Source organism: Caulobacter sp. GW821-FHT09H08, assembly GCF_059415885.1.
In genome coordinates this window covers 497499-612841 of the sequence record NZ_JBWKOC010000001.1, presented here as the reverse complement: position 1 = coordinate 612841, position 115343 = coordinate 497499, and the positions used below count along the sequence as shown (strand labels likewise).

Genomic DNA, 115343 nt, shown 5'->3' with positions numbered 1-115343 from the left:
GGCGTGGGCGCGCAGGTCGCCGCCGCCGCCGTGGCCCGCCAGGCCCGCGTTCAGCTGGAGATGGGCGGCAAGAACCCGCTGATCATCCTGGACGACGCCGATCTGGAACGCGCCGTCGCCATCGCCCTGGACGGCTCGTTCTACGCCACCGGCCAGCGCTGCACCGCCAGCTCGCGCCTGATCGTCCAGGACGGCATCCACGACAAGTTCGTGGCCCTGCTGGCCGAGAAGGTCGCCGCCCTGCGCGTCGGCGATGCTCTGGACCCGAACACCCAGATCGGCCCGGCCGTCTCCGAAGACCAGATGGAGACCAGCTACAAGTACATCGACATCGCGACCTCGGAAGGCGGCCGCCTGGTCACCGGCGGCGATCGCCTGAAGCTCGACAATCCGGGCTGGTACGTGCAGCCGACCCTGATCGCCGACACGCAAGCCGGCATGCGGATCAACAATGAGGAAGTCTTCGGCCCCGTCGCCTCGACCATCCGGGTCAAGTCGTATGAGGAAGCCCTGGAGATCGCCAACGGCGTCGAGTTCGGCCTGTCGGCCGGCATCGCCACGACCTCGCTGAAATATGCCCGCCACTTCCAGCGCCACGCCAAGGCCGGCATGACCATGGTCAACCTTGCCACGGCCGGCGTCGACTACCACGTGCCGTTCGGCGGCACGAAGAGCTCGTCGTACGGCGCCCGCGAACAGGGCTTCGCGGCGGTCGAGTTCTTCACCCAGACCAAAACCTCCTACTCGTGGTCGTAAGCAGCATGTCCTCAGCCATCTATCCCAGCCTGAAGGGCAAGCGCGTCGTCGTCACCGGCGGCGGCTCGGGCATCGGGGCCGGCCTCACCGCCGGCTTCGTGCGCCAGGGCGCGGAAGTGATCTTCCTCGACATCGTCGACGAGGACTCCAACGCCCTGGTCGCGCAGCTGTCCGAAGGCGCGGCCATCGCGCCGGTCTACAAGCGCTGCGACCTGATGGACCTGGCCGCGCTGAAGGCGACCTTCGCCGAGATCGGCGACGTCGACGTGCTGGTCAACAACGCCGGCAATGACGACCGTCACAGCCTGGCCGACCTGACGCCGGAATACTGGGACAACCGCATCGGCGTGAACCTGCGCCACATGGTGTTCGCGGCCCAGGCCGTGGCGCCGGGCATGGCCAAGCGCGGCGGCGGGGCGATCATCAACTTCGGCTCGATCAGCTGGCACCTGGGCCTGGAGGACCTCGTCCTCTACGAAACCGCCAAGGCCGGCATCGAGGGCATGACCCGCGCTCTGGCCCGCGAACTGGGCAAGGACGACATCCGCGTCACCTGCGTGGTGCCCGGCAACGTCAAGACCAAGCGCCAGGAGAAGTGGTACACGCCGGAAGGCGAGGCCGAGATCGTTGCGGCGCAATGCCTGAAGGGCCGCCTGGTGCCCGAGAACGTCGCCTCGCTGGTGCTGTTCCTGGCCTCGGACGACGCCTCGCTATGCACTGGTCACGAGTACTGGATCGACGCCGGCTGGCGATAAATCCGAGCTTGGCCGACGCGCGGGCTTCCCTGGAGGCCCGCGCAGCCTTATCGAACGGGCCAACATCGGTTTTATGTGGAGATAGTGATCATGAGCGTGGTCACCTGCGTCTGGGATCTGAAGGCCGAACTGGGCGAAGGTCCGATCTGGCACAACAATGCGATCTGGTTCGTCGACATCAAGGGCCAGAAGGTTCACCGTCACGATCCCGCCACCGGCCAACAGGACAGCTTCGACGCGCCTGAGCAGGTCTCGTTCCTGGCCCCGATGGGCCCGAACATGTACCTGGCCGGTCTGAAGAGCGGCCTCTTCCGCTTCAACCCGCTGATGGGGTTCCAGAAGAACGCCAGTATCGAGGCCGAAGAGCTGAACAACCGCACCAACGACGCCACGGTCGACGCCCAAGGCCGCCTGTGGTTCGGCACCATGCACGACGGCGAAGAGAACAAGAGCGGTTCGCTCTATCGTCTGGACGCCAAGGGCCTGACGCGCGTCGACACCGACATCTGCATCACCAACGGCCCGTGCGTCTCGCCCGACGGCAAGACGTTCTACCACACCGACACCCTGGAAAAGACGATCTTCGCCTATGACCTGGCCGAAGACGGCGAGCTGTCGAACAAGCGCGTCCTGACCCGCTTCAACAGCGAAAACGTCTATCCGGACGGTTCCGTCGTCGATTCCGAAGGCTTCCTGTGGACCGCCCTGTGGGGCGGCGCGGCCGTGCTGCGCATCTCGCCGGAAGGCGACGTCGTCGCCCGCGTCATGGTTCCGGCCACGAACGTGACCAAGGTCTGCTTCGGCGGCGATGACCTGAAGACCCTTTACATCACCACCGCCCGCAAGGGCCTGGACGAAGAACAACTGGCCGCCCAGCCGCTGGCCGGCGGTCTGTTCGCGATCCAGGTCGAGGTCGCGGGCCAACCCCAACACGAGGTACGCCTTGTCTAGTCGCACGCCCCGCCGGTTCAGATCCCGCGATTGGTTCGATAACCCCGACCACATCGACATGACGGCGCTCTATCTGGAGCGCTTCATGAACTACGGGATCACGCCGGAGGAGCTGCGAAGCGGGAAGCCGATCATCGGCATCGCCCAGACCGGCAGCGACATCTCGCCCTGCAACCGCATTCACCTGGATCTGGTGACGCGGGTGCGGGACGGGATTCGCGACGCCGGGGGCATCCCCATGGAGTTTCCGGTCCATCCGATCTTCGAGAACTGCCGTCGCCCGACGGCGGCGCTGGACCGGAACCTCTCCTACCTGGGTCTCGTCGAGACCCTGCACGGCTATCCCATCGACGCCGTGGTCCTGACCACCGGCTGCGACAAGACCACCCCGGCCGGCATCATGGCCGCCACCACGGTCAACATCCCGGCCATCGTGCTGTCGGGCGGTCCGATGCTGGACGGCTGGCACGAGAACGAGCTGGTCGGCTCGGGCACCGTGATCTGGCGCTCGCGCCGCAAGCTGGCGGCCGGCGAGATCACCGAGGCCGAGTTCATCGAGCGCGCGGCCTCCTCGGCCCCCTCGGCCGGCCACTGCAACACCATGGGCACCGCCTCGACCATGAACGCGGTCGCCGAGGCCCTGGGCCTGTCGCTGACCGGCTGCGCGGCCATCCCGGCCCCGTACCGCGAGCGCGGCCAGATGGCCTACAAGACCGGCCAGCGCATCGTCGACCTGGCCTATGAGGACATCAAGCCGAAGGACATTCTCACGAAGAAGGCCTTCGAGAACGCCATCGCCCTGGTGGCGGCGGCCGGCGGCTCGACCAACGCCCAGCCGCACATCGCGGCCATGGCGCGGCACGCAGGGCTGGAGGTCACCGCCGACGACTGGCGCGCGGCCTACGACATCCCGCTGATCGTCAACATGCAGCCGGCCGGCAAGTATCTGGGCGAGCGCTTCCACCGGGCCGGCGGCGCGCCGGCCGTGCTGTGGGAGCTGCTGCAGCAAGGCCGCCTGCATGGCGACGTGCTGACCGTGACCGGCAAGACGATGGCGCAGAACCTCGAGGGCCGTGAGACCGGCGACCGCGAGGTGATCTTCCCCTACGCCGAGCCGCTGGCCGAGAAGGCCGGGTTCCTGGTGCTGAAGGGCAACCTGTTCGACTTCGCGATCATGAAGGCCAGCGTCATCGGCGCCGACTTCCGCGAACGCTATCTCAGCGAGCCTGGCCGCGAGGGGATCTTCGAAGCCCGCGCCATCGTGTTCGACGGCTCGGACGACTACCACCACCGCATCAACGATCCGGCCCTGAACATCGACGAGCACTGCATCCTGGTGATCCGCGGCGCCGGTCCCATCGGCTGGCCGGGCTCGGCCGAGGTCGTCAACATGCAGCCGCCGGACCACCTGCTGAAGAAGGGGATCATGTCCCTGCCGACGCTGGGTGACGGCCGACAGTCGGGCACCGCCGACAGCCCCTCGATCCTCAACGCCTCGCCGGAAAGCGCCATCGGCGGCGGCCTGTCGTGGCTGCGCACCGGCGACATCATCCGCATCGACATCAACACCGGCCGCTGCGATGCGCTGGTGGACGACGCCGTGATCGCCGAGCGCCGCAAGGAAGGCATTCCGGCTGTCCCCGAGACCATGACCCCCTGGCAGGAAATCTACCGCGCCCATACGGGCCAGCTGGAGACCGGCGGGGTGCTGGAGTTCGCCGTGAAGTACCAGGACCTGGCGGCGAAACTGCCGAGGCATAACCACTAGAGACGACGAAAGCCCCGGAGTGATCCGGGGCTTTTTGTTGCACCTCTGGTTGTCTTCTGCGTTCCGGGCTAAATTCCCCACATGACCAAGCTCGACGCCCAGCCTCGCGGATGGCGGCTGCTGGCAGGCTTTATGCTCGCGCCGATCCTGCCGAGCTTTCTGGGTTCGGCGATCACTCCCGCCTATGGCGGTCTCCCGGATTTCTGGGCCCGGGTCATCATGACCTTTCCCTTGGCGCTGATCTTCTGCGGCTATGTCCCGTCCCTGCTTGTAGGCCTGCCCGTTTTCGCCGTCCTTCGCCGAAAGCTGCGACTGACACTGCTGAACTGTGTCCTAGCGGGCGCCTTCGTCGCGATCCTCCCCTGGGGTTTGCTGGCGTTCCTTCCGGCTGCAGACCAAGCCTCGATAGGCGGCCAAGCCACGATCGTGGACGGTCGCCTGACCTGGTTTGGGGTTACGGAAAACCTCAAGTTTTTGGGCTTTCTCGCTCCCTTCGGCGCATTGGGCGGCGGCGTCTTCTGGCTGACCGTCGTGGGGTTGCCGATCCGACAGCGAAAAGCCGCGGAAACCTAATCTTCGCCGCCCACGAACGACCGCCGCTCCGGCCTGCGTCGGAAGCCGCTGCGTTCCAGCACTTCAGCCGCTTCGGCCACGACCGCTTCGGCGCGTTCGCGGGTCTCGGCGACCAGCACCACCTCGTCGTCGATCACGACGCCCCAACGGTCGCCATGGGGCTGAATGGAGAACTGGCGGCGGAGTTCGGACAGGGACATCCACCTACGGTGGAGACCCAATGGGGCCTCAGCAAGGCAGCTGGGCCTTAGGCCCTTCCCCCGCGCCCCGACTTGGGATCACCTCCCCGCCGAGGGAGAGCGTCGATGGACTTGAAGGAACTGGAAGCCGGCCTCGCGGCCATGGAGCGGGCCGCGCGCGAGGCCACGGCCTATCGCCGGCGGATCGCCACCGCCGAGACCACGCCGGTGGCGACCTATCGCGACATGATGGCCGCCTTCGACAAGCCCCTGCCCGCCGCGCCCGGCGAAGCCCAGGCCATCATCGAGGAGCTGATCGCGCTCGCCTCCCCCGGCATCCGCGCGGCGACCGCGCCACGCTTCTTCGGCTGGGTGATCGGCAATTCGCACCCGACGGGCGTGGCCGCCGACTGGCTGGTCTCGGCCTGGGGGCAGAACGTCGGCAACCTGGTCTCGGCCCCGGCCGCCTCGGCGATAGAGACCGTGTCGGCCAACTGGATGCTGGACCTGCTGGGGCTGCCGGCCGAGGCCTCGGTGGGCTTCGTGACCGGGGCGACGGTGGCCAATTTCGTCTGCCTGGCCGCCGCGCGGTCCGAGGTCCTGCGGCGGGTCAACTGGGACGTCGAGGCCGATGGCCTGTTCGGCGCGCCGCCGGTGCGGGTGCTGATCGGCGCCGACGCCCACGCCACGGTGTTCTCGGGCCTGAAGTACCTGGGCCTCGGCGCCCAGCGCGTCACCACGGTCGAGACCGACGACCTGGGCCGCATGCTGCCCGCCGCCTTCGAACGCGCGATCAAGGCCGGAGATGGCCCGGTCATCGCCATCGCCCAGGCCGGCCAGATCAACACCGGAGCCAGCGACCCGTTTGGCGAGATCGCGCCGATGGCCAAGGCCGCCGGCGCCTGGCTGCACGTCGACGGCGCCTTCGGTCTGTGGGCGCGAGCCTGTCCGACGCGCGCCGCGCAACTGGACGGCGTCGACCAGGCCGACAGCTGGGCCACCGACGGCCACAAGTGGCTGCAGACGCCCTATGACTGCGGCTTCGCCATCGTCCGGGACCCGGAGGCCCACCGCCGGGCCATGGCCATCACCGCCAGCTACCTGCCCCCGCCCGTGGGGGCCGAGCGCGACCCGTCGGCTTACGTGCCGGAGCTGTCGCGCCGGGCGCGCGGCATCGGGACCTGGGCGATGCTGCGCCAGTTCGGTCGCGACGGCATCGCCGAGCTGGTCGAGCGCGACTGCCGGATCGCCGAGCACATGAGTTCGGCTCTGGCCCAGGAACCGGGGATCGAGCTGGTCGCCGACGTGCCGCTGAACCAGTTCATGGTCCGGTTCGGCGACGATGACGCGGCCACCTTGGCCACGGTCGAGCGCATCCAGGCCGACGCCATCGCCTTCATCGGCGCGGCGACCTGGCGAGACCGCTGGGTGATGCGGGTGTCGGTGTCCTCGGCCGCCACCACATTCGAGGACGGCGAGATCACGGTGAAGGCGGTGATCGACGCCTGGCGGGCGGTGCGGGACGCGGCCGCATGAGCGAGGCCCGCGACGCCCTCTACGAGAAGGCCCTGGCCTAGGAGATCATCTGGAAGACCGGCGCGTCCTTGACCCAGCGCCCGTCGACCAGCTTGTAGACATAGAGGCTGCCGCCGCCGCAGAGGCCCGAGCACTTGCTGAACTCCATCACCAGCGCCGTCCGGCCGTCGGCCACAATCGAGGGCGCGGCGATGCTTCCGAGATAGGTTCGTGGGGGCGTCTGGCCCAGGCGCTGGACCGCCGCGCGATCCTCGTCCGTCGCCAGGCGCGTCCCCGTTGGCAACCGGCTCGCCAGGTCAGGACAGGCGGCGAACAGGTTCACCGGCGGTTGCCGGGTGAGCAGCGTCTTCTGCCAGGCCGACAAGCTCCAGCCATGGGGCCGGGCCTCGCTGATGCCGCGCTTGATGAAGGTGTTGTCGAAGCTTTCCTGGGCGTCGAAGGCGTTGACGCCGCGCCTGGCCTGGTCGGCCATGACCTGGGCGCCCAGGGCGCAGGCGGCGGCCTTGTGGGCCACTGGCCTGTCGGCAGGCTTCGGCGCGCCCACGGCCGGCGCCGCCGCGAGAACGGCGACGGCCAGGGCGGCCAGGGTCTTCAGGATCGCGGATGTCATGCCCGCGACCCTGATTGGAAACCCCAGTTCTTACAAGTGTAATCCTTAGCCCGGACCACCCGAACCGAAGTCGAACTGTTCCGGACGCGGCTTGCCACCGCCGAAGGCGTAGCTGAAGCCGAAGAAGGCCGCGCGCACCTTGGCGGTACGGCGCGTCTTGTCCCGCAGCAGCGCGGTCTCGGTGACGACGGTGTCCTCGAACGAGTTGGCGACGTCGTTGACGGTGACCACGAAGTTCAGCTTGTCGGTGACCTTGCGGCGATAGCCGACGTTGATCAGCTGCACCGGCTCGCGATGGCCCTGCGGCGTGATGCGCTTGCCCGAGGTGAAGGCGTTGACCTGGAAGAAGTCCTTCGGCGTCGCCTGGAAGTTCAGGTTGGCGCGGCCCGTCAGGGTCGTGCCCGAGCGCTTGCCCGAGAAGCCCAGGGCCGAGGCGTCGATCTCGTTCCAGAAGGCGTTGCCGCTGACGTTGTAGGTCAGCTTCGGCGTCAGGCGGCCGGAGGCCACCAGCTCCAGGCCGCCGTTGCGGCTCTTGGCCAGGTTCTCGCGGGTGGTCAGGAAGACGCCGTTGCCCAGGTTCTTCACGACGTCGGTGACGCCGTCCTTGGTGTCGCGGAAATAGGCCGTGGCGATGTAGGTCGCCGGACCCTTGCGGTACTGCCAGCCCAGCTCGAACGAGTCGGTGACCTGCGGCTTCAGGTTCGGGTTACCGGCGCGATAGTTCAGCGGGTCCTGATAGACCGGATAGGGGTTCAGGTCCTGCGGACCCGGGCGCTGGACGCGGCGGCTGTAGTTGGCGTTGAAGGTGTTGGCGTCGTCGATCCGATAGCCCGCGTGCAGGGTCGGATAGAGGCGGAAGTAGTCGCTCTGGTTCTTCTGCTTCGAGGTGATCTGGTTGGTGCGGATGTTGACCTGCTCGGCGCGCAGACCGCCCTGCACCGTCAGGTCACCCATCGGGCGCTCATAGGTGACATAGCCGGCCAGGACGTCCTGGTCGTAGTCGAACAGGTTGGTGCGGGCGGCGTCCAGGACCTGGTTGGTCAGGGTCGTTCCACGGGCGCCGTAGTTGTTGTAGCCGTTGTCGGCGAACTCGAAGTCGAGGCCGGCCTTGACCTTGGACGAACCGGGCAGCGGCTTGCTGTAGTCCATCTTCCAGTTGATGCGGGCCTGCTCGGCGCCGAAGCCGAAGCTCTCGTACTGGTCGGAGACGCCCACCAGGCCGTCCTGGAAGGCGGTCGAGGCGCGCTTGAACTGGGTGGTCTCGTACTCGAGGTGCGAGGTCACCTCGTGACCGTCGCCGCCCAGCTGGCGGCGATAGTCGCCGGCGACGGCGGCGTTGTCGCGCACCATGCGCGCGCTGCTGTCGCGCAGATACGACTGCGAGGTCAGGCCCGCGAGGTTGCGGCCCGCATAGGTCTCGGCGATGGCGCTGTCGTAGTTCATGCCGCGATAGCGGACCTCGGCCGACAGACGGGTCTTCTTGTCGAGGTCGTAGTCGATCCCCGTACGCAGGCTGAGCGCGCCGCCAGTGTTGACGACCGCTGCCGACTGGTCGCTCTCCAGGAACTTGCCGCTGGCGCTGTCCAGCACGGCGCGCTCGGTCGTCGACCAGGCCTGCTGTTCGTCATAGCGATAGCTGGCGTCGCCCGAGAGGGTGACCTTGCCTTGACGGCGCGTGGCGCTGATCCCGCCGTTGTAGCGGCCGTCGGGGCCGACATTGCCGCGGATCGTGCCGGTCACGCCGGCCTTCTGGGTCTTCTTGGTGACCAGGTTGATGATGCCCGCCGAGCCATCGGGACGGTAGGCGGCCGACGGGTTGGTCATCACCTCGACGCGATCGATCTGGTCGGCCGGCAGCTGCTGCAGGGCGTCGGCGCGGTTGTCGCCGTTGAACATGCCCGAGGGCTTGCCGTCGATCAGGATGGTGACGTTCGGATCGCCGCGCAGGCTGATGTTGCCTTGGACGTCGACCTCGACCGAGGGGATGTTGCGCAGGGCGTCGCTGATCGAGCCGGTCTTGGCCGACAGGTCGTTGGCGACGCTGTAGCTGCGGCGGTCGATGTCGGTGCGCATCGCGGTGGAGTCGCTGCGGATGACCACGCCTTCAACGGCGGTCGGCCCGTCCTTGCCCGCCGGCTTCGGCGCAGTCTGGGCGGCGGGGGTAGAAGATTGAGCAGTCTGGGCCAGGCCCACGGTAGGCGGCAGAATCGCAGCGGCGGCGGCGAACAGGGCGAACTTCAGTCGCAAGGAGTATCCCCAACTTGGATGTCGAGGGAGCCGCGGCGGACATCCGCGCGATCTCGACCTCCAGCCGTAAAGACCCTTCCGAGAGCAGGGACAAATTTCTTTTCGGCAATGTTCGCGAACGCACGGATAGGGTCACATTCGGGCCACACCCCCTTCGAGATCGGACCACCGGGGTGGGGCGCTCGCGCCGCCGCGCATCTCTGGAGACGGACGTCGCGAAACCGCATGCGCCCTGCTATCGGTAGGGCTGCAGGGGTGAGTCCCGCGCGTGGGTTTGGTGGTCGTCAGAACCGCCGCTTGCGCGCTGATACCGGTAACACTAAGGTCGCCGGCAACTAGAGGTCTGACAAGGACCGTTAGGGCATCAACGGGCCGAACAGGCCCCATGGGGAGGATACCTGTGGCTTCAGTTTCTAACGCTGGCCCAAGCGCCGGCATGAGCGCCGATGGCGCTAAGGTCAACATGGCCTTCGTCGCCGCGATCGTCGCCGTCGCGACCATTGGCGGCTTCATGTTCGGCTACGACAGCGGCGTCATCAACGGCACGCAGACGGGCCTCAAGGCCGCCTTCAACCTGACCGAAGCGGGCGAGGGCCTCAACGTCGCCGCCATCCTGCTCGGCTGCGCCTTCGGCGCCTTTGCCGCTGGCCGCCTGGCCGACGTGTGGGGTCGCCGCACGGTCATGATCATCTCGGCCCTGCTGTTCGTGATCAGCGCCCTGGGCACCGGCGCGGCCCATACCTCGACCGTCTTCGTGATCTTCCGCCTGATCGGCGGCCTGGGCGTCGGCGCGGCCAGCGTGCTCTGCCCCGTCTACATCTCGGAAGTCACGCCCGCGAACATCCGCGGCCGCCTGTCGTCCGTGCAGCAGATCATGATCATCGCCGGTCTGACCGGCGCGTTCCTGGCCAACTACGCCCTGGCGCACACCGCCGGCAGCTCGACCGCCGAGTTCTGGATGGGCCTGCCCGCCTGGCGCTGGATGTTCTGGATGCAGGTCATCCCGGCCGGCATCTTCTTCTTCGCCCTGCTGGTGATCCCGGAAAGCCCGCGCTACCTGGTCGCCAAGGGCAAGGACGCCCAGGCCGAGGCCATCCTGTCGCGCCTGTTCGGCGCGGGCCAAGGCGCCAAGAAGGTCGATGAGATCCGCGCCTCGCTGGCCGTCGACCACCAGCCGAAGTTCTCGGACCTGCTGGATCCGGAGACCCGGAAGCTGCGCCTGATCCTGTGGGCCGGCCTGGTCCTGGCCGTGTTCCAGCAGCTGGTGGGCATCAACATCGTCTTCTACTACGGCTCGGTGCTGTGGCAGTCGGTGGGCTTCACCGAGGACGACAGCCTGAAGATCAACATCCTGTCGGGCTCGCTCTCGATCCTGGCGTGCCTCGCCACCATCGCCCTGATCGACAAGGTCGGCCGCAAGCCGCTGCTGCTGATCGGTTCGGCCGGCATGGCCGTGACCCTGGGCGTGATGACCTGGTGCTTCTCGACCGCCACCACGGTCAATGGCGCCCTGACCCTGGATCCCAGCATCGGCCCGATCGCCCTGGTCGCCGCCAACCTCTACGTGATCTTCTTCAACCTCTCCTGGGGTCCGGTCATGTGGGTGATGCTGGGCGAGATGTTCCCGAACCAGATGCGCGGCTCGGCCCTGGCCGTCTGCGGCTTCGCCCAGTGGATCGCCAACTTCGCCATCTCGTTCAGCTTCCCGATCATGAAGAAGGCGAGCCTGCCGGCGACCTACGGCTTCTATGCCGTCTGCGCCCTGGTCTCGTTCTTCCTGGTCCAGAAGCTGATCCACGAGACCCGTGGCAAGGAACTGGAGGCGATGGAGGGCTAAGCGCTCCGTCACCCCCTCCCCTTCTGGGGAGCAGATACAAGAAGCGCCCGGGGGTCTCCTCCGGGCGTTTTTTTGTGCGGTTTGACCAGGCTTCGTCGTTGTTATCGCCTCGTGCGCTTCGCCACGAAAAAGACTATTAAAATCAAACAATATGACAAATGACACCGGTGGACATCGCCGCCGGCTTGACGCTAAGTGAGCGCCAAGAAGCATACGCGTCGGGAGGAATACCCATGGTCGACATCAACCGCCGCGGCGCGCTGGGCTCGCTGCTGACCGGAGCCGGCCTGGCCGCCATTCCCGCGACCACCGAGGCCGCTGGCCAGATGGGCATCCTCCCCGCCAAAGCCACGACTGGTCCGACCTGGGTCAAGGGCGTCGAGGGCCAGCGCAAGGCCGACCTCGGCGACGGCACGTTCCTCAATCCCATCCTGGCCGGCGACCACCCGGACCCGTCGATCCTGAAGGACGGCGAGGACTACTACATGACCCACTCGTCGTTCGACGCGTATCCGGGTCTGCTGATCTGGCACTCCAAGGACCTGGTGAACTGGACGCCGGTGGTCACGACGCTGAAGACCAATGTCGGCTCGATCTGGGCGCCCGAGATCTGCAAGCACAAGGGCCGCTTCTACATCTACCTGCCGGCCAAGAAGCCGAACAACAACACCAGCTACGTGATCTGGGCCGACAAGATCGAAGGCCCGTGGTCCGAGCCGATTGACCTCAAGCTGCCGCGCTATATCGACCCTGGCCACATCGTCGACGAGAAGGGCGAGCGCTGGCTGTTCCTGTCGGGCGGCGACCGCATCAAGCTGGCTCCGGACGGCCTGTCGACTGTCGGCGAGCCTGAGCACGTCTACAATCCGTGGCGCTATCCGGACACCTGGGACGTCGAGGGCTTCTCGCCCGAAGGCCCCAAGGTCATGCGTCGCGGCGAGTACTTCTACCTGGTCACCGCCGTGGGCGGCACGGCCGGCCCGCCGACCGGCCACATGGTCATCGTGGCCCGCGCCAAGTCCCTGGCCGGCCCGTGGGAAGATCACCCCCGCAACCCGATCGTCCGCACCGTCGACAATACCGAGAAGTGGTGGTCGCGCGGCCACGCGACCCTGGTCGAGGGCCCCACGCCTGGCGACTGGTGGACCGTCTATCACGGCTACGAAAACGGCTATTACACGCTGGGCCGCCAGACCCTGCTGGCCCCGGTGACCTGGACCGCCGACGGCTGGTTCGAGGTGGGCGGCGGCGATCTGTCGAAGCCCATCCCCAAGCCCAAGGGCGGCAAGCCCGGCCCGCACGGCAAGGCGCTGTCGGACGACTTCAGCACCGACAAGTACGGCGTGCAGTGGGCCTTCTTCGACCCCAAGCCGGACGAACAGAGCCGCATCACCCGCTCGGGCGGCGTCCTGACCCTGAAGGGCGCCGGCGAAGCCCCGTCCAGCGGCGCGCCGCTGATCTTCGTCAACGGCGACCAGGCCTATGAGATCGAGTGCGAGATTGAGGTCGATCCCGACACCCGCGCCGGCCTGATCCTGTTCTACGACCGCCAGCTCTATGCGGGCCTGGGCTTCGACCAGAAGAACTTCGTCACCCACCAGTACGGCATCGAGCGCGGGCGGCCTGCGAACCCGCACGGCGCCAAGCTGCTGATGAAGGTGATCAACACCCGCCACATCGTCAGCTTCCATACCAGCGGCGACGGCGGCAAGACCTGGAAGCGGTTCGACCGGGGCATGGAAGTCAGCGGCTACCACCACAATGTGCGGGGCGGGTTCCTGATGCTGAAGCCGGGGCTTTATGCGGCCGGCAAGGGTTCGGCGCGGTTCAGGAACTTCAAGTACCGGGCGCTGGACTAGATTCAGAGGGGCCGCAAACCTCGCCCTTCGACAAGCTCAGGGTGAGGTTTTCTACCGATACGGCGTCAAAAGTAGTCCTCACCCTGAGCTTGTCGAAGGGCGAGGACGCCGCAGGGGAAGATCGTGATGTCGCTCAAAGCCCTTCTGACCGTTACGGCCCTCCTCCTCCCCGCCCTGGCCCACGCGCAAACCGCGCCGGAACCCATGTTCCGCGCCAGCAAGGTCGTCCTCGTCGGCGACTCCACCACGGCCGTGAACAGCGGCTGGGGCGGCAGCTTCTGCGCGAAACACGTCGGCTCCAGCCTCGCCTGCGTGAACCTGGGACGCGGCGGACGGTCCAGCCGGACCTATCGCGAGGAAGGCTCCTGGGCCCTGGCGCTGAAGGAAATGACCTCCGGCGGCTTCGAGAAGACCTGGGTCCTGATCCAGCTGGGCCACAACGACCAGCCCGGTCGGCCCGAGCGCTCGACGGATCTGGCCACCGAGTTCCCGGTCAACGTCAGGCGCTTCGTCGAGGAGGCCCGCGCGGCCGGCGCCAGGCCAGTGCTCGTGACCCCGCTGATCCGCCGCCAATTCAAGGACGGCAAGGTCTTCGACGACCTCGCCCCCTGGGCCGAGGCCATCCGCAAGGTCGCCAAGGAAACCGGGACGCCGCTGGTCGACCTGCACGCCCTGTCCCGCGACGCGGTCCAGGCGATGGGCGCATACGAGGCGCTGAAATTCGGCGAGGCCCCGCCGGCGGCCGATGTCGCGCCAGAAATCATCAAGGCGGCCAAGTCCGGCACGACGACCGGCGCGGCCTTCTACGAACCCGCCATCCCCGGCGCGGTCGTCCCGCCCCGCCCGCCTGCCGCTCCGCCGTCGCCGCCCAGCGCGATGGGGAGCTTCAAGCCGGTGTTCGACTACACGCACGTCGGGCCGGAGGGCGCGGACTACTTCTCGGCGATGGTCGCCAAGGCGCTGGCCGATGCCGTGCCGGAGCTGGGACGGTCGCTGGTTCCGTAGAAGAGATCCCTCTCTCTGAGAGAGGGATTCTTTTAGCGCTTCAGTCGGCGGACGCTTCAGTCTGCGCCACCGCCACCATCGTCGGCTTGATCAGCCGCGCGGCGTTCACGCGATCACCACCGGGGGCCAGGATCTCCAGGTGCACGTGGTTGATGATGCCGGGATAGTGGCCCTGCAGGCTCTCGACCTTGCCGATCGTGTCGCCCAGGCGGACCGTCTGGCCGACCTCGACGCGGGGCGAGACGTAGAAGGCGCGCGCGGCGTAGCCGAGGGCGGGGTTGGTGATCTCGACGAACTTGAGCCCCGTATCGCCGGCATAGGCGTAGCCGATCTTGGTGACATAGCCCGACATCGGCGCGTGGACCGCTTGACCGGCCGAGGCGATGTAGTCGACGCCCTCGTGGTCGCGGCTGCCGCCGTCGCGACTGGCGCCGAAACGACCGTCGCCGAAGGCGTCGTGACCGCGCGGGGCCTCGCCGGTCGGGTTGGCGAAGTCGGACGCGCCGTCGCCGTCCAGGTCGGCGCCCTTCCAGACCAGCTCCATGACCGGGACCGGCGCGGGTTTCGCGATCTCGGCCAGCAGCTTGACGATCGGCGCGGGCTCATGCCGGCGCGACATCGGGCGCTCCATCGCCGCCACCACCATCGGCGCGAACACGGCGGCCAGGCCCAGGATGCAACGCAGGGCGGGGCTGAGCGTCTTCGCGGTCGATGCGTTCATGGGGGACTTTCTGTCGCTGAGGGGATGGCGGCAGATATGGAAGGGTTAACGCGCTACCGCCATGCGACCGGTCGACGCGGAGATTCAATGCTTAAGCTTTGAATTATATGCGGATTTTTGACATATTCAGCAGGAAGCGCCCCCTCCGTCACGCGGCTGCGCCGCGCGCCACCTCCCCCGTTTCACGGGTGAGGAGTATGCCGGATGCGCCCTCCTGCCCCGCTTGCGGGGGAGGTGGATCGGCGCCGATAGGCGACGAGACGGAGGGGGCGTAAAGCCTCCCGCCGCCCCCTAGGCCATCAAGTGCCGGACCGTCGAGCGCAGGACCTTGATCAGGGCCTCGCGGTTGAGGTCCGGGTGATTGACGCCGCGCATCAGCAGGCCGTCAAAGATCAGGCCGATCACCTCGCAGCGGGCCTGGAACTCCTCGTCGCTCCATTCGGGCTTGCGGTCGCGCTCCATCATGGTGCGAGCCAGGGCGCGCTCCTGTTCGTCGGCCGAGCGGACGATGGCGGCGACCTTGGGATTGCGGGCCGCCTCGGCCACGACTTCCAGCGCCAGGGCCGCGCGCCGCGGATCGAAGCACTTCTCGATGCTCTCGGGCAGGTGCTCGTCGATGGCGTCGCTCAGCGTGCCGGGTCGGCTCTCCATCTCGGCGAACTTGTCGCGCATCTCGGCCAGGTCCTGGGCGACGATGGCGGCGATGATCGCCTCCTTGTTCTCGAAGTACCGGTAGATCTGCCCGACGCTGAGGCCGGCGGCCTTGGCGATGTCGGCCATGCTGGCGCCGTGGAAGCCCGACTGACGCACGCGCTCGCAGGCGGCGTCCAGGATCTGCTGACGACGCGATTCCGGCGAGGGGCGGCCCGATTGGCTCTCGTCAGTCATTGAGGGTCCCACTTGGGAATTTCCTGATCGGCATTACATTTCCGTTAGGTCAGCCAAGTTCAAGCCGGGCGGTGGTTGACTTGCGACACTACCGCTCCTATGTCCAGCCCGCTTGAGAATGAACGTTCATTCTCACATTGTTCATCATGCCGGCCGCGTCAAGGGTAATAGCCCACACGGCCACCGCATTTCCGGGGTCAGATATGCAATTCCAACGCTCGGCCGTGTCCACGGCTGTGGGCCTCGCCGCCATCGCACTCACGCTCGCCGCCTGCGGCCAGGGCAAGGGCGGCGCCGGCGCGGGCGGCTTCGGCGGTCCGGCCGAGGTCGGCTACATCGTCGCGCAATCGCAGCCGGTGGAGCTGACGACCGAACTGGCCGGCCGCACCTCGGCCTTCCTGGTCTCGGAGGTGCGTCCGCAAGCCAGCGGCGTCGTGAAGGCCCGCCTGTTCGAAGAGGGCTCGATCGTTCGCGCCGGACAGTCGCTCTACCAGATCGATCCGGCGACCTTCCAGGCCACGGTCAACAGCGCCAACGCCGCCGTCCTCCAGGCCCAGGCCCAGGCGACCGCGGCCAAGCTGAAGGCCGACCGCTACAAGGCCCTGGTCGAGACCGGCGCGGTGTCCAAGCAGGACAATGACGACGCCCAGGCCGCCGCCGCCCAGACGGCCGCCGCCGTCGCCGTGCAGAAGGCCGCGCTCGACAACGCCCGCATCAACCTGAACTACACCCGCGTGGCCGCCCCGATCTCGGGCCGCATCGGCAAGAGCGCCGTGACCCCCGGCGCCCTCGTCACCGCCAGCCAGGCCGCGCCGCTGGCCACGGTCCAGGACCTGTCGAAGGTCTATGTCGACCTGACCCAGACCTCGGCCGAGCTCCTGAAGCTCCAGCAGCAGTTCGCCTCGGGCAAGATCGGCCGCTCCGGCTCGGCCCCGGTGACCCTGAAACTGGAAGACGGCTCGACCTATCCGATCCCGGGCCGCCTGGAGTTCTCGGACATCACCGTCGACCCGGGCACCGGCTCGATCGGCCTGCGCGCCGTGTTCCCGAACCCGAACGGCACGCTGCTGCCGGGCATGTACGTCCGCGCGGTGCTGAGCCAGGGCGTCGCCGCCAGCGGCATCCTGGTCCCGCAGGGCGCCATCCAGCGCGATCCGAAGGGCAATGCGATGGTCACCGTCGTCAACGCCAAGGGCGGCGCCGAGGCGCGCCCGGTCACCCTGGGCCAGACGGTCGGCGACAAGTGGCTGGTCACCAGCGGCCTGAACGCGGGCGACAAGATCGTCACCGAAGGCCTGCAGAAGCTGCGCCCCGGCGCGCCCATCAAGCCGGTCCCGGCCGGCTCCGTCTCGGCGCCGCCCGCCGCAGCGGCCAAGCACTAAGGCGCGCCGCAGATGCTTTCGCGTTTCTTCATCGACAGGCCCATCTTCGCGTGGGTCATCGCCATCGTGATCATGCTGGCCGGGGCGCTCGCCATCCGGACCCTGCCGGTCGCGCAATATCCCAGCATCGCCCTGCCCCAGGTCACGGTCTCGGGCGTCTATCCGGGCGCCTCGGCCAAGACGGTCGAGGACAGCGTCACCCAGGTCATCGAGCAGAAGATGAAGGGCCTGGACGGCCTGGAGTACATGTCGTCGACCAGCGACAGCTCCGGCGCGGCGTCGATCACCCTGACCTTCAAGGCCGGGACCAACATCGACATCGCCCAGGTCCAGGTCCAGAACAAGCTGCAGACCGCCACCGCGCTGCTCCCCCAAGAGGTGCAGCAACAAGGCCTGACGGTCGCCAAGTCGGCGCGTAACTTCATGATGGTGGTGGGCCTCTATTCCGAGGATCCCAAGGTCACCAACACCGACGTCGCCGACTACCTGGCCAGCAACATCCAGGACGCGCTCAGCCGCGTCGACGGCGTCGGCGACATCCAGCTGTTCGGCGCGCAATACGCCATGCGCATCTGGCTGGATCCGCAGAAGCTGGCCAGCTTCAACCTGACCCCGGCCGACGTCTCGGCCGCGATCCGCGCCCAGAACGCCCAGGTCTCGGCCGGCCAGATCGGCGGCACGCCGAACCTGCCGGGCACGGGCCTGAACGCCACGATCACCGCCCAGTCGCGCCTGCAGACCCCCGAGCAGTTCCGCGCCATCATCGTCAAGAACAGCGCCGGCGGCGCCACCGTCCGCCTGGCCGACGTGGCCCGCGTGGAGCTGGGCGCCGAGAACTACGGCTCGGTCGCCAAGTTCAACGGCAAGCCGGCCGCGGGCCTCGCCATCCGTCTGGCCCCCGGCGCCAACGCGCTCGACACCGCCGCCGCCGTCAAGGCGCGGATGGCCCAGCTCGAGAAGTCGTTCCCGGCCAGCTACAAGTACGTCGTCCCCTACGACTCGACGCCGTTCGTGAAGCTGTCGATCGAGGAAGTGGTCAAGACGCTGATCGAGGCCATCATCCTCGTGTTCATCGTCATGTTCCTGTTCCTGCAGAACTGGCGCGCGACCCTGATCCCGACCATCGCCGTGCCGGTCGTGCTGCTCGGCACCTTCGGGGTGCTGGCGCTGTTCGGCTACTCGATCAACACCCTGACCATGTTCGGCCTGGTGCTGGCCATCGGCCTCCTGGTCGACGACGCCATCGTCGTGGTCGAGAACGTCGAGCGCGTGATGTCCGAGGAGGGCCTGTCTCCCCTCGAGGCCACCCGCAAGTCGATGAACGAGATCACCGGCGCCCTGATCGGCATCGCCCTCGTCCTGTCCGCCGTGTTCGTGCCGATGGCCTTCTTCGGCGGCTCGCAGGGCGTGATCTACCGCCAGTTCTCGATCACCATCGTCTCGGCCATGGGCCTGTCGGTGATCGTGGCCCTGATCCTGACCCCGGCCCTCTGCGCCACCCTGCTCAAGCCGGTCGAGAAGGGTCACCACGACGAGAAGACCGGCTTCTTCGGCTGGTTCAACCGCAGCTTCAACGACGCTTCCAGCCGCTACCAGGGCGCCGTGCGCGGCATCCTGGGCAAGAGCGGCCGCTGGATGGCGATCTATGCCGCGATCATCGTGGTCATGGCCCTGCTGTTCGTGCGCCTGCCCAGCGCCTTCCTGCCGGAAGAGGACCAGGGGATCATGATCACCCTCGTCCAGCTGCCGGCCGGCGCCACGCAGGAGCGGACCCTGGGCGTGCTGGACAAGGTGCGCGACCACTTCCTGGTCGACGAGAAGGACGCCGTGAAATCGGTGTTCACCGTCTCGGGCTTCAGCTTCGGCGGCGCGGGCCAGAACGCCGGTCTCGCCTTCGTGCGCCTGAAGGACTTCGAGGAACGCAAGGCGGCCAACCTCAAGGCCAAGGCCGTCGCCGGCCGCGCCATGGGCGCCTTCGGCGGCATCCGCGACGCCATGGTCTTCGCGGTGATCCCGCCGGCCGTGCCGGAGCTGGGCACCTCGTCGGGCTTCGACTTCCAGCTGCAGGACATTGGCGGCGTCGGTCACGAAGCCCTGATGAACGCCCGCAACCAGATGCTGGGCATGGCGGCGCAGGATCCGAACCTGGCGGGCGTGCGCCCGAACGGTCAGGACGACACGCCGCAGCTGAAGATCGAGGTCGACCAGGCCAAGGCCGGCGCCATGGGCCTGACCACCGCCGACATCAACAGCGCGCTCAGCGCGGCCTGGGGCGGCTCCTACGTGAACGACTTCATCGACCGTGGTCGCGTGAAGAAGGTCTACATGCAGGCCGACGCCCCCTACCGCATGACGCCGGAAGACCTGAACCGCTGGTACGTGCGCAACAACCAGGGCCAGATGGTCCCGTTCCCAGCCTTCGCGACGTCGTCGTGGACCTACGGCTCGCCGCGTCTGGAGCGCTATAACGGCCTGTCGTCGATGAACATCCAGGGCGCCCCGGCCCCGGGCAAGAGCTCGGGCCAGGCCATGGACGCCATGGAGAAGCTGGCCGGCCAGCTGCCCCAGGGCATCGGCTTCGAATGGACCGGTCTCTCCGCGCAAGAGCGTGAGTCCGGCAACCAGGCCCCGGCCCTGTACGGCATCTCGATCCTGGTGGTGTTCCTGCTGCTGGCCGCCCTCTACGAGAGCTGGTCGATCCCGCTGGCCGTCATCATGGTGGTGCCGCTCGGCATCGTCGGCGCCCTGCTGGCGACCTTCGCCCGAGGCCTCAGCAACGACATCTACTTCCAGGTCGGCCTGCTGACGACCATGGGCCTGGCGTCCAAGAACGCCATCCTGATCGTCGAGTTCGCCAAGGACCTCTACGAGAAGGGCATGAGCCTGACCGAGGCGACGCTGGAAGCGGTCCGCATCCGTCTGCGCCCGATCATCATGACCTCGCTGGCCTTCGTCTTCGGCGTGCTGCCCCTGGCGATCTCCAACGGGGCCGGCTCGGGCGCCCAGCACGCGATCGGCACCGGCGTCATCGGCGGCATGATCTCGGCCACCCTGCTGGCGATCTTCTTCGTCCCGCTGTTCTTCGTGCTGGTCGAGAAGATCTTCAAACCCAAACACAAAGGCCACGACGAGGCTGTCGCTCACCAGAGCGAAGCGCCGTCGACGGAGGCCCACTGACCATGTTCCGTAACCTCACACTGATCCTGCTCGCCTCCACGGCGGTGAGCGCCTGCACCCTGGCCCCTGACTACCAGCGGCCCGCCCTGCCGGTGGCCCAGACCTGGTCGACGCCGACGCCGGAGCCCACGGGCTCCGTCTCGGCCGCCGACCTCGACTGGCGCCAGGTGCTGGCCGATGCGCGCCTGCAAGGCGTGGTCGACCTGGCCCTCAAGCAGAACCGCGACCTGCGCGTGGCGGTGCTGAACATCGAGAAGGCCCGCGCCCAGTACGGCATCCAGCGCGCGGCCCTGTTCCCGGCGATCAACGGCGTCCTGTCCGAGCAGCGCAGCCGCACCCCGGGCTCGACCTCGCAGACCGGCGCTGCCTTCGACACCGAGGTCTACAGCGCCACCATCGGCTTCACGGCCTATGAGCTGGACATCTTCGGCCGCGTCCGCAGCTTGAAGGACGCCGCGCTGCAGAGCTACCTGGCCACCCAGGAAACCAGCCGCTCGGTGCGCACCAGCCTGATCGCCGAGACCGCCAACGCCTGGCTGACCCTGGCCGCCGACCAGGAGCGCCTGGCCCTCGCCAAGGGCACGCTGGCCACCCGCGAGGACTCGCTGCGCCTGGTGCGCCAGCGCGTCGATGGCGGGGCCGGCTCGCTGCTGGACCTGCGCAACGCCGAGACCCTCGCCGAGACGGCCCGCAGCGACGTGGCGATCTACACCGCCCAGGTCGCCCAGGACCGCAACGCCCTGACCCTGCTGGCCGGCGGCGACGTGCCGACCGACCTGCTGCCGTCTGGCAATCTGACCTCGGCCCAGATCCTGGCCGACCTGCCGGCGGGCCTGCCCTCGGACGTGCTGACCCGCCGTCCCGACGTGCTGGCCGCCGAGCACCAATTGCAAGGCGCCAACGCCAATATCGGCGCGGCCCGCGCGGCGTTCTTCCCGCGCATCAGCCTGACCGGCTCGACCGGTTCGGCCAGCGGCGACCTGGACGGCCTGTTTGGCGGCGGTACGGGGGTCTGGAGCTTCGTGCCGCAGATCAGCCTGCCGATCTTCGCCGGCGGCGCCAATGTCGCCAACCTGGACGTCTCGAAGGCCAACCGCGACATCGCCGTCGCGACCTACGAGAAGACGGTGCAGACGGCGTTCCGCGAGGTCTCCGACGCCCTGTCGGTGCGCGCCACGGTCGCCGACCGCGTCGCCGCCCAGGAGCGCCTCGTCACGGCCGCCACCGACAGCACCCGCCTGTCGCAGCAACGCCGCGACGCCGGTCTCGACAGCGCCCTGACCCTGCTCGACAGCCAGCGCACCCTGTATTCGGCCCAGCAGGGCCTGATCACGGCGCGCCTGGCCCGGGCGACCAACCTGGTCACCCTCTACAAGACCCTCGGCGGCGGCGCCCCCAAGGCCTGATCACGCCGCCTGATCGCAGAGCTCCCCGGCGAGAGCCGGGGCGGTTCGTTGTCCATCATCCCCCCGATGGCTGCGAACGGAACGGGCGCGCTCCTCCCCCCACCCCTGGGGCCGCCCGTTCCCCCCTTTCTTTTCTGGGGGCGTCCTCGCCCTTCGACAGGCTCAGGGTGAGGACTAATTCTTGCTCAGCGCATCAGTAGAAACCTCACCCTGAGCCTGTCGAAGGGCGGGGTTTCCTACCGCTCGCGCTTCCATTCCGAGATCGCCGTGGAGCCGTCTGGTCGGGCCGGCACGCGGTAGCTCAGCACGTCGCCCTTCAGATCGTAGGGCCGCGCTTGGGTCGCGCCCTCCCAGTTCTTGAAAGACGCCCCGTCGATCTTGAAGAGCAGCGCGTGGCTGGCCTCGTCGATGGCGATGGTCCCGTAGTGGGTCGAGGAGCCCAGGGCCGCATCGGCATATTCCTCCGGCGTCCCGCGTTTCTTGTCGCCCGAGGCGAAGCCGGTCCGCTCGCTCCTGAAGATCTGCAGGCTGTAGCGGCCGGCCCTGTCGACGATCAGCCGCCCCTTCGGCGCCGCGCCATAGTCGCGCGCCCGCACGCCGCCCGACGTGATCTGGTCGGCCGCCGTCAGGGTCCAGGTCCCGGCCAGAGGGAAGTCCGCCGCCTGGGCCGCGCCCGCCATCGCCAAGGCCCCGGCCAGGACGAAGCCCAGGCCCGTCATCGTCTTTCGCATCGCGCCACCATGTAACTTGTTGAGTCGGTTACTGGCGCAAACTCGACGAAGTCCGCTAACCTGTCAATCCGGTTTCCCGTGAGATGTTCGTGACGCCCAAACCCGAAGAGACAAGAGACGGCTTCCGCTTCCGGGGCGGCCGCGTGGCCCTGGACCTGCCGGCCACCCTGGCGGGCCGGGTCAGCGGCAACCATCGCGAGGCCCTGAACGCGCCCGGCGACCTCGACCGCTGGCTGGTGGCGGCGGGCCTGGCCGATCGCGCGCCGGGCGCGAACGCCGAAGATCTTTCGGCCGTCCGCGCGCTTCGCGAGACGCTCTACGCCCTGGCCGCCGCGCGCGCCGAAGGCCGCCTCCTGCCCGAAGCGCCGCGCGAGGCGCTGAACGCCTTCGCCGCCCAACCCGCCGCCGCGCCCTGGCTGGACGCCGCCGGCGCGACGAAGCTCAACGGAAACACCCACGCCCTGCTGGCCAGCGTCGCGCACGAGGCCATCGCGCTGCTGGGCGGCCCCGACGCCGACCGCATCCGCCAGTGCCAGGGCCCGACCTGCGCCATCCTGTTCCTGGACACCTCGCGCAAGGGCGACCGCCGCTGGTGCTCGATGAGCGCCTGCGGGAACCGGGCCAAGGTCGCGGCTTTCCGGGAGCGGGAGAAGGGGTAGGGCCTAGAGCGGCAGTTGCACCGTGCTCTTCACCTCTTCCAGCACCGCATAGGTCCGGGTCTCGCGTACGCCCGGCATCTTGACCAGGATGTCGCCCAGGAAGTTGCGGTACGCCTCCATGTCGCGCACCCGGGCCTTGATCAGGTAGTCGAAGCCGCCGGCCACCATGTGGCACTCCAGGATCTCTGGCGCGCGCAGCACGGCCTTGGCGAAGTCCTCGAAGGTCTCGCCGGTCGTGCGCTCCAGCACCACTTCCACGAAGATCAGCAGCGCCCGGTCGACCTTGGCCGGGTCCAGCAACGCCGCGTAGCCGGTGATGTAGCCGCGCTCGCGCAGCCGCCGGACGCGGTCGAACGTGGCCGCCGGCGACAGGTTGCAGCGCTTGGCCAGCTCGGCGTTGGTGATGCGGCCGTCGACCTGCAGAACCTTCAACAGCCGGCGATCGGTATCATCCAGAGTGGACATGGCCATGAGGCGATTTCCCCGAAGAAGCTTCGAAAAGTAGCGCTCACAAACGTAGCACATTCGGAAAGCTTGGCGGTACACCTTCGATCGTTCCAGCCCCGCTTGGCGCTCCCCCTCCTCAAAGGCGCCGGCGGACATACGGCCAGCCGCCGTGGTTGGAACCTACGCGACGCCTCCCCACTCCCCCCTAGGGCGTCGCGCATGAGAGGAAGGGGCGCAGGCGTCTCCCCCCAAAAGCCGCGCCCCTTCCTCCCTCCCCTTTTCCAGAGCATGCTCCGCGCGACGCCTCGCCGCGCCCGTTCGCGCGCCTGGAGCGGATGATCGATTTCGCCACCTTGTCCGAAGATCAATCGGACCGAGCGCGAGACAAACGAAGCACCTTTGGACGAAGCCGAGTTAGACCGACGATATCTAATTAGGGAACGACCATGAACACCACGCCTCAGACGGATTGGGACTCGCTCGACGCCGGCAAGTATCGCGACGAAGCCGCGGTGATCGCCGACCTTCTGGCCGCCAAGCCCCTGTCCAGCGAGGACCGCGCCGCCGTCCGCGCCGAGGCCGAGGCCCTGGTGCGCGGGGCGCGTCGTTCCGTCCGCAAGCAAGGCGTGGTCGAAAGCTTCCTGCAGGAGTTCAGCCTGGGCACCCGCGAGGGCCTGGCCCTGATGTGCCTGGCCGAGGCCCTGCTGCGCACCCCCGACGACGACACCCGTGACAAGCTGATCGCCGAGAAGATCGGCTCGGCCGACTGGGCCAGCCACCTGGGCGGCAGCGACAGCCTGTTCGTCAACGCCTCGACCTGGGGCCTGATGCTGACCGGCAAGATCGTCGAGCCCGATGACGAGGCCAAGAAGGACCTGCCCGGCTTCATCAAGAAGCTGGCCGGCCGCGTCGGCGAGCCGGTGATCCGCGCCGCCGTCGGTCAGGCCATCCGCATCATGGGCGAACAGTTCGTCCTTGGACGGACGATTGAAGCCGCCATCAAGCGCGCCGCCAACGAAGGCGACATGTGCAGCTTCGACATGCTGGGCGAAGGCGCCCGCACGGCCGCCGACGCCGAGCGCTACGAGAAGTCGTATGCCGACGCCATCGAGACCGTCGGCAAGCTGTCGAAGGGCGCGGGTCCGGAAGCCGGCCACGGCGTGTCCGTGAAGCTCTCGGCCCTCTGCCCGCGCTATGAAGCGACCCACGAGGACCGCGTGTGGGAGGAGCTCTATCCCCGCACGCTGCGCCTGGCCAAGATCGCCGCCAGGCACAACCTCAACTTCACCATCGACGCCGAAGAGGCCGACCGCCTGGCCCTGTCGTTGAAGCTTCTGGACCGCCTGTGCCGCGAACCGGAACTGGGCGACTGGCAGGGTCTTGGCCTGGCCGTCCAAGCCTATCAGAAGCGCTGCGGCGAGGTGATCGCCCGCCTGGCCGCCCTCTCCAAGGAAACCGGCCGTCGGCTGATGGTCCGCCTGGTCAAGGGCGCCTACTGGGACAGCGAGATCAAGCGCGCCCAGGTCGCCGGCCGTCCGGACTATCCGGTGTTCACCACCAAGCCGGCCACCGACCTGTCGTACCTGGTCAACGCCAAGGCCCTGATCGAGGCCGCCCCGCACCTCTACGCCCAGTTCGCCACCCACAACGCCCACACCCTGGCGGCCGTGGTCCGTATGGCCAAGAACGCCGGCGTCAAGATCGAGCATCAACGCCTGCACGGCATGGGCGAGGCGCTCTACAAGGCCGCCGACGACCTCTATGACGGCATCACCCTGCGGGCCTACGCGCCCGTCGGTGGCCACGAGGACCTGCTGCCCTACCTGGTTCGCCGCCTGCTGGAGAACGGCGCCAACACCTCGTTCGTCCACGCCCTGCTGGACGAGCGCGTGCCGGTCGAGAAGGTCGTCACCGACCCCATCGACACCGTCGAGGCTCATCCCGACCGCCACGCCAAGATCCCGACGCCGATCGACGTCTATGGCCCGCGCCGTCAGAACAGCGCCGGCCTGGATCTCTCGGTGAAGGCTGACCGCGCGCGCCTGGAAAAGGCCGTGGCCGAACTGGATCGCATCGACCTGGGCGCCGGTCCGCTGATCGGCGGCAAGGTCGTGGCCGGCGGCGCGCCGCTGCCGGTGGTCGCCCCGGCCGACGACGCCAAGGTGATCGGCGCGGTCTCCGAGGCGAAGACGTCGCAGATCGACGAGGCCTTCAAGCTGGCCCGCGCCGCGCAACCGGCCTGGGACCAGGCCGGCGGCCCGGCCCGCGCCAAGGTCCTGCGCGCCATGGGCGACGCGCTTGAGAACAACATCGACCGCCTGATCGCCATCCTGTCGCGCGAGGCCGGTAAGACCCTGTCGGACGGCATCGCCGAGGTCCGCGAGGCCGTCGACTTCTGCCGCTACTACGCCACCCTGGCCGAGGATCAGTTCGGCGAGGGCGAGGTCCTGAAGGGCCCAGTCGGCGAGACCAACACCCTGCGCCTGGCCGGTCGTGGCGTCTTCGTCTGCATCAGCCCGTGGAACTTCCCGCTGGCCATCTTCACCGGCCAGATCGCCGCCGCCCTGGCGGCCGGCAACGCCGTGCTGGCCAAACCCGCCGAGCAGACCCCGCTGATCGCCTTCGAGGCGGTGAAGCTGTACCACGCCGCGGGCCTGGACAACCGCCTGCTGGCCCTGCTGCCGGGTCGCGGCGAGACCGTCGGCGCGGCCCTGACCAGCCACGACGGCCTGGACGGCGTCGCCTTCACCGGTGGCACCGACACCGCCTGGCGGATCAACCAGACTCTCGCCCAAAGGCAGGGCCCGATCGTGCCGTTCATCGCCGAGACCGGCGGCCTCAACGGCATGTTCGTCGACACCACCGCCCAGCGCGAGCAGGTCATCGACGACGTCATCGTCAGCGCCTTCGGTTCAGCCGGCCAGCGCTGCTCGGCCCTGCGCCTGCTGTTCCTGCCGGAAGACACCGCCGAGCACATCATCGACGGCCTGAAGGGCGCCATGGACGCCCTGGTCGTCGGCGATCCGGCCCTGGCCGTCACCGACGTCGGCCCGGTGATCGACGCCGAGGCCAAGGAAGCGCTCGAGAAGCACCAGGTCCGCCTCGCCAAGGAGGCCAAACTCCTTCACGCCCTGACCGCCCCGACCGACGGCACCTTCTTCGCGCCGGTCCTGGCCGAGATCCCCGCCGCCGACTTCCTGGAGCGCGAGGTGTTCGGCCCGATCCTGCACGTCGTCCGCTACAAGCCGGAGAACCTGGACCAGGTCGCCGGCGCCCTGGCGGCCCGCCGCTACGGCCTGACCCTGGGCATCCACTCGCGGATCGAAAGCTTCGCCGCCGACGTCCAGCGCCTGGTCCCGGCCGGCAACGCCTACGTCAACCGCTCGATGACCGGCGCCGTCGTCGGCGTCCAGCCCTTCGGCGGCGAGGGCCTGTCGGGCACGGGCCCCAAGGCCGGCGGCCCGCACGCCCTGCTGCGCTTCGCGGTCGAGCGCGCGGTCAGCGTCAACATCACCGCCCAGGGCGGGGATCCGGCGCTGCTGAATCTGTAGATCGGTCAGACGCCCTCTTAGTCCCGCCGCTTTGCGACGAAGAGGGCGCGCCCGCCCTTCACAACCGTCCCGCGTGACGCCTAAGCTCCCCGTCCAGTTCGGGGAGTTCCAAGCCTATGCGTTTCCTGCCTCGCGCCGTTGTCGCCGCCGCGCTGTTCGCGCCCGCGATCGCTTCCGCCCAGGTCGCTCCTGTCGCGGGTGACTGGTACGGCAGCCTCGCTCTCGGCGGCGGGCAGCTGCCGCTGGTCTTCCATATCAAGGCGGACGGCTCCGCCACCCTGGACAGTCCGGCCCAGAAAGCCTTTGGCCTGCCCGCCAGCGCCGTGGTCATGGGCGGCAAGGTCCGCCTGGCGCTGAACACCACGCCCGCGGCGTTCGAAGGAACCGTCTCGCCGGACGGCAAGATCCTGACGGGCCAGTGGACGCAGGGTGGGGCCAGCGCGCCGCTGGTCATGAGCCGCACCGCGCCGGCCGCCGCGCCGGTCGTCAACAGACCGCAAACGCCCCAGCCGCCCTTCCCCTATCGCGCCGAGGACGTCACCTACGCCAACCCGACGTCGGGCCTGAAGCTGGCCGGGACCCTGACCGTTCCGCAGGGCGCGGGTCCGTTCCCGGCCGTGCTGCTGCTCACCGGCTCGGGCGCCCAGGACCGCGACGAGACCCTCTACGGCCACAAGCCGTTCCTGCTGATCGCCGACGCCCTGACCCGCAAGGGCGTGGCCGTGCTGCGCGTCGACGATCGCGGCGTGGGCGGCTCGGCGGCCTTCCCGGGCTCTTCCACTCTGGATGACGACGCCGGCGACGTCGCCGCCAGCCTGGCGTGGTTGCGCGCCCGGCCCGAGATCGACAAGGCCCGCGTCGGCGTGCTTGGCCACAGCGAGGGCGGCGCGCTGGCGATCCGCACCGCCGCGGACGACCCCAAGGTCGCCTTCGTCGTGCTGATGGCCGCGCCGGGCGGAACCGGCGGCAGCGTGGTGGTTGGCCAGGTCGGCGCGATCCTGAAGGCCTCCGGCGCGAGCGAGGCCCAGATCCAGGCGGCGACCAGGGTCCAGGGCGAACTCCTGGCCATCGTCGCCTCCCCCCAGGACGACGCCTCGGCCCTGGCGGGCATGAACGCGGTGCTCGACCGCGAGGGCGTGCCGGCGCAAGCCCCTACCCGCAAGCAGTTCCCGACCATGCTGTCGGCCCACTACCGCTCCCTCATCCGCAGCGACGCCAAGCCCTACCTTGCTCGCATCAAGGCGCCGGTGCTGGCGATCGGCGGCGCCAAGGACGTGCAGGTCGCGGCCGCCGCGAACCTGGCCGCGATCAAGGCCGGCCTGCCCGCCGCGACCGACGCCACGACACTGGAACTGCCGGGCCTCAACCACCTCTTCCAGACCGCCGGCACGGGCCTGATCGCCGAGTACGGCCAGATCGAGGAGACCATGGCCCCGGCGGCCCTGAGCGCCGTCGTCGACTGGACCGTCGCCCACGCGGCCAAGCCGAAGTGAGTTGTTAGCGCTATCAACGCGCGGCATGCTGCCGCTCAGGGGCCGCCAGAACCCCGCCGGAGGACACGCCATGGCCCTTTCCCGCCGACACCTGATCGCCGCCGCGGCCGCCCTCCCCGCCCTTGGCGCGAAGAAGCCCGCCGCGCCGGCCAAGGGCTTCGTGAGCGTCAGGAACGGCCGCCTGGTCCTGGACGGCAAGCCCTACCGCTTCGTCGGCGGGAACCTCTGGTACGGCGCCTGGCTGGGCTCGCCCGGCGCCACCGGCGACCGTGAGCGGCTGAAGCGCGAGCTGGATCGGCTGAAGGCCCTGGGCGTCACCAACCTGCGCGTCCTGGGCGCCGGCGAACGCTCGCCCGCCAAGGCCGCCGTCAGCCCGACAATGCAGGAAGAGCCCGGCGTCTACAGCCAGGACTTGTTGAAAGGCCTCGACGTCCTGCTGGCCGAGATGGCCCACCGCGACATGAAGGCGGTGATCTACGTCAACAACTTCTGGGACTGGTCAGGCGGCATGCCGGCCTATCTGAACTGGGTCGGCAACGGACCCTGGTTCCAGCAGGGCGATCCGAAACATCCGTGGCCGGAATATCCCGACTATTCGGCCCGCTTCTACGGCGACGCCAAGGCCAACGCCCTGTTCCGCCGCTATCTCCTGGGCCTCGTCGGACGCGTGAACACCGTCACCGGCAAGGCCTATCGCGACGATCCGGCGATCATGGCCTGGCAGCTGGCCAACGAGCCGCGCCCGGGCGGGACCCAGGCGTTCGGGACCAAGAACCTGCCGATCTACTATCACTGGATCGCCGAGGTCTCGACGATCATCAAGACGCTGGATCCCAAGCACCTGGTCAGCACCGGCAGCGAGGGCTCGATGGGCTGCCTGGAGAGCGAGGCCTGCGTGGTCGAGGCCCACAAGCCTACGAACATCGACTACGTCACCCTGCACGTCTGGCCCAATAACTGGGGCTGGATCGACCCGAAGAACCAGCCGGCCACCTATGCCGAGGGCGAGGCCCGCTGCCGCGACTACGTCGTCCGCCACATCGCCCTGGCCAGGCAGTTGAACAAGCCGCTGGTCATTGAGGAGTTCGGCCTGATCCGCGAGGCCCGCGCCTTCGTCCCCGGCTCTGCCACTGCCGACAAGGACCGCTTCTATCGGACGATCTACGGCCTCGCCCTGGACGACATGAAGACCGGCGGCCCGGTGGCCGGCACCAACTTCTGGGCCTGGAACGGCGAAGGCCGCGCCCAGCACGCCGACGCCTGGTTCGCCCACGGCGACAAGAGCTTCGTCGGCGACCCGCCCCAGGAAGAGCAGGGCCTGTACGGCGTCTTCGACACCGACGCCTCGACCCTGGCGGTGATCGCCGAGCACGCGGCGGCGGTGAAGGCGCTGAGCTAGCTCGAAAATAGAACTACATTTGTAAGATTTACTCTTGATCGAGTCCGACCGGCCAGCGAAGCTGTCCCCCTGACGGGAGATGCGCATGGCTTGGCGGCGTTGGGTTCGAGCAACATGGGCGGTCGCAACGCTGGCCCTCGGCGCGCCGGTCGTGGCGCTGGCCTGCTCGACGGTCCCCGGCTACGTCCGGCCCAGCAACTTCGAGCTCGTCCAGATCGCCGACACCATCGTGGTCGCCACCCCGATCGGCGCGAAGGACACCGGGCGGGAGGACTTCTTCAATCGCAAGGTCGTGTTCCGCGTCCTCCAGACCCTGAAGGGCGAGGCCGTCGGCGAGATCGAGGTCGTCGGCCTGACGCTCGGACGCACCAGGCCCAGCGATCCCAACCAGATCGTCTTCTCCCACCCGGAGGGGCACATGGGTCCCTGCAATCGGATGACGATGAGCAAGGGCGCGTCCTACGTGCTGATCCTCGGCAAGCAGAACAAGCTCTACGGGCCCGTGGGCTACCCGTTCTCGCGGATCAATGAGGACTATGCCGGCGAGACCTCGCTGTGGATGCGGACGATCCGCGCCTATCTGGGCGTCCAGAATTCCGAGGCGCCCCTGGCCCAGGTGGCGACGCTGGAGCGCATGCGCGCCGAGCTCCTGGCCAAGCCCGCGCCTACGCGCGACGACCAGGCCCTGGCCGCCGACATCGAACAGCACCTCGGCGCGCTGTCGCCCTGGAAGCCGACCGAGTTCCTGCTGGCGGCCTATGACGACCTCAAGGCCGGCCGGCCTCCGCGCTACAGGCCGCGCCCCGGCGCCTTCGACACCGAGCAGTCCGAGGCCGAGGCGTTCACCGACCTGATGATGAAGGCCTCGGGCCTGGATAGCGGCAAGCCGCCTCCGCCGCCCCGCCGCGATCCGCGCCTGACCGCGATCCTGGAGATGCTGATCGAGGGCGACCATCCCAAGGCCATGCCGCTCTTCGAAGCCTTCACGGCGCCCGACGCGCCTGCGGACGACCTGGCCATGGCCCTGCGCTTCTACGCCAAGAACGGCCGCTATCGAGAGGCCTACCAACTGATCGAGGCGCGCGCGGTCCCGATGATCGCGACGGCGCCCGAGGGCGACGCCCGACTGCTGCTGGCGGCGATCGGCGAGGTGCAGCAGGATCCCTTCCGCGACGAGGGCCAACCCCGGTGGCGCAGCGAGTCCGACATCGCCGAGCGATGGCCGAAACTGGCGCTGAAGCTGACCCTGGCTTCCGGGGAGCGGTTCGACGACGACCCCGGCTATACCGAGACCCTCAAGGGCCTGCTGGGGAAGGACTACCGGGCCAATCCCGACCTGACGCTGATCCTCTCGGGTCAGCTCAACGAGATCGGCGACTGGGCGCTGGCCGAACTGACCCGCAAGGAGAACCTCGCCGCCTCCACCGGCGGCCCGGACGATCCGCTGCGCCTGCCCATGCGCGTCGTCATGCGCTGGATCGGCGTCGGCGGCGACGAGCGGGATGTCCCCGCCCTGACCCCGGCCTTCTGCCTGGGCCCGGCCCAACGCCAGATGCTGTTCCAGGACATCGGCCGGCTGGCCTCGACCAGCGGCGCACACGAGATCCTGCGGTTCGCGGCCTCGGACGCCGTGGACGCGGCGGACCGGCAGGTGCTGGCCGCCGCCATCCCCACCTGGGACAAGCGCCACGTCGCCTATAACGGCGAAAGCTGGCTGAAGGCCGATCCCGCCATGCAGAAGCTCGCCCGGGGCGAGCCGATCACGGCCAAGGACATCAAGCCGCTGAAGCCGGTGACCTGTCCGGGCTGAAGCCTGTGAAATCCGACGACGATCGTCGGGACATCGCGCCGGTCGAGCCGCCGCCCTGGGAATAGGGCTCGAAAATAGGGATTGTCACCGGTGTCATGCGGGGGCTACCGATACCGCGACGCTCAGCAGAAAGCGCCGGAGGAACCGCCGTGGACACCCCCAACACTTCCCCGACGATGGGCCGCCGCGGCCTGATCACCGGCGCGGCCGCGCTGGCTGCCTACGCCGCCCTGCCGGCCGTAGGCTTCACCGCCGAGGCGCGCTCGCCGATCGTCAAGACGGCCGCCGGCAAGGTGCGGGGCTATGTCCAGGACGGGATCAACGTCTTCAAGGGTCTGCGCTACGGCCAGGACACCGGCGGCGCGCGCCGCTTCATGCCGCCGGTCAAGCCCGAGCCCTGGACCGACGTGAAGGACGCCCTGGCCTATGGCGCGTCCTGCCCGCAGGGCCGCGGCGAGGACGAGGCCCAATCGGAAGACTGCCTGTTCCTCAACGTCTGGACCCCGGCCAAGGCGTCGAAGAAGGACGGCCTCGCGGACGGCGGCAAGCGGCCGGTGATGTTCTACATCCACGGCGGCGCCTACAACACCGGCTCCGGCAGTCACCCCTGGTACGAGGGGACCAAGCTGGCCAAGCGCAGCGACGTCGTGGTGGTGACGATCAACCACCGCCTGAACGCCTTCGGCTATCTTTACCTCGCCCGCCTGTTCAACGACCCGACGGTCGGCGACAGCGGCAACAACGGCCAGTTGGACATCGTCCTCGCTTTGCAATGGGTGCGGGACAACATCGCGCAGTTCGGCGGCGATCCCAGCCGAGTGATGCCGTTCGGCCAGTCCGGCGGCGGCGCCAAGATCGCCACCCTGCTGGCCATGCCGGCCGCCAAGGGCCTGTTCAGCAGCGCCGTGACCATGAGCGGCCAGCAGGTCACCGCCGGCGGCCCGTTCAACGCCACCAAGCGCGCCAAGGCGTTTCTCGACAAGACCGGCGCCAAGGACCTTGCCGCCGCCCGCGCCCTGACCACCGAGCAGATGGTCGAGGGCCTGCGGGCTGTCGATCCGATCGCCGGTTCTGGCGGCGTCTATATGGGCCCAGTGCTGGACCAGCGGAGCCTGGACCGCCACCCGTTCTTCCCCGACGCTTCGCCGGTCGGCCTCGGCGTCCCGCTGATGTGCGGCAACACCCATGACGAGACCAAGGGCTTTATCGGCTTCGACGCCAAGGCCTTCCCCAAGACCTGGGAAGAGGTGATCGCCAAGCTGCCGGGCCAGTTCAACGCCCGGATCGACATCGATCCCGAGACGGTCGTGGCCTTCTACCGCCAGACCTATCCGAACTACTCGCCGTCGGACGTCTATTTCGCCGCCTCGACGGCCGGCCGCTCGTGGAAGGCCGCGATCATCCAGGACGAGGAGCGCGCAAAGGCCGGCGCCCCGGCCTACGCCTACCAGGTCAATTGGAAGTCGCCGAAGGACGGCGGCATCTTCGGCGCGCCGCACACCATCGACATCGGCCTGGTGTTCGGCACGCTGGACGCCAAGGGCTCAATCGTCGGCACGGGGCCGGAGTCGGTGGCCATGTCGAACACGATCAGCGACGCCTTCGTCAACTTCGCCCGCACCGGCGATCCGAACGGCGGCGCCCTGCCCAGGTGGGAGCCCTACACCCTGCCCCGCCGCCAGACGATGGTGTTCGACAACACCTCGCGCATGGAAAACGACCCGCGCGGCGCCGAGCGCGAGTTCTTCAACCGCGTGCCGTTCACTCAGTTCGGGACGTGATGGCGTAGGGCGGCGCGAGCGGCAGGCAGTCGACCAGGATCCGCGCCGTCGCCTCGTCGTCCGGCTCCACGGGCGGCGGTTCGCCGAACACGGCGGTCCATAGCGCGATCCATGTCTGACGCTCGTCGTACTCCACGCGCGGCTCCCTTCACGGGAGAGGAATGGCGTTGTGGGACAAGGGGTTGCTGGTTAGCGGCGGGGTAACCAAGCTTTCGTGCTGAAGCTTGTTCTGCTCCCCCTCTGGGGGAGCTGTCGCGGAGCGACTGAGGGGGCCATCGCCGCCATCGCCGAGCTGCCCCCTCCGGCCCTCTGGGCCACCTCCCCCAAAGGGGGAGGAGATTTACGGCAGCGCCACCTCGAACGGCGTCGCCGGCAAACCCGTCCCCCCGTAGAGATTGATAATCGGACTGTCCGCCCAGGCATACCGCACCTTGCTCGCCGCCATCCCCGCCGGCACCACCAGCCGCACGCTCGCCCCCTCCGCCGTCGCATCGATGAACCGGCACGCCGCGTCATCGCAAAGTTCGAATCCCGCAGGGCGCCCCGAGCCGTACACGACCGCGGGCTGGTCCAGGACCACCACGACCTCACCGCCCTCGCGCCGCGCCGAAAGCGGCGCCGGTCCCGCCGCCACGATCGCCTCGCCATAGGCCAGCTTCCGCGCCAGCAGCGCCAGGCGCTGGCCAACCCGCGCCTTGTCGGCCGGGTGGATGTCGTAGGGCGAGCCGATGTCGACGGCGCTGGCCATGCCGACCTTCGGATCAGCCGCCGCCACCCGTCGCTGGACGTCGCGCAGCGCGGCCCAGTCGGACCTGGCCACGCCCGGATGCTGCGCTCCGAAGGCCGCCAGTTGCACGAGCAGGAACGGCTCCGCACCAAAAGCCTTGCGCCAGTCGGCGATCATGGCCGGCATCAGCCGCGCATACTCGGCCGCCTCGGTGACATTGGCCTCGCCCTGGTACCAGGCGAAGCCCTTGACCCCGAAAGGGACCAGCGGCGCGATCATGCCGTTGCGCAAGGTGCTGAGCCCGCTGGAACCCAGCCACGGCGCGTGCGGCGGCAGGGCGGTGTCGGACAGCGGCGCGGCCACCTGGTAGCGCCATGTCCCGGACAGCGGGATGAAGCCGCCGTCGTCCAGCTTGATCCCCTTCAGCGCCGCCTGCCCCCAGGCGCCGCCACCGCCGCCCGTGTCGATCACCCGTAGGGCCACGACGTTGCGGCCAGCCTTCAGCTCGCCGGGCGCCAGGCGGTAGTCGCGCGGCGTGTCCCAGCCCTCCTTCGAGCCGACCTCGCGGCCGTTGACGAAGGTGGTGTCGATGTCGTCGACCGGGCCCAGCGACAGGGTCGCGCCCTGGGCTGCCTGGGCCTTGGTCAGGGTCAGTTCTGTGCGCAGCCAGACCGTCCCGTCGAAGGTCGAAAGATCCGGCGCGGCCTGCTCCCAGAAGGCCTCCATCGGCAGGGTCTTCCAGGCGCGGTCGTCGAGGTCGAGCTTCTCCCAGCCCTTGGCGTTGGGCGTCTTGGCGCCCGCCCAGCGGTCCAGCATCGCGCCCCACTTCAGCGCGCCGACCGCGGGATCCCTGGCGTAGTCGGACAGCACCGCCAGGCCCTCGTCATAGGTCTTCAGCGCGGTCAGGCCCTCGCGGCTGATCCAGTCCTGGATCACCGAACCGCCCCAGGTGGCGTCGATCAGGCCGATCGGGACGTCGGTGGTCTTGCGCAGCTCACGGCCCATGACGAAGCAGGCGGCGCTGAAATTGGCAGAGGTTTCCGGCGTCGAGACCTTCCAGACCACGCCGGCCGGCAGATCGGCCTGCGGCTCGGGTTTGCTGATCTTGCCCGTCTGCAGAAGACGGATGTTGGGGTCGGTGGCCGAGCCCGCCTCGCCGTCGCCGTTCAGGGCGCGGCGCAGCGGGTACTCCATGTTCGACTGGCCCGAGCACAGCCAGACATCGCCCATGACGAGGTCGGAGACGGTCTGGGTCTCGGCGCCCGCCTGGACGGTCAGGGTCAGGGCCGGACCACCGCCAGGCCGCGCGGGCAGGACGGCGTTCCAGCGACCTTGGGCGTCGGCCGTGGCGGATGCAGCGGTTCCGGAGAGATCGACCGCCACCGAGGCATTCGGCGCCGCCCGCCCCCAAACCCGGATCGGCTGGTCGCGCTGCAGCACCGCGTGGTCGCTGAACACCGAGGCCAAGGGGCTGGCCTGGGCCGCGCTGACAAGAAGGGATGCGGCCCCTAGGGCCAGTAACTTCAGCCGCATCCCTGCTCCATCTTTACTGCGCCTTGGGCGGACAAACCGCCCCGGCCGGGTCCGTCGTCAGCTTCACGTTGGCGATCGAGACCTGGAAGGTTCCGGCCGTGCCGAGATCGAACGGCGCGACGACCTTGGTCACGTCGGTCCCGGCGGACTGGAAGCACTTCAGGGGGATCTTGACGCTGGCCCACTGGCCGGTCGGCGAACCGGGCGGCGGGGTGACGTCCAGCTTGCCCGCGCCGATGGCCAGGATCACCGGCTTGGTCGCCGCCGCATCCAGGCGGTACTCGAAGCTCAGCGCCATGTCGGCATTGGTCTGGAAGGTCAGGTCCAGCGGCTTCTCGCCGACGATGGTCACGCGGCCCATCTTGTCGCCCGCGAAGGTGACCTGGCGGCCGGCTTCCTGGATGTTGCCGGCGTCGACCGGGTCGATCTGCACCGACGACGAGGGCGAGGCCTTGAACTCGAACGGCGGCGGGGTCTTGCCGGCGATGAAGTAGTTGACGGCGTTGTCGGCGATCGGCTTGACGCCAGAGACTTCCGACAGCTTCGCGACCTTGCCCGGACGCGCGTAGCTCAGGCCGTAGCCATAGGCGAACAGAGGATCGTAGCCCTTATCGCCCTTGTTCAGCGTGAACTGCGCCGCCGTCTTGGGCCAGCTGAACGACAGCTTGCCATGGAAGTCGGTGCGCGGCTTGCCGGCCTTGTCGCCGATCAGAACGTCGGCGACGCCGCCGCCTTCCGAGCCCGGCAGCCAGGCGGCCACGAAGGCGTCCGAGGCGTTGATCTCGGGATTGACCCACAGCGGACGGCCGCTGAGGAACACGGCCACCACCGGCACGCCCTTGGCCTTCAGGCTCTTGAGCAGGGCCAGATCGGTCTTGGCGCCCGGCTGGTACTCCAGCGAGGTCTTCAGGTCGCCGACACCTTCCGCATACGGATTTTCCCCGAAGACGACGATGGCGACGTCAGGCTTCTTGTCGAACGAACCATCGACCGCAAGTGTCGCCTTGCCGCCGCCGGCCTCGACCGCGGTCTTCAGGCCGGCATAGATCGACTCCGCATTAGGGAAGTCGGCGTTGGTGTTGCCCGTGCCCTGCCACGACAGGGTCCAGCCGCCCGACTGCTTGCCGATGTCATTGGCGCCCGAGCCGGCGACCAGCACGTTCGCGCTGGCCTTCACCGGCAGCACGCCGTTGTTCTTCAGCAGGACCAGCGACTTGCGCACCGCCTCGCGGGCGACGGCGCGGTGCTCGGCATTGCCGATCACGCCCTCGCGGCCCTCATAGGGACGGGCGGCCTGGAACAGGCCCAGCTTGGCCTTAACCCGCAGGATGCGGCGGACGGCGTCGTCCAGGCGCGCCATCGGGATCACGCCCGACTTCACCTCGGCCAGGGTGTTCTCGTAGAGCGCCTTCCAGCTGTCGGGCGCCATGAACATGTCCAGGCCCGCATTGATCGACTGCGGGCAGTCGGTCGGCTTGCAGCCCGTCACCTGGCCATGGCCGTTCCAGTCGCCGACGATGAAGCCGTCGAAGCCCATCCGGCCCTTCAGCACGTCGGTCAGCAGGCTCTTGTTGCCGTGCATCTTCTGGCCGTTCCAGCTGGAGAACGAAGCCATGATGGTCATCGAGCCGGCGTTGATCGCGGGCACGTAGCCCTGGGCGTGCAGGCGGATCAGGTCGTCTTCCGAGACCTTCGTATCCCCCTGGTCGTGACCGTTCTCGGTGCCGCCGTCGCCCAGGAAGTGCTTGGCGCTGGCCGCGACGTGGCCTTGCTGCAGCACACCGCCTTGGCTCACGGCGCCCTGCAGGCCCAGGATCATCTGGCCGGCGTATTCGCGAACGATAGCGGGGTCTTCAGAATAGCCTTCATAAGCGCGGCCCCAACGGTCGTCGCGCGGCACGGTCAGGGTCGGGCCGAACGCCCAGTCGAAGCCGGCGGCCGAGGTCTCATAGGCCGTGGCCTTGCCGATGCGGCGGATCAGCTCGGGATCGTGCGCGGCGCCCAGGGCGATGTTATGCGGGAAGAGGGTCGCGCCGACGACGTTGTTGTTGCCGTGCACGGCGTCGATGCCGAAGATCAGCGGGATATGCGTCCCGCCCTGACGCGCGGCCGCGCCTTCACGGAAGGCCTTGGCGGTATCGACCCACGGCTTCTGCGGCGAGCGGTCGGGCGCGCCGATCGGCGGCGAGCTGCCCCCGCCCAGGATCGAGCCCAGCGGATAGGTCTTCAGCTCGTCGGGCTTGATCTGGCCGATGTCGGCCTGGATCAGCTGGCCGACCTTCTCCTCGAGGGTCAGTTTGGTCAGGAGACTATCGACGAAGGCCTCGGTCGCCGGATCGACCAGGCCCTGGCTCTTGGCCGCCGGCCACTTGGCGGGGTTGGCGGTCGATTTCGGGCCGTCGGCGGCCACGGCCGCGCCGCACAGAAAGGTCGACGCCAACAGGGCGACGCAAAGGGTTCTGGTGTTCATACTCCCCAACTCTTCTTCGTAGCCGCCAAGTTACGGCGCGGACAACGTTGTCATACCCCTCGACGCCGATCCATAGGCCGTTTATTTGTGTGACAAATAGCCAGAACAAGATCGGGTTGGAAACTCCAAATGAAGCGTCGCGGCCAGTTTTTGACAGCGCTAACAGGAGTCTTGCTGTCTGGGGGGGCCACCCTCCGGGCGGAGGCCGCAGAACAGGTCGTCGTCTCGCCCAGTGGTCGGACCGAAATCCGCATTTCGGACGAAAGTGGTCAGGCCAATTTCACGTTAAAGTTCAAGGGCGAGACCCTGATTTCTCCCTCGCCGCTCGGCTTGGTGCTGGACAAGGGCGGCAGTCTCTCGCGCAACCTCAAGATCGTCGGCGCGACCAGCCGCAAGGTCGACCAAACCTATGATCTGGTCGCCGGCAAGGCCCGCACCGTGCGGGACAACTTCACCGAAACGACCGTAGAATTTCTTGAAGCCGGCGGGATGCAGCGGCGGCTGAAAATCGTCGCCCGCGCCTATGATGACGGCGTCGCCTTCCGTTACGTGCTGCCCGACCAGGCGAATCTGGCCGGGGTAGCGATCCGCGTGGAGGAGACGCGATTCGACTTCGCCGCGGACGATCGCTGCTGGGCGCTGAACCTCGGGCGGTTCGGCACGTCGCATGAGGGCGAGTACGACCCGGTCCAGGCACGGAGCTTCCGCGCCTCGGCGCTCTACGAGCTGCCGGTGGTCTGCCAGACGAAAAGCGCGGCCTTCGCCATCGCCGAGGCGGACCTCAAGGACTATGCCGGCCTCTACCTGACCGGCCGGGGCGACGGCGGCCTGGGCCTGGAGACCAAGCTGTCGCCGCGCCTGGACGATCCATCGAAAGCGGTGCTGACGCGGATCGGGACCGACACCGTATCGCCCTGGCGGGTGGTGATGGTCGGCGAAGGGCCTGGAAATCTGGTGGCCTCGAACCTGATGACCAGCCTGAACCCGCCGACGGCCCTGACCGACACGTCCTGGATCAAGCCCGGCAAGGCGGCCTGGGACTGGTGGAACGGCGGCAAGGTCGCTGGCGCCGAAGGGATGACCGATGCGGCGATGAAGGGCTTCATCGACTTCGCGGCCGCCAACAAGCTCGACTACATGCTGATCGACGACGGCTGGTACGTCGGCTCGGGCCAGGCGCCGAAGGTTCTTCCGGGTACGGACGTTACCCGCGCCATCCCCGCGATCAACATCCACGACCTGATCGCCTACGGCCGCGACAAGGGCGTCGGGATCATGGTCTGGGTCCACTGGAAGGCGCTGGACGCCCAGATGGACGAAGCCCTGGCGACTTACGAAAAGTGGGGCGTGAAGGGGATCAAGGTCGACTTCATGGACCGCGACGACCAGCAGATGGTCGACTTCTATCACCGCCTGCTGACCAAGGCCGGCGGGCGCCACCTGATGGTCGACCTGCACGGCGCCTATGCCCCGCGCGGCCTCGCCCGCACCTATCCGCACTATGTCACCCAAGAGGGCGTGCTGGGCGCGGAGTACAACAAGTGGAGCCGGCGGATCACCGCCACCCACAACGTCACCCTGCCCTTCACGCGGATGCTGCTGGGGCCGATGGACTACACGCCGGGCGGCTTCAAGAACGTGGCGCCGGCGGCCTTCCAGAACCAGTTCATCCTGCCCACGGTGCAGACCACGCGCGGCCAGGCCCTGGCGATGTACGTGGTCTATGACAGCCCGCTCTCCATGGTCTCGGACAGCCCGCTGACCTATGCGGCCTCGCCGGCCGGGCTCGACTTCATCAGCGCCGTCCCGACGACCTGGGACGAGACCCGCGTGCTGTCCGGCGCGATCGGCGAGCACATCGTCATCGCCCGCCGCAAGGGTGACGACTGGTGGGTGGGGGCCATGACCAACGAGACCGGCCGTACGGTGAAGGTCCCGCTGGGGTTCCTGGACGGCAAGAACGGCTACAGCGCCGACATCCGCCAGGACGGGGCGACGCCGACCGAGCTCGAGCCGGAGCATCGCGTGGTCTCGGCTAAGAACGTCCTGGCGCTGAAGCTCGCCCCCAGCGGCGGCGGCGTCATCCATCTGAGCCCGGTGCGCTGATGACCCTCACGCGACGCGACCTCATCGCCACCGGCGCCGCCCTCGCCGCCTCACCCGCCCTGGCCGCAACTCGTTTCCAGCCCACCTGGGAGTCCCTCGCCGCCGGCTACCAGGTCCCCGACTGGTTCCGCGACGCCAAGCTCGGCATCTGGTCGCACTGGGGGCCGCAGTGCGTGCCTGAGTTCGGCGACTGGTACGGCCGCCAGATGTACCAGCAGGGCAACCGCTACTACGACCACCACGTGAAGACCTACGGCCACCCGGCCGACTTCGGCTTCATGCAGTTCATCCCGCGCTGGAAAGCAGAGCGCTGGGATCCGGAAGACCTGATGAAGAAGTACGTCGCGGCGGGCGCGAAATACTTCATGTCGATGGCCAATCACCACGACAACCTCGACATGTTCGACAGTCGCCACCACGCCTGGAACACCACGCGGGTCGGGCCCAAGCGCGACATCGTCGGGACCTGGGCCAAGGTCGCACGGGCGCACGGCCTGCGGTTCGGAGTCTCCAACCACGCCGCCCACGCCTGGCACTGGTGGCAGACGGCCTATGGCTACGACGCCGAGGGGCCGCGCAAGGGCCAGCGCTACGACGCCTTTCGGCTGACCAAGGCCATGGGCAAGGGCCAGTGGTGGCAGGGCCTGGATCCGCAGGAACTCTATACCGGCGGCAGCATGGTCATCCCGGACGGGATCGACAGCATCAAGGCCGCCAACGCCTGGCACGACAGCCACGACGGCGACTGGATCGAGACGCCGCCACCGAACAATCCGGGCTTCGTGCGCAACTGGCTGCTGCGCCAGAACGACCTGGTCGATCGCTACCGGCCCGACCTCGTCTATTTCGACAACTACACCCTGCCGCTGGGCCAGGCCGGCCTGGACGCCACGGCCCGCTACTACAACCAGCGGGGCGGCGACGTGGTGGTGACGGGCAAGAAGCTGTCGCCCCTGCAACGCCGGGCCATCGTCGAGGACGTCGAGCGTGGCTTCTCCGACCGCCTGCGCGACGAGCCCTGGCAGACCGACACCTGCATCGGCAGCTGGCACTACGACCGGCCGCTCTATGAGCGCGGCGGCTACAAGTCGGGCCGCGATGTGATCCAACGGCTGATCGACGTGGTCAGCAAGAACGGCTGCCTCTTGCTATCCATCCCCCAGCGCGGCGACGGCTCGATCGACGACAAGGAAGAGAAGGTGCTGGCCGACATGGCCGGCTGGATCGCGGTCAATGGCGAGGCGATCTACGGCACACGGCCCTGGCGGGTCTTCGGCGAGGGCCCGACCAGGCTCAGCGAAGGCATGCAGAACGAGGGCGGCGCCAAGCCGTTCGAGGCCGCCGACATCCGCTTCACCACCAAGGCCGGCGCGCTCTACGCCCTGCCGATGGCCTGGCCGACGGGGCCGTTGCGGATCGAAAGTCTGGCGCCAAAGGAAGGTGGAAGCGCACCGGGCGAAGTGCGGCGTGCGACCCTGTTGGGCGGCGGCGATCCCCTGCCCTTCCGGCGCGAGGCCGGAGCTCTGGTCGTCGACCTGCCCGACCGCCGACCGGCCTTCACCCCGGTGCTGAAGATCGAGGGACCGGGCCTGGCCTAGGGACCTGAAAAAAGGGGCGGTCCCGAAGGTCCGCCCCTTTCCAGTCTAAAGCCGCTCCCGTTCGGACAGGTCGGCGACCTGACCCGTCCGTGCGGTCGTCAGGCTATCGGAAAAGACTCAGGATCGCCGAGCTCGACGCGTTGGCGATGGCCAGCGCCTGGATGCCCAGCTGCTGCTTGGTCTGCAGCGATTGCAGGCGAGCGCTTTCCTTGGCGAGGTCTGCGTCCACCAGGTTGCCGACGCCGGCTTCCAGGCTGTCCTGCAGCTTCCCGACGAAGGTCAGGTGGGTGTCCAGGCCCGTCGACGAGGTGCCCAGCGAAGCCAGCTTGTTGGTGGCGGTGCCGATGGCCTTGTCGATCAGCAGCAGCTGCGACTTGGCGTTGGCGGCCGAGGTGAAGGTGAAGGCGGCCGACAGGCCCAGGCCGGCCAGGTTCAGGCTCTTGGCGGCGACGGTGAAGCCCGCGCCATCCGTGTTGGCCAGGAAGGTCATCTTCGTGGTCTTGCCGTCGGCGATGCTGACGCCGTTGAACTTGGCGTTGCCGGCGGCCTTCTCGACCTGGTCACGCAGCGAGTTGAAATCCGACTTCAGCGCGTTGAACGACGCCGTGTTCAGCGAGGTGTCGGAAGCGGCCAGGGCCTTTTCCTTCATCTTGCCGAGCAGGTCGGTGATGGTGTCGCCGGCGGCCAGGGCCACGTCGATGGTCGACTGGCCGCGCTGCAGCGAGTCCTTGATCGCATTGATGCTGTTGGCGGTCGCCGCCTGGCTCTTGGCCATCGCCCACACCGCGCCATTGTCCTTGGCGCTGCCGATCTTCTTGCCGGTGCTGATGCGTTGTTGGACGACGTTGAGTTCCGCACTTGTCGAGTTGAGATTCTGAAGCGCGATGAGCGCCCCGGCGTTCGTGTTGATGCTGTTCAGCGCCATGACGAAACACTCCTTTTCCGAGGTGTCCGCCCGTCGTTTTGACGGTCGGTGGGCGTTTTACCCACCGCGACAATATGACGCTTGCCTTTCAATAAAGTTGATCGAACCTTGTTACACAATTAACAGATCAAAGAATCTGATTAACCTCAATTCAGATTCTGGAAGTCATTCGCGCCGAAATCAGAGTCCAACTGAGATTTATACTGGCACTTGAACTGCAAATACATGTGGCCGCGAGTCCGATTAGACTCAGATCGACTCTTCGCCCAAAGAAAAAGGGCGGACCCGAAGGTCCGCCCCAACGCCGACAATGATGTCGACGACTTTTCCGGATTAGCGGAACAGGCTCAGGATCGACGAGCTCGAGGAGTTCGCGATCGACAGGGCCTGAATGCCCAGTTGCTGCTTCGTCTGCAGCGATTGCAGCTTGGCGCTTTCCTTGGCCAGGTCGGCGTCCACCAGGTTGCCAACGCCGGCGTCCAGGCTGTCTTGCAGCTTGCCGACGAAGGTCAGGTGGGTGTCCAGGCCCGTCGACGACGTACCCAGCGAAGCCAGCTTGTTGGTGGCGGTGCCGATGGCCGAATCGAGCTTCGTGAGGATCGACTTGGCGTTGGCGGCCGACGTGAAGCTGAAGGCGACCGAGAGACCGATACCCGACAGGTTCAGGCTCTTGGCGGCGACCGTGAAGCCCGAACCGTCCGTGTTGGCCAGGAAGGTCATCTTCGTGGTCTTGCCGTCGGCGATGCTGACGCCGTTGAACTTGGCGTTGCCAGCGGCCTTTTCGATCTGATCGCGCAGCGAGTTGAAGTCAGACTTCAGCGCGTTGAACGAGGCGGTGTTCAGCGAGGTGTCGGAAGCGGCCAGAGCCTTTTCCTTCATCTTGCCGAGCAGGTCGGTGATGGTGTCGCCGGCGGCGAGCGCGACGTCGATGGTCGACTGGCCGCGTTGCAGCGAGTCCTTCACCGAGTTCAGCGACGACGCGGTGGCCGACTGGTTCTTGGCCATGGCCCAGACCGCGCCGTTGTCCTTGGCGCTGCCCACCTTCTTGCCGGTGTTGATACGCTGCTGGACGACCTGCAGTTCGCCGTTGGTCGAGTTCAGGTTTTGCAGGGCGACCAGAGCGCCCGCGTTCGTGTTGATGCTGTTCAGCGCCATAACGAAATAACTCCTATTCGAGGTATTCCGACGTCATTTTGACTGCCGGTGGGCGTTTTACCCACGACAAGTATCGCTCAACAGCCTTTCCAGTTCGTTGAAGGAATCCACAATACGTTATTAAGATACAGGTCTATTTTGTTAATAATGAAATGGACAATAGGTAAACTTTGAAGTCCGCAATAATCAATCTTGTCTCAAAACGACACAGAAGTTGTCCCAAAATGGCACAACTAAGCTGAAAATCACACCAACGACCGCGAAACAGGACCTCACCGGTCAGCTCGCCCAAAGCCGAATAGATTCAAGACGATGCAGACCGTCGTTCGGCGCTCAGCGTTCGGCCAGATAGAGGCGGCGCGAGCGATAGGGCTTGGCGATCGCCCGGATGGTCAGGACGAAGACCAAAGCCTTCCAGACCTCGGACAGGAATGAAGCCGATAGAAAGCGGGATTGGCGACGCATCGAGAGACTCCCTTTCCTCATCAACGAAGAAAAGGCCGACCGGCTCCCCCTTTCCCAAAAGAGAGGAACCGATCGGCCTCGACACCCGGCCGCAGGAACGCGCGGCCGGTTACAACGGAATTCAGCCGTGCAGCTTGATCGCGGTCTCGGCGATCTTGCGGCCCTGGTAGCGGGCGCCGGTCAGCTCGTTCTCGCTGGGCTGACGCGAACCGTCGCCGCCCGAGATGGTGGTGGCGCCGTACGGGCTGCCGCCGGTGACTTCGTCCAGGGTCATCTGGCCGGCGTGGCCGTAGTCCAGGCCGACGATCGTCGTGCCGAAGTGCAGCAGGTTGGTGATGATCGAGAACAGGGTGGTTTCCTGACCGCCGTGCTGGGTCGCCGTCGAGGTGAAGGCGCCGGCCACCTTGCCGTGCAGCGCGCCACGGGCCCACAGGCCGCCGGCCGCATCGAAGAAGGCCGCGACCTGCGAGGCCATGCGGCCAAAGCGGGTCGGAGCGCCGACGATGATGGCGTCGTAATTGGCCAGGTCCTCGACCGAGGCGACCGGGGCTTCCTGGTCGAGCTTGAAGTGCGCGCCCTTGGCGATCGCTTCCGGAACGGTTTCCGGCACGCGCTTGATGTCGACGGTCGCACCGGCTTCGATCGCGCCCTCGGCGACGGCCTTGGCCATCGTTTCCAGGTGGCCGTAGGACGAATAGTAGAGAACCAGAACCTTGGCCATGACGGCCTCCTTGCCTTGATGTCGGTGGCGAGGGCGTCTTGTCCTCGTCGTTGGCGGAGGTTTTGCTCCAGCTTGGACTTGCGCGATATCCGAATAAAATCGTCTAATATGTTCGAATTTCTCGAACGATCATGACGACGATGAGCGAACCCGGAACTCCCACCCTCGACCAGCTGACCGTGTTCCTGACCATCGTCGAGGCCGGCGGCTTCGCCGCGGCGGCGCGGCGACTGAACCGGGCGCCGTCGGTGATCAGCTATGCGATCGCCAATCTGGAGGCCCAGCTAGGCCTGACCCTATTCGACCGCGACGCGGCCAAGAGCCCTGTACTGACCGAGGCCGGCAAGGTGGTGCTGGCCCAGGCCCGGGTCATCGCCGGCGACGTCGCCAGCTTGCGCGCTCAGGCCAAAGGCCTGCTGCAGGGCTTGGAGGCCGAGGTTCACCTGGTGCTGGACGTCATGCTGCCGACGGCCAGGGTCGTCGACGCCCTGCGGGCCTTCCGCGAGGCCTATCCCACCGTCCATCTGCGCCTGCACGTCGAGGCCCTGGGCGCGGTAACGCAAATGGTCCTGGACCGCCGCGCCACCCTGGGCGTCGCCGGCCCCACGGAGGTGGTCTATGGCGGCGACGAGCTGGACTACATCGCCGTGGGGGCCACCAAGCTGATCCCGGTCGCCGCCCCTGAACATCCCCTGGCGCAAGGACCAAACCCACCCGGCGCCGGACGCGCCCACACCCAACTGGTGCTGACCGATCGCTCGAAACTGACCGAGGGCCGCGACTTCGCGGTCTCCAGCGCCCACACCTGGCGCCTCGGCGACCTGGGGGCCAAGCACCTGCTGCTGAAGGAAGGCTTCGGTTGGGGCAACATGCCCGAGCCGATGGTGCGCGAGGACATCGCGGCGGGGCGCCTGGTGCGGCTGGAGATGCCGGACCTGCGCGAGGCGGTGTATCCGCTGCACGCGATCTATCGCGGGGACACGCCGCCGGGACCAGCGACGGCGTTTTTGATTGAGCGGTTTAGGGGACAGGCATGAGCGAGTTTCAAGAGAGCTGGGATCGCTCTCACCCAGAGCTTTCGCCGATCGGCTACATCATGCGCGAAGGTGGCGCGAAACATTGGGTGCGGTTCCACTCGCTGCCAGAGTCGAAGCGCTATCCTGAGAACAAGCGCGAGATGGACATCGTGTTGAGCCGCGCGGACGCGATGGCGCGCTACACACTCGGCCATGGAGACGTCTGGCTCGTTCAGGCCGACGGCCGCAACGCATCCGAACTTCCGTACGATCAAGCGCCCGCGCAAGTTTTCCGGACCGACTATGGAGCCATCCGGAAGTTTGGCTTGCAGCTCGCGGCCGAACACACCGTACCCGACGACGATGGAGACCCCGCTTGGGACCTGGTCTGGCGCTTCTATGCCGGCCGTGTCCGGTGGAGCCGTCGCCGCTTCACGACGCTGATGCGCAATGTCGCAAAGGATGTGGCCCTGCAAACGCTTTGGATGTCGCCCGAAACAGGCGCGGTCTTCGCGCCCTACGACGGTGGTGCGGACCTCTTCCTACCGACTGAGGCAGCGGTCGCGGAAGCCAAACGACGTTGGGCCGCCTGGCTTCCGCAAAACCCCGAGGGGCTGTAGGCGCGACTACTTCCGCGTCACCACCACCGCCTCGCCGGCGTATTCCACCGCCGCATCCACCGCCGCAGCGAAGTCGGTCGGCCTCGCGCCCGCTCCGATGAAGCGCACCTTGAACGTCCGCTTCTCCGCCATGCCGTCGAACCGACCCGACCGCGCGCCGATCACCACCCGCCCCGAGGCGTTGTCGTAGGTCACCGGGATCCGGCTGTAGGCCCCGCGCTGGTAGGCCATGGTCAGGCCGTCGTCCTCGTAGAGCTCGAACTTGCCGTCCTTGCCCGTGTAGACGACGAGCGTGATCGGCAGGTCGGGCTTCTCGCCGATATATTGCTGGACCTCGGTGGTCGGCACGATCGAGCCGGCCTTCACATAGAGCGGCATCCGGCCCAGCGGGGCGGCGGCCTTGATCGTCTGGCCGCCGGCCAGGGCCTTGCCGGTCTCGAAGTCGTACCAGGTAGTCCCGGCCGGCAGGTAGACGTCGCGCGAGCGGGCCTTGAACTGCGTCACCGGCGCCACGAGGAACGCCGAGCCGTAGAGGAACTGATCGTTGACGTCCCGCGCCTTCAGGTCGCTGGGGAAGTCCATGACCAGGCCGCGCATGATGCTGCCGTCGCGGTGATAGGTCTCGCCCGCCAGAGTCAGGGTGTAGGGCATCAGCCGGTAGCGGAGCTCATTGTACCAGGCGAGGCTCTTGTAGACCTCGGTCCCCTCGTCCGCGAGGTTCCAGATCTCGCGATACGGGAACTCGCCGTGGCTGCGGAACAGCGGGCTGAACGCACCGAACTGGAACCAGCGCAGGTTCAGCTCCTGCCACTCGGCCCAGTGCTTGGGATCCTTGTTGGTATAGCGATCCTCGACCGAGAACCCGCCGATGTCGGTGGTCCAGTTGGGCAGGCCCGACATCGAGAGGTTCACGCCGGCCGAGATCTGGTCCTTGAAGTCGTCCCAGCGGGCCACGACGTCGCCGCTCCACACCGCCACGCCCTGGCGCTGGATGCCGCCAAAGGCCGAGCGCGAGAAGATGTACGAGCGCTTGTTGGGCTCACGCGCGTGCTCGCCGTCGAAGACGCTCTGGGTATGCAGCAGCGGGTAAGAGTTGAAGAACTCCGCCCCCGGCCCCTTGGCCGTCGGCCCCATGCGCAGGGTGCGCTCGGGGATGTCGAGGTTGGAGTGCATGTCCGGCTCGTCGCTGTCCATCCACCAGGCGTCGATGCCGACGCCGCCCAGGTTGTCCTTGACCTGGCGCCAGTAGATGTCACGCGCTTCCTGCGTATAGGGGTCGTAGAACGAGTTCAGGTAACCCGGCCCCACCCAGTCCAGCGCGCCCTGGTCGGTGTTGCGCTTGTACATGAAGCCCTTGGCGTCGAGCTCCTTGTAGTTGTCGGTGGTCGGATAGAACTTCGGCCAGATCGAGATCATGAAGTGGGCGTTCAGCCCGTGGACGTCCGCCAGCATCTTCTTGGGATCTGCGAAGCGCGTCTCGTCGAACTTGTGGCTGCCCCAGCTGTCGTCCTTCCAGTAGCGCCAGTCGAGGACGATGTTGTCGAGCGGCAGGCCGCGCTTGCGGTATTCCTTCACGACGTCGACCAGCTGGTCCTGCGTCTCGTAGCGCTGGCGGCTCTGCCAGAAGCCGTACGACCAGCGTGGCATGGCCTGGGCCTTGCCGGTCAGTTCGCGATAACCGCTGACGACCTGGTCCAGGTTGTCGCCGGCCACGAAGTAGTAGTCGATCGCGTGGGCGACGTCCGAGGTCAAGGTCAGGGACTTCTGCTCGGCGGCCGGGATCGGATTGTTGTGCAAGAGGGCGATGTAGCCGTCGTTGGGATCCCACTCGACGCGGACCTTGTGGCGGGTCCCGGCCTTCATCGGTGCGGTGAAGTTGTGGAACCACGGGTTCCAGTTCTGTCGCCAGCGGTCGATCTTCAGCTGCCCGTCGACCCACAGCTTGGCGTAGCTGGACGAGTACAGCTTGAACTTCTGGAGCCCGTCGACCTTGCCCTCGACCGCGCCTTCCCAGACCACGGTCGCGCCCTTCAGCGGCTTGCCCTTGGCGTCGCTGACCTCTTTCGGCCAGTTGGGCAGGTCGTCGAGATACTGGTAGTCGATGTCGGCCTCGACGCGGGTGAACTTCAGCTCGCCCTTCACATAGTACTTGGCCGTGAAGCCGCCGGGCTTGCCGCTGGCGTCGAAGATCTTCAGGTCGCGCGAGGCCAGGGCGTAGGGCGTAGGGTCGCCGAAACGGGTGATGCCGTTGTTGTCCCACAGGACGCCGTAGTTGCGCGTCGACAGCACGAACGGGATGGCGATGTCGCGATTATATTGCGCCAGCTCGACGTCCTGGCCGTTGTAGTTCATCTGGCCGTTCTGGTGCTGGCCCAGGCCGTAGAAGGCTTCGTCCGTAGACGGATTAAATCGCTGTGAGACACCGTAGAAGCCCTTGCCGTCGATGGTCAGGGGCTTGAACGCCGCCCGGCCCTGCTCGGCCAGCACCGTCTTGCCGGCCGCGTCCTTGAACGACACCGCGCCGGTCGATAGGGCCACTTCCGCCGTCGCCTTGCCAGCCTTCAGCACCACCTTGCCGCCGGCCTCGCTGACCGTGAAGCCAGAGGTCTTCGGGGCCGCGATGACCATCAGGCTCTGGGGCGTGTCCAGGCTGTCAGTCGGCGAGGCCGTCACGCGGATAGCGCGGTCGCTCATCACCTGCAGGCGGATCTTCTTGGCCGGGCCCGAGGCCGGAGTGACGACCACGCCGTCGGCGGTCTTCTCGAAACCGCCGTCGAGCGCGAAGGCGGAGGTCGAGGCCATAAGCGCGAGGCTGAAAGCGGAGAGAGCTAGGATACGCATGGCTGGTCCCGTCAGTAGGTGGCGAGCTTGACCCGCAGGATCTGCGCGCCGCCGGTGAAGTTGAGGCCGTAGTCGGTCTGGTCGCCGTTCCACAGGCGGTCGAAGACCCATTGGCCGTTCTCGAAGTGGCCTTCCTCGACGCGGGCCATCAGCATCGCCTTGCCGTCAGGGCGGCCGAACTCGAAGCGGACGTTGCGGCCGGTGACCAGGAACTCGTCAGAAGATAGCTGGGCGACGACGCCGCCGCCGTCGGGACCTTGCGGACCGGGCGGGCGATCCTTGAGCCAAGTCCAGTCGGACGCCCCGAACTGCCACTTGCCGTAGCGCAGGGTGACGGTCCAGGCGCCCAGGGTCGTCGTCTGGGGGCTGCGGTCGTCGGGCTCGGAACCGCCGAACACCTTGCCTTCGAAGGACAGCTTGGCCCACGCGCGGGCCATCGGCGCCAGCAGGCGGTAGTTGGCCGCGAAGGCCTCGATCGTCGCCTCGTCCAGCTTGGCCGCGCCCAGCGGGAAGTTGGCGTAGCCGGTATAGTCCATGCCGAACGGCGAGAAGCCGATGCCCTGCCTGCCCAGGGTGTCGAAGACATAGCGGGCATAGACCGGATCGTTGCCGGTCTCGGCCACGAACAGGGCGTTGTCGGGCCGCTTGTAGTGGGCCAGGGCCGCCGAATACTTGACCGACTCCTTCATGTAGATGTCGGGCGCGATCAGATCGACGGAAGGCGCGGCGGCCTTCCAGACCCCCAGCACATTGTCGGTCGGCCCGCCGGCCGAATAGCTCTTGGGCTCGCCCGGCTTGATGGGGTCGCGCAGGGCGGCGTTGACGTACATCGGCAGCGGATAGACCGCCTTGCCGGCCGCCGTGACCTGATCGACGAAGCGGCCGATGTGCCAGGCATGGAAATACTCGTCGGCGTCCTTGCCGAACGCCTGGGCCCAGGTTCCGGGCTTCGCGCCCACGGCCTTCACGAGCGCTGCGGGCGCGGGACCGTCGAACACCCTCTGCGCCGCCGGGCCGAAGTCACGGACCGTGCCGTAGGTGCCGGTCTCGTTCTCGACCTGGACCATGATGACAGTGCGCTCGGCCGCGTCCTTGGCCTTCAGATGGGTCATCAACGCCACGAACGCCTTGCGGTCGGCGTCGAGCGTCGACTGGGCCAGCGGCGACATCGAGTACGAGCGCTGGCCGTCCTCCTTCTTCAGGCGCGGGAAGCGCTTGTCGTCCAGCTTGACCCACTCGGGCGCGTAGGACGGCGAGGAGTTCTTCCAGGTGCCGAACCACAGCAGCACCAGGCGGACGTCGTGCTCACGGGCCTGGGCCAGCAGCAAGTCCAGATACGAGAAGTCGAACTGGCCCTCGACCGGCTCGATCTGCTCCCAGGCGACCGGAACCTGGACGGTGTTGGCGCCCAGCTTGGCGACCGCCGGCCACACCTTGGGCATCTGCGAGGGCCAGGCGGACGAGTTGTTGACCTGGGCGCCCAGCATCAGGAACGGCGCGCCGTCGACCATCAGGGCATGGCGGCCGTTCTTCTCGACGAGGCGCGGGATCTCGCGGTCGGCGGCGAGCGCGGCCGAGCTCAGGACCAGGGCGGATGCCAGCCCCAGGATCGCAGCGAAGCGTGATGGTCCCATCGCCTCCTCCCGTACGCGGCGCGCCATCTTGGTAGCGCTACCAGTATTTGTCGGACGATTACCGCGCAGAAGGGCGTCGGCAAGTCCGGAAAATGCCACCGATCAAAAAAATCCGCGCACCGCCGCAGGTGACGATGCGCGGGTCAAGACGCCGCGCGACCTCGGGGAGAGGTTGCCGCGCGTGGCGCGCGGAGGCCGGTGAGACCCTCCTCGCGCCGTCGATCCGGCAATGGCTCCGGCTCGACTGAGCTTGTCCGACTATAGTCATATTATTCAGACCATCAAGCGCTTTTGATAGCGTTGTCATTGGTCTGGAGCCTGACAGAACCGGGCGATGAAGGCGGCGTGCGACGGCAGGGCCTCGGCTGCCTGGCGCACAGCTTCGCGGCGCCGGCGCATGCCGTCGGCCAGCTCGTCCAGGGGGATGTCGTCCGCCTTCGGATGGTGGCTCTCGGGCACGATATCCTGGCCCAGATAGATCGAGATCCAGCTGGGCTCGAGAAACGAGTCCTCGGTCTTCAGCAACGCCTCGCCGGTGCGGCGGAAGCGGTCCAGCTGCTCCTTCAGGGCGTCGGGCGGATCGATGTTGGCGATGTGCTTCCAGAACGGCGAGTCGTCGCGGCGGGCCGTGATGTAGTGCAGCACGATGAAGTCCCGGATGTGCTCGATCTCCTCGGCGCTGATCCGGTTGAAGGCCTCGGTCAGCTTCGGATCGAAGTCGCGGTCGGGGAAGTACTCGATCAGCCGCCCGATGGCGTTCTGGATCAGGTGGATGCTGGTGCTCTCCAGCGGCTCGATGAAGCCCGACGACAGGCCGACCGCGACCACGTTGCGGTTCCAGATCTTCTTGCGGCGACCCGTGACGAACCGCAGCGGCCGCGGGACGTCCTGGGCCTTGCCGTCCAGCTTGGCGAGCAACACCGAAGCCGCCTCGTCCTCGCTGATGAACGCGTCGCAGAACACATGGCCATTGCCGGTTCGGTGCTGCAGCGGGATCCGCCAGCGCCAGCCGGCCGCGTCGGCGCTGGCGGTCGTGTAGGGCGTCAGCTCCCCGACCCGATCGCAGGGCACGGCCAGAGCGCGATTGACCGGCAGCCAGTGGGACCAGTCGTCATAGCCGGTCTTCAGCGCGCCCTCGATCAGCAGGCCCCGGAAGCCGGAGCAGTCGATGAAGAGATCGCCCTCGATGCGGCGGCCGTCCTCCAGCACCACCGCCTCGACGAAGCCGTCGGCGGCGCGCAGCACGACGTCGGCGATCTTGCCCTCGGTGCGCGTGACGCCCTTGGCCTCTGCGTAGCCGCGCAGGTAGCGGGCGTAGAGGCCGGCGTCGAACTGGAAGGCGTAGGAATAGTTCGAATAGACCGAGCGCGGATCCGGCGCCGGCGGCCGGAAGCGGTTGCCCAGCGCCATGTGGGTCGTCAGCGAATAGGCCTCGTGGCTGGTCGGATCGCCCGCCGCCCGCAACCGCCGCCAGTGATGGTGCGGCGAGATCCCGTCGATATTGGGCCCGAAGTCGCCGAAGCCGTGGAACCAGCGCGAGCCCGGGACCAGCCAGTCCTTGAACTCGATGCCCAGCTTGAAGGTGGCCTGGGTCGCCTTGATGAACTCGATCTCGTCGATGCCCAGCACGGCGTTGAAGTTGCGGATCGGCGGGATCGTCGCCTCGCCCACCCCGACCGTGCCGATGGCCTCGGATTCCACGAGCTCGACCGTGGTCGTCTGGTTCTCGAAGAACCGCGACAGCCCGGCGGCCGTCATCCAGCCGGCCGTGCCGCCGCCGACGACCACCACCTTGCGGATACGCCTGTCGCTCATCTTCACGCCCCTTGGACAGCGAGATCGCCCTCGCCCTTCGACAAGCTCAGGGTGAGGACGATCTCGTGCCGGAACTAGTAGGAAACCTCACCCTGAGCTTGTCGAAGGGCGAGGCTTCCGTTTTCGCCAACCCTAGAAGGTGTACCGAACCTGGGCGTTGAACCGGCGGCCGGTGACGAACCAGGCGCGGCCCTTCATGCCGATGTTCTGCTGCATCAGCTGCTTGTAGGTGCTGTCGGTCAGGTTCTGGGCCTCGACCCCGAACGTGATGTTCGGCGTGACCTTGTAGAACACCGAGCCGTCCAGCTGGCCGTAGTCGTCGGCCCAGGTCGGCAGGGCCCAGCGCTGGTCGTAGCCCTTGGTCGCGGCGTTGAAGCCGTTGCTGCCGTTGGTGCCGTTGACGTTCACCGCCTGCAGGTACTTGGAGCGCCAGTTGTAGGCGAGGCGGGCCGAGATCGGACCCTTCTCGTACATCAGGGCGACGTTGTAGCTGTGCTTGGACAGGTAGGTCAGCGGCAGGGCGCTGAACGTCGAGCCGTTGGTGTCCACGCCGAAGGTGTTCTGGGCCAGGGCGGTCAGCTGGCTGGTCGTGGCGTTCTTCGGGTTGGCGTAGAGCTTCTGGCTGGAGTCGACATAGGTGTAGTTGGCCTGCACCCCGAAGCCACTCAGCCAGCCCGGCAGAAAGTCGAAGAACTGGCTGTAGGCCACTTCGAAGCCCTTGGCCGTGCCATCGGCGCCGTTGACCGGCGCGGTGGTGGCGAAGTTGTAGACCGTCCCGTTCGTGGCCGCGTACGGCACGTTGTACAGGGCGTTGTTCACGACGTCCTTGAGGTCCTTGTAGAACACCGCGGCCGTCAGCGAGCCCGTCGGGGCGAAGTACCATTCCAGGGTGGCGTCGTACTGGTTCGACTTGGTCGGCTTCAGGTACGGGTTGCCGCTGCCGGTGCCGGTCAGGTCGGCGACGGCGTTCGTGCCCGAGCCGCTGATACCGACGCTGAGGGTCGTGTAGGCCTGCAGCTGGCTGTAGTCGGGACGCGCAATCGCCTTGGCCGCCGCGAAGCGGGCTTGCAGCTGGTCGCTGAACTTCACCCGCACGTTCAGGCTGGGCAGAACGTTGGTGTATTCGTTGTGGTAGGTGCTCTCGGTCGTGGTCGCCGTGAAGATCGGGATCTTGCCGGCCGGGATGCTGGGATCGACCGTCGGCGTCGCGGCGCCGACAAACGAGCCGATCGCTTCCGAGCGGGTCTTGACCACGCGCACGCCGACATTGCCGTCGACCGGATACTGGGCCTGGTCGAAGCCGAAGCGCAGCATGGCGTAGCCGGTATAGGTGTTCTCCGACTGCTCGTTGATCGCGCCCGGACCGTAGGAGGCCGGCGTCCAGGTATAGGCCTGGTCGTAGATGCTGTTCTTGGCGCGGAAGCTGTGCAGCAGCTTGTAGCTGTCAGGCCAGCCGTTCGCGAGTTCCAGCGCCGGGAACACCACCGCCGAGGGCAGGGTCGCGTTGCCGTTGAAGAAGTTCGGGAAGGCGTAGGTCGTGGTCGGCGCCTTGTAGGTCCCCACCGAGGCCAGACTGTTCATGTACCAGCCCAGCATCCAGGTCTGGCTGACGGCCTGCCAGTTGTAGGGCGTGTTCTTGTTCAGCGCAGAGCGGTCGGTGAAGCGGGCGCCGAAACGCAGCGACTTCAGGACGTCGCTGTCGAAATTGTATTCGACGTCGCCGCGCCAGGCCCACTCCTTGCCGACGCTCTCGTCGAAGTGGTCCATCGTGAACGCCCAATAGTAGTTGTTGGCGTTTGTCATGTAGGTCTTGTCGACCCCGATGCTTGGCAGCGAGCCCGTCAGGTCGACGGTCTCGGACGGGATCAGCAGGCCCGTGGCGACGGTCGAGTCGAAGCCCTTGGTCGTGCCGCGCACGTACTGCAGGTCGGTCTTGATCGACAGCCTGTCGTCCGGCGTCCACTGGGTCGACCACGAGAAGTCGGTGGTGACTGACTTGCGATTGGCGGCGCGGACGTCGTCGTTGAACGGGATGCCGCCATCGGCCGGGTTCGACAGCACGCCCGAGGTCAGGACGCCCTTGTCGTCATACTTGCCGTTGGTGACGACGATGTTGCCCGGATTGCCGTTCGCCGAGAAGATCGCGAGCTCGCCCCACTTCATCTCGTAGTCGCTGCGGAAGCCCGTCAGGCTGGTCTGGAACTTGTCGTTCGGCTTCCACTGCAAGGCGCCGTAGAGGCCCAGGCGCCGGCGGTCGAAGTCCAGGGTCCGCCATTGCAGGCCGTTGGGCAGCCACACGGTCTTGCCCGTGGTGTTCCAGGTGTTGCTGGCGTCCTGGGTCACCGGCTGGTGCGGGAAATAGGGCTCCTGCTGGATGGCGTCGGTGCGGGTGTGGCTCTTGGAGAAGGCCACGTCGAACAGGGCGCCGATCTGGCCGACATTGGTGTCCCAGCGGTCCGAGACCAGCAGCGAGGCGGACGGCTTGGCCTTGCCCTTCGACAGCTCGCCATAGCCCAGCGAGGCCGAGGCGCCGATCTTCAGGCCCGGGAAGTTGAAGGGCAGTTGCGTGCGCAGGTTCACCAGGCCACCGATGGCGCCTTCGATCTGCTCGGCCGAGGGGTTCTTGTAGATGTCGACGCCGGCCATCAGTTCGGGCGGCACATCCTCGAACGACAGCGAGCGGCCGCCGTTGGCGGTGAAGCTGTCGCGGCCGTTCAGCTCTGAGCGGACATAGGTCAGGCCGCGGATGTTGACGCCCGAGCCTTCGACCGAGAAGTGCTCCGGATCACCCCGGGCCATGGTGTGGTCGATGGTGACGCCGACGACCCGTTGCAGGGCTTCAGTGACCGAGCGGTCGGGCAGCTTGCCGATGTCGTCGGCGCTGATGCCGTCGATGATTTCCGAGGCGTTCTGCTTGATCTTCTGGGCCGACTGGATGGCGGCGCGCTGGCCGGTGACGACGACCTCTTCGACGGCCGTATCGTCCTTGGCCTTCTCCTGCGCGAACACCGCGCTAGGTGCGGCGACGCAAAGCACCAGCGCGGATGCGCCGGCGAGCATGAACTTCCGATGTGACGAATCCTGGCGCGTCATGAGCCGTTCCCTTCCCCCTGTTGAAGAGCCGTCCCGGGCCGTTCTGGGGGCCTGGTGACGTGCGGCGCGCGGACGCCGCTGCTCCATGGTTGGTAGCTATAATCGTATAAGTGCTACCTTCAAGCCGAAATTGATAGCGCTATCATTTCGCAGGTGAAACGCTGTTTTTCCGCCACACCCCTTTGAACTACAGGCGTAATTCGTCCGAAGGCGGCTGGAAACGCTTCCACAAGCGCCTCGGATTGCCTTGATCATTATTATATTATAAATGCCAGGGTCAGCGATGAAGACAGGCCCGTGGGGCCGGCGTTAGGGACGGTTATGAGCGACGGAAACGCGGGCAAGCGCCTGCGCAGCGGCGGCACGTACGGCAAGCTGGATCGGGATGGGTTCATCCACCGATCCTGGATGAAGAGCCAGGGCCTGCCCGACGACGTATTCGATGGCCGTCCCGTGATCGGCATCTGCAACACCTGGTCCGAGATCACCCCCTGCAACGCCCACCTGCGCGAGATCGCCGAGCACGTGAAGCGCGGTGTCTGGGAGGCCGGCGGCCTGCCGCTGGAGTTCCCGGCCATGTCGCTGGGCGAGACCCAGATGCGGCCTACGGCCATGCTGTTCCGCAACCTGCTGGCCATGGAGGTCGAGGAGTCGATCCGGGGCAATCCGATCGACGGCGTCGTGCTGCTGGGCGGTTGCGACAAGACCACGCCGGGCCAGCTGATGGGCGCGGCCAGCGTCGACCTGCCCACCATCGTCGTCTCGTCCGGCCCGATGCTGAACGGCAAGTTCCGCGGCAAGGACATCGGCTCGGGCACCGACGTCTGGAAGTTCTCGGAAGCCGTCCGCGCCGGTGAGATGAGCCTGACGGACTTCATGTCGGCCGAGGCCGGCATGAGCCGCTCGCCGGGCACCTGCATGACGATGGGCACAGCCTCGACCATGGCCGCGATCATCGAGGCGATGGGCCTGTCCCTACCCTACAACGCCAGCATCCCCGCCGTGGACGCCCGCCGCCGGGCCCTGTCGCATGAGACCGGCCGGGTGATCGTCCAGATGGTCAAGGCAGACCGGACCCTTTCCCAGGTCGCCACCCGCGCGGCCTTCGAGAACGCCCTGCGCGTCCACGCCGCGATCGGCGGCTCGACCAACGCCGTCGTCCACCTGCTGGCCCTGGCCGGACGCCTGGGCGTGAAGCTGGATCTGGAGGACTTCGACCACCTGTCGCGCGACGTGCCGCTGTTGGTCGACCTGCAGCCGTCGGGCCGGTTCCTGATGGAGGACCTGCACTATGCCGGCGGCCTGCCGGCGGTGATGAAGCAGCTGGAAGCGGTGCTCGATCCCGAGGCCCCGACCGTGGCCGGCCACCGCATCGGCGCCCAGTACGAGGCCGCCGAGGTGTTCAACGCCGAGGTCATCCGCACGATGGCCGACCCCGTGAAGCCCGACAGCGGCATCTGGGTCCTGCGCGGCAACCTGGCCCCCGGCGGCGCGGTGATGAAGCCCAGCGCGGCCTCGCCCGAACTGCTCAGCCATCGCGGCAAGGCCGTGGTGTTCGAGACCATCGAGGACTTCCGCGCCCGCATCGACGACCCGGACCTCGACGTCGACGAGACCTCGATCCTGGTCTTGAAGGGCTGTGGTCCCAAGGGCTATCCGGGCATGCCCGAAGTCGGCAACATGCCGCTTCCCCGCAAGCTGCTCGAGAAGGGCGTCAAGGACATGCTGCGCATCAGCGACGCCCGCATGAGCGGCACCGCCTACGGCGCGGTGATCCTGCACGTCTCGCCCGAGTCGGACGCTGGCGGCCCGCTGGCCGTGGTCCGCAACGGCGACGAGATTGTCTTCGACGGGCCAGCCCGCTCGCTCAGCCTGTCGATCAGCGAGGCCGAGCTGGAAAGCCGCCTCGCCGCCTGGCGCGCCGATCGTCCGGCCCCGAAATACACGCGCGGCTACGCCAAGCTCTATGTCGACCACGTGCTCCAGGCCGACCAGGGCGCGGACCTCGACTTCCTGGTCGGAGCCTCGGGCTCGGTCGTGACGCGCGAAAGCCACTGATGGACCAGGACATCGTCATCGTCGGCGACTGGGGCACCTCGCGCCTGCGCCTGTGGCTGCGCCAGGGCAAGAGCGTCATCCACCGCCGCGACGGCCCGGGCGTCTCGGCCCTGACCGACACGCCGGAGAAGACCTTCCTCGACCTGGTCGGCGACTGGCGCGAGGCCAAGCCGGCCGGCGCCCTGCTGTGCGGCATGGTCGGTTCGCGCATCGGCTGGGTCGAAGCGCCCTACGCCGCCTGCCCGGCCGGTCCCGCCGACGTGGCCGAGAAGACCATTCGCATCGAGGCCGACGGCCTGCCGGTGACCATCGTGCCGGGCCTCTCCTGCACGAACCCGCTGGGCGGTCCCGACGTGATGCGCGGCGAGGAGACGCAAGTCTTCGGCGCCCTGGCGCTCGACGGGGCCTTGCGCGTCGGCCGCCATCTGCTGGTCCTGCCCGGCACCCACAACAAGTGGACCGTGGTCGAGGACGGCAGGATCATGGGCTTCGTCACCGCTCCGGTCGGCGAGACCTTCGCCCTGCTGAAGCAGCACTCGACCCTGGCCGCCGGTGGCGGTTCCCAGGCCGACGGCTCGGCGGAAGGCTTCGCGCTGGGCCTGCAGCGCATCGCCGAGCACGGCGCGGCGCGCCTGCCCCACCTGATGTTCGAGACCCGCTCGCGGCAACTGCTCGACGGCACGAGCCCCGCCGACGCCATGGGCTACCTCTCGGGCCTGCTGATCGCCGCCGACGTCGCCGCCGCGCGCGACTGGTTCGGCCCCATGGACGCCGTGACCGTGATCGGCGCCGGCGCCCTCAGCGACCTCTATGTCCAGGCTCTCGCCCAGATCGACGTCGGCGCGACTGTCGTCGACGGCGACGCGGCCGTCCTCGCCGGGCTTTCGGCGATCTCCAGAACTCAGGACCAGTAGCTTATGACCACCACCGCCCCCCTGCCCCCCATCGTGGCCATCCTGCGCGGCGTGAAGCCGGACGAGGTCGTGGACATCGCCGCCGCCCTGGTGGCCGCCGGGATCAAGGGCATCGAGGTGCCGCTGAACTCGCCCGACCCGCTGGAGAGCATCAAGCGCCTGTGCGACGCTTTCGGCGACCAGGCCCTGTGCGGCGCCGGCACGGTGCTCTCAGCTCAAGCGGTCGACGACGTCGCCAATGTCGGCGGCAAGCTGATCGTCACGCCCAACACCGATCCCGAGGTCATCCGCCGCGCGGTGGAGCTGAACCTCGTCGCCATGCCCGGCTTCGCCACGCCCTCGGAGGCCTTCGCCGCCGTGAAGACGGGCGCCAAAGCCCTGAAGCTGTTCCCGGCCGGGACCTTCGGGCCGGGCCACATCAAGGCGGTCAAGGACGTGCTGCCCAAGGACATCCTGGTCTACGCCGTCGGCGGCGTGGGCGCGGCCAATCTTGAGCCCTGGCGCGCCGCCGGCGTGGCCGGCATCGGCGTCGGGGGCGAACTCTATCGTCCGGGCTACACGGCCCAGGAGGTCGGCGAACGCGCCGCCGCCCTGGTCGCGGCCTGGGACCAGAAATAACCGTCAGGGCCACCAAGGCCATCAACGAGACGGGGGGAAGGAAACCATGAACCTAGCAGCCATCGACCTGGCCGTGCTGGCGATCTACGCGGTCGCCATCTTCGGCCTGGCCCAATGGGTGTCGCGCGACAAGGGCGGCCACCAGAAGGACTCGACCGACTACTTCCTGGCCGGCAAGGCCCTGCCCTGGTGGGCCATCGGCGCGTCGCTGATCGCCGCCAACATCTCGGCCGAACAGATCATCGGCATGAGCGGCTCGGGCTACGCGATCGGCCTGGCCATCGCCTCCTACGAGTGGATGGCGGCCCTGACCCTGATCATCGTCGGCAAGTACTTCCTGCCGGTGTTCCTGAAGAACGGCGTCTACACCATGCCGCAGTTCCTAGAGCAGCGGTACGGCCCTAGCGTGCGGACCCTGATGGCCGTGTTCTGGCTGGGCCTCTACGTCTTCGTGAACCTGACCTCGATCCTGTGGCTGGGCTCGATCGCCGTGCACACGGTCACGGGCCTGGACCAGATGTGGGCCCTGGCCGCCATCGGCGCCTTCGCCCTGGCCTATCAGATCTGGGGCGGGCTGAAGGCGGTCGCGCTCACCGACATCGTCCAGGTGGCCCTGCTGGTCACCGGCGGCCTGATCATCGCCTGGCTGTCGCTGGGCAAGATCGGCCACGGCGACGTCCTGGCGGGCTTCCACCACCTGACGACGACCTTCCCCGAGAAGTTCGACATGATCCTTTCCAAGGACAACCCGCACTACAAGGACCTGCCCGGCATCGCGGTGCTGGTCGGCGGCCTGTGGATCATGAACATCAGCTACTGGGGCTTCAACCAGTACATCATCCAGCGCGCCCTCGGCGCCAAGGACCTCAAGGAAGCCCAGAAGGGCATCGCCATGGCGGCTTACCTCAAGCTGCTGATGCCGGTGATCGTGGTGCTGCCGGGCATCGCCGCCCTGGTTTTGGCCCCGCAAGGCATCAAGCCCGACCAGGCCTATCCGGAGATGATGAAGCTGCTGCCGCCCGGCCTGCTGGGCCTGGTGTTCGCGGCCCTGGTCGCGGCGATCGTCGCGTCGCTGGCGGCCAAGATCAATTCGATCGCCACCATCTTCACCCTCGACGTCTACGCCAAGGCGCGGCCCGGCCAGAGCGAGAAGCAGTTGGTCACCGTCGGCCGCATCACCGCCGTCGTCGCCGTGATCATCGGCATCCTGACCGCCAAGCCGCTGCTGGGCGGCGCAGAGCAGGCGTTCCAGTTCATCCAGGAGTTCACCGGCTTCTTCACGCCGGGGATCGTGGTGATCTTCATCCTCGGCATGTTCTGGAAGAAGACGACCACCGCCGGCGCCCTGACCGCCGCCATCGGCTCGGCCGTGCTGTCGGGGATGTTCTGGTACCTGCAGGAACACGCCATCTACACCATGCCGTTCATGAACCGCGTGGGCGTGGTCTTCCTGCTGTCGCTGGTCGGGGCCGTGCTGGTCTCGCTGGTCGCGCCGGCCAAGAAGGAGGTCAGCGTCGTGACGCTGGAGGGGGTCAGCTACAAGACCTCGACCGGCTTCAACATCGCGGGGATCGGGGTGATCCTGATCCTGATCGCGCTCTACGCCACCTGGTGGTAGGCGCTCTCCAATGACGGGGAAGGGGCGATAAGTTTCGCCCCTTTTCCGTTTTGGTCAGGCCTCTTTTCCGAACGCTCTTGCCCAAACGGCGCGGCGCGGCTGTATTCAGTTATAACCGCTCCATTCGCGAGCGGAGCAAACCACGTTACTAGAGCGGCGAATCCCTTTTCGCCTCGCCGCCCGCAGGAAAGAAGATCCGCCGATGCGCACCCAGCCCGGCCTGAGTTTGACTTACGGTCTGGTCGAGCAACTTGGTCAGGCCATCGTGACCGGCGAATATGTCGAGGTCGGCTTCCCCACCGAGGGTGAACTCTCCAAGCAGTTCGGCGCCAGCCGCACCGTGACCCGCGAAGCGGTCAAGATGCTGACGGCCAAGGGCCTGCTCAGCGCCCGCCCGCGTCACGGCACCGTGGTCGAGCCGGAAGCCGAGTGGAACATGCTCGATCCGGACGTGCTGCGCTGGCTGCTGGAACGCAAGTTCTCCCTGCGCCTGCTGGCCGACTTCACCGAGATGCGCCTGGCCATCGAGCCCGCCGCCGCCGCGCTCGCCGCCCGCAACGCCGACGAGGCGGGGCTGGAGGAGATCCGCAAGGGCCTGCGCCGGATGAAGGCCGCCGCCGAGGGCGAGGACGATCCCCTCACCGCCGACATCGCCTTCCACATCGCCATCCTCAGCGCGACCAAGAACCCGTTCTATCGCGAGCTGCACGAGCTGGTGAACACGGCGCTGCGCATCTCGATCCGCTTCACCAACCGCATCAAGGGCCGCACGGCCTCGATCCCCTCGCACGAAGACGTGGCCGAGGCGATCATCGCCCGCGACGCCGACAAGGCCTTCTCGGCCATGCGCGAGATCATCGTCGACGTGCTGGAGCTGATCCGAGCCGCCTCGCCGGCCACCGAGAGCGAAGCCGCGCGTCGCGAGGCCTGACACCACCGGCCTTGCTTTTTGATCGATATTTGACAACGTTGTCATAAATTTGGCGCGCGGCCGTGCGATCGCGCGTCCGCAGTCCGGAGATCCGCCGTGCAAGCTCCCTACGTCGCCGCCGCCGACCGCTATGCGTCCATGCCCTACCGTCGCACGGGCCGCAGCGGCCTGGACCTGCCGGCGGTGTCGCTGGGCCTCTGGCAGAACTTCGGCGGGACCGACGTGTTCGAGACCGGCCGCGCCATCCTGCGCCGCGCGTTCGACCTGGGCGTCACCCACTTCGACCTCGCCAACAACTACGGCCCGCCCTACGGCTCGGCGGAGGAGAACTTCGGCCGTGTGCTGGGCACGGACTTCAAGGCCCATCGCGACGAGCTGGTGATCTCGACCAAGGCCGGCTGGGACATGTGGCCGGGGCCGTATGGCGGAATCGGCGGCTCGCGGAAGTACCTGATCGCCAGTTGCGACCAGAGCCTCAAGCGCATGGGCGTCGACTATGTCGACATCTTCTACTCGCACCGCGTCGATCCCACGACGCCGCTGGAGGAGACCATGGGCGCCCTGGCCCACCTGCACCGCCAGGGCAAGGCGCTGTACGTCGGGATCTCGTCCTACTCGCCCGAGCTGACCCGCCAGGCCCACGCGATCCTCAAGAGCGAGGGCGTGCCCCTGCTGATCCACCAGCCGTCCTATTCGATGGTCAATCGCTGGATCGAGGACGAACTGCTCGACACGCTGGAAGACCTCGGCGTCGGCTGCATCGCCTTCTCGCCGCTGGCCCAGGGCCTGCTGACCGGCAAGTACCTGAACGGCGTGCCGACGGACTCCCGGGTGGCGCGGGAGACCTCGTTCGCGACCCGGCTGCTCAGCGACGACAATATCGCCCGCATCCGCGCCCTCAATGAGATCGCCGGGAGCCGAGGCCAGACCCTGGCCCAGATGGCCATCGCCTGGACCCTGCGCGACCCACGCGTGACCTCGGCCCTGGTCGGCGCCCGCACGGTCGCCCAGCTGGAAGACACCCTGGCCGCGCTGAAGGGACTGTCGTTCTCGACCGAGGAACTGGCCGCCATCGACACCCATGCCTCAGAAGGCGGCGTCGACCTCTGGAAGGTGTCCTCGCAACTCGCAGGAAGCGATCTGCCGTAACCTTAATAGCCAAGGTTTAATGTTCGGGCGTATTGCCGATCCGGAATGTTCGCATAAGGTTCGCGCCGATGGATAAGGGCGATCACACCTTGTCGGATCAGGTCGATGGCCTAGAGCGTCTCACCGAGCGTGAGCGAGAGTGTCTCCGACTCGTCGATCGCCACATGAGCTCCAAGGAAATCGCCCGCGAGCTGGGCCTCTCCAAGCACACCGTCGACTGGCATCTGGACAAGGCCCGCCGGCGGCTCGGCGCGGCCGATCGCTACGACGCCGCGCGGCGCGTGTTCGACCGCGACCAGCCTCCCCCTGTCATCGCCCCCGATACCCCCCCTCCGATCGCGTCAGGGTCCGATCCGTCCCGGCTAGGCGAACACCCTTCCTCCCGGTCAGCTGACCGCATCGAGGAAGGAGTTCCCAGTGAACGAGTTGACCCCCCATCAGAAGGACGCGATCGGACGGGCCGCGCATCTTCGCCGGGAAGTGATGAGCTTCCAGAGCGAGTGGCCTCTCCTGAATACGGCCGAGACCCTGCCCCCGATCACCTGGGGCGAGCTCGAGCGCCAGCTGAACAGCCTGTCGGCCACCCCGGCCGGCAAGTCGATGGTGCACGACCTGGTGGAAGCCACGCGCAAGCAGGCTTCGTTCAAGCCCAGCGAGTTGGTGATGCGGGAGATCCTCTGCATCGCGAGCGCGGTGATGGACGAGACGTTCCTGTCGGACTCCTCCTCTTCGGACTCGGAGGACGAAGACCTAACCAACTGAGCCTTCCCCTCCGACTGGCCTTCATCGCGGCCGTCATGATCGTCACCGCTTTTGCGTTCGGATCGATCCTGGCCGGGCTCCACGCGCTGGAAGCCATCTTCCCCTGAAGACCCCTCGTCCGGACACGGGCGAGATCTACCAGACAGCCTTTCATCCCTTTTGCAACGCGCCGGCCCCACCGGCGTGAAGGAGACCACTCATGCTCAAGGAACGCCGCCAGGCCGCCGAAACCGTGGCCGAAGCCCTGTTCGCCGCCGAGAAGGCGATCGACGCCGCCATCACCCAGACCGCCGCCCTGGCCGGTCTGATGCCGGCCTCGCGCCAAAGCGCCAATCTCTCGGCCATCGTCGGCCAGGACGCGCTGATGGGCGCGATCGAGACCATGCAGGCCCTGGGCGTGGCTCGCCAGAACATCGTCGCCACCCACAAGAGCCTGTCGGTCGCCCAGCGCGATATCGGCCTCTCGGCCATCTCGTTCGACGACTTCGGCGGCGGCGGCGAGAAGCCCCCGGCGCCCCCGCCGACCGGCCGCCTGGAAGTGGTCCGCGACGTCGCCTGACGACCCCCTCTGCACTTTTCCGCGTCCGCGCATGGTCTTTTCCGCGCGGACGCGGTTAGGTTGCAGCCCATGACCCTGCACACCCTCCATCAATGGGCCAGCCTGGTGTTCCTGCTGCTGTCCAGCGGAACCGCCCTCTGGCTCGGCGGCTGGCCCGAACGGGTAGCCGCGACGGCCATGGTCGTGGCCTGGTTCGCCACCGCCGTCCTGCTCAGCAAGATCCAGCTCTGGGGCCTCGAGATCGAGGTCATGATCATCGACATCGTGCTGTTCGCGACGGTCCTGGCCATCGCCCTGCGCTCCGACCGCTGGTGGCCCCTGTGGGCCAGCGGGTTCCTGGGCCTGGTGGTGCTGGTGCACCTGGCGGTCATCCTGGATCCGAAGATCTGGGGCCGGGCCTATTTCGTGGCCAGCAACATCTTCAGCTACCTGACCATGCTGGCCCTGCTGATCGGCTCCCTGACCCGAAAGCCGCGCCCCGCCTGACGCCGCGTCACGGCTGACAGCCCTTTGAGCGCCTGTTTCACTCCTATCAACAGGAGGAGGAAATCATGGGCGAAGCGTACATCGTCGCGGCCGCGCGGACGGCCGGCGGACGCAAGGGCGGACGGGCTTCGGGCTGGCATCCGGCCGATCTGGCGGGTGTGGTGCTCGATGCTCTGGTCGCGCGCAGCGGCGTCGATCCGGCCCTGATCGAGGACGTGATCATGGGCTGCGTCGGCCAGGTGGGCGAGCAGGCCATCAACATCGCCCGCAACGCGGTCCTGGCCTCCAAGCTGCCCGAAAGCGTGCCGGCCACCTCGGTCGACCGCCAGTGCGGCTCGTCGCAGCAGGCCATCCACTTCGCCGCCGCGACGGTCATGTCCGGCGCCATGGACGTGGTCATCGCCGCCGGCGTCGAGAGCATGAGCCGCGTGCCGATGGGGCTGTCCTCGGCCCTGCCCTACAAGAACGGCTTCGGGACCTACAAGAGCCCGCGGATGGAAGAGCGCTATCCGGGCATCCAGTTCAGCCAGTTCGCCGGCGCCGAGATGCTGGCCAGGAAGTACGACCTGCCGCGCGACCAGCTGGACGCCTTCGCCCTGGCCAGCCACCAGCGCGCCATGGCCGCCACCAAGGGCGGCAAGTTCGCCGCCGAGATCGTGCCGATCCAGGTGACCCTTCCAGACGGCTCGGTCGAGACCCACGACGCCGACGAGGGCATCCGCTGGGACGCCTCGCTGGAGTCGATCGGCGCGGTGAAGCTGCTGACCGAGGACGGCCGCCTGACCGCCGCCACCTCCAGCCAGATCTGCGACGGCGCGGCCGGGGTGATGACCGTCAACGAGCGTGGACTCAAGGCTTTGGGTGTCTCGCCGCTGGCTCGGATCCACAGCATGACCGTGATCGGCCACGACCCGGTGATCATGCTGGAGGCTCCGATCCCGGCCACGGAAAAGGCCCTGCAACGCGCCGGCCTGAAGATCGGCGACATCGACCTCTACGAGGTCAACGAGGCCTTCGCCTCGGTGCCGACGGCCTGGCTGAAGGTGACCGGCGGCGATCCGGATCGGCTGAACGTGAATGGCGGCGCCATCGCGCTCGGGCATCCGCTGGGCGGCTCGGGGGCCAAGCTGATGACCACCCTGGTGCACGCGATGCAGGACCGCGGCGCGCGCTACGGCCTGCAGACCATGTGCGAAGGCGGCGGCCTGGCCAACGTGACGATCATCGAGCGACTGTAGGCTCGCGCGCTCCAGCAAGTGTTTGAGACATTTTATCGTCTTACGGCAAATTAACTCAGCGGCCCGGGGTTTGTCGGCTAGAAGGCCTCGGGCTCAATTACTGCTGGGGATATGTTCGTGCTTAACGGGATCAATGGGCGCCGCCCGAAGCTGAGCGCGCTGGTCTTGGTCCTGGGCGTGAGCGCGATCGCTCTGTCAGGCTGCGGCGAAAAGAAGGACAAGAAGCCCAAGGCGTCCCCGACCGCCTCGGCCACGGTCAGCGTCGCCGTCGTCACCAGCCAGCCCATCGCCCGCCAGATCAACGCCACCGGCACGATCTCGCCGTGGGAAGAGGTCCCGGTCGGCGCCGAGACCGGCGGCCTGACGGCCGTGTCGGTCAATGCCGACGAGGGCCAGGTGGTCCAGGCCGGCCAGATCCTGGTCCAGCTCAACAGCACCCTGATCGCCGCCCAGCTGCGCCAGCAGGACGCCGCCGTCGCCAGCGCCAAGGCCACCCTGGCCGAGGCCAGCGCCGCCCTGAACCGCGCCAAGGAACTGCAGGCCAAGGGCTATCTCAGCCAGGCCGGCCTCGACACCGCCACGGCCCGCCAGGGCACGGCCGCCGCCAACCTCGCCGCCGCTGAAGCCGGCCGGGGCGAGACCGCCGCGCGCGTCGCCCAGACCTCGGTCCGCGCCCCCGTCGGCGGCATGATCAGCCGCCGCACCGTCACCAAGGGCCAGATCGTTTCCGCCGGCTCCGAGCTCTTCCGCATCGTCCGCGACGGCCGCCTGGAACTGGACGCCGAAATCCCCGAGACCGACCTGGCCTCGGTCAAGGCCGGCATGCCCGCCACGATCCGGTCCGAGAAGGTCGGCGAGATCAGCGGCCGCGTCCGCATCGTCACCTCCGAGGTCAACACGACCAGCCGCCTGGGCGTCGCCCGCGTGGCGCTGTCGTCGATGGGCGGCTTCCGTCCGGGGATGTTCGCCCGCGCCACGATCGACGCCGGCGACCAGCCGGCCCTGGTCGTGCCGTCGGCCTCGATCCTCTATCGCGAGAACCGCCCGGGCGTGTTCGTCGTCGACAGCGCCAGGAAGGTCCACTTCCGTCGCATCACCGTCCTGGCCAGCACCGGCGACCGCGTCGCCGCCAGCGGCCTGACCGCCGGCGAACAGGTCGTGGTCGAGGGCGCCGGCTTCCTGGGCGAAGGCGACCTGGTCCGCATCGGCCTCGCGCCGACCGCCGCGCCTGTCGCCAAGTCGGCCCGCTAAGGACCGCCCCCGATGCGCAACATCTCGTCCTGGGCGATCAAGAACCCGATCCCCGTCATCCTGCTGTTCGTCCTGCTGACCATCGCCGGCGTGGTCAGCTTCAGCGGCATGCGGATCAACAACCAGCCCGACGTCGACCTGCCGATCGTCGTGGTCACGGCCGTGCGCCCCGGCGCCGCGCCCAGCGAACTCGAGACCCAGGTCACGCGGCTGATCGAGGACTCGATCGCCGGCCTCGGCCAGGTGCGCCACACCAATTCCACCGTCGTCGACGGCGCCTCGACCACGGTCATCGAGTTCGAGCTGGGCGTCGACCACGAGCGCGTCACCAACGACGTGCGCAACGCCATGTCCAACCTGCGCGGCTCCCTGCCCCAGGACATGCAGGAGCCGATCGTCACCCGGGTCGATATCTCGGGCGACGATCTGATCACCTATGTGGTCAAGGCCCCGACCCTGACGCCCGAGCAGCGCAGCTGGTTCGTCGACAACGACGTCAGCCGCGCCCTGCTGGCCACGCGCGGCGTCGGCGAGGTCAACCGCCGAGGCGGCGTCAGCCGTGAGATCGAGGTCGCCCTCGCCCCCGACCGCCTGGCCGCGCGCGGCGTCACCGCCGCCGCCGTCAGCCAGGCCCTGGTGTCCTCGAACGCCGACCTGCCTGGCGGCCGCGTGACCATTTCGGGCGCCGAGCGCGCCATCCGCACCCTGGGCGCGGCCGGCTCGGTCGAGCAGCTGCGCGAGACCCGCGTGCCCGTCTCGGGCGGCGGCACCGTGCGCCTGGCCGACCTGGGCACGGTCACCGACCACTGGGCCGAGCCGCGCTCCCGCGCGCGCTATGACGGCCAGGAGGTGGTGACCTTCAGCATGATCCGCTCGCGCGGCGCCTCGGAAGTCCAGACCGCCGAGAAGGTCCGCAAGGCCGTCGAGAAGCTCGACAAGGAGCACCCCGAGCTGACGATCGAGGAGATCACCTCGAACGTGAAGTACATCGAGGAAAGCTACATCGCCTCGATGGAAGCCCTGATCATCGGGGCCGTGCTGGCCGTGCTGGTCGTGCTGCTGTTCCTGCGCGACTGGCGCGCCACCCTGCTGTCGGCCGTCGCCATCCCGATGTCGCTGATCCCGACCTTCGCGGTGCTGGCGCCGATGGGCCAGTCGCTGAACGGCATCACCCTGCTGGCCCTGTCGCTGACCGTCGGCATCCTCGTCGACGACGCCATCGTCGAGATCGAGAACATGGTCCGCCACATGCGCGGGGGCAAAAGCCCCTATGCGGCAGCCATGGAAGCGGCGGACGAGATCGGCCTGGCCGTCGTGGCCACCACCTTCACCATCGTGGCCGTGTTCGCCCCCGTCGGCTTCATGCCGGGCATCGTCGGCCAGTTCTTCAAGGCCTTCGCCCTGGCGGCTTGCGTCTCGGTGCTGTTCTCGCTGGTGGTCGCCCGCCTGCTGACGCCGCTGATGGGCGCCTACATGCTGAAGGCCGACACCAAGCACGAGGACAAGGACCCGCCGTGGATGGGCCCCTACCTCAGGAGCCTGAACTGGGGCCTGAACAACCGCTGGAAGGTGCTGGCCATGGGCGTGCCCATGCTGGTCATCTCGGTCCTGCTGTTCATGGCCCTGCCGTTCGAATTCCAACCCCAGGCCGACCGTGGCCGGGCTCAGTTCTCGGTCGAGCTGCCCCCGGGCGCCACCCTGGACGAGACCGACGCGGTGGTGCAGCGCGTGACCCGCGAACTGCGAGCCCGCAACGAGGTCGTCAGCGTCTACAGCTCGGTCGGCAGCAACAACTCGGTCAACAAGGGCTCGGTGACCGCCGACCTGACCGACAAGAGCCAGCGGATCAGCCAGAGCCAGTTCAGCCGCCAGATGGTCGACAAGTTCGCCGAGATTCCCGGCGCGCGGATCGGCCTGGGCGGCAACAACGGCGGCGGCCCGTCGAACGGCAGCAGCTATACGCTCAGCCTGGTCAGCGACAACGGCCCGGCCCTGGAAGCGGCCGCCCGCAAGGTCGAGGCCGAGATGCGCTCGGTTCCGGGCCTGGCGCACGTGGTCAACACCGCCTCGATCGCCCGTCCCGAGATCGTCGTCACGCCCAGGCCCGACCAAGCCGCCCGCGCCGGCGTCTCGGCCGGCGCCATCAGCCAGGCCGTGCGCGTGGCCACCATCGGCGACGTCGACCAGAACCTGCCCAAGTACAATCTGGGTGACCGCCAGGTGCCGATCCGTCTGCGCCTGAACGACAGCGCGCGCGGCGACATCGCCGTGCTGCAGACCCTGCAGGTGCCCTCCGCCAACGGCCCCGTGCCGCTGAGCGCGGTCGCCGACATCCGCTTTGGCGCCGGTCCCTCACAGATCGACCGCCGCGACCGCGCCCGCGTGGCCACCATCACCGCCGAACTCGACGGCATCGTCGTCGGCGAAGCGGCCAAGCGCGTCCACGCCCTGGCCTCGGTCAAGACCCTGCCGAACGGCGTCAAGGAAGTGGCCGCCGGCGACGCCGAGTTCATCCAGGAGATGGTGGTCGGGTTCCTGGGCGCGCTGATCACCGGCGTCCTCCTGATGTACGTCGTGCTGGTGCTGCTGTTCCGCAGCTTCGCCCACCCGATCACCATCATGGTCGCCCTGCCCCTGGCCATCGGCGGCGCCTTCGGCCTGCTGGTGCTGGCCAAGTCCAGCTTCTCGATCTCGACCCTGATCGGGATCCTGATGCTGATGGGCATCGCGGCCAAGAACTCGATCCTGCTGGTCGAGTACGCGATCATGGCCATGCAGGAACACGGCATGGACAAGCGCACAGCCATCGTCGACGCGGCCCACAAGCGGGCCCGGCCGATCCTGATGACCACCGTGGCCATGGGCGCGGGCATGCTGCCCACCGCCATCGGCCTGGGCGCCGAGGTCGAGTTCCGCGCCCCGATGGCCATCGCGGTCATCGGCGGCCTGATCACCTCGACCCTGCTGTCGCTGCTCTACATCCCGGTGGTGTTCGTCCTGATGGACGGCCTCAAGACCCGGTCCGAAAACCTGATGCGCCGCATCTTCGGCGGCCAGCACCACGTGGCGGCGAAGAAGCCGATCATCGAGTAGACTGGACTTCAATCGAGCCAGAGCGCCCTTCGCCGGACCCGGCGGAGGGCGTTTTTGTATCCGGCCCACACCAACTCTTCCGTCATTCCCGCCCTTGTGGCGGGAACCCCTCTATCCGCCGCAGGTGCAGTAGTGGCGGACTGCTAAGCAGTCCGCTTGCTTCTCACGTGTCAGCTGAACCAGGGGTTCCCGCCACAAGGGCGGGAATGACGGAACTATATGTGGGTCGGCTTCGGGAGCACTCCCCCCTAGCCTCGCAAAGCCTGCGCCACCACCGGCGCCAGCCGCTCGGCGATGATCCGCGCGCCCTCGGCGTTGGGGTGGATGCCGTCTCGCTGCATGAACCGCGACACCCCGATCACGCCGGTGAAGAAGTCCGGCGCGTAGAACACACCCTCCTCGCGCGCCAGGTCAGGATAGATCTGGTTGAAGCGGCGGGCATAGTCGACGCCCAGCAGGGCCGGCGACTTCACCCCGGCCAGGACCACGCGGATGTTTCGCTGCTTCAGTCGCTGAATGATGGTCCGCAGGTTGGTCTTGGTCCGCGCGGGATCGACGCCCAGCAGGATGTCGTTGCCGCCCAGGGCCACCACGCAGACGAAGGTGTCGGCCGGCACGCGGTCGACGCGGTTCAGTCCGCCGGCCGTGGTGTCGCCCAGCACGCCATAGGCGCGCACCCGCGAGCGGATGCTCATCCCGTCCAGCGCCTTCTGCAGGCGCGCAGGCATGGCCAGGTCGTTGGAGAGTCCCAGCCCCGCCGTGATCGAGTCGCCCAGCACGGTGACCAGGGGCGGCGGCGGAGGGGGCGGCGGCGGCTTCTTCTTTCGCGAGGCGGCCAGCGCCGCGCCGGGCGTGGCGAGGCCGATCAGGCCCGCCAGGACGTTTCTGCGGTCTGGGGCAAGTCGCGTTACGCGCAAGGACTGGAACTTCACCATGGTCGAACCGTACTGTTCTCCCTGAGCCTGTCCTTTTCGGACAGGCTCCAACCTAAGCAAGAGGACGCGACCACCGCCGAAACCGGCATCCACTTTCGGCTGTCGCGTCCGAACATAATAATGGCCCCATGCGTTGAACGCGGGCTGAATGGAGAAGCGCCCCATGCAACGCCGGCTTCGCGAAATCTTGATCGTCGGGGGCGCGATCACGGCGCTCGCCGCCTGTGGCCAGAGCAATGGCCAGCAGAACAGCACGGTCGGCTACGGCCCCAACCCGGCCCTGCCCGAACCCAACAAGACCCTGCTGCCGACCGTGAAGGTCTCGGACGTGGTCGGCTGGCCGGCGGGCGTCACGCCCAAGGCGCCGGCGGGCTTCAAGGTCCAGGCGCTCGCCAGCGGCCTGGACCATCCGCGCTGGCTGCTCGTCCTGCCCAATGGCGACGTGCTGGTGGCCGAGAGCAACAAGCCCGCCAGCAAGGACAAGCCGAAAGGCATCAAGGGCTTCTTCGAGGCCAAGCTGATGAAGAAGGCCGGGGCCGGCGTGCCCAGCGCCGACCGCATCTCCCTGCTGCGCGACGCCGACCATGACGGGGTGGCGGAGACCAAGACCGCCTTCCTGACCGGCCTGCACTCGCCGTTCGGCATGGCCCTGGTCAACGGGACGCTCTACGTCGCCAACGCCGACGCCATCGTCGCCTTCCCCTACGCCGAGGGCGCGACCAGCATCACCGCCGCGCCGCGCAAGATCGCCGACCTGCCGGGCGGGCCGATCAACCACCACTGGACCAAGAACATCATCGCCAGCCCGGACGGGACCAAGCTGTTCGCCACCGTCGGCTCCAACAGCAACGTCGGCGAGAACGGCATGAACAACGAGGTCGACCGCGCCGCGATCCTCGAGGTCGACCTGGCGACGGGCGCCAAGCGTGTCTTCGCCGGCGGCCTGCGCAATCCCAACGGCATGGGCTGGAACCCGGCCAATGGCGAGCTGTGGACCACGGTCAACGAGCGCGACGAGCTCGGCAACGACCTGGTCCCCGACTACATGACCTCGGTCCGCGACGGCGGATTCTACGGCTGGCCCTACAGCTATTACGGCCGCCACGTCGACAAGCGGGTCAAGGACGCCGACCGCCGCCCCGACCTGGTCGAACGCGCCATCGTCCCCGACTACGCCCTGGGCGCCCACACCGCCTCGCTGGGCCTGACCTTCTATGAGGGCGCCAGCTTCCCGGCCGCCTATCGCGGCGGGATCTTCATCGGCCAGCACGGCTCATGGAACCGCAATCCGCAGGCGGGGTACAAGGTGATCTTCGTGCCGTTCGCGGGAGGCAAGCCAGCGGGTGGGGTGCAGGACTTCCTGACCGGGTTCCTGGATGCTCAGGGCAAGGCCCAGGGACGGCCGGTGGGCGTGACGGTGGATGCCTCGGGGGCGCTGCTGGTGGCGGATGATGTGGGGAATGTGGTGTGGCGGGTGAGCCCGGCCGGCTAGCACAGCGGGACCGAAACCTCGCCCTTCGACAAGCTCAGGGTGAGGTTTCTAGTGCGACGCTCGATGAGTAGTCCTCACCCTGAGCTTGTCGAAGGGCGAGGACGGTCCCTCCAGTCTGCCAGCTCCGCCTCCGCGCCTCGCACCATCAGCGCCAGCCCGCGCTCGAACAGCCCCTCGTGGCCGCTGTCCCGGTAGTACGCCATCGCCTCGGCCAGCACCGGATAGGCCTGGGCCGCCTCGTCCAGTCGCGCCTGCTCGGCAGAACCGTCAATCGGCGAGGCCTGTTCCTCCAGCACGCAGCCGACCACGTAGCGGCCGACCGCCACGAACAGCTGCATGGCCTGGGCCGGCGAGAAGCCCGCGCGCACCAGCACCATGGCCTGGGCCTCGACATGCGCCAGGTCGCCCGGATCGGCCTCGGTGCCGGCGTGCACCCGCGCCCCATCGCGATAGCTCAGCAAGGCCGCCCGGAAGCTGCGCCCATTGCGGCGCAGGAAGTCCTGCCAGCTCTCGCCCTCGCGCGGCACGCGGGCGTCATGCGCCCGCGCCAGGATCTCGCCGTTCATGGCGTCCAGCAGGGCGCGCTTGTTCTTGAAGTGCCAGTAGAGCGCCGGCTGGCGCACGCCCAGGCGCTCGGCGATGGCGCGGGTCGACAGGGCGTCGACGCCCACCTCGTTGAGGAGTTCCAGCGCGGTTTCCAGGATGCGCCGGCGATCGACCTTCATAGCTCTGCTTCCGGCCCCATATGAATCGGCTTGACCTCGCGGCCGATCTCGACTTTATCGACGATAAGGAACTTTATCGATGATAAATTTTATGACCCGCCTGTTCAAAGACCGCTCCAAGGCCGCCTTCGGCCTGATCCTCGCCACCGTGACCCTGGACGCCGTCGGCATCGGCCTGGTCATGCCGATCATCCCGCGCCTGTTGCGCGAGGTCGGCCATACGGGTGAGCTGGGCTGGAAGTTCGGGGCGTTCCTGGGCCTCTACGCCCTGATGCAGTTCCTGTGCTCGCCCGTGCTGGGCGCGATCAGCGACAAGGTCGGCCGCCGGCCGGTGCTGCTGGTCTCGCTGGCGGGCGCGGCGATCGACTATGTGTTCATGGCCCTGGCCCCGTCCCTGGCCTGGCTGTTCGTCGGCCGCGCCATCGCTGGGATCACCGGGGCCAACATGGCCGTCGCCCAGGCCTATATCGCCGATATCACGCCCGAGGATCAGCGCGCCCGGCGCTTTGGCCTGTTCAGCGCCATGTTCGGCATCGGCTTCATCCTGGGTCCGGTGCTGGGCGGCTTCCTGGGCGCGAGCTGGGTCCGCGCGCCGTTCCTGGCCGCCGCCGCCCTGAACGGCGTCAACCTGCTGATGGCCCTCTTCATCCTGCCGGAGTCGCACAAGGCCCGCAGCCCGACGATCGATCCGGCCGCCTTCAACCCGTTCGCCTCGCTGCGCTGGGCGGCGGCCTTCCCGGCCATCCTGCCGCTGATGATCGCCTTCGCCACCCTGCACATCATCGGCGAGGTCGGCGGCACGGTCTGGGTGATCTATGGCGAGGACAAGTTCGCCTGGGATCCCTGGACCATCGGCTTCTCGCTGGCGGGGTTCGGCCTGTTCCACGCCCTGGCCCAGGCGTTCGTGGCCGGCCCGCTGGCCGAGCGCTGCGGCGAGCGGCGGGCCATCACCATCGGCATCCTGGCCGACGCCTTCGCCTATGTCGCCATCGCGCTCGCCACCAAGGGCTGGATGGCCTTCCTGCTGTTGCCGATGTTCTGCCTGGGCGGCGTCGGCCAGCCCTCGATCCAGAGCTTGCTCTCGCGCCAGGTCGGCGAGGACCAGCAGGGCCGCTTGCAGGGCGTGCTGGCCAGCCTGGCGAGCCTCGCCGCGGTCATCGGCCCGGTGGTGATCTCACAGGTCTATTTCGCCAGCCGGGGCTGGTTCCCCGGCCTGGTCTGGACCTTGGGCGCGGCGCTAGGTTTGATGTGCCTGCCGATCTTCCTGACGCGACGCGAAGGGAAACTTGCACAACCGGACTGACTGAGTCACGGTTCGCCGGAATACGGAGGAGCCGCCCATGAAAGTCGATCGCCTGCCCAAGGTGCGGACCTCGCTGTCGCCGACCAACCACCCGTACATGACCGGCGCGTGGACGCCGCTGCACGAGGAGGTCAACGCCTGGGATCTGGAGGTGCTGGAAGGCGCGATCCCGGCCGACCTGGACGGCGTCTATCTGCGCAATACTGAGAACCCGGTCCACGACCCGGTCGGCCGCTACCACCCGTTCGATGGCGACGGCATGATCCACGCCATCGAGTTCAAGGGCGGGGAAGCGACCTATCGCAACCGCTTCATCCGTACACGGTGCTTCGAGGCCGAACAGGAAGCCGGCGAGGGCCTGTGGGGCGGGCTGATGGACGGTCCGGGGATCTCCAAGCTGCCCGGCTTCGGCGCCCACGGCTCCCTGAAGGACACCGCCAGCACCGACATCGTCGTCCACAACGGCGAGGCCATCGCCACCTTCTACCAGTGCGGCGAAGCCTATCGGCTGGATCCCCTGACGCTGGAGAACCTGGGCGTCGCGGCCTGGGCGCCGCTGGAAGGCGTCTCGGCCCACCCCAAGGTCGACGAGGCCACGGGCGAGCTGATGTTCTTCAACTACTCCAAGACCTGGCCCTACATGCACTACGGCGTGGTCGACGCGGCCGGCAAGCGCAGCGTCTATCAGGGCGTGCCCCTGCCCGGCCCGCGCCTGCCGCACGACATGACCTTCTCGTCCAAGTACGCGATCCTCAACGACCTGCCGGTGTTCTGGGACCAGGACCTGATGGCGCGGGGCATTCACGCCGTGCGCCTGCACAAGGGCCTGCCGTCCCGCTTCGCCCTGGTGCCCCGCGCCGGCGGCGAGCCGCGCTGGTTCGAGGCCGCGCCGACCTATGTGCTGCACTGGCTCAATGCGTATGAGGACGGCGACGAGGTGGTGCTGGACGGCTACTTCCAGGAGAACCCGATCCCGCGCCCGCTGGAGACCGCGCCCGACGGCCACAACCACCTGATGGCCTATCTGGACGAGCACAGCTTCCGCTCCAAGCTGCACCGCTGGCGCTTCAACCTGGTGACCGGCGAGACGACCGAGAAGCACCTGGACGACCGGGTGCTGGAGTTCGGCATGTTCAACCAGAAATACGCCGGCAAGCCGTACCGTTACGCCTATTCGACCACGTCCAAGCCGGGCTGGTTCCTGTTCAACGGCTTCGTCAAGCACGACCTGGAAACGGGCGAGAGCTTGTCGATCCAGCTGCCCGAGGGCGTCTACGCCAGCGAGGCGCCGTTCGCGGCCAAGATCGGCGCCGTGGACGAGGATGACGGCTACCTGGTGAGCTTCCTGATCGACGAGAACCGGGGGACTTCGGAGTGCGCGATCGTCGACGCCAAGCGCTTCGAGATCGTCTGCCGGGTGGCCCTGCCGCACAAGCTCAGCAGCGGGACGCACAGCGTGTGGGCCGGGCGGGAGATGCTGAAGGCGTAATCCCTCTCCCCTTGCGGGAGAGGGTGGCCCGCGAAGCGGGTCGGGTGAGGGGTCGCGCCGCCCTGTGGGACAGGCTCTTCAACCCCTCATCCGTCAGCTTCGCTGACACCTTCTCCCGCAAGGGGAGAAGGGGAAACATGGTTAATCGCCCCTTTACCCTACCCCGCTAGTCTCCCGGATCATGCGCCGCGCCCTCTTCGCCCTGCTGGTTCTCGCCACGGCCCTGCCGGCCGTCGCCGCCACCCCGACGATTCCGGCCAAGCCTAGGCCCGCCACGCCGATCCAGGCGCCCGTCGAGCAGCCCAGCGTCTTCCTGCCCGCGCCGATCCCGCTGGCCGTCGGCCGGCCTGGCGGCGATGTCCTGCAGTGCAAGGCCACCTGCAACCGGACCCTGATCTTCTGCAGCTCCAGCGGCGACGACGATGGCTGCGGCGCCCGCTGGGCCCAGTGCAGCTCGGCCTGCTCGTCGAACTACCAGCCGACCCGCTTCCGCTAGAGCGCGCCTTCCCCAACGGCCGCTTGCCGGCTCGGATAACGCCGGTACACTCAACCTGAACAACGATAAGTCAGGTGGGTGGAGATGTCGGAAAAGCTCCCGAAAGCGTGCGTCATCGGCGCGGGCTGCAGCGGCTTCACCACGATCAAGCGGCTGAAGGACTACGGCATCCCGTACGACTGCTTCGAGATGTCCGACGAGGTCGGGGGCAACTGGTACTACAAGAACCCCAACGGCATGTCGGCCTGCTACGAGAGCCTGCACATCGACACCAGCAAGTGGCGCCTCGCCTTCGAGGACTTCTCCGTGCCGAAGGACTGGCCCGACTTCCCGCACCACGCGCAGCTGTTCCAGTACTTCAAGGACTATGTCGATCACTTCGGCCTGCGTCCGACGATCACCTTCAACACCCGGGTCGAGAGCGCCCGCCGCACCGACGAGGGCCTGTGGTCGGTGACCCTGTCGACCGGCGAGACGCGGCTCTACGACGTGCTGTTCGTCTGCAACGGCCACCACTGGGACCCGCGTATCCCCGAGTATCCGGGCGAGTTTGACGGCCCCGCCTTCCACGCCCACGCCTATAGCGACCCGTTCGATCCGGTGGACATGCGCGGCAAGAACGTCGTGGTGGTCGGCATGGGCAATTCGGCCATGGACATCGCCAGCGAGCTCTCGCAGCGACCGATCGCGAAAAACCTCTGGGTCTCGGCCCGGCGTGGAGTCTGGGTGCTCCCCAAGTACCTGAACGGCAAGCCGGCCGATAAGAGCGCCATGCCGGCCTGGATGCCCAAGAAGCTGGGCCTGTCCCTGGCCCGCTCGGTGATCAAGAAGACCATCGGCCGGATGGAGGACTACGGCCTGCCCAAGCCCGACCACGAGCCGCTGGAGGCTCACCCCTCGGTCTCGGGCGAGTTCCTGACCCGCGCCGGCTGCGGCGACATCAAGTTCAAGCCGGCGATCAAGGCGCTGGAAGGCAAGCGCGTCCGCTTCGCCGACGACACCGTCGAGGACGTCGACGCGATCGTCTTCGCCACCGGCTACAAGATCAGCTTCCCATTCTTCGACGACCCGGCCCTGCTGCCGGGCGCCGACCACCGCTTCCCGCTGTTCAAGCGGATGATGAAGCCAGGCGTGAAGAACCTCTTCTTCATGGGCCTGGCCCAGCCCCTGCCGACCCTGGTGAACTTCGCCGAGCAGCAGGCCAAGCTGGCGGCGGGGTACCTGGCGGGAAAATACGCCCCGCCGTCGGAGGCCGAGATGGTGCGCATCACCGCCAAGGACGAGGAGCGGCACACCGGGCAGTTCTATGACTCGGCGCGGCACACCATCCAGGTCGATTTCAACGTCTACTGCGCGGACCTGAAGAAGGAGATCGCCAAGGGCGAGGCGCGGGCGAGGAGCGCTGGTGGGAGACTGCCGGTGGCGGCGCTAGCGGAGATCCGGATGGAGCCCTTGTTGGCCAGCGCCGAGTAGCCCCCTCCGGCCCTCCGGGCCACCTCCCCCAGAGGGGGAGGAGAGGCGCGATGTCTGCTCCCCCGCTGGGGGAGCTGTCGCGGAGCGACTGAGGGGGCTACGCATGCGTCAGCCGCCCTCGCACCCGGATTCGCCATGCCCAAGATCACCTTCGACAAGGACACCCGCGCCAAGCTGGTCGGCGGCCTCTCCGACTACCTGCGCACAGAGCTCGATCTGGACGTGAAGGGCTTCGACGCCGAGTTCCTGCTCGACTTCATCAGCGAGCGGCTGGGGCCGTACTACTACAACCAGGGCCTCCACGACGCCTCGGCCCTGTACCGCGAGAAGCTGGAGGCGATCAGCGAGGCTGTGTGGGAGATCGAGGTTCCGGTGAAGCCGCTTTGAGGGCCTGTCCTCGCCCTTCGACAGGCTCAGGGTGAGGACTATTCGAGCGCCGCAGTAGAAACCTCACCCTGAGCTTGTCGAAGGGCGAGGTTGCGGCTCCTCGAGCTATCCTCCCCTCGCGTAAACATTGACGCCCCCGCCCAGCGGCGCATCCTTCCTGAACAACGATAAGTCGCCCTGCCACGGCAGGCGACGGGAGGAAGCTCGATGGCCGACGGCTCGACCGTCCACGGCGCCAAGACCCGCGCGCCCGATCCCGCCCTGCCGCGCGTCTGCGTCATCGGCGCCGGCTCGTCCGGCATCGCAACCTGCAAGCAGCTGCACGAGGCCGGGATCCCGTTCGACTGCTTCGAGGCCTCGGACCGGATCGGCGGCAACTGGGTGTTCCAGAACCGCAACGGCATGAGCAGCGCCTATCGCTCGCTGCACATCAACACCAGCCGGGACAAGATGGCCTATTCGGACTTCCCGATGCCGGCGGACTACCCCGACTATCCGCACCACACCCACATCGCGAAGTATTTCGACGACTACGCCGACCACTTCGGCTTCCGCGATCGCATCACCTTCCAGTGCGCCGTGACCTGGGCCAAGCGGCGGGACGACGGCATCTGGGAGATCACCCTGGAGACCGGTGAAAAGCGTCTCTACGACGCCCTGTGCGTCGCCAACGGCCACCACTGGGATCCCCGTTGGCCCGATCCCAGGCCGCCCGGCCAGTTCACCGGGCTGGAGATGCACAGCCACTATTATATCGATCCCTCCACGCCCCACGACCTGCGCGGCAAGAAGGTGGTGATCGTCGGCTTCGGCAACTCGGCCCTCGATCTCGCCTGCGAGCTGGGTCGGCGCGAAAACACCGAGGGCGTCTATCTGTCGGTGCGCCGCGGCTACTGGGTGGTGCCGCGCTATTTCGGCGCCGACGTGCTGGACTTCTTCAACAACCACCCCAGCCAGGACCCGCCGCTGCTGTCGCGGATCCTGCCGGGCAAGATGGTCGCCAAGGCCATCGAGAAGAAGATCGCCGCCGTGCATGGCCGGCCCGAGGACCACGGCCTGCCCAAGCCCGACCACGACTTCGGGGCGTCACACCCGGCCATCAGCCACGAGCTCTACAACCGCATCGGCTCGGGCGACGTGACCATCAAGCCCGACATCGAGCGCTTCGACGGCAAGCAGGTGTTCTTCAAGGACGGGACCAGCATCGAGGCCGACGCCGTGATCTGGTGCACCGGCTACAAGATCACCTTCCCGTTCTTCGACAGCATCACCCTGGACGCGCCGGACAACGACATCGCCCTGTGGAAGCGGATGATCGACCCGCGCTTCGACAACCTGTTCATGGTCGCCCTGGTCCAGCCGCTGTGCGCCATGATGCCGATCGCCGAGGAGCAGTCGAAGCTGATCGCCGCCTATCTGACCGGCCGCTACGCCCTGCCGGACGCGGCGACCATGGCCGCCGAGCGCGACGCCATGCACCAGGGGGTGAAAGCCCACTACGTCGCCTCGGCCCGGCACACGATCCAGATCAATTGCGGGGACTACGCCTTCGACCTGCGCAAGGAGCTTAAGCGGGGGATCAAGCGCGCCAAGGCCAAGGGCAACCCGCTGCCTATCAAACCATGTGCCGTGAAGGCCTTGCCTCTTGCCGCAGAGTAAGGCTGTGATCATGACGGGGCGTCACGAACGTCCCGCCTCCGAGTCGCGGTCCATGTCGAATATCGCCTATTTCCCCAAGCCCCACGTCGACCAGCGGCCGGGCAAGCGGGAGCGCACCAAGACCGCCAACCGCCAGGCGATCCTGGACGCCGCGCGCGAGGTGTTCGGCGAGCTGGGTTACGACGCCGCCACCGTGCGCGACATCATCCGCCGCACGGGTTTGGCCTCGGGCACCTTCTACAACTACTACAAGTCCAAGGAGGAGGTGTTCGACGCCCTGGCCGATGACGGCGCCCGCCGCTTCCGCCCGTTGCTGCGCGCCGAGTCCGAGAAGGCCGTCGACTTCCAGTCGTTCCTGCGCGGGGCGATCCTGGCCTATTTCAACTTCGTGGCCACCGAGCAGGAAAGCTGGCGGATGGACCGCCCGCCCGGCGAGCAGATCCCGCACGCCCGCTCGACACCCGAAGTGGTCGCCGTGTTCGACGAGGTCCACGAGGCCTTCGCCCGGGTGCTGGAGCGCGAGCACGCGCCGGCCGTGGACCTCGACTACCTGACCACCGCCTGCATCGCGGTGGCCCGCGAGATCGGCGACAAGATGCTGGAGCGGCGTCCGGTCGACACCGAGGGCGCGGCGGACTTCGCGGTCAAGCTGATCCTGGGCGGCCTGCCGGCGCTGCCGAGACTTTAAGAACAACAACAAGAACGCCCAAGAGGCGAAGCAGAGAGTGGGGAAACCATGGCCTCGGACGCCACCCAGAAAGCCATACTGAAGCTGATCCTGTCGCTGCCCAGCCCGGTCCTGCGGGCCATGTCGGGCGGCGGGGTGGTCTACAAGGGCGGCCGCACCCTGGACCCCCGCTTCCAGTTCTTCGCCCACGCGGCCAAGAAGATGCCGCCGATGTCGTCGGTCAGCCCCGCCGAGGCGGTGGCCGGCAGCGCCAAGGGCCTGGCCGCCGTGCAGGGTCCGCTGGAGCCCGGCGTCCGCACCGAGAGCCTGTCGGTCGAAGGTCCTAACGGCCCGATCCCTTGCCGCGCCTATCGCCCCGAGAGCCAGGACACCGACGCGCCGCTGATCGTCTACGCCCACATGGGCGGCGGGGTGATCGGCGACCTGGAGACCTGCCACGCCTTCTGCGGGATCCTGGCCCGGATCGTCCGCACGGCCGTGATCTCGGTCGACTACCGCCTGGCCCCGGAGCACAAGTTCCCCGCCGGGCTGGAGGATGTGCTGGCCGTCTATCGCTGGGCCCGCGACAACACCGGGCGCTTCGGCGCTTCGGCCGCCCCGCCGGCCATCGGCGGCGACAGCATGGGCGGCAACTTCTCGGCCATCGTCGCCCAGGAGATGCAGCGCAAGGGCGAGCCGCAGCCGGCCGCCCAGATCCTGATCTATCCGGCCGTGGACGTGGCCAGCGAGACGCCGTCCATGACCACCTATGCCGACGCCTATCCGCTGACCAAGGCGACCATGGACTGGTTCATGGGCCACTATATGAGCGCCGACGCCGACCCGGCCGATCCGCGCCTGTCGCCGGACAAGACCGCCGACCTCTCGGGCCTGGCCCCCGCCATCATCGCCACCGCCGGCTTCGATCCCCTGGTCGACCAGGGCGAGGGCTATGCCAAGCGTCTGCAGGCGGCGGGCGTACCGGTGCGCTATCGCTGCTACGACAGCCTGGCGCACGGGTTCACCGCCTTCACGGGGGCCATTCCGGCGGCGGATGGCGCGTGTCGCGAGATCGCGGGGCTGGTGCGGGAGACGTTCGAGGCGGCTCGAGCCTAAACGCACTCAACCCGTGTCATCCCGGAAAGCGCACAGCGCTTGTCCGGGACCTTCGCCGGGGTGCGGCCGGGATGACAGGCTTTGTTGGGATAGAAGATTGAGCACGCCCCCCACCATGCGCGCCCTCGTCGTTGAGGACCTGGCCCCCGACTTCGCCGGCTGCGCCATCCGTGACGTCGCCACCCCAGCGCCCGCCCCCGGCGAGGTCCTGGTCCGCGTCCGCGCCGCCAGCGTCAACTTCCCCGACCTCTTGATGACGCGCGGCGAGTACCAGTTCAAACCGCCCCTGCCCTTCACGCCGGGCCTGGACCTGGCCGGCGAGGTCGCGGCGCTAGGTGAAGACGTCACCGGCCTGAACATCGGCGACGCCGTGGTCGGCGGAGCGCGGCTGGGCGGGTTCGCCGAATATGCGGTGCTGGCCGCCGCCGCCCTGAAGCCCAAGCCCGCGCGGCTATCGTTCGCCGAGGCCGCCGCCTATGGCGCGGCCTATCTCACGGCCTATGTCGCCCTGGTCCGCCGCGCGCGGGTCGAGCCCGGCGAGTGGGTGCTGGTCCACGGCGCGGCCGGCGGGGTGGGTCTGGCGGCGGTGGATCTCGCCAAGGCGCTGGGCGCGCGGGTCATCGCCGCCTCGGCCTCGGACGAGAAACTGGCGCAGCTTCAGGCCCTCTACGCCCCCGACGCGACCGTCAACGTCACCGGAGGCTTCCGAGAGCGGGTGAAAGAGATCACCGGCGGCCACGGGGCCGACGTGATCTACGACCCCGTGGGCGGCGACGTGTTCGACGAGAGCGTCCGCTGCATCGCCTTCGACGGCCGGCTGCTGGTCATCGGCTTCACCTCGGGGCGGATCCCGAACGTCTCGGTCAATATGCCGCTGATCAAGGGCTTCTCGGTCATGGGCGTGCGGGCCGGGGAGTATGGGCGGCAGTTCCCCGAGAAGGGCCGCGAGAACGCGCAGGCGATCTGGAAGATGGCCGACGAGGGGACGATCCGGCCGCATGTGCATGCGCAGCTGCCGCTGGAGCGCTGGCGGGAAGCGTTCGAGCTGCTGAGCGGGCGCAAGGTGGTGGGCAAGGCGGTGATTGTTCCCTAAGGCTCCCCCCCACCTGACCGCTTCGCGGTCGTCCGCCCCCAAAGGCGGGCGGAAGAAGCGGGCCCCGACCTTCTTCCCCCTCCGGGGGAGGAGCGCGAAGCGCGGAGGGGGCAAGTTCTCTAAGTCCCTGAACCGACTCAGGTTGACATCCCCGCCCCGTTCTTTTATCCACCGCCCCTCACTCGCGAGCCCCCAGGTTCGCGTCCAACGTTTTGCATTTTCGGAGCCACGTCGTGAAGCGCACCTTCCAGCCGTCGAAGCTCGTGCGTGCCCGCCGTCACGGCTACCGCGCGCGTATGGCCACCAAGAACGGTCAAAAGATCGTCGCGCGTCGCCGCGCCAAGGGCCGCAAGCGCCTGACCGCCTAATTTCTCTTCCTCCCTCGGGAGGTAAGACGATGATCAAAGCCGCCTTTTCCACAGACCTGGTTTCAGGTTCTCGCCGGAAAGGCGGCTTTTTTCATGCCTGAACTCAAGTTCGAGCGGCTGCGCAAGCGCCCCGACTTCCTGCTGGCGGCCAAGGCCCCGGCCCTGTCGCGCGGCGCGGTCTTCATCCAGATGCGCCAGCGGTCCGACGAGGACCCCACGGTGCGGGTCGGCTTCACCGCCACCAAGAAGATCGGCGGGGCCGTCGATCGCAACCGCGCCAAGCGCCGCCTCCGCGAGGCCGCGAGGCTGGTGCTACCCCTTCATGCGCGCCCTTCGCACGACTATGTGTTCATTGCGCGAGGCGGTACGGGCTCGCGCGAATGGGGGCGTTTGCTTGACGATGTCAAAACCGCGCTGATAAGCCTCGCCGCCGAGTATGATCGCGGGGGAGCCAAGGCTCCCAAGCCTCCATCCGGCCGATCGTCCGCAGCCGCCTCTTCCCAACAACCCGATCTCAAAGTTTCCGGTTAACCGCTCCATGCAGAACGACAACAAAAACACGCTGATGTTCATCGTCAGCGCGTTCGTGATCCTGATCGGGTACCAGTTCCTCTACGCCGGTCCGCAACAGCGGAAGGCCGAGGCGGAAATGCAGGCCAAGAAGGCCGCCGCGGCCAAGGTCCTGGCCACGCCCGGCGTGACCCTGGACGCCAACGGCAATCCGCAGCCGCTGCGCCTGTCGCGCGCCAAGGCCAAGGAACAGAGCCCGCGCCTCGTCGTCGACACCCCGACGCTGTCGGGCTCGATCGCCCTGAAGGGCGGCCGCATCGACGACCTGTTCCTGAAGCAGTACGCCGAGACCACCGACAAGAATTCGCCGCCGGTCGAGCTCTTCCGCCCGGAAGGGGCGGAGCACGCCTGGTTCGCCGACTTCACCTGGGCCGGCAACAACATCGCCGGCCTGCCCGACAGCCGCACCGTGTGGACCGCCGCGCCGGGCCAGGTGCTGCGTCCCAACTCTCCGGTCACCCTGACCTATGACAACGGCCTGGGCCTGGCCTTCACCCGCGTCATCGCCATCGACGACCAGGCGATGTTCACGGTGACCGACAGCGTCAAGAACAACGGCACGCAAGGCCTGCAGCTGGCCTCCTACGCCAGCGTCCAGCGCCAGGGCATCACCGAGCACCTGGGCAAGACCCAGATCGTCCACGAAGGCGCCATCGGCGTGCTGGGCGCGGGCAAGGACCAGAAGCTCGAGCTGAACAAGTACGGCAAGTGGAAGAAGGACAAGCCCCTCACCACCTTCGACTCGGTCGGCGGCTGGGCGGGCATCACCGACAAGTACTGGCTGGCGGCCCTGATCCCCGGCCAGGACCAGACCATCAAGGCCCAGTACCGCGTGACCCAGGTCAGCGGCACCGACATCTATGACGTCAACGTGCTGGGCCCGACCCAGTCGCTGAACCCCGGCGCGACGGTCACCCAGGCCACCCGCCTGTTCGCCGGCGCCAAGACCGTGCCGCTGCTGCGCAAGTACGAGTATAATGGCCAGGCGCCCGACTGGTGGAAGTTCTGGGACAGCCGCAAGGCCGAGATCCCGCGCTTCGACTGGGCCGTGGACTGGGGCATGTTCTCCATGTTCACCCGTCCGATCTTCAACGTTCTCGAGATCTTCTACCGCTGGGTCGGCAACTTCGGCCTGGCCATCATGCTGCTGACCGTGGCGCTCAAGCTCGTCCTCTACCCGATGGCGGACAAGAGCTATGAGAGCATGGCCAAGATCAAGAAGATCCAGCCCGAGGTCGAGAAGCTCAAGGCCAAGCACAAGGACGACCCGGCGAAACAGCAGCAGGAAATGATGCAGCTGTACGCCAAGGAGAAGATCAACCCGATGATGGGCTGCCTGCCCATGCTGGTGCAGATCCCGGTCTTCTACTCGCTGTACAAGGTGCTGACCGTCACCATCGAAATGCGCCACGCGCCGTTCTTCGGCTGGATCCAGGACCTGTCGGCCCGCGATCCGTCGACGATGTTCAACCTGTTCGGCGCGATCCCCTGGGATCCGGCGACCGCGCCGCTGATCGGCTCGTTCCTGGCCGGTCCGCTGCACATCGGCGTCTGGCCGCTGCTGTACGGCTTCACCATGTGGCTGACGACGGCGATGAACCCGCCGGCCGGCGACCCGATCCAGCAGCGCATCTTCCAGCTGTTCCCGATCGTCTTCACCTTCACCCTGTCGCAGTTCGCGGTGGGCCTGGTGATCTACTGGTGCTGGAGCAACGTCCTGACCATCATCCAGCAGTACATCATCATGCGCCGCTATCAGGTCGAGAACCCGATCGACAAGATCCTGGCTCGACTGCGCGGCGAAACCGCCAAAGCGACCTGATGACCGACGAACCCAAGCTCCCCAAGGAACCGCCGGTCCTGCTGCCCGGCGCGGCCGATTTCACGGACGAGCAGATCGAGACGGCGCGGGTGTTCTTCGCCCAGCCGGTCTCGTTCATCATGGGCGCGGTCCGTATGGACACCATGCCGTCCACGGACCTGCCCGAGGTGGCCTTCGCGGGCCGCTCGAACGTCGGCAAGTCCAGCCTGATCAATGGGCTGGTGGGCCAGAAGTACCTGGCCCGCGCCTCGAACGAGCCGGGCCGCACGCGGGAGATCAACTTCTTCCTGCTGGCGGAACAGGTTCGCCTGGTCGACCTGCCCGGCTACGGCTTCGCCCGCGTCTCGCGCTCGATCGCCGACAAGTTCCAGGACCTGGGTCGCGCCTATCTGCGCGGCCGTCCGAACCTGAAGCGCGTCTACGTGCTGATCGACGCCCGCCATGGCCTGAAGAAGGTCGACCTGGAGGCGCTGGACGCCCTGGATATCGCGGCGGTCTCCTACCAGATCGTCCTGACCAAGGCCGACAAGATCAAGCCGCACGAGGTCGACAAGGTCGTCGCCGACACCCAGAAGGCCATCGCCAAGCGCGCCGCGGCCTTCCCGCGCGTGCTGGCCACCTCTTCGGAGAAGGGCCTGGGCATGCCGGAGCTGCGGGCCGAGATCGTTCGGCTCTGCATCGACGAGTGAGGAGCCGTCCTCGCCCTTCGACAGGCTCAGGGTGAGGACTACTGAACTATTCGCCGGAAACCTCACCCTGAGCTTGTCGAAGGGCGAGGTTGCCGGCCATCCACAGCCTTTCGATTGCCATTAACCCTGCGCTAGGTTCCACCCGCCAGAACCGCCCGCTTCCCGTTTCGTCAAGAAAAGTCCGCCGCCCATGACCCGCCACGAACTCAAGACCTGGCCCAAATATTTCGCCGCCGTCCGCTCCGGCCAGAAGCGCTTCGAGATCCGCCGCAACGACCGCGAGTTCAAGGTCGGCGACATCCTGGTGCTGCGCGAGTTCGACCCGGAAGAGGACGCCTATACCGGCCAGGCCGAGGAGCGTCAGATCACCTTCCTGCTGTCGGAAGAGGACTACGGCGTCATCCACGGCTTCGTGGCCATCGGCTTCGGTGAGGTCGCGCCGCATCCGGACGCCGCCGCCGAGGTCACCGCCGACAGCCTGGCCGAATGGCACGAGACCGCCGCCTCCAACGCCGCCCTGCGCGCCCAGGAAGCCCGCAAGGTCTCGGAGAGCTACACCAAGAACAATATGAGCGTCGCCGCCGACCGCCACGGCGCCGTGGCCGACCTGGCCGCCGCCGACGCCGGCTTCCACGCCGCCGCCGCCCGGATCGTCCGCAAGGGCTGATCCGCTGGACCGGACAAGGAAAAGGCCGCCGAGGTTGCCCTCGGCGGCCTTTTCTTTTGTCTGCTCCCCCTCCCGGGGGGCTGTCGGCGAAGCCGACTGAGGGGGCGATCGCCGGTCTATGCCGCGCTGCCCCCTCCGGCCCTCTGGGCCACCTCCCCCGGAGGGGAGGAGAAATCAGCATCAAGCCGCTTCGCGGATCACGGCCGGGAACACGTCGTCCATGCGCAGATAGGTGATCAGGCGGTTTTCCATCGAGATGATGGCCTGGATGTAGCGCAGCTCTTCCACGCCGACGTCCGGGGCCGGCTGCAGGCTGTCGCGCGGCACGGTGAAGGTTTCCGACACGGCGTCCACCAGGATGCCGGCCAGGCGGTCCTGGCACTCGACGACCACGATGACGTGGCGGGTCTCGGGGATGGTAACGCCCAGGCCCAGGCGGTTGCGCAGGTCGATGACCGGCATGATCGCGCCGCGAAGGTTGATGACGCCGCGCATATAGGCCGGGGCGTGCGGGATCGGGGTCGCCGGGGTCCAGCCGCGGATTTCGCGAACCGTCTTCACGTCGATGCAGAACTCCTGCTCGCCGATGCAGAACGAGATCAGTTCCAGCGCGGGCGCGGTGTTGTCGGTCATGGCCAGGTCCCCGGGTCGTAATGAGCAGGCCCGGGGCGGCGTGTTCGACGCGCTCTCGGGCTCATGCCACAAAAGCCCGAGCCGTCTTTAACAACCGTTAAGGCTGAGCTTTAAGGGGCGCGGTCAAATGTCGCGGGAGCTCGGAATGGGCGTAGGCGCGGTGAAAAATCACCAGTCCCCCCCTTCATTCGTCATTCCCGCCCTTGTGGCGGGAACCCCTGGTTCAGCTGACACGTGAGATGCAAGCGGACTGCTCAGCAGTCTGCCCCTCCCGCACCTGCGGCCGATAGAGGGGTTCCCGCCACAGGGGCGGGAATGACGGGAGAATATGGGAGGCGGAACCCTGATCGTTACCCTACGGCTCCGACAACCCCTCGTCCCCGTCGTCCGACAGGTTGAACTCGTACCAGACGCCGTTCAGCACGCCGAAGGCGACGGCCAGGCCGAGACCGAGGATCCAGGTGAAGTACCACATGACTTTCTAGCTCCTCAGTACAGGTCGGGATTGGTGGCGAGGGCGCCGGTGGTGCTCTTGCCCCACAGCACGCGGTAGACCCACGCCGTGTAGAGCAGGATCAGCGGCAGGAAGACCGCCGTCACGATCAGCATCACAAACAAGGTCAGGTGGCTGGACGAGGCGTTCCACACCGTCAGGCTGGAGCGCGGGTCGAAGCTGCTCGGCAGGATGAACGGGAACATCGACAGGCCCACGGTGGCGACGATGCCCAGGGCCGAGGCCGAAGAGCCGGCGAATGCCGCCCAGGCCTTGTTCCAGCGCATGCCGGCCAGGGCCAGGGCCGCGCCCGCGAAGCCCAGGATCGGCGCGGTCAGCATCCAGCCGTGGCGGCTGTAGTTGTCGAGCCAGGCGCCCGGGGCCCGCACGGCGGCCGCGCCGCGCAACGGGTTCGACGGACCGGCCGCATCGGCCAAGCCCTCGATCCGGAAGCCCATGCCGCCGAACGCGACCCAGAAGCCGCCGGCCGCGAACAGCACGATGCTGGCCAGGCCGGCGATCTCGCCGATGCGGCGGGCGCGCTCGGTGACCGGACCGTCCTCGGCCTTGACCGTCAGCCAGGCCGCGCCGTGCAGCACCAGCATCGACACCGACAGCAGGCCGCACAGCAGGGCGAAGGGCGAGAAGAGGCCGATGAACGCCCCCTCGTAGAAGGCCCGCAGGTCGCTATCCAGGCGGAAGGGCGCGCCTTGCAGCACGTTGCCCATGGCCACCCCGAACACCAGCACCGGCACGAAGCCGCCGACGAACAGGCCCCAGTCCCAGAACGACCGCCAGCGCGCGCCAGGCCGCTTGGAGCGGTACTTGAAGCTGACGGGCCGCATGATCATCGCGGCCAGCACCACGAACATGGCCAGGTAGAAGCCCGAGAAGCTGATGGCGTAGACGAACGGCCAGGCCGCGAAGATCGCGCCGCCGCCCAGGATGAACCACACCTGGTTGCCTTCCCAGGTCGCGCCCACGGTGTTGATGACCATGCGGCGCTCGGCGTCGTCCTTGGCGACGAAGGGCAGCAAGGCCCCCACGCCCATGTCGAAGCCGTCGGTCAGGGTGAAGCCGATCAGGAGGATGCCCACCAGGGCCCACCAGATGACGCGCAGGGTGGCGAAGTCGACGGGGAGTTCCATCAGCATGACCTCCTCAAAGCATTTTCGAGCGAAGTGGATTCCGGTTCGCGTGAAGAAAATGCGCTAAAACAAAGAGCTAGGGCTTGCGGCGATCCCATCGTCGAAAGCCCTAGGCCACGGCCGGTTCGGGTTCAGCGGGTTCCCCGTCCGGGACGGGGTCGTGCTGGGCGAACGGGCCCTTCTTGATGGCGCGCACCAGCAGGCCGACCTCGACCACGGCCAGCGCGCCGTACAGCAGGGTGAAGACCGCGATGCTGGTGATCAGCTGCGGCACGGACAGGCTGGAGGCCGACAGGAAGGTCGGCAGCACGCCGTCCACCGCCCAGGGCTGACGCCCCATCTCGGCCAGCACCCAGCCCAGCTCGGTGGAGATCCACGGCAGCGGCAGGGCCATGACCGCGAGGACCAGGAACCACTTGCTGTCGTGCCTGCGCAGGGTCACCAGCGTGAAGGCCGTGGCGAACAGCAGGATCATCAGCACCCCGATCCCGGCCATGATCCGGAAGCTCCAGAACATCACCGGCACGTTGGGCACCGCGTCCCAGGCGGTCTTCTTGATCAGGTCGGGCGTCGCCTGGCGCGGATCGGGCACGTAGCGCTTCAGGAGGAGCGCATAGCCGAGATCGCGGCGGTGCTGCTCGAAGGTCGCCCGGGCGGTCATGTCCTGCGGATTGACCTTCAAGGCCTCGACCGCGCCATAGGCGACGATGCCGCTCTCGATCCGGGTCTCGGCCTTGGCGACCAGCGAGAAGATGCCCTCCACCGGCTTGTCGAAGCTGCGGGTGGCGATCAGGCCAAGGACGTAGGGGATCTTGACCTCGTAGTGGGTCTTGCGCGCCTGCAGGTCCGGAATGCCGAAGGCGGTCAGGCCGGCCGGGGCGGCCTCGGTCTCCCACATGGCCTCAAGGGCGGCGAGCTTCATTTTCTGGTTGTCGGTGAGGGCGTAGCCGCTCTCGTCGCCCAGCACGACGACCGACAGCGAGGAGGCCAGGCCGAAGGCCGCCGCCACCGTCATCGACCGCTTGGCGACGCCGACATACTTGCCCTTCAGCAGGTACAGCGCGGAGATCCCCAGCACGAACACCGAGGCGATCACGTAACCGGCGCTGACCGTGTGCACGAACTTGGCCTGGGCCACCGGGTTGAACAGCACGTCGCGGAAGCTGGTCACCTCCATGCGCATGCTGTCGGGGTTGAAGGCCGCGCCCATCGGGTTCTGCATCCAGCCGTTCGCGACCAGGATCCACAGCGCCGACAGGTTGGTGCCCAGCGCCACCATGAAGGTCACGAACAGGTGGCTGACGGGCTTGAGCTTGTCCCAGCCGAAGAACATCAGCCCGACGAAGGTCGCCTCCAGGAAGAAGGCCATCAGCCCTTCGATCGCCAGCGGCGCGCCGAAGATGTCGCCGACATAGTGCGAGTAGTAGGACCAGTTCATGCCGAACTGGAATTCCATGGTGATGCCGGTGGCGACGCCGATGGCGAAGTTGATGCCGAACAGCACGCCCCAGAAGCGCGTGACGGTCCGCCAGATCGGACGCTTGGTCATCACATAGATGCTCTCCATGATGACCAGCAGGAAGCTGAGCCCGATGGTGAGCGGCACGAACAGGAAGTGGTAGAGGGCTGTGAGCGCGAACTGGAGACGCGACAGGTCGATGACGGCGGGGTCCATGGACAGCTCCGAGACGAACGGCCGATGATCACGCCGCTCGAGAGCCCTGCCCTAGACCGTCGTAACCGCCCGGTCCTTGATCGGGATCAAGGCTTGCGGATGGATGCAGCCTACACTCAACCCATGGGCGCCGGCATAGTACAGATTGATCGTTTTTCGACGTCCCGAGCCTGGCTTGATCGATTCAGCCGGAAACGCTGGCCCACGATGCGCCGGGCGAAGGCGTTCGGTCTCCTGGACGGCCTGGCGGCGATCGGCTTCGCGGCCGGCCTGGCCCTGGCGATCGATGCGATTCTCGAGCGGCGCGGATTCCCGCCGCTGCTCGGCTGGCTGCTCCTGGTCGCGGTCTCCAGCGCCCTGCGGGGCCTGATGGCCCGCGCCACCGGCGAGGCCGGGGCCCAGGCCGCCGCCGAGGCCAAGGTCGAAGTCCGCGCCGAGATCGCTCGCGCCGTGTTCGCCGGCCCGCGCCGTCCGGCCGGCGAGGCGATCACCGCCCTGGTCGAAGGCGTCGAGGCGCTGGACGGCCATGTCGCCCGCTTCCTCCCGGCCAAGACCACGGCCGCCGTCCTGCCCCTCGCCCTGATCGCCGTCGCCGCCCTCGCCAGCCCGATCTGCGCGGCGATCCTGCTGGCGACCCTGGTTCCCTTCATCCTGGCCATGGTGCTGGCCGGAACGGCCGCCGCCGCCGAGGCCCGCGCCCAGTTCCTGGCCCTGGAGCGACTGTCGGCCCTGTTCCTGGACCGCGTCCGCGCCCTGCCCGTGGTGCTGGCCTTCCAGGCCGAGGGGACGACCACCGCCGCCCTGAAGCGCTCGGCCTCCGAACTGGCCGAACGAACCATCAAGGTGCTGCGCGTGGCCTTCATCTCCTCGGCGGCCCTGGAGTTCTTCGCCGCCCTGTCCGTGGCCCTGGTGGCGGTCTATTGCGGCTTCAACCTGCTGCGCCTGCTGCCCTTCCCGGTCCCCGAACAGCTGGACCTCAAGCGCGCCTTCTTCGTCCTGGCCCTGGCGCCGGAGGTCTACGCCCCGATGCGCCGCCTCGCCGCCGCCTATCACGATCGGCAGGCGGCCGAAGCCGCAGCCGCCAGTCTGGCGACGTTCGAGGCGCCCGCGCCGAAGCCTGCCGCGACGCCGCTGGCCAAGGCCCCGACCATCCGCTTCGAGGGCGTCACGGTCCGCTATGCCGACGCCGACGCGCCGGCGTTGGACGGCTTCAACCTCACCGCTCCGGCAGGGACCATCACGGCCCTCGTCGGCCCGTCCGGCGCGGGCAAGAGCACCCTGCTGAACCTTCTGCTGGACCTGGCCCCGCTGACCGGCGGGCGCATCCTGGTCGATAATATTCCGTGTACGGACTTATCGTCCGAAATCGCCTGGGCCGGGCAGTCGCCGCTGATCCTGCCGGCCTCGACCGCCGACAACATCGCCCTCTCGCGACGTGATGCGACCCGCGCCGAGATCGAGGCGGCGGCACATGCAGTGGGCCTGATCCTCGACCGGCCCGGCGGCCTCGACTTCGTGCTGGACGAGCGCGGCAGTGGACTCTCCGGCGGCGAGCGTCGACGGCTGTCCCTGGCGCGAGCGTTGCTCAAGCCCGCCCCGATCCTGCTGCTGGACGAGCCGACCGCGAACCTCGACACGGCGGCGGAGGCGGCGCTGCTGACCGCGATCCGCGAGGCCGCGAAAGGTCGCACGACGTTGATCGCGACGCACTCCGAAGCGGTGGCGGCGCTGGCGGATCAGGTGGTGCGGCTGTGAAATCTTTCGCACCTCCTTCAAAACATCCGTCATTCCCGCCCTTGTGGCGGGAACCCCTCTGTCCGCCGCAAGGGCGGGAGGGGCGAACCGCTGGCGGTTCGCTTGCGTCTCACGTGCCAGCTGAACCAGGGGTTCCCGCCACAAGGGCGGGAATGACGAGGAGTTTTGGGGTGATGGATTGGGGAGTTGTCATTCGATGACCTCCTCCCCCCTCGACCTCCTCATCCGCGCCCAGAAGCGCGAACGCGCCGGCGCGCTGCAGCTGGCCCTCGCCAGCGCCATCGTCGTCGGCGCGGCCTCGACGATCCTACTCGGCCTCTCCGGCTGGTTCATCGTCGCCAGCGCCATCGCCGGCGCGGCGGGGCTGGCCACCGCTCACGCCTTCAACGTCCTGATCCCCAGCGCCCTGATCCGCTTGCTGGCCATCCTGCGCACCGCCGCCCGCTACGGCGAGCGCCTGTCCGGTCACGCCGCCGCCCTACGCGCCCTGGCTACGATCCGCCCGGCGGTGTTCGAGAGTCTCGCCGCCGCGCCCGTCACCCAGTCCCTGACCCTGTCGCGCGGCGAGGCCTCGGCCCGCCTGGTCCAGGACGTCGACGCCATCGAGACCCGCTTCGTCCGCCTCTCCGCCCCCTGGAGCGCCGTCGCCGGCCTGGCCTCCGGTCTGGTGATGGCCGCCCTCGCCGGGTGGACCCCGGCCCTGGTGATCCTGGCCGCCGCCGCAGCCGCCCTGCTGACCGCCCGCGCCCTGGCCAAGCGCTTCTCCGCCCCCGCCCGCGCCGCCGTCCAGGCCCGGGTCGGGGCGCTGAAGGAGACCACCGCGTCGCTGGTCGCCGCCTCGGCCGAACTGCGCGCCTACGGCCTGGACGCCTGGGCCGGCGAGACCCTGAACGCCAGGGCCGCCGACCTCGACGCCGCCCGCCTGGAGGCCGCCCGCGCCCAGGGCCTGATCCTGGCCAGCCAGGCCGCCATCCTTGGCGTTGCGGTCGCCGCCGCCGTGGCCGCCGCCGCGCCGGCGGGTCCAGCCCTCGCCGCCCTGGCGGGGCTGGCCGCCGCCATGAGCGTCGACGCCCTGGCCGGCCTCGCCCACGCCTTCGACCAGGACGGCGCGGCCACCGAGGCCCGCGAGCGGCTCGACGCAATCCTGCGCCATCGTCCCCACACCGCCGAGATCCCGGCGGACGGTCCGCCCGTCCTGACCGTGCTCGGCCAGACCCTGTCCCCCGGCGAGCGCCTGGCCGTCGTCGGCCCGTCAGGCTGCGGCAAGACCACCGCGATCGAGACCTTGCTGGGCCTGCGCGACACCCCCTCGCCCCTGCCTCGCGCCGCCTTCGCCTGGCTGCCGCAGGACGCCGGCCTGATCGCCGGAACGGTGCGCGAGAACCTGCGCCTGGCCGCGCCTCGGGCGACCGACGACCAGCTCTGGACAGTCCTTGAAGACGCCGCCCTCGCCGACCGCATCCGCGCCGCGCCGCAAGGCCTGGCCGCCTGGCTCGGCGACGACGGCGAGCGGCTCTCCGGCGGCGAGCGCCGACGCCTGGCCCTGGCCCGCGCCTATCTGCGCGACGCGCCCTGGCTGCTGCTGGATGAGCCGACCGAGGGCCTGGATGCGGCGACCGAGGCGCTGGTCGTGGAACGGCTGGAGGCGCGGCTGCAACGCACCGGCCAAGGCCTGGTGCTGGTCAGCCACCGCCCCGCCCCGGCCACGATCTGCGGGCGGGTGGTGCGGATGGGTTAGATTTGCTTGCCACCCGTGGGTCCGTCCTCGCCCTTCGACGGGCTCAGGGTGAGGACTAATCTCAGCGCCGTATGCGTAGAAAACCTCATCCTGAGCTTGTCGAAGGACGGGGTTTTCGGCTCCTCGGCCGGCGCGGACTAATCCCCTTTCGGCGCCTTGCTCTGGATCACCGTCCAGCCACCGCCCTGGGCCAGCGCGAGGGCCGAGCGGGCGATGGTCTGGCCGTGATAGGCCAACAGGATCACGAGCGCCGCGGTGACCACGCCCTTCCGCTTGGCCAGGGCGCCCACCAGGGTGAAGACGGTGAAGACCGCCAGGCCGATCCACAGCCCCGGCCGGAACACCGCCTTGAATTCGCCCGTGCCCAGGGTCAGGGCCACGAACACGGCGACCATGGCCAGGTTCGCGGCCAGCACGCACAGCAGGACGATCCTGCGGTTCTGCCAGAAGTGGTCGTCCAGGTGCGCGCCCTCGGGCGGGTCCTTCGGGAAGACCAGGCTGGCGGCGACATAGAAGGTGCTGGCCACAACCAGGCCCAGGATCAGCAGGGCGAAGCTGAACGGCGCGAACCGCAGGATCACCCAGGCCTGGTTCCAGAAGGTGGCGATGTCGATGGCGACGAAGAAGGCCAGCAGGATCGTCAGGTGGCCGAAGCGGACGGTCTTGCGCCGCTGGACCAGCCCCGCGAACCCGCCGACCAGCTCGGCCGCCGAGAAGCCCAGAACCAGGCCGTAGAAACTGAAGAAGAACTCGAACGCGCTCACTACCGGTCCCCGCCGTGAAGCTTCCCTGAGGGATGGAATAGCGGCAATGAAGGCGCTCTGTCAGGCGCCATTCCTCCCGATCTCCCCGGCGAATGCCGGGGCCCAGATCGAACCCACCCAGGTTGGAGGCCTTGGCGCGGCCGAGGAGCGCGAACACCCCAGCCCTTCCGGATGAATCTGGGCCCCGGCATTCGCCGGGGAGATCGGAGGTTTGGGACCGCTCCCCTACTTCATGTTCACCCGGATGTAGGTCGTGAACAGCACCACGGCGAACACCGTGAAGGCCGCGATCACCAGACCCAGATACGCCATTTGCCCGCCCGTCATTCGAACTCTCCCTTTGATTGGCGAGCCCAGGATCGAACCTACGCAATGACCCCGCCTTGACCTTGGTCAAAGCCCGGCGGCTATAAGAACCGACAACTGGAGTCCTCATGAAGCCGGCCCGGGGCCTGTCCTCGACCCTGTTCAGCGATCCCCACCCCACCGCCTATCTGGCGGCCTTCGCGGCCGTGATGGCGACGGCGGTGGCGCGCCTGTACCTGCCGGAGGCCTTTACCGCGCCGTCCTCGTTCCTGCTGTTCGTGCCGGCCGTACTGGTCAGCGCGGCGCTGGGCGGTCTGGCCCCCGGGTGCTTCGCCACCACCTTCGCCTGGGGCAGCGTCTGGTGGGTGACGCGGGACATCCCGTTCGACCTGGTCAGCGGCCTGTCGGCGGCGATCTTCCTGTCGGTCGGCTTCGGCATGGCCGTGGGCGGCGGCTGGTTCCACGCCGCGCGGCGACGGGCGGCGGCGATCAACGACCACCTGCGCTCGATCCTCGACACCGTGCCCGACGGGGTGGTGGTCATCGACCGGACCGGCGCCATGACCTCGTTCAGCCCCGCCGCCCAGCGGATGTTCGGCTGGACCCCGGACGAGGTGCTGGGCAAGAACGTCAGCATCCTGATGCCCGAACCGCACGCGGCCGCCCACGACGGCTATATCCAGCGCTACCACCGCACCGGCGAGAAGCGGATCATCGGCATGGGCCGGGTGGTGGTCGGGGTGCGCAAGGACGGCTCGACCTTCCCCATGGAGCTGGCGGTCGGCGAGACCAAGGGCGCGGCGCCCTCCTATACCGGCTTCATCCGCGATCTGACCGAAACCCAGGAGACCGAGACCCGCCTGCAGGAACTGCAGAACGAGTTGGTCCACGTCTCGCGCCTGACGGCCATGGGCGAGATGGCCTCGACCCTGGCCCACGAGCTGAACCAGCCGCTGTCGGCCATCGCCAACCTCCTGACCGGCTCGCGCCGCCTGATCGACCGGGGCCGCGAGGCCGACCAGGCCAAGGTCCGCGACGCCATCGACCGCGCCGCGACCCAGGCCCTGCGCGCCGGCGAGGTGATCCATCGCATGCGCGACTTCGTCCGCCGGGGCGCCAGCGAGCGCGCCGTCGAGAGCCTGTCCAAGCTGATCGAGGAAGCCTCGGCGCTCGCGCTGATCGGCGAGAAGGACCGTCAGGTCGACGTGCGCCTGACCCTGGATCCCGCCGCCGATGCGGTGTTCGCCGACCGCGTCCAGGTGCAGCAGGTGCTGCTGAACCTGATCCGCAACGGCATCGACGCCATGCAGGAGCAGGGCTCGCGCCGCAAGGCCATGACCATCGCCACCTCGGTGACCGCCGAGGGCTGGTCCCTGGTCAGCGTCGCCGACAACGGCCCCGGCATCGCCGACGACGTCCGCGAGCGCCTGTTCCAGCCATTCATGACCACCAAGCCGCAGGGCATGGGGGTGGGCCTGTCGATCTCGCGCTCGATCATCGAGGCGCACGGCGGGCGCATCTGGGCCGACGCCAATCCGGGCGGCGGCGCATTGTTCCGCTTCACCCTGCCGCCGGCCGAGCAGCCGGCGAACCGTCTGAAGGAGTCCGTCGATGAGTGACGTTCCCGCCGCTGTCGTCCACGTGGTCGACGACGACGAAAGCGCCCGCGAGTCCCTGGCCTTCCTGCTGGAGTCGGCCGACTTCGAGGTCGTGGCCTATGCCAGCGCCCCGGCCTTCCTGGACGCCCTGCCGACCGCCAAGCCGGGTGTCGTCGTCACCGACGTGCGCATGCCCGAGATGAGCGGCCAGGAGCTGGTCGCCCGCCTGGCGGCCCTCAAGGTCAAGATGCCCATCATCATGATCACCGGCCACGGCGACATCCCGATGGCGGTCGAGGCCATGCGCTCGGGCGTAGTGGACTTCATCGAGAAGCCGTTCTCCGAAGCCCGCATGCTGGACGCCTTGGGCCGCGCCACCAAGGCCACCGAGGCCGCCCCGGTCTCCGACGACCAGGCCGCCATCCTGCATCGCCTCGAGACCCTGTCCGAGCGCGAGCGCCAGGTGCTGGACGGCGTTGTCGCCGGCCATGCGAACAAGGTCATCGCGCGCGAGCTGGGGATCAGCCCGCGCACGGTGGAGATCTACCGCGCCAAGCTGATGACCAAGATGCAGGCGGATAACTTGGCGGCGCTGGTGCGGATGACGTTGTCGGTGCGGGGCGGCTAAGGCCTTCCCTCTCACCCGTCATCCCGCGCTTTATGCGCGGGATGACGCGATTAGTTTGGATTGATGAGTTGGCTGAGCCGCTCGCTCAGCACATCCCCCAGCAGCGGCTTCTCCACCAGGCTCACGCCCCGCACCCCACGCCGCAGCAGCCGCTCGGCGTCCCCCGTGAGCACGATGACCGGCCGCCCCTCCAGCGGCTCGGGCCAGACCCCGCCGCCATCATCGACCACCACGGCCGCCGCCGGCCGTCCATCCGGGCGCGTGCCCACCACATACCCCTCTGTCTCCAGCGAGAAGCGCAGGGCCTCGCGCAGGGGCTCGTCCTCGACGAGCAGCAGGATCAGGGGAGCCTCGGACATGGCGGCGAAGATCGGCGCGGCCGGGTCCCGTCGCCTTGATCCGGCTCAAACCGTCGCCACCCGCATCCCCGCGTAAGGGGGCTTCCTTAGGCGCGGCTCCCGAATTTCGCGGCCCCGGGAAAAGGCGCAAGACCCTAATAACAGAAGGGTCTTTCCATGCTGTCTCCGCTCCGCCTCGACACCGCGCCCATCGCCCTGGACGGCGCCCTGGATCCCGTCCTGGCCATCCCCGCCGCCTGCCCGCATTTCTCGCGCGACGAGGAGATCTTCGGCGAGGGCGAGACCGCCGACTACGTCTACCAGGTGGTCTCGGGCGCGGTGCGGACCTACCGCATCCTGCGCGACGGCCGTCGGCAGATCGACGAGTTCCACTTCGCCGGCGACTATTTCGGCTTCGAGATCGGCGAGGCCCACCGCGTCACCGCCGAGGCCCTGACCGACGCCAGCGTCCGCATGATCCGCCGCCGGGCGCTCAGCGACCTGGCCGCCCGGCGCGGCGACGCGGCGCGAGCCATCTTCCGCCTGACCGCCGAGGGCCTGCAGCGCAGCCAGGACCACGTGCTGATGCTGGGCCGCCGCTCGGCGCAGGAGCGCGTCGTCGGCCTGCTGCTGGACATCGCCGAGCGCACCCACGCCGACGCCGAACTGGACGTGCCGATGAGCCGCCAGGACATGGCCGACTATCTGGGCCTGACCATCGAGACGGTGTCGCGGACGCTGACGGCCTTGCAGGAGGAGGGACTGATCCAGCTCCCAACTGTCAGGCACGTGGTGCTGCGGGATCGGCGGGCGCTGGAGCGGATGGTGAGCTGAGGGGTCAGGAACTCCTTCTCCCCTTGCGGGAGAAGGTGGCGCGCAGCGCCGGATGAGGGGTCGAAAGGCCTATGCGGATAGCGGAGTGAAACCCCTCACCCGACCCGCTTCGCGGGCCACCCTCTCCCGCAAGGGGGAGAGGGAAAGGCCCTCAAACACCCCCCTCGTCCGACCGCTCCAGCCCCGCGATCGTCGCCTCTTCCGTCGCGCCGCCCTGGTTGATCGAGCGCAGCACCGTCTGCCGCAGCGCATAGCCGACCAGCGCCGCCAGGATCAGGGCGTTCAGCACGAACGGTCCCCAGCCGATCTTCTCGTAGAGCAGCACGAACAGCGGTGCGACGACCACGTTCAGGCCGTTGATCGCGGCGATGGCCCCGGCGGCGCCGGCCTGGTCCTTGGCGTCGACCGACAGCGAGGCTCCGGCCGTGAAGCCGGGCCGGGCGAAGCCGTAACCCAGGCTGGCGATGGCGTAGCCGATGGCGACGGCCGCGTAGTCGGGCGCGAAGGCGACGATGATGTTGCCCAGGGCCGCGCAGCCCACGCCCCAGCGCATCAGCTCGCGCGGACCCATGCGGAACATGCGGATCAGGCCCCACTGGGCCAGCAGGGCGGCCACGGCCCCGGCGGCCATGGCCAGGGTGATGAAGCCCTGGGCCTTCATCGGCGGCAGGCCCAGCTTGTCGATGATCAGGAAGCCCAGGGTCTGGGTCTGGGCCGTCTGGCACGAGGCGACCAGGAAGCCGAAGATCAGGAACGGCTTCAGGCGCGGGTCGCGCCAGAGCGCCGCGCCGCCGCCACGCCAGGGCAGGCCCATCCGGCGGCGCGGCGGCGTCTCGCCGCGTCCGGGCTTGAAGGTCTCGTGCAGGCCGCGCTGGACGATCACCATCATGACGGCGGCGATGATGGCGAAGGCGAACATCGGCCCGGCCAGGCCCACGATCGGCAGCACGAACATCGGCGCCAGCAGCGGCCCCACCACGGTGCCCAGGCCGAAGGCGCCGGCCAGGGTGGCCATGGTCTGGGTGCGCTCCTCGCGACTGGTCCGCTCGGCCATATAGGCCTGGGTCGCCGGATTGGCCGCCGAGCCGAAGCCGCCGAACAGCGCCCGGCACAGCAGGAAGAGGACGAAGATCACCATCGGCGGCGCCAGGTGGTGCAGGCCGGCCGAGACGACGATGGCGCACAGGGTCATCGACACGCAGAACCCGCCCAGGCCCAGCAGGATCAGCGGCTTGCGGCCTCGGATATCGGACTGGCGGGCCCAGATCGGCGAGGTGATCGCCCACAGCACCGCCGACAGCGAGAAGATCGCCGCGACCATGGCGTCGGGAATGCCGATCTGCCGGCCGATCGCCGGCAGCACCGACAACATGCCGTTGTTCCCCAGGGCGGTCGCCACCGACACGCCGAAGAGGATGGCGAACGCGCCTCGGTCGATCCGAGTCCCTTTGAGCTCCCCAGTCATCAAACGACCGTTAGACCCGTCGCGAGGCCGGCGCAATGTGTCGCGGGTCACAGTCCGCCCGTCAGAAGTGTGAGAACCTTGGATTAATCATTAACCGCGATAGTGCGCCGTCAAACTCGGGGTTCGGCCTACCACCATGTTCCAGATCATCGGCATCGTCCTGCTCTTCGGCCTGGTGTTCGGCTCGTACATCATCTCGGGCGGCAAGATGGACGTGATCATTCACGCCGCGCCGCACGAACTGATGGCCATCGGCGGCGCCGGCATCGCCGCGTTCCTGATTTCGAACTCGATGACGGTCATCAAGGCCACCCTGGGCGGCTTCGGCAAGATCTTCGCCGGCCCCAAGTGGAAGCCGCAGGACTATCGCGACCTGCTGTCGCTGCTGTTCCTGCTGACCAAGACGATGAAGTCCAAGGGCGTCATCGCCCTGGAAGCCCACATCGAAAAGCCGCACGAGAGCACGATCTTCTCGCGCTACCCCAAGATTTCCCACGACCACTTCGCCGTCGACTTCATCTGCGACACCCTGCGGATGATGACCATGAACCTGGAAGATCCCCACCAGGTCGAGGACGCGATGGAGAAGCAGCTCGAAAAGCACCACCACGAGGCCCACCAGGCCGCCCACGCCCTGACCATGCTGTCGGACGGCCTGCCCGCCCTGGGTATCGTCGCCGCCGTGCTGGGCGTCATCAAGACCATGGGCTCGATCACCGAACCGCCGGCCGTCCTGGGCGGCATGATCGGCGGCGCTCTGGTCGGTACGTTCATGGGCGTGTTCATGGCCTATGGCCTGGTCGGCCCGATGGCCACGCGCCTGGGCGCGGTGCTGGACGAGGACCACGCCTTCTACAAGATCATCCAGGCCGTTCTCGTCGCCCACCTGCACGGCAACGCCGCCCAGATCTCGGTCGAGATCGGCCGCGGCAACGTGCCCAGCTCCGCCCAGCCCAGCTTCGCCGAGCTGGAAGAGGCGCTGTCGCAGATCCCGAACGAGTAGCGTTTACGAGCGCGCTGTTAGCGTCGCTTGTAGAGTCTCTGGCGCGGGCATTAGCGCCTCGTAACTTGCACGGGCTTTCGAACCGGTATTCCTTTTGCCCAAAGCGCCGCCGAGGCGGCCAGCAAGGGGAAACACCATGAGCACCATCCGCAAACTCATCATCGCCGGCATCGCCGTCTCGGCCCTGTCGCTGACCGCCTGCGGCAAGAAGGAAGAGGCCGGCGCCGATGACGCCGCCGCCAAGGCCGCCGCCGCCGACGCCTCGACCGTGACAGACGCCGCCTCGGCCAAGGAACAGGCCGCCGCCGACGCCAACAAGGCCGCCGCCGACGCCGCCGCGGCTCCCGCCGATCCGGCCGACACCGCCGCCGACGCCGCCGCCACCGGCGCGACGAGCGCTCCGGCCTCGGCTCCGGCCGAAGCCAAGCCGGCGGAAAAGCACGAAGAGAAGAAGGCGGCTCACTAGGCGCAGCGTTCAGGGTTCGAACGGGACACCTCAAAACCTCCCGTCATTCCCGCCCTTGTGGCGGGAACCCCTGGTTCAGCTGACACGTGAGACGCCAGCGGACTGCTGAGCAGTCCGCCCCTCCCGCACCTGCGGCGGATAGAGGGGTTCCCGCCACAAGGGCGGGAATGACGAAGTGTTTGGGAAAGGGCCGCTCCCTCGGGTGCGGCCCTTTTTCGTTGACGCCCGGCGCGCACCGGCGCTCTAGCAGCCCCATGGATCCCACCGCCCCTTCCAGTCCGCTCGTCTGGCGCGAGGACGGCCTGCCGCAGTCCAGCCTGTACGGCGACGTCTATTTCTCCAGCGTCGACGGCCTGGCCGAGACGCGGGCGGTGTTCCTGGCCGGCTGCGGTCTTCCCGAGCGCTTCGCCGAGCAGCGCGACCTCGTGGTCGGCGAGCTGGGCTTCGGCTCGGGCCTGAACATCGCCGCCCTGCTGGACCTGTGGCGGCGCGAACGCCCCGCCGGACACCACCTCCACATCTTCTCGATCGAGGCCCACCCGCTGGCCCGCGACGAGGCCGCCCGCATCCTGGCCCACTGGCCCGAGCTGGGCGAGGCGGCCCAGGTGCTGCTGGACCACTGGCCGGGCAAGGCGCGGGGTTTCCATCGCATCGACCTGCCCGGCTTCGACGCCACCCTGGACCTGGCCGTCATGGACGTGATCGAGGCCCTGGAGGCCTGGGACGGCGCGGCCGACGCCTGGTTCCTGGACGGCTTCTCCCCTGCCCTGAACCCCGCCATGTGGCGCGAGGAGGTGCTGGCCGCCGTCGCCCGTCGCTCGGCGCCGGGCGCAAAGGCGGCGACCTTCACCGTGGCCGGCGCCGTGCGGCGCGGCCTGCAGGCCGCTGGCTTCGAGATCGCCAAGCGCGAAGGCTTCGGCCGCAAGCGCGAGCGGCTGGAGGCTTGGCTACCGGGTGAGCGCAAGGCCGCGCCCCGCCCGGAGACCCTGGCCATCGTCGGGGGCGGCATAGCCGGCGCGTCCCTGGCCCGGGCGGCGCGGGCGCAAGGCCTGGCCGTCACCGTCATCGACGCCCCCGACGGCGTCGCGGCCTCCGGCAATCCCGCCGCCCTGGTCACCCCGGCCCTGGACGCCGGCGGCGGCCCCCGCGCGGCGCTCTATGCCCAGGCCCTGGCCCGCGCGGTGACGCTGTACGAAGCCGAGCCCGGCGCCGTGATCGCCCGCGACGTCGTCCAACTGGCCAGCGGCGAGCGCGATCCCGCCCGCTTCGCCACGGTCGCGGCCCAGGACCTGTTCGAGCCGGGTACAATGGTCGCTCTCGACGCCGAGGAGACCGCCGCCCGCATCGGCGCCGCGACCCCGGCCCTGGCCATGGGCGCGACCCTGGTCATCGAACCGCCCGTGGTGACCTCGGCCTGGACCGGCGAAGTCGTCCGCGCCCGCGTCGCCGACCTCCGCCGCGACGGCGAAGGCTGGCTGCTGCTGGACGAGACCGGAGAGGTCATCGCCCGCGCCGACCGCGTGGCCCTGGCGGGAGGGATCGCCGCCAGCGCCCTGGCCGGCGTCGCGCTGAAACCCGTGCGCGGCCAGGCCAGCTGGGCCGGCGGCGTCTCGACCCCGCCCGTGGCCTTCGGCGGCTACGCCATCCCCACCCGAACCGGCGTCCTGTTCGGCGCCACCCACGACCGCGACCAGACCGCCGTCGACCTCCGCCCCGAGGACCACGCGCGCAACCTCGCCACCCTGGCCAAGGGCCTGCCGGACCTGGCGGCGCAACTGGCGGACGAGACCTTCGAAGGTCGCGCCGCCATCCGCGCCACCACGCCCGATCGCCTGCCCTTGGCCGGACTCCGCGACGATGGCGTGCTGATCCTGACCGGTCTGGGCTCGCGCGGCTTCTGCCTGGCACCGTTGCTGGCCGAGCACCTGGTCGCCAGGGCCCTGGGCCTGCCCTCGCCCCTCCCGCGCGTTTTGTCGCACCTGGTGGATTCGCGGCGTTTCGACTCGCCCGACATGAGCATCGGCGTATAGTCGAACACGGTTATCGGAATGGCCGAAGCGACCAGTATTGTGCAACGGGCGTTCTTCTCACACGTGAGGCCGGCGCCCCTTCAGCCGGTCGCGTGACGGCGGTCCTCCGCCCTCTTGGTCCGCCGGATTGGACGCTCCCGACGCCCCATCGGGAGCGTCTTTCCGTTTGATCCCCCCTCTCCTCCCCCGCTGGGGGAGGTGGCCCGGAGGGCCGGAGGGGGCAGCGCGGCCTAGGTCCAGATGGCCCCCTCAGTCGCGGAGTTTATCCTCGGGCCGACCTCAGGTCGGTCCCGGGGACGACAGCTCCCCCGAGAGGGGAGCAAAAGAAAAGGGGCCGGCCTTTCGGCCAGCCCCAAATCGTTCGATCGCGCTTCCGGTTATTGGAAGCTGCCTATTGGAAGTTGATCGAGACCGTCGAACGGCGGTTCAGCGGTTCCTTGACGCCGTCGCCCGTGGAGACGGCCGGAGCGCTTTCGCCCTTCCAGTCGACCGCCAGGCTGGTGGCGTTCAGGCCCATGCTGACCAGGCCATCGGCCACCGCCTTGGCGCGGCGCTCCGAGAGCTTGCGGTTGTAGGCGTCCGAGCCCGAGGTGTCGGTGTGACCCGTCACCGTGACCTTGGTCGCATTGCCGCCCTTGGCGTATTCGGCGGCCTGCTGGACCACGGCCTGGGCTTCTGGCGTCAGCACGTACTGATCGAACGGGAAGTAGACCACGAACTCACGCGCCTCGTAGGCCGGCGGCGGAGGCGGGGGCGGCGGGGGCGGAGCCTCCGGAGGCGGCGGGGGCGGAGGCGGCGGCGGCGGGGGGGGAGGCGGCGGAGGCGGCGGCGGAGGCGCCGAGCCGAACGTGTAGCGTAGGCCCAGGGTCACCGAGGTGTCCTTGTAGCGGCCCGAGAACGTGCCGACGTCCGTGATGTTGCCGCCGGGAGGACCGGCGTTCTGGGTCACCGAACCCCAATCCAGCTTGGTCGTGCGCAGATAGCGGCCGGTCAGGTCCATCGACCAGTTGTCCGACAGGTTCCAGCCCACGCCGATCAGACCCTGCATCGCGAACGCCTGGTCGACGTCGTCGAAACTGGTGTTCTGGAACGGCGCGGCGCCGGCCGGGACGCCCGACAGCTGGCCGTAGACCTTGTTGTGCACCCAGGCGGTGCCGACGCCGGCGCCGATGAACGGGTTGAAGGTCGAGCTGGGGGCCATGTCGAAGATGACATTGGCCATCAGGGTCGAGGCCTTCCACTTGCCGACCGGCTCGCCGCAGGCCGGCGAGGCCGAGGTGCGGCCGATGCCGGCGGTGCAGAGGCCCACCGGCTGGCCGCCGCCGGCGGCGCCGGTTCCGCGCACGCTCTGCACGTCGCCGGGGCGATAGCCGTACTCGGCTTCCACACGCCAGTTCGGCGAGAACTTGTAGCCAAGGCGGCCGAAGGCGGCCCAGTCCTTGTCCGTCGAGAACGTCCAGTCGTAATTGTTGGTGGAGCGCGCCTTCACGTCCGCCGGCTCATGGTAGCCGGCGTCGCCCGCGACGTACCAACCGCTCGTGGCGCTCTGGGCCATGGCGCCCGAAGCCGCGCCCAGCGCGACCGCAGCGACGCCGACCAGCAACCGCATCTTCATCTTGAAACCCTCTTTTACATATGTCGCGGGCCGGACACGTCCCCGGGACCCAGCACGACAAACGCGCCATCTCGAATTTTGGGTGTTGCCGATGGGCCACAAGAATCGGGCAATTGTGAAAATTGTGGCGACGGAGGCCTTCATGCGGCCGTGTCTAGCTTGGCCGAAAACCTGCGCGCACTTGTCGCGAACTGCCAAGATTGCAGGGGAATCCGGCGACAGTCATACTTCGTGCGTGGGGCGAGTGGAGTATGACCGTGAGTACTGAGACCTTCATCGAAACTCGCCCGAACGCCGACGGCATGAACGCCGACGTCTTTGGCGGCGACGCCATCGGCGCCGACGCGATCACCGGCGGCGACACGCCCAACTACTTCGTCAACGCGGATAACCGCACCGGCATCGTGGCGGGCAAGACCAGCCTGACCGTCGACCAGGCCGCCATGCAGCTGCTGCGCGACGAGCCCGGCTGGGGCGGCAAGTTCGAGACGGCTCAGACCATCAGCTACGCCTACCGCTCGACGGCGCCGAACAAGATGCCGAGCGACGTCAGCGGCTTCACGCGCTTCAACACCGCCCAGATCATCCAGGCCGAGAAGGCCCTGGACGCCTGGGAGGACGTGGCCAACATCCACTTCGTGCGCGTGGGCGAAGGCTCCAGCGGCGACGAGGCCTACAGCAACAGCGCCACGATCCTGTTCAGCAACTACACGGCCGGCGAACTGGGCGCGGCCGCCTTCGCCTACTATCCGGGCGACGAGTCCTTCCAGAGCCAGCTCGGCGACGTCTGGGTCAACGGCACGTTCAGCTACAACATCAATCCGACCAGCACGAACTACGGCGGCATGGTGCTGGCCCACGAGCTGGGCCACGCGATCGGCATCGCCCACCCGTCCGAGTACGATTCCGGCGTCACCTCGCCCACCTACGCGGCCAACGCGCAGTATTACGAGGACAGCCGCCAGTACACGATCATGTCGTACTTCAGCGAGTCCAACACCGGCGGCTCGTTCAACGGCGCCTATGCCGCCGCCCCGCTGCTCGACGACATCGCCGCCGCCCAGAAGGCGTACGGCGCCAACATGACCACGCGCACCGGCGACACGGTGTACGGCTTCAACGCGACCGCCGGCCGCGACTGGTTCAGCGCCACCACCACGTCGAGCAGGCTGGTCTTCGCCGCCTGGGACGCCGGCGGCGTCGATACCTTCGACTTCTCGGGCTACAAGGTCGCCCAGACCATCGACCTGCGCTCGGGCTACTTCTCCAGCGTCGGCGGCCTGACCGGCAACGTCACCATCGCCATGGGCGCGGTGATCGAGAACGCCATCGGCGGCTCGGGCAACGACACCATCAACGGCAACGCCTTTGGCAACCGCATCATCGGCGGCGGCGGCAACGACGCCATCGACGGCGGCCTGGGCGCCGACGAGGTGGTCCTGACGGGCAAGTTCGCCAGCTACGCCATCGTCGCCTCGGCCAACGGTGGCTGGCAGCTGAAGGACAACGGCGGCACGGGCGACGGCACCGACACCGTCGTCAACGTCGAGACCTTCAAGTTCTCGGATCGCGACGTCTCGATGGTCGACAGCCGCGTGGCCCTGGCCATGGCCAATGTCCTGCGCCTGGCCACCTTCGCCCCGGGCTCGGAAACCATGACCAAGAGCCTGGCGGCCTCGATCGCCGCCGGGACCGACTACACCGCCGCGATCACCACGGTGACCAAGGCCGCGATCTCGACCAGCGCGGTGGCCGTGCTGAGCTACCAGTTCTTCACCGGCAAGACGCCGTCGTCGGCCGGCATGGACTATCTGGTCTCGCCCGACGGCTCGAACACCAACAACCTCAACAGCGCCTACTACCAGTCGTTCAGCATCGAGAACCGCTACATCAACTTCGCGGTCAACCTCGGCAAGGTCGGCGAAGGCGCGGCCAGCTTCACCACCAACTACGGCGGCCTGTCGCTGAGCGACGCGACCAAGAAGGCCTACACGACGATCTTCGGCCTGACCCCGACGGACGCCAAGGTCGCCGACCTGCTGGGCGGCGCCCTGACCCTGAACGGCCAGACCATCACCCGCGCCGACTACTTCGCGCTGTACGGCCAGGACGGCCTCAACGGCCAGGGAACCAAGGCGGCCATGGTCGGCTGGCTGATGGCCGAGGCCGAGAAGGCCGATATCGGCCTCTACGCCAAGACCGCCGACGCCTTCTTCGCGCTGCTGGTCACCGACAACGTCTATGGCGTCGACATGATCGGCCTGTACGGCAAGCCGGAATACAACCTGACCTGAGGGGGCGCGAGCTGGGCGGAAACACGCGGCGGCGGGCCTGGCTCGCCGCCGTTTTTCGTTGCGGACGAATCCTATCGGCCCCGCGAGCGTTCTCCCGTCAGGAGACCGCCATGCCCTACACCGTCCGCGCCCGCCACCTGCACGGCCACCACGGCCGGCGGTTCGAAGACCAGACCCCGGAGTCGGCCGTCACCGCCTATCTGGAAGACTTCGCCTTCGACCCCGACGACGAGGGCGCGCTGTCGCTGATCGTGCGGGACGAGGAGACGGGGCGGGAGACGTGCTTCCGCATCGACCTGGTGACGGGGGAGCGGGAGGCGTGCGGGTGACGGCGTAGACGAGCCGCGCGCCCTCAACCTTCAAATGCAAACTTGCAACCGCCAGTTAAGCCTTGGTAATGTGCGAGCTGTTTGGCGGCTGACCGTGTCTTGAATAGCATCAACACCAACAAGCTCGCGCTTCTTGCTGCGCAAGCGATGAATAGCGCAAACGCCACGCTCGCCATTGCGCAGAAGCGCGTATCCACTGGACTTTCCGTTACGGGAGCCAAGGACAACGCGGCTATCTGGGGCATCTCCCAGAGCATGGAGGCGCAACAGAGAAGCTGGCGCGTCGCCAATGACAGTCTCTCACGTGGACAATCGCTAGTCGCCGTGGCCTCAGCTGGCATGGACACGATCACCGATCTTCTGCGGCAGGCGCGGGAAAAGGCCGTCGCTTTACGCGATCCATCCTTGAGCGGGGAGTCGAAGGCCTCGCTGCGCTCCGACCTTCAGAGCTTGGTCCGTCAGATCGATAATACGGCTCTACTGGCCGAGTTCGATGGCAAGAAACCGTTGGCGGATATTCTGACCCCGTCCACCTCGACCCAGACCAACACCTCCTATGGGCCTGTTCCGACGTCTCCCGCGACGCCGCCCGCCCTCGCCAGCATCCCCCAGAACGTCTCGGGCGCAGCAAGCTGGACTTTTACACGCAACGCTGGCTCGACCCCCGGACGCATAGACTTCTACCTCGATGCCTACGGCCTACCCGATATTCTGGAGATCTGGCAGAACGGCCAACGCGTCGCCGCGACGGGGCAACCCTATGCCTCAGGCGGCGCGCCGGTGGGACCAGGCGCACCGGTGCAGTTCCAGAACATCGTCAGCTTCGACTACGACCCCAACCAAGGCCAGTCCTTGGAATTTCGCTTCAACGAAAATGTCGCCGCTTCGGGGTCCGCCTTCGAAATAGGCGGCGTCGTATTGGACACGACAGGGGGACCGCCGCCCACGACGAGTTCGAGCACCACGACCACGCCGGTCACGACATCCGTGGCGACGACATACGAGTTCGTCAGAACCTCGGAGGGGGCCTTGGAGGGCGTCGCTTCGCGCCCCATGACGGCGGAAGCGCTCGGGCTGGACAAGGTCGACTGGAACGATCCCCAGCCGCTCCTTGCCACGATCGACGCAGCCATCGCGAAAGCCTTGGATACGGCGACCTACTTTGGAGAGCGAGCCAAGACCTTCGACCGCCTCATACAGCAGAATGGCCTTCTCTCCGACACCTTGGAGACGGGTGTTGGCAATCTGGTGGACGCCGACATGGGCCGTGAAGCGGCGCGCCTTCAGGCCGCCAAGATCAAAACAGAACTTGCCGCCAAGACCTTGGGAATTGCGAGCTCGCAATCCAATTGGCTGACAAACCTGTTCCGAAGATAGCCGAGGCGCACAGGGCCGCACGGCAAGAACAACTGAGATTCTCAGGAAGGAAATGGTGGACGCGACAGGGATTGAACCTGTGACCCCTACGATGTCAACGTAGTGCTCTCCCGCTGAGCTACGCGTCCGCCGAAGCGAGCCGAACCGTCTCCGAAGAAACGTCCCGGCCGGGAAGGTGTGGGGGTATAGCGGCGGCTTTGCCGGTGCGCAAGCCGCCGAGGAACTTTTACCCGATTTTTTTCGGGCAGAACCGCTAACCCCTTATGCGGCCATCATCTTTTCCACCTCGGCGACCAGGTCGCGCAGGTGGACGGGCTTGGACAGCACCTTGGCGCCGGCCGGAGCGCGGTCTTGCGCCGACAGGGCGACGGCGGCGAAGCCGGTGATGAACATGATGCGCAGCTCGGGATCGCGAGCGGCGGCCTGGCGGGCCACCTCGATACCGTCCATGCCGGGCATGACGATGTCGGTCAGCAGCAGGTCCCAGGGGTGTTCCAGGTGCTGGACGGCTTCCTCGCCGTCCGCGCAGGCCTGGACCTCGAAGCCGGCGCGCTCGAGCGCACGGGCCAGGAAGCCGCGGAGGGAATCATCGTCTTCGGCGAGAAGGATGCGGGCCATTAAGGTCTCGGGTCCGGAAAAGTCGTCGATAGAAGCGCACCTTATCCTGTTGTCCGTAAATCGGGGATGAACCTAAACGTCGCGGCTGTGGACGGATAAGGCGCCATCCGTGGATTGCCGTTTGACCCGACGCGGCCGGCCTTCGATGATGCGCCATGAGCGCTTGGCGGCCGATCTCCACGGACCAACTGGCGACCGCGCCCCTGGAGACGTTCGGCGGCCCGGCGTTCGAGGTCGTGCGCGCCGCGCCGGCCGGGGCGCCGCCGCCCACGGCCCTGGTCTTCGCCTCGCCCCATTCCGGCGGCGTCTATCCCGACGACATGCTGAACGCCGCCCGCCTGCCGGTGGAGACGCTGCGCGCGTCCGAGGACGCCTTTGTCGACCGCATCGTCGACGGCGCGCCGGCCCTGGGAGCGGCGGTGATCCGCGCCCGCTTCGCCCGCGCCTATGTCGACCTGAACCGCGAACCCTGGGAGATGGACCCGGCGATGTTCGACGGCGACCTGCCCGAATATGCCAAGGGCCGCTCGGCCCGGGTCGCGGCAGGGCTGGGCACGATCCCCCGCGTCGCCGGCGAGGGCCGGCCGATCTACGCCCGCAAGCTGACCTTCGGCGAGGCCAAGAACCGCGTGGAGCTGGCCCACCGCCCCTATCACGACGCGCTGGACCGCCAGTTGGCCTCGGCGCGCACGACGCACGGCGTGGCGGTGCTGATCGACTGGCACTCGATGCCGGCGGCGGCGGCGCGCGGCCAGCGGGCCAAGAGCGGCGGCCCGTGCGACATCGTGCTGGGCGACCGCTTCGGCGCGGCCTGCTCGCCCAAACTCACGGGGCTTGTCGAACGCGAGCTGGAGGCCCTGGGCTACCGCGTCGTGCGCAACGCCCCCTATGCCGGCGGCTACACCACCGAACACTACGGCCGCCCGGCCAAGCGCACCCACGCCCTGCAGATCGAGATCAACCGCGCGCTCTATATGAACGAGACCACGCGCGAGCCGACCGAGGGGTTGGCCCAGCTGACGCGGGATGCGGAAACCCTGACGCGGGCGCTGGTCGGGATGGATCTCGGAGAGCTGCGGTAGCGGTTGGAGCCCCTCCCCTCTCCCCTTGCGGGAGAGGGTGGCCCGCGAAGCGGGTCGGGTGAGGGGTCACGCCGCCCTATCGGACAGGCCTTTCAACCCCTCATCCGGCGCTGCGCGCCACCTTCTCCCGCAAGGGGCGAAGGGGATTTAGACCCTGACCACCCGATGCAGCTTGTGCATCTCGTCGCGCCGCAGGCCGCCGATCGCGGCCGCGACGCAGGCGGCGAAGGCGCTGGTCAGGGCGCCGATCCCTAAGAACAGCGAGACCTGCGCGCCGATCTGGGCGGCGCGGAGCATCTCGCCCGGCGACAGGTCGGCCGCGGCGGGCGCGGCCGTCGGCGTCGCCAGCGCGCCGAGCGCCAGAAGGCCCACCACGCTCACCGCCCAGGCCAGCAGGCCGTGCGCGGTGTCGCGGAAATAGGTCTCGTGGTCGTGGACGTGCAGCCACTTGGTCCGCAGCCGTCCGGCCAGATAGCCGCCCAGCATGCTGGCCACGACCTGGCAGGCGACGAAGACCGCGCCGATCGCGGGCGTGAAGTCCTGGGCCGTCAGGCCCACGGGCCAGTGGGGCGTCATCTTCAGGCCAAAGCCGGCGCCTAGCGACAGCAGGACGAACAGCATGGCCACGGTCGCGGCCGCGCCGGCCCAGACCGCTTCCCAGCTGACCGCCGATTGGTGCTCGTCCGGGATGTCGGACGGCGAGAGCTCGGTTCCATAGGTCATGGCGCCCGCCTCAGAAGTGGTGGGTGCAGAAGGCGAGCAGCAGAATGATGGGGAGCGGCACCCCAAGAAGCGCCAGGAGGATCGATCGCATCGCGTCAGCGTCCTTGCTCAGAAGGAAGCCGCCTGCGTCGTGCAGCACGGCCGTGTTTTCGCTGAACGGGGAGAGCCGAGCCGGGGTTCCAGACTTGCTGGCGGGCGTCGAACGCCGGGAAATACGGACGAAACGGGGCTTCGGGGCCACAAAGGCCAAAAAAAAGCCCGGCGAAACCGCCGGGCCAGTTCATTAGGGAGGAAACGCCCAGGAAGGGCAGAAGCGGCAGCGCCGCCTCACAGGATTGTTTATAGGGTGCGGCGCAAAATTAGGCAAGCAGAAAATCACATTTTAATGTCGATTTTTCCGGAGGGGATTTAACCAATCCCCTTACACAGCAAAGGATCGCGAAACGTCGCTATTCGAAACTGCCTAAAATTTGCTCATGCTGCAGTGCACAATTTGTTGCGTTTGAAACGGTCTCTCGTGAGAACACCTCGCAAAGCCAAGCCCGGCAAGGGTTTGATGTTGACACCGGTTACCTGCGACAAGTGTTTCAAGGGGTTAGGGGTGGATAAATCGGCCGCAGTCGCGTAAAAGCCGCGCGCCTGACGCGTAGAGCGTCATCTCCTATTCCTCCCGCCGATCCTATTCCTCCGGAAAGTCCGTCCGTCCCCATGTCCATGCGAAATATCGCCATCATCGCGCACGTCGATCATGGCAAGACCACCCTCGTCGATCAGCTGCTGGCCCAGTCGGGCGTCTTCCGCGCTAACGAAGCGACGACGGAACGCGCCATGGACTCCAACGACCAGGAGCGTGAGCGCGGCATCACCATTCTGGCCAAGTGCACCAGCGTGCTCTGGAACGGTGAAGCGGGCGAAACCCGCATCAACATCATCGACACCCCCGGCCACGCCGACTTCGGCGGTGAAGTCGAGCGGATCCTGGGCATGGTGGACGGCTGCGTCCTCCTGATCGACGCCGAGGAAGGCGTCATGCCGCAGACCAAGTTCGTGCTGACCAAGGCGCTGAAGATGGGCCTGCGCCCGATCCTCTGCATCAACAAGGTCGACCGCGCCCACGCCGATCCGGACCGCGTCCACAACGCCGCCTTCGACCTGTTCGCCGCCATCGGCGCCACGGACGAGCAGCTGGACTTCCCGCACATCTACGCCTCGGGCCGCGCCGGCTGGGCCACGCTGGACATGAACGTGCCCAGCGACAACCTCGGTCCGTTGTTCGACCTGATCGTCCGCCACGTGCCGGAGCCGAAGCAGATCGCCAAGAAGGACGCACCGTTCCAGATGCTGAACGTGCTGATCGAAAGCGATCCGTTCCTGGGCCGCCTGCTGACCGGCCGCATCGAGAGCGGCAAGGCCGTCCCCGGCATGGCCATCCATGCCCTCGACCGCGACGGCAAGGAAATCGAGCGCGGCCGCATCACCAAGGTGCTGGCCTTCCGCGGCCTGAAGCGCCAGCCGATCGACGAGGGCGCCGAAGCCGGTGACATCGTCGCCATCGCCGGCATGTCGAAGGCCACCGTCGCCGACACCCTGTGCGCCATGGACGTCACCGACGCCCTGCCCGCCCAGCCGATCGATCCGCCGACCATCTCGATGACCGTCTCGGTCAACGACAGCCCGCTGGCCGGTCGCGAAGGCGACAAGGTCCAGTCGCGCGTCATCCGCGACCGTCTGCTGAAGGAAGCCGAATCGAACGTGGCCATCAAGGTCGCCGAGACCAGCGAAGGCGACGCCTACGAAGTCTCGGGCCGCGGCGAACTGCAGCTGGGCGTTCTGGTCGAGAACATGCGCCGCGAAGGCTTCGAGGTCTCGATCTCGCGTCCGCGCGTCGTGTTCCAGACCGATCCGGAAACCGGCAAACGCCTCGAGCCGATGGAAGACGTCATGATCGACGTCGACGACGAGTTCTCGGGCATCGTCATCGAGAAGCTTTCGCTCCGTAAGGCCGAGCTGAAGGACATGGGTCCGTCGGGCGCCGGCAAGACCCGCATCCAGCTGACCGCTCCCTCGCGCTCGCTGATCGGCTATCAGGGCGAGTTCCTGACCGACACGCGCGGTTCGGGCGTGCTGAACCGCGTGTTCAGCCACTACGAGCCCTACAAGGGCGCCATCGACCAACAGCGCAAGGGCGTGCTGATCTCGAACTCGGACGGTGAAACCGCGGCCTACGCGCTGTGGAACCTGGAAGAGCGCGGCGTGATGTTCGTCGGCGCCGGCGAGAAGACCTACCTCGGCATGATCATCGGCGAGAACGCCCGTCAGGACGACCTCGACGTCAACCCGATGAAGGCCAAGCAGCTGACCAACGTCCGCGCCTCGGGCAAGGACGAGTCCATCCGCCTGACCCCGCCGCGCCGCATGACCCTCGAACAGGCCATCGCCTATATCGAGGAAGACGAGCTGGTCGAGGTGACCCCGAAAAACATCCGCCTGCGCAAGCAGATCCTGAACCCGTCGTTCCGCAAGCGTCGCGTCAAGGAAGAGTAGGACCTCTAGGGGTTCGAAA

Annotated in this window: 94 protein-coding genes, 1 tRNA gene and 7 pseudogenes (1 of these 102 only partly in view); 67 read left to right on the top strand and 35 right to left on the bottom strand. The window is 67.8% G+C overall.

Going from position 1 to position 115343, the window contains the following annotated elements:
- The 5 genes from AC07NN_RS02945 to AC07NN_RS02925 all read left to right on the top strand — a co-directional run.
- Positions 1-756, top strand: partial view of an aldehyde dehydrogenase family protein gene (locus AC07NN_RS02945; RefSeq protein ID WP_494637636.1) — the 3' portion only. The gene continues 681 nt to the left of window position 1, outside the view; only the last 756 of its 1437 coding nucleotides appear in the window; the start codon falls outside the window, past its left edge; the stop codon is at positions 754-756.
- A gap of 5 nt (positions 757-761) precedes the next feature.
- Positions 762-1511, top strand: a complete 750-nt coding sequence (gene xylB, locus AC07NN_RS02940) for a D-xylose 1-dehydrogenase (RefSeq protein WP_494637635.1) — start codon at positions 762-764, stop codon at positions 1509-1511.
- Between the two features lie 90 nt (positions 1512-1601).
- Positions 1602-2462: a D-xylonolactone lactonase gene (gene xylC, locus AC07NN_RS02935; RefSeq protein WP_494637634.1), complete on the top strand. Its 861-nt coding sequence runs from the start codon at positions 1602-1604 to the stop codon at positions 2460-2462.
- Positions 2455-4230, top strand: a complete 1776-nt coding sequence (gene xylD, locus AC07NN_RS02930; protein WP_494637633.1) for a xylonate dehydratase XylD — start codon at positions 2455-2457, stop codon at positions 4228-4230. The genes xylC and xylD overlap by 8 nt, the downstream gene beginning before the upstream one ends.
- An 81-nt stretch (positions 4231-4311) precedes the next feature.
- Positions 4312-4803, top strand: coding sequence for a hypothetical protein (locus AC07NN_RS02925; RefSeq protein WP_494637632.1), 492 nt, complete (start codon positions 4312-4314; stop codon positions 4801-4803).
- Here the strand turns inward: AC07NN_RS02925 and AC07NN_RS02920 are convergent.
- Entirely contained in the window at positions 4800-5003 is a 204-nt protein-coding gene (locus tag AC07NN_RS02920) for a hypothetical protein (protein ID WP_494637631.1), read from the bottom strand. The two genes, AC07NN_RS02925 and AC07NN_RS02920, sit on opposite strands and share 4 nt — an antisense overlap.
- Before the next feature lie 105 nt (positions 5004-5108).
- Between AC07NN_RS02920 and AC07NN_RS02915 the strand changes: the two genes are divergently transcribed.
- Positions 5109-6518 (top strand): pyridoxal phosphate-dependent decarboxylase family protein, encoded by a 1410-nt coding sequence (locus AC07NN_RS02915; RefSeq protein WP_494637630.1) that lies wholly within the window; start codon positions 5109-5111, stop codon positions 6516-6518.
- A 37-nt stretch (positions 6519-6555) separates the two neighbouring features.
- On the opposite strand, the gene AC07NN_RS02910 is transcribed toward AC07NN_RS02915, so the two are convergent.
- The gene (locus AC07NN_RS02910) at positions 6556-7128 is read right to left on the bottom strand and encodes a hypothetical protein (RefSeq protein ID WP_494637629.1); all 573 of its coding nucleotides are present in this window, start codon (positions 7126-7128) and stop codon (positions 6556-6558) included.
- A gap of 45 nt (positions 7129-7173) precedes the next feature.
- On the bottom strand, positions 7174-9375 hold the full coding sequence (locus AC07NN_RS02905; protein WP_494637628.1) for a TonB-dependent receptor domain-containing protein: 2202 nt from the start codon (positions 9373-9375) through the stop codon (positions 7174-7176).
- Positions 9376-9775: 400 nt separating this feature from the next.
- Here AC07NN_RS02905 and AC07NN_RS02900 point away from each other — a divergent pair, with 400 nt between their 5' ends.
- From AC07NN_RS02900 to AC07NN_RS02890, 3 genes are all read left to right on the top strand, one after another.
- Entirely contained in the window at positions 9776-11212 is a 1437-nt protein-coding gene (locus AC07NN_RS02900) for a sugar porter family MFS transporter (RefSeq protein WP_494637627.1), read from the top strand.
- Positions 11213-11445: 233 nt separating this feature from the next.
- Positions 11446-13071 (top strand): family 43 glycosylhydrolase, encoded by a 1626-nt coding sequence (locus tag AC07NN_RS02895; protein ID WP_494637626.1) that lies wholly within the window; start codon positions 11446-11448, stop codon positions 13069-13071.
- A gap of 126 nt (positions 13072-13197) precedes the next feature.
- Positions 13198-14076, top strand: a complete 879-nt coding sequence (locus AC07NN_RS02890) for a rhamnogalacturonan acetylesterase (protein ID WP_494637625.1) — start codon at positions 13198-13200, stop codon at positions 14074-14076.
- Between the two features lie 40 nt (positions 14077-14116).
- Here the strand turns inward: AC07NN_RS02890 and AC07NN_RS02885 are convergent, their stop codons facing one another.
- Positions 14117-14797, bottom strand: coding sequence for a M23 family metallopeptidase (locus tag AC07NN_RS02885; protein ID WP_494637624.1), 681 nt, complete (start codon positions 14795-14797; stop codon positions 14117-14119).
- A 291-nt stretch (positions 14798-15088) separates the two neighbouring features.
- A complete protein-coding gene (locus AC07NN_RS02880; protein WP_494637623.1) occupies positions 15089-15685 on the bottom strand; it encodes a TetR/AcrR family transcriptional regulator in 597 nt (198 codons plus the stop codon).
- Between the two features lie 203 nt (positions 15686-15888).
- On the opposite strand from AC07NN_RS02880, the gene AC07NN_RS02875 reads away from it, so the two are divergent.
- From AC07NN_RS02875 to AC07NN_RS02865, 3 genes are read left to right on the top strand one after another with little or no spacing between them, the layout of a single operon-like run.
- Positions 15889-17067: an efflux RND transporter periplasmic adaptor subunit gene (locus tag AC07NN_RS02875; protein ID WP_494637622.1), complete on the top strand. Its 1179-nt coding sequence runs from the start codon at positions 15889-15891 to the stop codon at positions 17065-17067.
- Between the two features lie 12 nt (positions 17068-17079).
- Positions 17080-20244, top strand: coding sequence for an efflux RND transporter permease subunit (locus tag AC07NN_RS02870; RefSeq protein WP_494637621.1), 3165 nt, complete (start codon positions 17080-17082; stop codon positions 20242-20244).
- A gap of 2 nt (positions 20245-20246) precedes the next feature.
- Positions 20247-21650: an efflux transporter outer membrane subunit gene (locus AC07NN_RS02865; protein WP_494637620.1), complete on the top strand. Its 1404-nt coding sequence runs from the start codon at positions 20247-20249 to the stop codon at positions 21648-21650.
- Between the two features lie 236 nt (positions 21651-21886).
- Here the strand turns inward: AC07NN_RS02865 and AC07NN_RS02860 are convergent, their stop codons facing one another.
- Positions 21887-22381 (bottom strand): lipocalin-like domain-containing protein, encoded by a 495-nt coding sequence (locus AC07NN_RS02860; protein WP_494637619.1) that lies wholly within the window; start codon positions 22379-22381, stop codon positions 21887-21889.
- Between the two features lie 83 nt (positions 22382-22464).
- On the opposite strand from AC07NN_RS02860, the gene AC07NN_RS02855 reads away from it, so the two are divergent.
- Entirely contained in the window at positions 22465-23040 is a 576-nt protein-coding gene (locus AC07NN_RS02855) for a CGNR zinc finger domain-containing protein (protein ID WP_494637618.1), read from the top strand.
- 3 nt (positions 23041-23043) lie between these two features.
- Here the strand turns inward: AC07NN_RS02855 and AC07NN_RS02850 are convergent, their stop codons facing one another.
- Positions 23044-23511 carry an Lrp/AsnC ligand binding domain-containing protein gene (locus AC07NN_RS02850; RefSeq protein WP_494637617.1) on the bottom strand — a complete coding sequence of 156 codons (468 nt, stop codon included), beginning with the start codon at positions 23509-23511 and terminating at the stop codon, positions 23044-23046.
- Between the two features lie 422 nt (positions 23512-23933).
- Here AC07NN_RS02850 and putA point away from each other — a divergent pair, with 422 nt between their 5' ends.
- The 5 genes from putA to AC07NN_RS02825 all read left to right on the top strand — a co-directional run bounded on the left by putA (position 23934) and on the right by AC07NN_RS02825 (position 33521).
- A complete protein-coding gene (gene putA, locus AC07NN_RS02845; protein WP_494637616.1) occupies positions 23934-27038 on the top strand; it encodes a bifunctional proline dehydrogenase/L-glutamate gamma-semialdehyde dehydrogenase PutA in 3105 nt (1034 codons plus the stop codon).
- Positions 27039-27154: 116 nt separating this feature from the next.
- Positions 27155-28531, top strand: coding sequence for an alpha/beta hydrolase family protein (locus tag AC07NN_RS02840; RefSeq protein WP_494637615.1), 1377 nt, complete (start codon positions 27155-27157; stop codon positions 28529-28531).
- A 70-nt stretch (positions 28532-28601) separates the two neighbouring features.
- Entirely contained in the window at positions 28602-29930 is a 1329-nt protein-coding gene (locus tag AC07NN_RS02835; RefSeq protein ID WP_494637614.1) for a glycoside hydrolase 5 family protein, read from the top strand.
- Positions 29931-30015: 85 nt separating this feature from the next.
- Positions 30016-31740, top strand: a complete 1725-nt coding sequence (locus AC07NN_RS02830; RefSeq protein ID WP_494637613.1) for a hypothetical protein — start codon at positions 30016-30018, stop codon at positions 31738-31740.
- 176 nt (positions 31741-31916) lie between these two features.
- On the top strand, positions 31917-33521 hold the full coding sequence (locus AC07NN_RS02825; RefSeq protein ID WP_494638181.1) for a carboxylesterase/lipase family protein: 1605 nt from the start codon (positions 31917-31919) through the stop codon (positions 33519-33521).
- On the opposite strand, the gene AC07NN_RS02820 is transcribed toward AC07NN_RS02825, so the two are convergent.
- The 3 genes from AC07NN_RS02820 to AC07NN_RS02810 all read right to left on the bottom strand — a co-directional run bounded on the left by AC07NN_RS02820 (position 33502) and on the right by AC07NN_RS02810 (position 38260).
- On the bottom strand, positions 33502-33657 hold the full coding sequence (locus AC07NN_RS02820; protein ID WP_494637612.1) for a hypothetical protein: 156 nt from the start codon (positions 33655-33657) through the stop codon (positions 33502-33504). The two genes, AC07NN_RS02825 and AC07NN_RS02820, sit on opposite strands and share 20 nt — an antisense overlap.
- 204 nt (positions 33658-33861) lie before the next feature.
- A complete protein-coding gene (locus AC07NN_RS02815) occupies positions 33862-35781 on the bottom strand; it encodes a sialate O-acetylesterase (RefSeq protein ID WP_494637611.1) in 1920 nt (639 codons plus the stop codon).
- Positions 35782-35794: 13 nt separating this feature from the next.
- A complete protein-coding gene (locus AC07NN_RS02810) occupies positions 35795-38260 on the bottom strand; it encodes a glycoside hydrolase family 3 protein (RefSeq protein ID WP_494637610.1) in 2466 nt (821 codons plus the stop codon).
- A gap of 120 nt (positions 38261-38380) precedes the next feature.
- Between AC07NN_RS02810 and AC07NN_RS02805 the strand changes: the two genes are divergently transcribed.
- Together AC07NN_RS02805 and AC07NN_RS02800 are read left to right on the top strand one after the other, a co-directional pair.
- Positions 38381-40357, top strand: coding sequence for a glycoside hydrolase family 97 protein (locus AC07NN_RS02805; protein WP_494637609.1), 1977 nt, complete (start codon positions 38381-38383; stop codon positions 40355-40357).
- Positions 40357-41955 (top strand): alpha-L-fucosidase, encoded by a 1599-nt coding sequence (locus tag AC07NN_RS02800; protein WP_494637608.1) that lies wholly within the window; start codon positions 40357-40359, stop codon positions 41953-41955. Before AC07NN_RS02805 ends, AC07NN_RS02800 begins: the two co-directional genes overlap by 1 nt.
- Before the next feature lie 103 nt (positions 41956-42058).
- Here AC07NN_RS02800 and AC07NN_RS02795 read toward each other — a convergent pair whose 3' ends face one another.
- The 4 genes from AC07NN_RS02795 to wrbA form a co-directional block, all read right to left on the bottom strand.
- Entirely contained in the window at positions 42059-42880 is an 822-nt protein-coding gene (locus tag AC07NN_RS02795; protein ID WP_494637607.1) for a flagellin, read from the bottom strand.
- A 333-nt stretch (positions 42881-43213) separates the two neighbouring features.
- Positions 43214-44035 carry a flagellin gene (locus AC07NN_RS02790; protein ID WP_494637606.1) on the bottom strand — a complete coding sequence of 274 codons (822 nt, stop codon included), beginning with the start codon at positions 44033-44035 and terminating at the stop codon, positions 43214-43216.
- Between the two features lie 333 nt (positions 44036-44368).
- Positions 44369-44500, bottom strand: a complete 132-nt coding sequence (locus AC07NN_RS02785; protein ID WP_494637605.1) for a hypothetical protein — start codon at positions 44498-44500, stop codon at positions 44369-44371.
- A 121-nt stretch (positions 44501-44621) separates the two neighbouring features.
- The gene (gene wrbA / locus AC07NN_RS02780; protein ID WP_494637604.1) at positions 44622-45221 is read right to left on the bottom strand and encodes an NAD(P)H:quinone oxidoreductase; all 600 of its coding nucleotides are present in this window, start codon (positions 45219-45221) and stop codon (positions 44622-44624) included.
- A 140-nt stretch (positions 45222-45361) separates the two neighbouring features.
- On the opposite strand from wrbA, the gene AC07NN_RS02775 reads away from it, so the two are divergent.
- Positions 45362-46258 (top strand): LysR family transcriptional regulator, encoded by an 897-nt coding sequence (locus tag AC07NN_RS02775; protein ID WP_494637603.1) that lies wholly within the window; start codon positions 45362-45364, stop codon positions 46256-46258.
- The gene (locus AC07NN_RS02770) at positions 46255-46857 is read left to right on the top strand and encodes a DUF3885 domain-containing protein (RefSeq protein WP_494637602.1); all 603 of its coding nucleotides are present in this window, start codon (positions 46255-46257) and stop codon (positions 46855-46857) included. Before AC07NN_RS02775 ends, AC07NN_RS02770 begins: the two co-directional genes overlap by 4 nt.
- A 6-nt stretch (positions 46858-46863) precedes the next feature.
- Here AC07NN_RS02770 and AC07NN_RS02765 read toward each other — a convergent pair whose 3' ends face one another.
- From AC07NN_RS02765 to AC07NN_RS02755, 3 genes are all read right to left on the bottom strand, one after another.
- Positions 46864-49809, bottom strand: a complete 2946-nt coding sequence (locus AC07NN_RS02765; protein ID WP_494637601.1) for a glycoside hydrolase family 31 protein — start codon at positions 49807-49809, stop codon at positions 46864-46866.
- A complete protein-coding gene (locus AC07NN_RS02760) occupies positions 49710-51359 on the bottom strand; it encodes a GH35 family beta-galactosidase (protein ID WP_494637600.1) in 1650 nt (549 codons plus the stop codon). The genes AC07NN_RS02765 and AC07NN_RS02760 overlap by 100 nt, the downstream gene beginning before the upstream one ends.
- A 276-nt stretch (positions 51360-51635) precedes the next feature.
- Positions 51636-53147 carry a tryptophan halogenase family protein gene (locus AC07NN_RS02755; protein ID WP_494637599.1) on the bottom strand — a complete coding sequence of 504 codons (1512 nt, stop codon included), beginning with the start codon at positions 53145-53147 and terminating at the stop codon, positions 51636-51638.
- 11 nt (positions 53148-53158) lie between these two features.
- Between AC07NN_RS02755 and AC07NN_RS02750 the strand changes: the two are divergent.
- A pseudogene (locus tag AC07NN_RS02750) lies at positions 53159-53265 on the top strand (hypothetical protein); the annotation flags it as partial.
- Between the two features lie 14 nt (positions 53266-53279).
- On the opposite strand, the gene AC07NN_RS02745 reads toward AC07NN_RS02750, so the two are convergent.
- Positions 53280-56240: a TonB-dependent receptor gene (locus AC07NN_RS02745; RefSeq protein WP_494637598.1), complete on the bottom strand. Its 2961-nt coding sequence runs from the start codon at positions 56238-56240 to the stop codon at positions 53280-53282.
- Between the two features lie 321 nt (positions 56241-56561).
- Between AC07NN_RS02745 and AC07NN_RS02740 the strand changes: the two genes are divergently transcribed.
- From AC07NN_RS02740 to AC07NN_RS02680, 13 genes and pseudogenes are all read left to right on the top strand, one after another.
- Positions 56562-58298, top strand: coding sequence for an IlvD/Edd family dehydratase (locus tag AC07NN_RS02740; RefSeq protein WP_494637597.1), 1737 nt, complete (start codon positions 56562-56564; stop codon positions 58296-58298).
- Positions 58298-59212 carry a 2-dehydro-3-deoxygalactonokinase gene (locus tag AC07NN_RS02735; protein ID WP_494637596.1) on the top strand — a complete coding sequence of 305 codons (915 nt, stop codon included), beginning with the start codon at positions 58298-58300 and terminating at the stop codon, positions 59210-59212. Before AC07NN_RS02740 ends, AC07NN_RS02735 begins: the two co-directional genes overlap by 1 nt.
- A gap of 3 nt (positions 59213-59215) precedes the next feature.
- A complete protein-coding gene (locus AC07NN_RS02730) occupies positions 59216-59830 on the top strand; it encodes a 2-dehydro-3-deoxy-6-phosphogalactonate aldolase (RefSeq protein ID WP_494637595.1) in 615 nt (204 codons plus the stop codon).
- 46 nt (positions 59831-59876) lie between these two features.
- Positions 59877-61448, top strand: coding sequence for a sodium/sugar symporter (locus AC07NN_RS02725; RefSeq protein WP_494637594.1), 1572 nt, complete (start codon positions 59877-59879; stop codon positions 61446-61448).
- Positions 61449-61650: 202 nt separating this feature from the next.
- A complete protein-coding gene (locus AC07NN_RS02720; RefSeq protein WP_494637593.1) occupies positions 61651-62379 on the top strand; it encodes a FadR/GntR family transcriptional regulator in 729 nt (242 codons plus the stop codon).
- A 138-nt stretch (positions 62380-62517) separates the two neighbouring features.
- Positions 62518-63528: an L-glyceraldehyde 3-phosphate reductase gene (mgrA, locus tag AC07NN_RS02715; RefSeq protein ID WP_494638179.1), complete on the top strand. Its 1011-nt coding sequence runs from the start codon at positions 62518-62520 to the stop codon at positions 63526-63528.
- A gap of 68 nt (positions 63529-63596) precedes the next feature.
- Positions 63597-63746 (top strand): annotated as a pseudogene (locus AC07NN_RS02710) (helix-turn-helix domain-containing protein); the annotation flags it as partial.
- Positions 63747-63945: 199 nt separating this feature from the next.
- The gene (locus AC07NN_RS02705) at positions 63946-64290 is read left to right on the top strand and encodes a hypothetical protein (RefSeq protein WP_494637592.1); all 345 of its coding nucleotides are present in this window, start codon (positions 63946-63948) and stop codon (positions 64288-64290) included.
- 199 nt (positions 64291-64489) lie between these two features.
- On the top strand, positions 64490-64849 hold the full coding sequence (locus AC07NN_RS02700) for a hypothetical protein (RefSeq protein ID WP_494637591.1): 360 nt from the start codon (positions 64490-64492) through the stop codon (positions 64847-64849).
- A 69-nt stretch (positions 64850-64918) separates the two neighbouring features.
- Positions 64919-65335, top strand: coding sequence for a hypothetical protein (locus AC07NN_RS02695; RefSeq protein ID WP_494637590.1), 417 nt, complete (start codon positions 64919-64921; stop codon positions 65333-65335).
- 65 nt (positions 65336-65400) lie between these two features.
- Positions 65401-66573, top strand: coding sequence for an acetyl-CoA C-acetyltransferase (locus AC07NN_RS02690; protein ID WP_494637589.1), 1173 nt, complete (start codon positions 65401-65403; stop codon positions 66571-66573).
- 177 nt (positions 66574-66750) lie between these two features.
- On the top strand, positions 66751-67824 hold the full coding sequence (locus AC07NN_RS02685; RefSeq protein ID WP_494637588.1) for an efflux RND transporter periplasmic adaptor subunit: 1074 nt from the start codon (positions 66751-66753) through the stop codon (positions 67822-67824).
- Positions 67825-67836: 12 nt separating this feature from the next.
- The gene (locus tag AC07NN_RS02680) at positions 67837-70917 is read left to right on the top strand and encodes an efflux RND transporter permease subunit (protein ID WP_494637587.1); all 3081 of its coding nucleotides are present in this window, start codon (positions 67837-67839) and stop codon (positions 70915-70917) included.
- 248 nt (positions 70918-71165) lie between these two features.
- Here AC07NN_RS02680 and AC07NN_RS02675 read toward each other — a convergent pair whose 3' ends face one another.
- Positions 71166-71852 carry an arylesterase gene (locus AC07NN_RS02675; RefSeq protein ID WP_494637586.1) on the bottom strand — a complete coding sequence of 229 codons (687 nt, stop codon included), beginning with the start codon at positions 71850-71852 and terminating at the stop codon, positions 71166-71168.
- Between the two features lie 163 nt (positions 71853-72015).
- Between AC07NN_RS02675 and AC07NN_RS02670 the strand changes: the two genes are divergently transcribed.
- Complete coding sequence (locus AC07NN_RS02670; protein WP_494637585.1) at positions 72016-73344, top strand: PQQ-dependent sugar dehydrogenase; 1329 nt, start codon at positions 72016-72018, stop codon at positions 73342-73344.
- 74 nt (positions 73345-73418) lie between these two features.
- Here AC07NN_RS02670 and tetR read toward each other — a convergent pair whose 3' ends face one another.
- A complete protein-coding gene (tetR, locus tag AC07NN_RS02665) occupies positions 73419-74069 on the bottom strand; it encodes a tetracycline resistance transcriptional repressor TetR (protein ID WP_494637584.1) in 651 nt (216 codons plus the stop codon).
- 91 nt (positions 74070-74160) lie between these two features.
- Here tetR and tet point away from each other — a divergent pair, with 91 nt between their 5' ends.
- From tet to AC07NN_RS02585, 16 genes and pseudogenes are all read left to right on the top strand, one after another.
- A complete protein-coding gene (tet, locus tag AC07NN_RS02660) occupies positions 74161-75372 on the top strand; it encodes a Tet(A)/Tet(B)/Tet(C) family tetracycline efflux MFS transporter (protein WP_494637583.1) in 1212 nt (403 codons plus the stop codon).
- Between the two features lie 37 nt (positions 75373-75409).
- Entirely contained in the window at positions 75410-76861 is a 1452-nt protein-coding gene (locus AC07NN_RS02655; RefSeq protein WP_494637582.1) for a carotenoid oxygenase family protein, read from the top strand.
- Between the two features lie 181 nt (positions 76862-77042).
- Positions 77043-77357: a hypothetical protein gene (locus AC07NN_RS02650; RefSeq protein ID WP_494637581.1), complete on the top strand. Its 315-nt coding sequence runs from the start codon at positions 77043-77045 to the stop codon at positions 77355-77357.
- Between the two features lie 84 nt (positions 77358-77441).
- The gene (locus AC07NN_RS02645) at positions 77442-78830 is read left to right on the top strand and encodes a flavin-containing monooxygenase (protein ID WP_494637580.1); all 1389 of its coding nucleotides are present in this window, start codon (positions 77442-77444) and stop codon (positions 78828-78830) included.
- Positions 78831-78965: 135 nt separating this feature from the next.
- Positions 78966-79217, top strand: a complete 252-nt coding sequence (locus AC07NN_RS02640; RefSeq protein WP_494637579.1) for a DUF2164 domain-containing protein — start codon at positions 78966-78968, stop codon at positions 79215-79217.
- Positions 79218-79308: pseudogene (locus AC07NN_RS02635) on the top strand (hypothetical protein); the annotation flags it as partial.
- 116 nt (positions 79309-79424) lie between these two features.
- Positions 79425-80876 (top strand): flavin-containing monooxygenase, encoded by a 1452-nt coding sequence (locus tag AC07NN_RS02630; RefSeq protein WP_494637578.1) that lies wholly within the window; start codon positions 79425-79427, stop codon positions 80874-80876.
- Positions 80877-80928: 52 nt separating this feature from the next.
- Positions 80929-81564, top strand: a complete 636-nt coding sequence (locus AC07NN_RS02625) for a TetR/AcrR family transcriptional regulator (protein WP_494637577.1) — start codon at positions 80929-80931, stop codon at positions 81562-81564.
- 48 nt (positions 81565-81612) lie between these two features.
- Positions 81613-82659, top strand: coding sequence for an alpha/beta hydrolase (locus tag AC07NN_RS02620; RefSeq protein ID WP_494637576.1), 1047 nt, complete (start codon positions 81613-81615; stop codon positions 82657-82659).
- Between the two features lie 97 nt (positions 82660-82756).
- Positions 82757-83752, top strand: coding sequence for an NADPH:quinone oxidoreductase family protein (locus tag AC07NN_RS02615; protein ID WP_494637575.1), 996 nt, complete (start codon positions 82757-82759; stop codon positions 83750-83752).
- Between the two features lie 37 nt (positions 83753-83789).
- Positions 83790-83875: pseudogene (locus AC07NN_RS02610) on the top strand (hypothetical protein); the annotation flags it as partial.
- Between the two features lie 110 nt (positions 83876-83985).
- On the top strand, positions 83986-84120 hold the full coding sequence (gene rpmH, locus AC07NN_RS02605; RefSeq protein ID WP_012284717.1) for a 50S ribosomal protein L34: 135 nt from the start codon (positions 83986-83988) through the stop codon (positions 84118-84120).
- 93 nt (positions 84121-84213) lie between these two features.
- Entirely contained in the window at positions 84214-84651 is a 438-nt protein-coding gene (gene rnpA / locus AC07NN_RS02600; RefSeq protein WP_494637574.1) for a ribonuclease P protein component, read from the top strand.
- Between the two features lie 7 nt (positions 84652-84658).
- Positions 84659-86512 carry a membrane protein insertase YidC gene (gene yidC / locus AC07NN_RS02595; RefSeq protein ID WP_494637573.1) on the top strand — a complete coding sequence of 618 codons (1854 nt, stop codon included), beginning with the start codon at positions 84659-84661 and terminating at the stop codon, positions 86510-86512.
- Entirely contained in the window at positions 86512-87201 is a 690-nt protein-coding gene (gene yihA / locus AC07NN_RS02590; protein ID WP_494637572.1) for a ribosome biogenesis GTP-binding protein YihA/YsxC, read from the top strand. Before yidC ends, yihA begins: the two co-directional genes overlap by 1 nt.
- A 190-nt stretch (positions 87202-87391) precedes the next feature.
- Positions 87392-87868, top strand: a complete 477-nt coding sequence (locus AC07NN_RS02585) for an ASCH/PUA domain-containing protein (protein WP_494637571.1) — start codon at positions 87392-87394, stop codon at positions 87866-87868.
- A 180-nt stretch (positions 87869-88048) separates the two neighbouring features.
- Here AC07NN_RS02585 and AC07NN_RS02580 read toward each other — a convergent pair whose 3' ends face one another.
- The 5 genes and pseudogenes from AC07NN_RS02580 to AC07NN_RS02560 form a co-directional block, all read right to left on the bottom strand.
- Entirely contained in the window at positions 88049-88501 is a 453-nt protein-coding gene (locus AC07NN_RS02580; RefSeq protein ID WP_494637570.1) for a chemotaxis protein CheW, read from the bottom strand.
- Positions 88502-88672: 171 nt separating this feature from the next.
- Positions 88673-88829 (bottom strand): annotated as a pseudogene (locus AC07NN_RS02575) (hypothetical protein); the annotation flags it as partial.
- 27 nt (positions 88830-88856) lie between these two features.
- Positions 88857-88976 carry a cytochrome bd-I oxidase subunit CydX gene (gene cydX / locus AC07NN_RS02570; protein WP_035043223.1) on the bottom strand — a complete coding sequence of 40 codons (120 nt, stop codon included), beginning with the start codon at positions 88974-88976 and terminating at the stop codon, positions 88857-88859.
- 14 nt (positions 88977-88990) lie between these two features.
- Positions 88991-90142, bottom strand: a complete 1152-nt coding sequence (gene cydB, locus AC07NN_RS02565; protein ID WP_494638177.1) for a cytochrome d ubiquinol oxidase subunit II — start codon at positions 90140-90142, stop codon at positions 88991-88993.
- Positions 90143-90251: 109 nt separating this feature from the next.
- The gene (locus AC07NN_RS02560; protein ID WP_494637569.1) at positions 90252-91817 is read right to left on the bottom strand and encodes a cytochrome ubiquinol oxidase subunit I; all 1566 of its coding nucleotides are present in this window, start codon (positions 91815-91817) and stop codon (positions 90252-90254) included.
- Positions 91818-91940: 123 nt separating this feature from the next.
- Between AC07NN_RS02560 and cydD the strand changes: the two genes are divergently transcribed.
- From cydD to AC07NN_RS02545, 3 genes and pseudogenes are all read left to right on the top strand, one after another.
- Positions 91941-93572: a thiol reductant ABC exporter subunit CydD gene (gene cydD / locus AC07NN_RS02555; protein WP_494638175.1), complete on the top strand. Its 1632-nt coding sequence runs from the start codon at positions 91941-91943 to the stop codon at positions 93570-93572.
- A pseudogene (locus AC07NN_RS02550) lies at positions 93569-93754 on the top strand (hypothetical protein); the annotation flags it as partial. The gene cydD and the pseudogene AC07NN_RS02550, both read left to right, overlap by 4 nt.
- A 14-nt stretch (positions 93755-93768) precedes the next feature.
- Complete coding sequence (locus AC07NN_RS02545; RefSeq protein ID WP_494637568.1) at positions 93769-95310, top strand: amino acid ABC transporter ATP-binding/permease protein; 1542 nt, start codon at positions 93769-93771, stop codon at positions 95308-95310.
- A 137-nt stretch (positions 95311-95447) separates the two neighbouring features.
- Here the strand turns inward: AC07NN_RS02545 and AC07NN_RS02540 are convergent, their stop codons facing one another.
- Positions 95448-96074, bottom strand: coding sequence for a hypothetical protein (locus AC07NN_RS02540; protein WP_494637567.1), 627 nt, complete (start codon positions 96072-96074; stop codon positions 95448-95450).
- 225 nt (positions 96075-96299) lie between these two features.
- Positions 96300-96401: a hypothetical protein gene (locus AC07NN_RS02535; protein WP_494637566.1), complete on the bottom strand. Its 102-nt coding sequence runs from the start codon at positions 96399-96401 to the stop codon at positions 96300-96302.
- Between the two features lie 107 nt (positions 96402-96508).
- Here AC07NN_RS02535 and AC07NN_RS02530 point away from each other — a divergent pair, with 107 nt between their 5' ends.
- Positions 96509-97999 (top strand): PAS domain-containing sensor histidine kinase, encoded by a 1491-nt coding sequence (locus tag AC07NN_RS02530; protein WP_494637565.1) that lies wholly within the window; start codon positions 96509-96511, stop codon positions 97997-97999.
- Entirely contained in the window at positions 97992-98606 is a 615-nt protein-coding gene (fixJ, locus tag AC07NN_RS02525; RefSeq protein ID WP_494637564.1) for a response regulator FixJ, read from the top strand. Before AC07NN_RS02530 ends, fixJ begins: the two co-directional genes overlap by 8 nt.
- 50 nt (positions 98607-98656) lie before the next feature.
- Here the strand turns inward: fixJ and AC07NN_RS02520 are convergent, their stop codons facing one another.
- Positions 98657-98965, bottom strand: a complete 309-nt coding sequence (locus AC07NN_RS02520; protein WP_494637563.1) for a nucleoside transporter — start codon at positions 98963-98965, stop codon at positions 98657-98659.
- A 156-nt stretch (positions 98966-99121) separates the two neighbouring features.
- Here AC07NN_RS02520 and fixK point away from each other — a divergent pair, with 156 nt between their 5' ends.
- Positions 99122-99778, top strand: a complete 657-nt coding sequence (gene fixK, locus AC07NN_RS02515; RefSeq protein ID WP_494637562.1) for a transcriptional regulator FixK — start codon at positions 99122-99124, stop codon at positions 99776-99778.
- A 151-nt stretch (positions 99779-99929) separates the two neighbouring features.
- On the opposite strand, the gene AC07NN_RS02510 is transcribed toward fixK, so the two are convergent.
- On the bottom strand, positions 99930-101243 hold the full coding sequence (locus AC07NN_RS02510) for an MFS transporter (protein ID WP_494637561.1): 1314 nt from the start codon (positions 101241-101243) through the stop codon (positions 99930-99932).
- 136 nt (positions 101244-101379) lie between these two features.
- On the opposite strand from AC07NN_RS02510, the gene motA reads away from it, so the two are divergent.
- Together motA and AC07NN_RS02500 are read left to right on the top strand one after the other, a co-directional pair.
- Entirely contained in the window at positions 101380-102246 is an 867-nt protein-coding gene (gene motA, locus AC07NN_RS02505) for a flagellar motor stator protein MotA (protein ID WP_494637560.1), read from the top strand.
- Between the two features lie 136 nt (positions 102247-102382).
- Positions 102383-102712, top strand: coding sequence for a hypothetical protein (locus AC07NN_RS02500; protein WP_494637559.1), 330 nt, complete (start codon positions 102383-102385; stop codon positions 102710-102712).
- 35 nt (positions 102713-102747) lie between these two features.
- Here AC07NN_RS02500 and AC07NN_RS02495 read toward each other — a convergent pair.
- Positions 102748-102898 (bottom strand): annotated as a pseudogene (locus AC07NN_RS02495) (hypothetical protein); the annotation flags it as partial.
- A gap of 68 nt (positions 102899-102966) precedes the next feature.
- Between AC07NN_RS02495 and mnmC2 the strand changes: the two are divergent.
- Positions 102967-104742, top strand: coding sequence for a tRNA (5-methylaminomethyl-2-thiouridine)(34)-methyltransferase MnmC2 (gene mnmC2, locus AC07NN_RS02490; protein WP_494637558.1), 1776 nt, complete (start codon positions 102967-102969; stop codon positions 104740-104742).
- Positions 104743-105133: 391 nt separating this feature from the next.
- Here the strand turns inward: mnmC2 and AC07NN_RS02485 are convergent, their stop codons facing one another.
- Positions 105134-106357, bottom strand: a complete 1224-nt coding sequence (locus tag AC07NN_RS02485) for an OmpA family protein (protein WP_494637557.1) — start codon at positions 106355-106357, stop codon at positions 105134-105136.
- Positions 106358-106608: 251 nt separating this feature from the next.
- On the opposite strand from AC07NN_RS02485, the gene AC07NN_RS02480 reads away from it, so the two are divergent.
- The 3 genes from AC07NN_RS02480 (at position 106609) to AC07NN_RS02470 (ending at position 110357) form a co-directional block, all read left to right on the top strand.
- Positions 106609-108651: a M10 family metallopeptidase gene (locus tag AC07NN_RS02480; RefSeq protein ID WP_494637556.1), complete on the top strand. Its 2043-nt coding sequence runs from the start codon at positions 106609-106611 to the stop codon at positions 108649-108651.
- Between the two features lie 110 nt (positions 108652-108761).
- Positions 108762-108980, top strand: a complete 219-nt coding sequence (locus tag AC07NN_RS02475; protein WP_494637555.1) for a DUF5961 family protein — start codon at positions 108762-108764, stop codon at positions 108978-108980.
- Positions 108981-109079: 99 nt separating this feature from the next.
- Positions 109080-110357 carry a flagellin N-terminal helical domain-containing protein gene (locus AC07NN_RS02470; protein ID WP_494637554.1) on the top strand — a complete coding sequence of 426 codons (1278 nt, stop codon included), beginning with the start codon at positions 109080-109082 and terminating at the stop codon, positions 110355-110357.
- Positions 110358-110410: 53 nt separating this feature from the next.
- Here AC07NN_RS02470 and AC07NN_RS02465 read toward each other — a convergent pair.
- Both AC07NN_RS02465 and cpdR read right to left on the bottom strand, forming a co-directional pair.
- Positions 110411-110485: transfer RNA gene (locus tag AC07NN_RS02465), tRNA-Val, on the bottom strand.
- Positions 110486-110618: 133 nt separating this feature from the next.
- The gene (cpdR, locus tag AC07NN_RS02460; protein WP_494637553.1) at positions 110619-110975 is read right to left on the bottom strand and encodes a cell cycle two-component system response regulator CpdR; all 357 of its coding nucleotides are present in this window, start codon (positions 110973-110975) and stop codon (positions 110619-110621) included.
- Positions 110976-111130: 155 nt separating this feature from the next.
- On the opposite strand from cpdR, the gene AC07NN_RS02455 reads away from it, so the two are divergent.
- The gene (locus AC07NN_RS02455) at positions 111131-112057 is read left to right on the top strand and encodes an N-formylglutamate amidohydrolase (protein WP_494637552.1); all 927 of its coding nucleotides are present in this window, start codon (positions 111131-111133) and stop codon (positions 112055-112057) included.
- A gap of 147 nt (positions 112058-112204) precedes the next feature.
- Here the strand turns inward: AC07NN_RS02455 and AC07NN_RS02450 are convergent, their stop codons facing one another.
- Positions 112205-112780, bottom strand: a complete 576-nt coding sequence (locus AC07NN_RS02450) for a hypothetical protein (RefSeq protein ID WP_494637551.1) — start codon at positions 112778-112780, stop codon at positions 112205-112207.
- Positions 112781-112790: 10 nt separating this feature from the next.
- The gene (locus tag AC07NN_RS02445; RefSeq protein ID WP_494637550.1) at positions 112791-112919 is read right to left on the bottom strand and encodes a hypothetical protein; all 129 of its coding nucleotides are present in this window, start codon (positions 112917-112919) and stop codon (positions 112791-112793) included.
- A 569-nt stretch (positions 112920-113488) separates the two neighbouring features.
- Here AC07NN_RS02445 and typA point away from each other — a divergent pair.
- The gene (gene typA / locus AC07NN_RS02440) at positions 113489-115324 is read left to right on the top strand and encodes a translational GTPase TypA (protein WP_494637549.1); all 1836 of its coding nucleotides are present in this window, start codon (positions 113489-113491) and stop codon (positions 115322-115324) included.
- Positions 115325-115343 lie beyond the last annotated feature (19 nt).

Coding starts and splice junctions, on each gene's coding strand:
- AC07NN_RS02755 (WP_494637599.1), bottom strand. CDS start 53,147: ATGAGCGACAGGCGTATCCGCAAGGTGGTGGTCGTCGGCGGCGGCACG.
- AC07NN_RS02855 (WP_494637618.1), top strand. CDS start 22,465: ATGTTCGTGACGCCCAAACCCGAAGAGACAAGAGACGGCTTCCGCTTC.
- yihA (WP_494637572.1), top strand. CDS start 86,512: ATGACCGACGAACCCAAGCTCCCCAAGGAACCGCCGGTCCTGCTGCCC.
- AC07NN_RS02725 (WP_494637594.1), top strand. CDS start 59,877: ATGAACCTAGCAGCCATCGACCTGGCCGTGCTGGCGATCTACGCGGTC.
- AC07NN_RS02700 (WP_494637591.1), top strand. CDS start 64,490: ATGCTCAAGGAACGCCGCCAGGCCGCCGAAACCGTGGCCGAAGCCCTG.
- AC07NN_RS02770 (WP_494637602.1), top strand. CDS start 46,255: ATGAGCGAGTTTCAAGAGAGCTGGGATCGCTCTCACCCAGAGCTTTCG.
- AC07NN_RS02475 (WP_494637555.1), top strand. CDS start 108,762: ATGCCCTACACCGTCCGCGCCCGCCACCTGCACGGCCACCACGGCCGG.
- AC07NN_RS02585 (WP_494637571.1), top strand. CDS start 87,392: ATGACCCGCCACGAACTCAAGACCTGGCCCAAATATTTCGCCGCCGTC.
- AC07NN_RS02500 (WP_494637559.1), top strand. CDS start 102,383: ATGAGCACCATCCGCAAACTCATCATCGCCGGCATCGCCGTCTCGGCC.
- AC07NN_RS02915 (WP_494637630.1), top strand. CDS start 5,109: ATGGACTTGAAGGAACTGGAAGCCGGCCTCGCGGCCATGGAGCGGGCC.
- AC07NN_RS02645 (WP_494637580.1), top strand. CDS start 77,442: ATGTCGGAAAAGCTCCCGAAAGCGTGCGTCATCGGCGCGGGCTGCAGC.
- AC07NN_RS02720 (WP_494637593.1), top strand. CDS start 61,651: ATGCGCACCCAGCCCGGCCTGAGTTTGACTTACGGTCTGGTCGAGCAA.
- AC07NN_RS02830 (WP_494637613.1), top strand. CDS start 30,016: ATGGCTTGGCGGCGTTGGGTTCGAGCAACATGGGCGGTCGCAACGCTG.
- cydB (WP_494638177.1), bottom strand. CDS start 90,142: ATGGAACTCCCCGTCGACTTCGCCACCCTGCGCGTCATCTGGTGGGCC.
- tet (WP_494637583.1), top strand. CDS start 74,161: ATGACCCGCCTGTTCAAAGACCGCTCCAAGGCCGCCTTCGGCCTGATC.
- AC07NN_RS02920 (WP_494637631.1), bottom strand. CDS start 5,003: ATGTCCCTGTCCGAACTCCGCCGCCAGTTCTCCATTCAGCCCCATGGC.
- AC07NN_RS02890 (WP_494637625.1), top strand. CDS start 13,198: ATGTCGCTCAAAGCCCTTCTGACCGTTACGGCCCTCCTCCTCCCCGCC.
- AC07NN_RS02840 (WP_494637615.1), top strand. CDS start 27,155: ATGCGTTTCCTGCCTCGCGCCGTTGTCGCCGCCGCGCTGTTCGCGCCC.
- AC07NN_RS02625 (WP_494637577.1), top strand. CDS start 80,929: ATGTCGAATATCGCCTATTTCCCCAAGCCCCACGTCGACCAGCGGCCG.
- AC07NN_RS02850 (WP_494637617.1), bottom strand. CDS start 23,511: ATGGCCATGTCCACTCTGGATGATACCGATCGCCGGCTGTTGAAGGTT.
- AC07NN_RS02545 (WP_494637568.1), top strand. CDS start 93,769: ATGACCTCCTCCCCCCTCGACCTCCTCATCCGCGCCCAGAAGCGCGAA.
- AC07NN_RS02670 (WP_494637585.1), top strand. CDS start 72,016: ATGCAACGCCGGCTTCGCGAAATCTTGATCGTCGGGGGCGCGATCACG.
- mgrA (WP_494638179.1), top strand. CDS start 62,518: ATGCCCTACCGTCGCACGGGCCGCAGCGGCCTGGACCTGCCGGCGGTG.
- AC07NN_RS02860 (WP_494637619.1), bottom strand. CDS start 22,381: ATGCGAAAGACGATGACGGGCCTGGGCTTCGTCCTGGCCGGGGCCTTG.
- AC07NN_RS02815 (WP_494637611.1), bottom strand. CDS start 35,781: ATGCGGCTGAAGTTACTGGCCCTAGGGGCCGCATCCCTTCTTGTCAGC.
- AC07NN_RS02765 (WP_494637601.1), bottom strand. CDS start 49,809: ATGGGTCTTCGACCGCCTGTGGAACGGCGACCAGACCGACTACGGCCT.
- AC07NN_RS02825 (WP_494638181.1), top strand. CDS start 31,917: ATGGGCCGCCGCGGCCTGATCACCGGCGCGGCCGCGCTGGCTGCCTAC.
- AC07NN_RS02785 (WP_494637605.1), bottom strand. CDS start 44,500: ATGCGTCGCCAATCCCGCTTTCTATCGGCTTCATTCCTGTCCGAGGTC.
- AC07NN_RS02520 (WP_494637563.1), bottom strand. CDS start 98,965: ATGTCCGAGGCTCCCCTGATCCTGCTGCTCGTCGAGGACGAGCCCCTG.
- AC07NN_RS02480 (WP_494637556.1), top strand. CDS start 106,609: ATGACCGTGAGTACTGAGACCTTCATCGAAACTCGCCCGAACGCCGAC.
- AC07NN_RS02735 (WP_494637596.1), top strand. CDS start 58,298: ATGGACCAGGACATCGTCATCGTCGGCGACTGGGGCACCTCGCGCCTG.
- AC07NN_RS02775 (WP_494637603.1), top strand. CDS start 45,362: ATGAGCGAACCCGGAACTCCCACCCTCGACCAGCTGACCGTGTTCCTG.
- typA (WP_494637549.1), top strand. CDS start 113,489: ATGTCCATGCGAAATATCGCCATCATCGCGCACGTCGATCATGGCAAG.
- AC07NN_RS02875 (WP_494637622.1), top strand. CDS start 15,889: ATGCAATTCCAACGCTCGGCCGTGTCCACGGCTGTGGGCCTCGCCGCC.
- rnpA (WP_494637574.1), top strand. CDS start 84,214: ATGCCTGAACTCAAGTTCGAGCGGCTGCGCAAGCGCCCCGACTTCCTG.
- AC07NN_RS02455 (WP_494637552.1), top strand. CDS start 111,131: ATGAGCGCTTGGCGGCCGATCTCCACGGACCAACTGGCGACCGCGCCC.
- AC07NN_RS02675 (WP_494637586.1), bottom strand. CDS start 71,852: ATGGTGAAGTTCCAGTCCTTGCGCGTAACGCGACTTGCCCCAGACCGC.
- AC07NN_RS02630 (WP_494637578.1), top strand. CDS start 79,425: ATGGCCGACGGCTCGACCGTCCACGGCGCCAAGACCCGCGCGCCCGAT.
- cydD (WP_494638175.1), top strand. CDS start 91,941: ATGGGCGCCGGCATAGTACAGATTGATCGTTTTTCGACGTCCCGAGCC.
- AC07NN_RS02450 (WP_494637551.1), bottom strand. CDS start 112,780: ATGACCTATGGAACCGAGCTCTCGCCGTCCGACATCCCGGACGAGCAC.
- xylC (WP_494637634.1), top strand. CDS start 1,602: ATGAGCGTGGTCACCTGCGTCTGGGATCTGAAGGCCGAACTGGGCGAA.
- AC07NN_RS02910 (WP_494637629.1), bottom strand. CDS start 7,128: ATGACATCCGCGATCCTGAAGACCCTGGCCGCCCTGGCCGTCGCCGTT.
- fixK (WP_494637562.1), top strand. CDS start 99,122: ATGCTGTCTCCGCTCCGCCTCGACACCGCGCCCATCGCCCTGGACGGC.
- AC07NN_RS02535 (WP_494637566.1), bottom strand. CDS start 96,401: ATGACGGGCGGGCAAATGGCGTATCTGGGTCTGGTGATCGCGGCCTTC.
- AC07NN_RS02730 (WP_494637595.1), top strand. CDS start 59,216: ATGACCACCACCGCCCCCCTGCCCCCCATCGTGGCCATCCTGCGCGGC.
- AC07NN_RS02745 (WP_494637598.1), bottom strand. CDS start 56,240: ATGACGCGCCAGGATTCGTCACATCGGAAGTTCATGCTCGCCGGCGCA.
- wrbA (WP_494637604.1), bottom strand. CDS start 45,221: ATGGCCAAGGTTCTGGTTCTCTACTATTCGTCCTACGGCCACCTGGAA.
- AC07NN_RS02485 (WP_494637557.1), bottom strand. CDS start 106,357: ATGAAGATGCGGTTGCTGGTCGGCGTCGCTGCGGTCGCGCTGGGCGCG.
- AC07NN_RS02885 (WP_494637624.1), bottom strand. CDS start 14,797: ATGAACGCATCGACCGCGAAGACGCTCAGCCCCGCCCTGCGTTGCATC.
- AC07NN_RS02655 (WP_494637582.1), top strand. CDS start 75,410: ATGAAAGTCGATCGCCTGCCCAAGGTGCGGACCTCGCTGTCGCCGACC.
- AC07NN_RS02680 (WP_494637587.1), top strand. CDS start 67,837: ATGCGCAACATCTCGTCCTGGGCGATCAAGAACCCGATCCCCGTCATC.
- AC07NN_RS02640 (WP_494637579.1), top strand. CDS start 78,966: ATGCCCAAGATCACCTTCGACAAGGACACCCGCGCCAAGCTGGTCGGC.
- AC07NN_RS02895 (WP_494637626.1), top strand. CDS start 11,446: ATGGTCGACATCAACCGCCGCGGCGCGCTGGGCTCGCTGCTGACCGGA.
- AC07NN_RS02805 (WP_494637609.1), top strand. CDS start 38,381: ATGAAGCGTCGCGGCCAGTTTTTGACAGCGCTAACAGGAGTCTTGCTG.
- mnmC2 (WP_494637558.1), top strand. CDS start 102,967: ATGGATCCCACCGCCCCTTCCAGTCCGCTCGTCTGGCGCGAGGACGGC.
- AC07NN_RS02650 (WP_494637581.1), top strand. CDS start 77,043: ATGCGCCGCGCCCTCTTCGCCCTGCTGGTTCTCGCCACGGCCCTGCCG.
- AC07NN_RS02870 (WP_494637621.1), top strand. CDS start 17,080: ATGCTTTCGCGTTTCTTCATCGACAGGCCCATCTTCGCGTGGGTCATC.
- AC07NN_RS02795 (WP_494637607.1), bottom strand. CDS start 42,880: ATGGCGCTGAACAGCATCAACACGAACGCCGGGGCGCTCATCGCGCTT.
- cydX (WP_035043223.1), bottom strand. CDS start 88,976: ATGTGGTACTTCACCTGGATCCTCGGTCTCGGCCTGGCCGTCGCCTTC.
- putA (WP_494637616.1), top strand. CDS start 23,934: ATGAACACCACGCCTCAGACGGATTGGGACTCGCTCGACGCCGGCAAG.
- cpdR (WP_494637553.1), bottom strand. CDS start 110,975: ATGGCCCGCATCCTTCTCGCCGAAGACGATGATTCCCTCCGCGGCTTC.
- AC07NN_RS02510 (WP_494637561.1), bottom strand. CDS start 101,243: ATGACTGGGGAGCTCAAAGGGACTCGGATCGACCGAGGCGCGTTCGCC.
- tetR (WP_494637584.1), bottom strand. CDS start 74,069: ATGAAGGTCGATCGCCGGCGCATCCTGGAAACCGCGCTGGAACTCCTC.
- AC07NN_RS02740 (WP_494637597.1), top strand. CDS start 56,562: ATGAGCGACGGAAACGCGGGCAAGCGCCTGCGCAGCGGCGGCACGTAC.
- fixJ (WP_494637564.1), top strand. CDS start 97,992: ATGAGTGACGTTCCCGCCGCTGTCGTCCACGTGGTCGACGACGACGAA.
- yidC (WP_494637573.1), top strand. CDS start 84,659: ATGCAGAACGACAACAAAAACACGCTGATGTTCATCGTCAGCGCGTTC.
- AC07NN_RS02760 (WP_494637600.1), bottom strand. CDS start 51,359: ATGGCGCGCCGCGTACGGGAGGAGGCGATGGGACCATCACGCTTCGCT.
- AC07NN_RS02560 (WP_494637569.1), bottom strand. CDS start 91,817: ATGGACCCCGCCGTCATCGACCTGTCGCGTCTCCAGTTCGCGCTCACA.
- AC07NN_RS02530 (WP_494637565.1), top strand. CDS start 96,509: ATGAAGCCGGCCCGGGGCCTGTCCTCGACCCTGTTCAGCGATCCCCAC.
- motA (WP_494637560.1), top strand. CDS start 101,380: ATGTTCCAGATCATCGGCATCGTCCTGCTCTTCGGCCTGGTGTTCGGC.
- AC07NN_RS02690 (WP_494637589.1), top strand. CDS start 65,401: ATGGGCGAAGCGTACATCGTCGCGGCCGCGCGGACGGCCGGCGGACGC.
- AC07NN_RS02580 (WP_494637570.1), bottom strand. CDS start 88,501: ATGACCGACAACACCGCGCCCGCGCTGGAACTGATCTCGTTCTGCATC.
- AC07NN_RS02880 (WP_494637623.1), bottom strand. CDS start 15,685: ATGACTGACGAGAGCCAATCGGGCCGCCCCTCGCCGGAATCGCGTCGT.
- AC07NN_RS02790 (WP_494637606.1), bottom strand. CDS start 44,035: ATGGCGCTGAACAGCATCAACACGAACGCGGGCGCTCTGGTCGCCCTG.
- AC07NN_RS02865 (WP_494637620.1), top strand. CDS start 20,247: ATGTTCCGTAACCTCACACTGATCCTGCTCGCCTCCACGGCGGTGAGC.
- AC07NN_RS02620 (WP_494637576.1), top strand. CDS start 81,613: ATGGCCTCGGACGCCACCCAGAAAGCCATACTGAAGCTGATCCTGTCG.
- xylB (WP_494637635.1), top strand. CDS start 762: ATGTCCTCAGCCATCTATCCCAGCCTGAAGGGCAAGCGCGTCGTCGTC.
- AC07NN_RS02835 (WP_494637614.1), top strand. CDS start 28,602: ATGGCCCTTTCCCGCCGACACCTGATCGCCGCCGCGGCCGCCCTCCCC.
- AC07NN_RS02800 (WP_494637608.1), top strand. CDS start 40,357: ATGACCCTCACGCGACGCGACCTCATCGCCACCGGCGCCGCCCTCGCC.
- AC07NN_RS02695 (WP_494637590.1), top strand. CDS start 64,919: ATGACCCTGCACACCCTCCATCAATGGGCCAGCCTGGTGTTCCTGCTG.
- AC07NN_RS02925 (WP_494637632.1), top strand. CDS start 4,312: ATGACCAAGCTCGACGCCCAGCCTCGCGGATGGCGGCTGCTGGCAGGC.